The organism is Fictibacillus sp. NRS-1165 (assembly GCF_050468105.1).
GTDB lineage: Bacteria > Bacillota > Bacilli > Bacillales > Fictibacillaceae > Fictibacillus_C > Fictibacillus_C terrinigri.
The window spans coordinates 57,672-173,014 of sequence record NZ_JBDPNU010000012.1 but is presented as its reverse complement, the minus strand read 5'-3'; the positions used below and the strand labels follow the sequence as shown (position 1 = coordinate 173,014).

At 44.4% G+C, this 115,343-nt stretch carries 100 protein-coding genes, 7 pseudogenes and 1 riboswitch (2 of these 108 cut by a window edge); of the genes and pseudogenes, 31 read left to right on the top strand and 76 right to left on the bottom strand.

Annotated features, from left to right (window positions below; genetic code table 11):
• On the bottom strand, positions 1 to 738 hold the 5' portion of the coding sequence (locus ABHN01_RS04455) for a sensor histidine kinase (protein ID WP_429874543.1). The gene continues 423 nt to the left of window position 1, outside the view; the window shows 738 of its 1,161 coding nt (coding positions 1-738); its start codon is at positions 736 to 738; its stop codon lies beyond the left edge, outside the window.
• Positions 739 to 1,061: 323 nt separating this feature from the next.
• On the opposite strand from ABHN01_RS04455, the gene ABHN01_RS04450 reads away from it, so the two are divergent.
• Complete coding sequence (locus ABHN01_RS04450) at positions 1,062 to 1,697, top strand: YigZ family protein (protein ID WP_429874542.1); 636 nt, start codon at positions 1,062 to 1,064, stop codon at positions 1,695 to 1,697.
• Between the two features lie 105 nt (positions 1,698 to 1,802).
• On the top strand, positions 1,803 to 2,867 hold the full coding sequence (locus tag ABHN01_RS04445) for an LCP family protein (RefSeq protein ID WP_429874541.1): 1,065 nt from the start codon (positions 1,803 to 1,805) through the stop codon (positions 2,865 to 2,867).
• 296 nt (positions 2,868 to 3,163) lie between these two features.
• Here the strand turns inward: ABHN01_RS04445 and ABHN01_RS04440 are convergent, their stop codons facing one another.
• The 16 genes and pseudogenes from ABHN01_RS04440 to ABHN01_RS04365 form a co-directional block, all read right to left on the bottom strand.
• On the bottom strand, positions 3,164 to 3,421 hold the full coding sequence (locus ABHN01_RS04440) for an FIMAH domain-containing protein (protein ID WP_429874610.1): 258 nt from the start codon (positions 3,419 to 3,421) through the stop codon (positions 3,164 to 3,166).
• Between the two features lie 540 nt (positions 3,422 to 3,961).
• Positions 3,962 to 6,358: pseudogene (locus tag ABHN01_RS04435) on the bottom strand (GH92 family glycosyl hydrolase); the annotation flags it as partial.
• A gap of 480 nt (positions 6,359 to 6,838) precedes the next feature.
• On the bottom strand, positions 6,839 to 7,219 hold the full coding sequence (locus ABHN01_RS04430; protein ID WP_429874540.1) for a discoidin domain-containing protein: 381 nt from the start codon (positions 7,217 to 7,219) through the stop codon (positions 6,839 to 6,841).
• A gap of 9 nt (positions 7,220 to 7,228) precedes the next feature.
• Complete coding sequence (locus ABHN01_RS04425) at positions 7,229 to 7,396, bottom strand: hypothetical protein (RefSeq protein ID WP_429874539.1); 168 nt, start codon at positions 7,394 to 7,396, stop codon at positions 7,229 to 7,231.
• A gap of 319 nt (positions 7,397 to 7,715) precedes the next feature.
• Positions 7,716 to 8,798: a glycosyltransferase family 4 protein gene (locus ABHN01_RS04420; RefSeq protein ID WP_429874538.1), complete on the bottom strand. Its 1,083-nt coding sequence runs from the start codon at positions 8,796 to 8,798 to the stop codon at positions 7,716 to 7,718.
• A 224-nt stretch (positions 8,799 to 9,022) separates the two neighbouring features.
• Positions 9,023 to 9,694, bottom strand: coding sequence for a hypothetical protein (locus ABHN01_RS04415; protein ID WP_429874537.1), 672 nt, complete (start codon positions 9,692 to 9,694; stop codon positions 9,023 to 9,025).
• A gap of 12 nt (positions 9,695 to 9,706) precedes the next feature.
• Positions 9,707 to 11,191, bottom strand: coding sequence for an O-antigen ligase family protein (locus ABHN01_RS04410; RefSeq protein ID WP_429874536.1), 1,485 nt, complete (start codon positions 11,189 to 11,191; stop codon positions 9,707 to 9,709).
• A 72-nt stretch (positions 11,192 to 11,263) separates the two neighbouring features.
• Positions 11,264 to 11,986, bottom strand: a complete 723-nt coding sequence (locus ABHN01_RS04405) for an acyltransferase (protein ID WP_354005789.1) — start codon at positions 11,984 to 11,986, stop codon at positions 11,264 to 11,266.
• Between the two features lie 26 nt (positions 11,987 to 12,012).
• Complete coding sequence (locus tag ABHN01_RS04400; RefSeq protein WP_429874535.1) at positions 12,013 to 13,161, bottom strand: DegT/DnrJ/EryC1/StrS family aminotransferase; 1,149 nt, start codon at positions 13,159 to 13,161, stop codon at positions 12,013 to 12,015.
• 175 nt (positions 13,162 to 13,336) lie between these two features.
• The gene (locus ABHN01_RS04395; RefSeq protein ID WP_429874534.1) at positions 13,337 to 14,599 is read right to left on the bottom strand and encodes a glycosyltransferase family 4 protein; all 1,263 of its coding nucleotides are present in this window, start codon (positions 14,597 to 14,599) and stop codon (positions 13,337 to 13,339) included.
• Positions 14,541 to 15,758, bottom strand: coding sequence for a glycosyltransferase family 4 protein (locus tag ABHN01_RS04390; RefSeq protein WP_429874533.1), 1,218 nt, complete (start codon positions 15,756 to 15,758; stop codon positions 14,541 to 14,543). Before ABHN01_RS04390 ends, ABHN01_RS04395 begins: the two co-directional genes overlap by 59 nt.
• Positions 15,759 to 15,853: 95 nt before the next feature.
• The gene (locus ABHN01_RS04385) at positions 15,854 to 17,194 is read right to left on the bottom strand and encodes a nucleotide sugar dehydrogenase (protein ID WP_429874532.1); all 1,341 of its coding nucleotides are present in this window, start codon (positions 17,192 to 17,194) and stop codon (positions 15,854 to 15,856) included.
• Positions 17,194 to 18,228, bottom strand: coding sequence for a Gfo/Idh/MocA family protein (locus ABHN01_RS04380; protein ID WP_429874531.1), 1,035 nt, complete (start codon positions 18,226 to 18,228; stop codon positions 17,194 to 17,196). The genes ABHN01_RS04385 and ABHN01_RS04380 overlap by 1 nt, the downstream gene beginning before the upstream one ends.
• A gap of 305 nt (positions 18,229 to 18,533) precedes the next feature.
• Positions 18,534 to 19,451, bottom strand: a complete 918-nt coding sequence (locus ABHN01_RS04375; protein ID WP_429874530.1) for an NAD-dependent epimerase/dehydratase family protein — start codon at positions 19,449 to 19,451, stop codon at positions 18,534 to 18,536.
• 15 nt (positions 19,452 to 19,466) lie between these two features.
• Positions 19,467 to 20,795 (bottom strand): flippase, encoded by a 1,329-nt coding sequence (locus ABHN01_RS04370; RefSeq protein ID WP_429874529.1) that lies wholly within the window; start codon positions 20,793 to 20,795, stop codon positions 19,467 to 19,469.
• A complete protein-coding gene (locus ABHN01_RS04365) occupies positions 20,792 to 22,066 on the bottom strand; it encodes a glycosyltransferase (protein ID WP_429874528.1) in 1,275 nt (424 codons plus the stop codon). The genes ABHN01_RS04370 and ABHN01_RS04365 overlap by 4 nt, the downstream gene beginning before the upstream one ends.
• A gap of 432 nt (positions 22,067 to 22,498) precedes the next feature.
• Between ABHN01_RS04365 and ABHN01_RS04360 the strand changes: the two genes are divergently transcribed.
• Positions 22,499 to 23,539, top strand: coding sequence for an LCP family protein (locus ABHN01_RS04360; protein WP_429874527.1), 1,041 nt, complete (start codon positions 22,499 to 22,501; stop codon positions 23,537 to 23,539).
• A 467-nt stretch (positions 23,540 to 24,006) separates the two neighbouring features.
• Here ABHN01_RS04360 and ABHN01_RS04355 read toward each other — a convergent pair whose 3' ends face one another.
• The 6 genes from ABHN01_RS04355 to tagD form a co-directional block, all read right to left on the bottom strand.
• Positions 24,007 to 27,351: a CDP-glycerol glycerophosphotransferase family protein gene (locus ABHN01_RS04355; RefSeq protein ID WP_429874526.1), complete on the bottom strand. Its 3,345-nt coding sequence runs from the start codon at positions 27,349 to 27,351 to the stop codon at positions 24,007 to 24,009.
• Positions 27,352 to 27,526: 175 nt separating this feature from the next.
• On the bottom strand, positions 27,527 to 28,360 hold the full coding sequence (gene tagH / locus ABHN01_RS04350; RefSeq protein ID WP_429874525.1) for a teichoic acids export ABC transporter ATP-binding subunit TagH: 834 nt from the start codon (positions 28,358 to 28,360) through the stop codon (positions 27,527 to 27,529).
• A 15-nt stretch (positions 28,361 to 28,375) separates the two neighbouring features.
• The gene (locus ABHN01_RS04345) at positions 28,376 to 29,197 is read right to left on the bottom strand and encodes an ABC transporter permease (protein WP_429874524.1); all 822 of its coding nucleotides are present in this window, start codon (positions 29,195 to 29,197) and stop codon (positions 28,376 to 28,378) included.
• Between the two features lie 29 nt (positions 29,198 to 29,226).
• A complete protein-coding gene (locus ABHN01_RS04340; RefSeq protein WP_429874523.1) occupies positions 29,227 to 31,539 on the bottom strand; it encodes a CDP-glycerol glycerophosphotransferase family protein in 2,313 nt (770 codons plus the stop codon).
• Entirely contained in the window at positions 31,523 to 32,722 is a 1,200-nt protein-coding gene (locus ABHN01_RS04335; RefSeq protein ID WP_429874522.1) for a CDP-glycerol glycerophosphotransferase family protein, read from the bottom strand. The genes ABHN01_RS04340 and ABHN01_RS04335 overlap by 17 nt, the downstream gene beginning before the upstream one ends.
• Complete coding sequence (tagD, locus tag ABHN01_RS04330; protein ID WP_091002799.1) at positions 32,715 to 33,113, bottom strand: glycerol-3-phosphate cytidylyltransferase; 399 nt, start codon at positions 33,111 to 33,113, stop codon at positions 32,715 to 32,717. The genes ABHN01_RS04335 and tagD overlap by 8 nt, the downstream gene beginning before the upstream one ends.
• A gap of 549 nt (positions 33,114 to 33,662) precedes the next feature.
• On the opposite strand from tagD, the gene ABHN01_RS04325 reads away from it, so the two are divergent.
• A complete protein-coding gene (locus ABHN01_RS04325; protein WP_429874521.1) occupies positions 33,663 to 34,412 on the top strand; it encodes a WecB/TagA/CpsF family glycosyltransferase in 750 nt (249 codons plus the stop codon).
• A gap of 263 nt (positions 34,413 to 34,675) precedes the next feature.
• Positions 34,676 to 35,719, top strand: coding sequence for a glycosyltransferase family 4 protein (locus ABHN01_RS04320; protein ID WP_429874520.1), 1,044 nt, complete (start codon positions 34,676 to 34,678; stop codon positions 35,717 to 35,719).
• A 148-nt stretch (positions 35,720 to 35,867) separates the two neighbouring features.
• Here the strand turns inward: ABHN01_RS04320 and ABHN01_RS04315 are convergent, their stop codons facing one another.
• The 5 genes from ABHN01_RS04315 to ABHN01_RS04295 all read right to left on the bottom strand — a co-directional run bounded on the left by ABHN01_RS04315 (position 35,868) and on the right by ABHN01_RS04295 (position 42,507).
• Positions 35,868 to 37,061 carry a DHHW family protein gene (locus ABHN01_RS04315; protein ID WP_429874519.1) on the bottom strand — a complete coding sequence of 398 codons (1,194 nt, stop codon included), beginning with the start codon at positions 37,059 to 37,061 and terminating at the stop codon, positions 35,868 to 35,870.
• Positions 37,062 to 37,089: 28 nt separating this feature from the next.
• The gene (locus tag ABHN01_RS04310; RefSeq protein ID WP_429874518.1) at positions 37,090 to 38,514 is read right to left on the bottom strand and encodes an MBOAT family O-acyltransferase; all 1,425 of its coding nucleotides are present in this window, start codon (positions 38,512 to 38,514) and stop codon (positions 37,090 to 37,092) included.
• Between the two features lie 206 nt (positions 38,515 to 38,720).
• Complete coding sequence (locus tag ABHN01_RS04305; RefSeq protein ID WP_429874517.1) at positions 38,721 to 40,253, bottom strand: glycosyltransferase family 2 protein; 1,533 nt, start codon at positions 40,251 to 40,253, stop codon at positions 38,721 to 38,723.
• 122 nt (positions 40,254 to 40,375) lie between these two features.
• Positions 40,376 to 41,521 carry a non-hydrolyzing UDP-N-acetylglucosamine 2-epimerase gene (wecB, locus tag ABHN01_RS04300; RefSeq protein WP_429874516.1) on the bottom strand — a complete coding sequence of 382 codons (1,146 nt, stop codon included), beginning with the start codon at positions 41,519 to 41,521 and terminating at the stop codon, positions 40,376 to 40,378.
• Positions 41,522 to 41,904: 383 nt separating this feature from the next.
• Positions 41,905 to 42,507, bottom strand: coding sequence for a SpoIID/LytB domain-containing protein (locus ABHN01_RS04295; RefSeq protein WP_429874515.1), 603 nt, complete (start codon positions 42,505 to 42,507; stop codon positions 41,905 to 41,907).
• 287 nt (positions 42,508 to 42,794) lie between these two features.
• Between ABHN01_RS04295 and ABHN01_RS04290 the strand changes: the two genes are divergently transcribed.
• Genes ABHN01_RS04290 through ABHN01_RS04280 form a run of 3 tightly spaced genes read left to right on the top strand, consistent with a single transcriptional unit; the run spans position 42,795 to position 46,074 of the window.
• On the top strand, positions 42,795 to 44,165 hold the full coding sequence (locus ABHN01_RS04290) for a DEAD/DEAH box helicase (protein ID WP_429874514.1): 1,371 nt from the start codon (positions 42,795 to 42,797) through the stop codon (positions 44,163 to 44,165).
• Positions 44,087 to 45,169: a hypothetical protein gene (locus ABHN01_RS04285; RefSeq protein ID WP_429874609.1), complete on the top strand. Its 1,083-nt coding sequence runs from the start codon at positions 44,087 to 44,089 to the stop codon at positions 45,167 to 45,169. The genes ABHN01_RS04290 and ABHN01_RS04285 overlap by 79 nt, the downstream gene beginning before the upstream one ends.
• Positions 45,169 to 46,074: an accessory Sec system S-layer assembly protein gene (locus ABHN01_RS04280; protein ID WP_429874513.1), complete on the top strand. Its 906-nt coding sequence runs from the start codon at positions 45,169 to 45,171 to the stop codon at positions 46,072 to 46,074. Before ABHN01_RS04285 ends, ABHN01_RS04280 begins: the two co-directional genes overlap by 1 nt.
• Positions 46,075 to 46,193: 119 nt before the next feature.
• Here ABHN01_RS04280 and ABHN01_RS04275 read toward each other — a convergent pair whose 3' ends face one another.
• Together ABHN01_RS04275 and ABHN01_RS04270 are read right to left on the bottom strand one after the other, a co-directional pair.
• Entirely contained in the window at positions 46,194 to 46,649 is a 456-nt protein-coding gene (locus ABHN01_RS04275) for a hypothetical protein (RefSeq protein ID WP_429874512.1), read from the bottom strand.
• A complete protein-coding gene (locus ABHN01_RS04270; RefSeq protein WP_429874511.1) occupies positions 46,646 to 46,897 on the bottom strand; it encodes a hypothetical protein in 252 nt (83 codons plus the stop codon). Before ABHN01_RS04270 ends, ABHN01_RS04275 begins: the two co-directional genes overlap by 4 nt.
• 382 nt (positions 46,898 to 47,279) lie before the next feature.
• Here ABHN01_RS04270 and ABHN01_RS04265 point away from each other — a divergent pair.
• Positions 47,280 to 47,522: pseudogene (locus tag ABHN01_RS04265) on the top strand (polysaccharide deacetylase family protein); the annotation flags it as partial.
• Between the two features lie 54 nt (positions 47,523 to 47,576).
• On the opposite strand, the gene ABHN01_RS04260 reads toward ABHN01_RS04265, so the two are convergent.
• From ABHN01_RS04260 to ABHN01_RS04225, 8 genes and pseudogenes are all read right to left on the bottom strand, one after another.
• Positions 47,577 to 49,049, bottom strand: a complete 1,473-nt coding sequence (locus tag ABHN01_RS04260) for a peptidoglycan-binding protein (protein ID WP_429874510.1) — start codon at positions 49,047 to 49,049, stop codon at positions 47,577 to 47,579.
• A 427-nt stretch (positions 49,050 to 49,476) separates the two neighbouring features.
• On the bottom strand, positions 49,477 to 51,363 hold the full coding sequence (locus ABHN01_RS04255) for a S8 family serine peptidase (RefSeq protein WP_429874509.1): 1,887 nt from the start codon (positions 51,361 to 51,363) through the stop codon (positions 49,477 to 49,479).
• Positions 51,364 to 51,481: 118 nt separating this feature from the next.
• Positions 51,482 to 51,889, bottom strand: coding sequence for a transposase (locus ABHN01_RS04250; protein ID WP_429874508.1), 408 nt, complete (start codon positions 51,887 to 51,889; stop codon positions 51,482 to 51,484).
• Between the two features lie 360 nt (positions 51,890 to 52,249).
• The gene (locus ABHN01_RS04245) at positions 52,250 to 52,768 is read right to left on the bottom strand and encodes an N-acetylmuramoyl-L-alanine amidase family protein (protein ID WP_429874507.1); all 519 of its coding nucleotides are present in this window, start codon (positions 52,766 to 52,768) and stop codon (positions 52,250 to 52,252) included.
• On the bottom strand, positions 52,765 to 53,373 hold the full coding sequence (locus ABHN01_RS04240) for an SH3 domain-containing protein (RefSeq protein WP_429874506.1): 609 nt from the start codon (positions 53,371 to 53,373) through the stop codon (positions 52,765 to 52,767). Before ABHN01_RS04240 ends, ABHN01_RS04245 begins: the two co-directional genes overlap by 4 nt.
• Before the next feature lie 38 nt (positions 53,374 to 53,411).
• Entirely contained in the window at positions 53,412 to 53,693 is a 282-nt protein-coding gene (locus ABHN01_RS04235) for an SH3 domain-containing protein (RefSeq protein ID WP_429874505.1), read from the bottom strand.
• Between the two features lie 6 nt (positions 53,694 to 53,699).
• Positions 53,700 to 53,810 (bottom strand): annotated as a pseudogene (locus ABHN01_RS04230) (SH3 domain-containing protein); the annotation flags it as partial.
• 12 nt (positions 53,811 to 53,822) lie between these two features.
• Complete coding sequence (locus ABHN01_RS04225) at positions 53,823 to 53,954, bottom strand: hypothetical protein (RefSeq protein ID WP_429874504.1); 132 nt, start codon at positions 53,952 to 53,954, stop codon at positions 53,823 to 53,825.
• Positions 53,955 to 54,048: 94 nt separating this feature from the next.
• Between ABHN01_RS04225 and ABHN01_RS04220 the strand changes: the two genes are divergently transcribed.
• Positions 54,049 to 54,663: a LysE family translocator gene (locus ABHN01_RS04220; RefSeq protein ID WP_429874503.1), complete on the top strand. Its 615-nt coding sequence runs from the start codon at positions 54,049 to 54,051 to the stop codon at positions 54,661 to 54,663.
• Between the two features lie 141 nt (positions 54,664 to 54,804).
• Complete coding sequence (locus ABHN01_RS04215) at positions 54,805 to 55,101, top strand: hypothetical protein (protein WP_429874502.1); 297 nt, start codon at positions 54,805 to 54,807, stop codon at positions 55,099 to 55,101.
• A 54-nt stretch (positions 55,102 to 55,155) separates the two neighbouring features.
• Here the strand turns inward: ABHN01_RS04215 and ABHN01_RS04210 are convergent, their stop codons facing one another.
• Both ABHN01_RS04210 and ABHN01_RS04205 read right to left on the bottom strand, forming a co-directional pair.
• Positions 55,156 to 55,821: a DUF975 family protein gene (locus ABHN01_RS04210; protein ID WP_429874501.1), complete on the bottom strand. Its 666-nt coding sequence runs from the start codon at positions 55,819 to 55,821 to the stop codon at positions 55,156 to 55,158.
• Positions 55,822 to 55,900: 79 nt separating this feature from the next.
• Positions 55,901 to 56,746 (bottom strand): alpha/beta fold hydrolase, encoded by an 846-nt coding sequence (locus ABHN01_RS04205; RefSeq protein ID WP_429874500.1) that lies wholly within the window; start codon positions 56,744 to 56,746, stop codon positions 55,901 to 55,903.
• A 224-nt stretch (positions 56,747 to 56,970) separates the two neighbouring features.
• Here ABHN01_RS04205 and ABHN01_RS04200 point away from each other — a divergent pair, with 224 nt between their 5' ends.
• The 3 genes from ABHN01_RS04200 to ABHN01_RS04190 all read left to right on the top strand — a co-directional run bounded on the left by ABHN01_RS04200 (position 56,971) and on the right by ABHN01_RS04190 (position 60,507).
• Positions 56,971 to 57,867 (top strand): AraC family transcriptional regulator, encoded by an 897-nt coding sequence (locus ABHN01_RS04200; RefSeq protein ID WP_429874608.1) that lies wholly within the window; start codon positions 56,971 to 56,973, stop codon positions 57,865 to 57,867.
• Positions 57,868 to 58,061: 194 nt separating this feature from the next.
• Positions 58,062 to 59,093, top strand: a complete 1,032-nt coding sequence (locus ABHN01_RS04195; protein WP_429874499.1) for an acyltransferase family protein — start codon at positions 58,062 to 58,064, stop codon at positions 59,091 to 59,093.
• A 151-nt stretch (positions 59,094 to 59,244) separates the two neighbouring features.
• Positions 59,245 to 60,507 carry a CDP-glycerol glycerophosphotransferase family protein gene (locus ABHN01_RS04190; protein ID WP_429874498.1) on the top strand — a complete coding sequence of 421 codons (1,263 nt, stop codon included), beginning with the start codon at positions 59,245 to 59,247 and terminating at the stop codon, positions 60,505 to 60,507.
• 77 nt (positions 60,508 to 60,584) lie between these two features.
• Here the strand turns inward: ABHN01_RS04190 and ABHN01_RS04185 are convergent, their stop codons facing one another.
• The 6 genes from ABHN01_RS04185 to ABHN01_RS04160 form a co-directional block, all read right to left on the bottom strand.
• Complete coding sequence (locus tag ABHN01_RS04185) at positions 60,585 to 62,600, bottom strand: LTA synthase family protein (protein ID WP_429874497.1); 2,016 nt, start codon at positions 62,598 to 62,600, stop codon at positions 60,585 to 60,587.
• Between the two features lie 182 nt (positions 62,601 to 62,782).
• Positions 62,783 to 64,144 carry a sensor histidine kinase gene (locus ABHN01_RS04180; RefSeq protein ID WP_429874496.1) on the bottom strand — a complete coding sequence of 454 codons (1,362 nt, stop codon included), beginning with the start codon at positions 64,142 to 64,144 and terminating at the stop codon, positions 62,783 to 62,785.
• Positions 64,134 to 64,805, bottom strand: a complete 672-nt coding sequence (locus tag ABHN01_RS04175; RefSeq protein WP_429874495.1) for a response regulator transcription factor — start codon at positions 64,803 to 64,805, stop codon at positions 64,134 to 64,136. Before ABHN01_RS04175 ends, ABHN01_RS04180 begins: the two co-directional genes overlap by 11 nt.
• A 299-nt stretch (positions 64,806 to 65,104) precedes the next feature.
• Complete coding sequence (locus ABHN01_RS04170) at positions 65,105 to 67,246, bottom strand: bifunctional glycosyltransferase/CDP-glycerol:glycerophosphate glycerophosphotransferase (protein WP_429874494.1); 2,142 nt, start codon at positions 67,244 to 67,246, stop codon at positions 65,105 to 65,107.
• A 142-nt stretch (positions 67,247 to 67,388) separates the two neighbouring features.
• On the bottom strand, positions 67,389 to 68,201 hold the full coding sequence (locus tag ABHN01_RS04165) for a GNAT family N-acetyltransferase (protein ID WP_429874493.1): 813 nt from the start codon (positions 68,199 to 68,201) through the stop codon (positions 67,389 to 67,391).
• A 581-nt stretch (positions 68,202 to 68,782) separates the two neighbouring features.
• Positions 68,783 to 69,760: a bile acid:sodium symporter family protein gene (locus tag ABHN01_RS04160; protein ID WP_429874492.1), complete on the bottom strand. Its 978-nt coding sequence runs from the start codon at positions 69,758 to 69,760 to the stop codon at positions 68,783 to 68,785.
• 216 nt (positions 69,761 to 69,976) lie between these two features.
• A riboswitch (SAM riboswitch) is annotated at positions 69,977 to 70,083 on the top strand.
• A 139-nt stretch (positions 70,084 to 70,222) separates the two neighbouring features.
• Between ABHN01_RS04160 and ABHN01_RS04155 the strand changes: the two genes are divergently transcribed.
• Complete coding sequence (locus ABHN01_RS04155; protein WP_429874491.1) at positions 70,223 to 71,053, top strand: alpha/beta hydrolase; 831 nt, start codon at positions 70,223 to 70,225, stop codon at positions 71,051 to 71,053.
• On the opposite strand, the gene ABHN01_RS04150 is transcribed toward ABHN01_RS04155, so the two are convergent.
• On the bottom strand, positions 71,040 to 71,273 hold the full coding sequence (locus tag ABHN01_RS04150) for a hypothetical protein (protein ID WP_429874490.1): 234 nt from the start codon (positions 71,271 to 71,273) through the stop codon (positions 71,040 to 71,042). The genes ABHN01_RS04155 and ABHN01_RS04150 overlap by 14 nt on opposite strands.
• Positions 71,274 to 71,549: 276 nt before the next feature.
• Here ABHN01_RS04150 and ABHN01_RS04145 point away from each other — a divergent pair, with 276 nt between their 5' ends.
• On the top strand, positions 71,550 to 72,425 hold the full coding sequence (locus tag ABHN01_RS04145; RefSeq protein ID WP_429874489.1) for a thermonuclease family protein: 876 nt from the start codon (positions 71,550 to 71,552) through the stop codon (positions 72,423 to 72,425).
• A 64-nt stretch (positions 72,426 to 72,489) separates the two neighbouring features.
• Here ABHN01_RS04145 and ABHN01_RS04140 read toward each other — a convergent pair whose 3' ends face one another.
• Positions 72,490 to 73,260 (bottom strand): putative protein N(5)-glutamine methyltransferase, encoded by a 771-nt coding sequence (locus ABHN01_RS04140; protein WP_429874607.1) that lies wholly within the window; start codon positions 73,258 to 73,260, stop codon positions 72,490 to 72,492.
• Between the two features lie 180 nt (positions 73,261 to 73,440).
• Positions 73,441 to 74,772, bottom strand: coding sequence for a TIGR00366 family protein (locus ABHN01_RS04135; protein WP_429874488.1), 1,332 nt, complete (start codon positions 74,770 to 74,772; stop codon positions 73,441 to 73,443).
• Positions 74,773 to 74,976: 204 nt separating this feature from the next.
• Here ABHN01_RS04135 and ABHN01_RS04130 point away from each other — a divergent pair, with 204 nt between their 5' ends.
• The gene (locus ABHN01_RS04130) at positions 74,977 to 75,942 is read left to right on the top strand and encodes a D-2-hydroxyacid dehydrogenase (RefSeq protein ID WP_429874487.1); all 966 of its coding nucleotides are present in this window, start codon (positions 74,977 to 74,979) and stop codon (positions 75,940 to 75,942) included.
• 147 nt (positions 75,943 to 76,089) lie between these two features.
• Positions 76,090 to 76,303: pseudogene (locus tag ABHN01_RS04125) on the top strand (succinate--CoA ligase subunit alpha); the annotation flags it as partial.
• 170 nt (positions 76,304 to 76,473) lie between these two features.
• Here the strand turns inward: ABHN01_RS04125 and ABHN01_RS04120 are convergent.
• The gene (locus ABHN01_RS04120) at positions 76,474 to 76,878 is read right to left on the bottom strand and encodes a hypothetical protein (RefSeq protein WP_429874486.1); all 405 of its coding nucleotides are present in this window, start codon (positions 76,876 to 76,878) and stop codon (positions 76,474 to 76,476) included.
• Between the two features lie 350 nt (positions 76,879 to 77,228).
• On the opposite strand from ABHN01_RS04120, the gene ABHN01_RS04115 reads away from it, so the two are divergent.
• Positions 77,229 to 77,660, top strand: a complete 432-nt coding sequence (locus ABHN01_RS04115; RefSeq protein ID WP_429874485.1) for a dual specificity protein phosphatase family protein — start codon at positions 77,229 to 77,231, stop codon at positions 77,658 to 77,660.
• A gap of 77 nt (positions 77,661 to 77,737) precedes the next feature.
• On the opposite strand, the gene ABHN01_RS04110 is transcribed toward ABHN01_RS04115, so the two are convergent.
• The 5 genes and pseudogenes from ABHN01_RS04110 to ABHN01_RS04090 all read right to left on the bottom strand — a co-directional run bounded on the left by ABHN01_RS04110 (position 77,738) and on the right by ABHN01_RS04090 (position 81,984).
• Positions 77,738 to 78,454: an HD-GYP domain-containing protein gene (locus ABHN01_RS04110; protein ID WP_429874484.1), complete on the bottom strand. Its 717-nt coding sequence runs from the start codon at positions 78,452 to 78,454 to the stop codon at positions 77,738 to 77,740.
• A 489-nt stretch (positions 78,455 to 78,943) separates the two neighbouring features.
• Positions 78,944 to 79,090 (bottom strand): hypothetical protein, encoded by a 147-nt coding sequence (locus ABHN01_RS04105; protein ID WP_429874483.1) that lies wholly within the window; start codon positions 79,088 to 79,090, stop codon positions 78,944 to 78,946.
• Positions 79,091 to 79,348: 258 nt separating this feature from the next.
• Positions 79,349 to 80,197 carry a methyl-accepting chemotaxis protein gene (locus ABHN01_RS04100; protein ID WP_429874482.1) on the bottom strand — a complete coding sequence of 283 codons (849 nt, stop codon included), beginning with the start codon at positions 80,195 to 80,197 and terminating at the stop codon, positions 79,349 to 79,351.
• Entirely contained in the window at positions 80,194 to 80,997 is an 804-nt protein-coding gene (locus ABHN01_RS04095; RefSeq protein ID WP_429874481.1) for a HAMP domain-containing protein, read from the bottom strand. The genes ABHN01_RS04100 and ABHN01_RS04095 overlap by 4 nt, the downstream gene beginning before the upstream one ends.
• Before the next feature lie 21 nt (positions 80,998 to 81,018).
• Positions 81,019 to 81,984, bottom strand: a pseudogene (locus tag ABHN01_RS04090) (BMP family lipoprotein).
• Between the two features lie 271 nt (positions 81,985 to 82,255).
• Here ABHN01_RS04090 and ABHN01_RS04085 point away from each other — a divergent pair.
• The gene (locus tag ABHN01_RS04085) at positions 82,256 to 82,489 is read left to right on the top strand and encodes a hypothetical protein (protein ID WP_429874480.1); all 234 of its coding nucleotides are present in this window, start codon (positions 82,256 to 82,258) and stop codon (positions 82,487 to 82,489) included.
• A 49-nt stretch (positions 82,490 to 82,538) separates the two neighbouring features.
• Here ABHN01_RS04085 and ABHN01_RS04080 read toward each other — a convergent pair whose 3' ends face one another.
• Positions 82,539 to 82,958: a hypothetical protein gene (locus tag ABHN01_RS04080; protein WP_429874479.1), complete on the bottom strand. Its 420-nt coding sequence runs from the start codon at positions 82,956 to 82,958 to the stop codon at positions 82,539 to 82,541.
• Positions 82,959 to 83,020: 62 nt separating this feature from the next.
• Here ABHN01_RS04080 and ABHN01_RS04075 point away from each other — a divergent pair, with 62 nt between their 5' ends.
• Positions 83,021 to 84,025: a trypsin-like serine peptidase gene (locus ABHN01_RS04075; RefSeq protein ID WP_429874478.1), complete on the top strand. Its 1,005-nt coding sequence runs from the start codon at positions 83,021 to 83,023 to the stop codon at positions 84,023 to 84,025.
• An 86-nt stretch (positions 84,026 to 84,111) separates the two neighbouring features.
• Here ABHN01_RS04075 and ABHN01_RS04070 read toward each other — a convergent pair whose 3' ends face one another.
• The 6 genes from ABHN01_RS04070 to rfbA form a co-directional block, all read right to left on the bottom strand.
• Complete coding sequence (locus ABHN01_RS04070) at positions 84,112 to 85,959, bottom strand: glycosyltransferase family 2 protein (protein WP_429874477.1); 1,848 nt, start codon at positions 85,957 to 85,959, stop codon at positions 84,112 to 84,114.
• On the bottom strand, positions 85,956 to 87,080 hold the full coding sequence (locus ABHN01_RS04065; protein ID WP_429874476.1) for a DegT/DnrJ/EryC1/StrS family aminotransferase: 1,125 nt from the start codon (positions 87,078 to 87,080) through the stop codon (positions 85,956 to 85,958). Before ABHN01_RS04065 ends, ABHN01_RS04070 begins: the two co-directional genes overlap by 4 nt.
• 1 nt (position 87,081) lies before the next feature.
• Positions 87,082 to 88,368, bottom strand: a complete 1,287-nt coding sequence (locus ABHN01_RS04060) for an ATP-grasp domain-containing protein (RefSeq protein ID WP_429874475.1) — start codon at positions 88,366 to 88,368, stop codon at positions 87,082 to 87,084.
• A 209-nt stretch (positions 88,369 to 88,577) separates the two neighbouring features.
• The gene (locus tag ABHN01_RS04055; RefSeq protein WP_429874474.1) at positions 88,578 to 90,587 is read right to left on the bottom strand and encodes a CDP-glycerol glycerophosphotransferase family protein; all 2,010 of its coding nucleotides are present in this window, start codon (positions 90,585 to 90,587) and stop codon (positions 88,578 to 88,580) included.
• A 93-nt stretch (positions 90,588 to 90,680) separates the two neighbouring features.
• The gene (rfbB, locus tag ABHN01_RS04050) at positions 90,681 to 91,733 is read right to left on the bottom strand and encodes a dTDP-glucose 4,6-dehydratase (RefSeq protein WP_429874473.1); all 1,053 of its coding nucleotides are present in this window, start codon (positions 91,731 to 91,733) and stop codon (positions 90,681 to 90,683) included.
• A 13-nt stretch (positions 91,734 to 91,746) separates the two neighbouring features.
• Positions 91,747 to 92,637, bottom strand: a complete 891-nt coding sequence (gene rfbA / locus ABHN01_RS04045; protein ID WP_429874472.1) for a glucose-1-phosphate thymidylyltransferase RfbA — start codon at positions 92,635 to 92,637, stop codon at positions 91,747 to 91,749.
• A 489-nt stretch (positions 92,638 to 93,126) separates the two neighbouring features.
• On the opposite strand from rfbA, the gene ABHN01_RS04040 reads away from it, so the two are divergent.
• The 3 genes from ABHN01_RS04040 (at position 93,127) to ABHN01_RS04030 (ending at position 94,352) form a co-directional block, all read left to right on the top strand.
• Positions 93,127 to 93,336: a hypothetical protein gene (locus ABHN01_RS04040; RefSeq protein WP_429874471.1), complete on the top strand. Its 210-nt coding sequence runs from the start codon at positions 93,127 to 93,129 to the stop codon at positions 93,334 to 93,336.
• A gap of 75 nt (positions 93,337 to 93,411) precedes the next feature.
• A complete protein-coding gene (locus tag ABHN01_RS04035) occupies positions 93,412 to 94,041 on the top strand; it encodes a hypothetical protein (RefSeq protein ID WP_429874470.1) in 630 nt (209 codons plus the stop codon).
• Positions 94,042 to 94,166: 125 nt separating this feature from the next.
• Positions 94,167 to 94,352 carry a hypothetical protein gene (locus tag ABHN01_RS04030; protein ID WP_429874469.1) on the top strand — a complete coding sequence of 62 codons (186 nt, stop codon included), beginning with the start codon at positions 94,167 to 94,169 and terminating at the stop codon, positions 94,350 to 94,352.
• A 64-nt stretch (positions 94,353 to 94,416) separates the two neighbouring features.
• Here ABHN01_RS04030 and ABHN01_RS04025 read toward each other — a convergent pair whose 3' ends face one another.
• The 8 genes and pseudogenes from ABHN01_RS04025 to ABHN01_RS03990 all read right to left on the bottom strand — a co-directional run bounded on the left by ABHN01_RS04025 (position 94,417) and on the right by ABHN01_RS03990 (position 102,934).
• Entirely contained in the window at positions 94,417 to 94,716 is a 300-nt protein-coding gene (locus ABHN01_RS04025; protein ID WP_429874468.1) for a glycoside hydrolase family 3 N-terminal domain-containing protein, read from the bottom strand.
• A 256-nt stretch (positions 94,717 to 94,972) separates the two neighbouring features.
• Positions 94,973 to 95,707: pseudogene (locus ABHN01_RS04020) on the bottom strand (sensor histidine kinase); the annotation flags it as partial.
• Positions 95,668 to 96,350, bottom strand: a pseudogene (locus ABHN01_RS04015) (response regulator transcription factor). The pseudogenes ABHN01_RS04020 and ABHN01_RS04015, both read right to left, overlap by 40 nt.
• A 62-nt stretch (positions 96,351 to 96,412) precedes the next feature.
• A complete protein-coding gene (locus ABHN01_RS04010; protein ID WP_429874467.1) occupies positions 96,413 to 96,538 on the bottom strand; it encodes a hypothetical protein in 126 nt (41 codons plus the stop codon).
• A 12-nt stretch (positions 96,539 to 96,550) separates the two neighbouring features.
• The gene (locus ABHN01_RS04005) at positions 96,551 to 97,489 is read right to left on the bottom strand and encodes a hypothetical protein (RefSeq protein WP_429874466.1); all 939 of its coding nucleotides are present in this window, start codon (positions 97,487 to 97,489) and stop codon (positions 96,551 to 96,553) included.
• 492 nt (positions 97,490 to 97,981) lie between these two features.
• Positions 97,982 to 99,955: a hypothetical protein gene (locus ABHN01_RS04000; RefSeq protein ID WP_429874465.1), complete on the bottom strand. Its 1,974-nt coding sequence runs from the start codon at positions 99,953 to 99,955 to the stop codon at positions 97,982 to 97,984.
• A complete protein-coding gene (locus tag ABHN01_RS03995) occupies positions 99,930 to 100,856 on the bottom strand; it encodes a hypothetical protein (RefSeq protein WP_429874464.1) in 927 nt (308 codons plus the stop codon). The genes ABHN01_RS04000 and ABHN01_RS03995 overlap by 26 nt, the downstream gene beginning before the upstream one ends.
• Before the next feature lie 470 nt (positions 100,857 to 101,326).
• On the bottom strand, positions 101,327 to 102,934 hold the full coding sequence (locus ABHN01_RS03990) for a M14 family metallopeptidase (protein WP_429874463.1): 1,608 nt from the start codon (positions 102,932 to 102,934) through the stop codon (positions 101,327 to 101,329).
• Between the two features lie 289 nt (positions 102,935 to 103,223).
• Here ABHN01_RS03990 and ABHN01_RS03985 point away from each other — a divergent pair, with 289 nt between their 5' ends.
• Positions 103,224 to 103,937 carry a L,D-transpeptidase family protein gene (locus ABHN01_RS03985; protein ID WP_290398084.1) on the top strand — a complete coding sequence of 238 codons (714 nt, stop codon included), beginning with the start codon at positions 103,224 to 103,226 and terminating at the stop codon, positions 103,935 to 103,937.
• 97 nt (positions 103,938 to 104,034) lie between these two features.
• Entirely contained in the window at positions 104,035 to 104,469 is a 435-nt protein-coding gene (locus ABHN01_RS03980; RefSeq protein ID WP_429874462.1) for a hypothetical protein, read from the top strand.
• Between the two features lie 50 nt (positions 104,470 to 104,519).
• On the opposite strand, the gene ABHN01_RS03975 is transcribed toward ABHN01_RS03980, so the two are convergent.
• Positions 104,520 to 104,642 carry a DUF3789 domain-containing protein gene (locus ABHN01_RS03975; RefSeq protein WP_290398082.1) on the bottom strand — a complete coding sequence of 41 codons (123 nt, stop codon included), beginning with the start codon at positions 104,640 to 104,642 and terminating at the stop codon, positions 104,520 to 104,522.
• 317 nt (positions 104,643 to 104,959) lie between these two features.
• Positions 104,960 to 105,451, bottom strand: a complete 492-nt coding sequence (locus ABHN01_RS03970) for a VanZ family protein (RefSeq protein WP_429874461.1) — start codon at positions 105,449 to 105,451, stop codon at positions 104,960 to 104,962.
• A gap of 159 nt (positions 105,452 to 105,610) precedes the next feature.
• Here ABHN01_RS03970 and cls point away from each other — a divergent pair, with 159 nt between their 5' ends.
• Positions 105,611 to 106,810 carry a cardiolipin synthase gene (cls, locus tag ABHN01_RS03965; RefSeq protein ID WP_429874460.1) on the top strand — a complete coding sequence of 400 codons (1,200 nt, stop codon included), beginning with the start codon at positions 105,611 to 105,613 and terminating at the stop codon, positions 106,808 to 106,810.
• 149 nt (positions 106,811 to 106,959) lie between these two features.
• Positions 106,960 to 107,490, top strand: a complete 531-nt coding sequence (locus ABHN01_RS03960; RefSeq protein WP_290398079.1) for a DUF2179 domain-containing protein — start codon at positions 106,960 to 106,962, stop codon at positions 107,488 to 107,490.
• A gap of 66 nt (positions 107,491 to 107,556) precedes the next feature.
• On the opposite strand, the gene ABHN01_RS03955 is transcribed toward ABHN01_RS03960, so the two are convergent.
• Positions 107,557 to 108,315, bottom strand: coding sequence for a tyrosine-protein phosphatase (locus ABHN01_RS03955; protein WP_429874459.1), 759 nt, complete (start codon positions 108,313 to 108,315; stop codon positions 107,557 to 107,559).
• A 737-nt stretch (positions 108,316 to 109,052) separates the two neighbouring features.
• Positions 109,053 to 110,261 carry an FtsW/RodA/SpoVE family cell cycle protein gene (locus tag ABHN01_RS03950; RefSeq protein WP_429874458.1) on the bottom strand — a complete coding sequence of 403 codons (1,209 nt, stop codon included), beginning with the start codon at positions 110,259 to 110,261 and terminating at the stop codon, positions 109,053 to 109,055.
• 238 nt (positions 110,262 to 110,499) lie between these two features.
• On the opposite strand from ABHN01_RS03950, the gene ABHN01_RS03945 reads away from it, so the two are divergent.
• Positions 110,500 to 110,700: a hypothetical protein gene (locus tag ABHN01_RS03945; protein WP_290398076.1), complete on the top strand. Its 201-nt coding sequence runs from the start codon at positions 110,500 to 110,502 to the stop codon at positions 110,698 to 110,700.
• Positions 110,701 to 110,868: 168 nt separating this feature from the next.
• Positions 110,869 to 111,312 carry a hypothetical protein gene (locus ABHN01_RS03940; protein WP_429874457.1) on the top strand — a complete coding sequence of 148 codons (444 nt, stop codon included), beginning with the start codon at positions 110,869 to 110,871 and terminating at the stop codon, positions 111,310 to 111,312.
• Positions 111,313 to 111,335: 23 nt separating this feature from the next.
• Here ABHN01_RS03940 and ABHN01_RS03935 read toward each other — a convergent pair whose 3' ends face one another.
• Positions 111,336 to 111,710: a n-acetylglutamate synthase gene (locus tag ABHN01_RS03935; RefSeq protein WP_429874456.1), complete on the bottom strand. Its 375-nt coding sequence runs from the start codon at positions 111,708 to 111,710 to the stop codon at positions 111,336 to 111,338.
• A gap of 570 nt (positions 111,711 to 112,280) precedes the next feature.
• Between ABHN01_RS03935 and ABHN01_RS03930 the strand changes: the two genes are divergently transcribed.
• A complete protein-coding gene (locus ABHN01_RS03930) occupies positions 112,281 to 113,822 on the top strand; it encodes an MFS transporter (protein WP_429874455.1) in 1,542 nt (513 codons plus the stop codon).
• Positions 113,823 to 113,978: 156 nt separating this feature from the next.
• Here ABHN01_RS03930 and ABHN01_RS03925 read toward each other — a convergent pair whose 3' ends face one another.
• On the bottom strand, positions 113,979 to 115,343 hold the 3' portion of the coding sequence (locus ABHN01_RS03925; RefSeq protein ID WP_429874454.1) for a dipeptidase. Its footprint extends 12 nt past the window's final position; the window shows 1,365 of its 1,377 coding nt (coding positions 13-1,377); its start codon lies off the right edge, out of view; it ends in the stop codon at positions 113,979 to 113,981.

Genomic DNA, 115,343 nt, shown 5'->3' with positions numbered 1-115,343 from the left:
CGGCCGGAGATCGTAAATAATTCTCCTGACTTCCCTTAAGGAGGCTCTGACCATCTCTCTTAAGTCTCTAATTTCAGTTACTGCAGCCTGTGTACCTTTTTCATTGAACACTTTTTCAACCAGCTCGGAGCGGATTAATACATTCGCCATGAGCTGGGCCGGACCATCATGAATTTCACGTGATACCCGGCGGCGTTCTTCCTCTTGAGCTTCAATGATCTGAAGGCCAAACTCCTGCTTTTGCTTGGCATCCTCCACAAGTTCATTAATCTTTAATAAATCTCCGCTTAAATAATTAAGGACGACCGAAATCTGCCCAACGAGCGATTCAGCTTTAGCCACCGTCTCTTTCAGAGCATTCAAGCGCCTTTCCAAATCGTTCCGTTTTTCGCGCAGCTGTTTCTCCGTCTGGCGGGCAATCGACATCTCGATCTGAATGGCATTTGCGCTTTCATAGGCCTCGCGAATATCGCCCTCACTGTACTTTTGAAAGTGTTTGCTTACCTGAGCCAGCTTTGACCTGGCGATCTTGGACCTTTCTTCAAGCAGGTCCGACCGGTCAATGGCTTCGAGCGCTTTTTCTTTGACATCTTCAAGCTCTTTCGCCAGCCGCAAAAATTCCTGCCGCGATTCCTCGCTGATATCAAACACTTGAGTCTGGCTTACTTTAACGGTATTGATGGTTTCTGTAAGAATGCCATCTAAAAGCTTTGGATCGATTTGTGTTTTAGCTGCCATCTTGTAAATATCCTCCAATTAAAACGATAAAGAAGAACAGACTTTAGTTCTAGAACCATCCTACCTAATTTGGACATGGGACTTTCTTACCATAAATCCAAATAAAAACATTTATTCCATAAATCATTCGTATGAAAAAGGAATTTTATGTCTATTCTGCAAAGAAATTTGTAGGAAAGTTGCTTGCGCCTTATAATGAAGGATAGCACTAAATCCCCTCAATTTGTAGCTTTTTTGGGATAATTTTTAAGTGAACTTTACATTTTTTCATTACCATTTATCTTACGATTTATTTAAATCCATTACTAAGGAGCACGCTGAAAATGTTATCCAACTATTTTACCGTCAAAGAAACCGGCGAGCATGAGATTGTCATCGAGCGGTCAAGGTTCATCGCTCATTTCGCAAGGGCAACGACTGAAGCTGAAGCGATGGAATTTATTCAAAGCATCAAAAAAACCCATCATGGCGCGACCCATAACTGTTCTGCCTATCTGATCGGGGAGCACGACCAGATTCAAAAAGCGAACGATGACGGAGAACCGAGCGGCACTGCTGGCGTTCCGATGCTCGAGGTTCTGAAAAAAAGAAGATTAAAAGATGTCGTCGTCGTAGTTACCCGCTATTTCGGCGGAATCAAACTTGGTGCAGGAGGATTGATACGCGCGTACGGAAAAAGCGTCAGCGAGGGTTTGAACGCCATCGGAGTGGTAGAACGCAAACTGATGCAAATTGTCCATACTAAGATTGACTATACACTTCTCGGCAAAGTCGAGAATGAGTTAAGATCCTCTCCATACATTATCAAAGAAATTAACTATCTTGAGCAGGTTGAAATTCTTACGTATGTTTCTGTGGAAGACGTACAAAACTTTAAAGAATATTTAATAAACCTCACAAATGCGCATGCTACAATAGAAGACGGTTCATTGGAATACTTGGAAGAAAAAATCTTGTAGTTCTATCCCCATTTATTTCAGAAAGTGTCGAAACCTATGGACTGTAGGGTTGAATTTATTGAGAGATCAATTAGGGAACTTTCCCGTTAAAGTGAGGAATAAAACATGAGCTATTATAATGAAGAGAGGCAGCCGACACGGCTTGTCAGAAGGAGAGTAAAAAAAAGAAAACGCCGTCCATTCCGGCGATTGATCCGCATGTTTCTTGTTCTCCTTGTGCTTTGTATGCTCGGTGGAGTCGCTTATGCCGGATACTTGGCCTACAAGGTGAAATCCACAGCGGATGAAAGCTACAAAGGCCTTGCCCATGGCAACAAATCCGATCTTCGCATGGATAAAGTCACAATGGGTAAAGACCCTGTTACGATCTTGCTGATGGGTGTCGAAAACTACAAAGGGTCACCAGGCCACTCTGATGCTCTGATGGTCCTAACCATTAATCCGGATACGAAAGAAGCGGCGATCGTCAGTATTCCACGGGATACAAGAACGTATTTGCCGGTAGAAGGCCGCAAAGACAAGATTGGCCACTCTTATGCATACGGCAAAGAAGGGCATAAAGAACAGGCAACGATTGATGCAGTTGAGCATTTCCTTAATGTACCGATCGATTATTATGTCCGTACCAACTTCCAAGGGTTTAAAGAGGTCGTTGATTCCGTCGGCGGAATTACCGTAGACGTGCCGTTCGACTTCTCTCAGAAAAACCTGAAAGGCAAGAAGATCTACTTCCACAAAGGAAAAATGGATCTGAACGGCGATGAAGCTCTTACGTACGTTCAGATGCGTAAACAGGATAAACGCGGGGATTTCGGCCGCCAGGAGCGCCAGCAGCAAGCGATGAAAGCCGTAGCTGACAAAGCGCTGTCCATCAAGTCGATTTCAAGGGCGGACAACCTGTTGAACTCTGTAGGAAATAACGTTCAAACGAATATTTCACTCAAAGAATTGTTCGGTATGAGGAACTTCTACAAACAAATTCAAAGCAAAGAGCTTGAACGCATGAACATTGGGGGACAAGATGAGTACATCAACGGTGTTTACTACTTCAGCCCTGATGAGCAAGTCGTTCAAAAAGTAACCGATCGAATTAAAGAGATCCTCGATTATAAAGGCAATGGCTCCTCTTCCGCTGACGGCAGCAGCGATAGCCATGGGACAGGAGAATAAGAAAGTAGAAAACCCGCCAGATTTGGCGGGTTTTTTTGTGTTTTTTGCTTGTTTATTAGAGTTTTATCTTATGAAAATGATTGGTTTTGTGAGTAATAAATGAATTTCCGTGAGTAATTCGTGTCGAACCGTGAGTAAATTAAGGATTTCCGTGAATAATGTCCCATTGCTGGTCCCTGATCAAGGAAGGAAAAAAGTACGTTTCCCCTTCATTTAAGACTCTCATCCCCTTATTAAACCGCTTTCAACCCTTTTCCCAGGGAAAAGAGAATAAGATAGTAGAAACTCGCCAGGTGCTAATTTACAACCTGAAGGAGGGAAGACATCAAAGCGTGGGCATCTGCATCCAATTTCCTTATTGCCTCCTTCGATACATACTGTTGGGAGTCTCTCTGATTGAGATGATTGATAAACTTCTGCATATAGCTGCCTGACAATTTGTATAGTCCTTTTTCATAAAACAACTGTGCGCTGCTCAAATCTTGTTCAAGTGCGCTTTTTAACTTACCATTCAAGTCTCCAGATTGAAAGAAATCGTCAACACTCTTGTTCATCTCGTTAAAATCCGAGGTTAGATCTTTCCCCAGCAGCTCAAGTTCAGCAAGTGAGGTGCTGCCGCCGCCGTTGTTTTCCGTAATTTCAAGCTTGTTGTACATGTATTGGCCAGGCTGTTTGACGGAAAATGCCCGTGTTTGAAGACGCCATGTGAAATGCTCGTTTTCCTTCTTATCCAGCTCCACCCAGCGTTTTCCGTCCACGGATCCCTTTAAGACCCAGCTCTTTGGATCCGAACGCTGCGGATCGGAGTCACCGGATGAACCAGCGGCTGACGTCATGGAATACATCTGCACTGTTTTTGCATTTTTGAAATGATACTGTATGGCTGGCCGCTTACTGTTCAGATTTTCGGCGGTAGTCGACGTGTTATCAAATAAAGCCTCTACTTTTCCCCCTTGTGCTTCACTGGCTTCTCCCGCTTGATGGTCTGTGAGGTCGCCCATGGGTTTTGGCTGCAGGGAGGATCCATCTGTCGAGTCCTGTGTAATGGAAGCTGGGGCATCCTTTTTACCTCTTCCCCATTTCGAAGGCTTAGGGCCCATATCAAAGTCCAGTCTTGCGCCCTTTGCCAGGTCTGAGTGAAGAATAAACGTTTTGCTGTAGCTTTTTCCATTAACCTTCAAGCCCTGAACATATTTATTCTTTTTACTGTTTTTAGGAGCATGGATGACAATTTTCTTCCCATTTTCCAATTGAATTGTTGCTTTTTTGAAAAGTGGAGCTCCGATGGCATATTCCGGACTTCCCATCTTTAAAGGATAAAAGCCCAATGCACTGAAGATCTGCCATGCTGACATCTCTCCGTTGTCTTCGTCACCAGCATAGCCCTGCCCGATTTCACTTCCGATGTAGAGGCGGTCAAGAGCCTCTCTCACCTTCTCCTGTGTTTTCCAAGGCTGGCCTGCATAATTATACATGTACATAATGTGATGGGAAGGCTGGTTGCTGTGTCCATACATGCCCATGCGCACATCTCTAGCTTCTCTCATCTCATGTATGACGCCACCATATTTACCTGCATGCAGGGCTGTTTCTGGAGTGCTGAAAAAGTGATCCAGTTTTGCCGCCAGGCCTTTTTTACCTCCATACAGATTAGCAAGGCCCTGTCCGTCCTGCGGTGCATGGAATGCCATGTTCCACGCGTTCGTTTCGGTGTAGTCTCCGCCCCATTCTCTCGCGTCGAATTCCTCTCCGTTCGCCCGCCATTCACCCGAAGGTGCTCTGCCGATAAAGAATTTCTTATCACGATTGAACAGATTGACATAGTTTTGGGATCGATTTAAATAATACTTGGCATCTGTTTTATATTGAAGCTTAGCTGCGTCGTTTTTACCGGCGGTTTCACTCAGCGACTTTGCGAGATTGGCAATGCCATAGTCATTGATGTAACCGTCCATGGACCAGGACAGTCCCTCTCCGGTAGCTGTATTGGTATACCCGTCAAAGATGGACTTTGCAAGGCCTTTGCGCCCTGTTCCAGGATTGGGGCTGACGGTGGAAGCATTTTTTATGGCGGATTGGTAGAAGCTTTTAACGTCGAAGTTGTGAACACCTTTTAGATAGGCATCAGCAAATGCTACATCTGAACTCGTTCCAACCATCAAGTTCGCATAGCCTGGTGATGACCATCTGGAAACTCATCCTCCATCACGGTACTGCTGAACGAAACCATCAATCATCTCGCCCGCCTTTGTAGGTGTGAATAAAGAATACGCTGGCCAAGTGGTGCGGTACGTGTCCCAGAACCCATTGTTGACGTACGTTTTGCCATCCACGATTTTTGCTCCTGTTTGAACAGGCGAGCTTTCTCTGACTGGCGGAGAAAACAGGCTCGCATACTGATAATGAGGTTCTTTTATCGTTCCAGTATTTTCAAAGCCGGAGTTCGGATATAAAAACAGCCGGTACATGTTAGAGTACAAAGTTACGAGCTGATCCTCACTCGCCCCTTCTACCTCAATTTTGTTCAGAAGGCTATCCCATTTTTTCTGTGCTTTTTGTTTTATGGAATCGAAAGTGTCCTCCTGGTTAATTTCCTGTTCAAGATTTTTCCTGGCCTGCTCCACAGAGATGAGGGACGTGGCCACTCTCATCGTAACGGCCTTTTGGTCTTTCGTATTAAAACGTACAAAAGCGGTGACCTTATCCCTTCCTTCGCCAGTCAGCATGCCGCTGTCCGTGATCGGCTGATCAAACTTCGCATAGACGAACATGCGCGAAGCACCTGCAGAAAGACCGCTTTTGACATCTGAATAGCCTTTGACCTCGCCTTTCTCTTTGTCGATCTGTATTCCCCCGTTGTTGTTCACATTGTCAAAAATCAGGCTGGAGCTGTCGCCTTGAAATATGAACCGCTGCAAGGCGGCATGATCGGTAGGTGTAATTTCCGTACGGATTCCATTGTCAAAGGTAACGCTGTAATAATGGGGTTTTGCCGTTTCATTGGAATGCTTAAACGGCAGTGCCCTGGCCTTTCGATCAGCGTCCGGTTTTTCTTTCGCAGAATCGGATGGCATGACCTGAAAGGTTTGGCGGTCGCCCATCCACGGACTTGGCTCATGGCTGATCGAGAATGCCTGAATCTCCGGCTGATTATTTGCATTATTGTTCTGGTTATAGCTATACAGCCAGCTTGTGGAACCTGCATCAGTTACAGGCGTCCAGAAATTAAAGCCATGCGGAACAGCGATTGCCGGAAAGTTGTTTCCTCTTGAGAACGTACTGTTGGACTGTGTGCCCCGCAAAATATTGACATAATCTGAACGATGATCGTAAGCTTTGCGCACCGGCGTTCCATCAATTTTGATATCGTCGACAGAACCTTTAAAAACGGCTGGGCCTTTCGGGTTATCGTAAGCAATGAGTATTCGTTTGATCGTTTTCCCGGCAGCTGCAGCCCCAATATTAGAATGCTTGTAGTTCCACTGATTCATATAAAGGGTTTTAGATTTACCTTGTGCTTGGGGGCTTACCTGGATTCCATACTGATCGTATGCCTGGAGATCATGAAGATAGGTGCCGTCCGAGAAAGCCAGGTCTACGGCCGCATATGAGCTCGAATAGTCATTTTGGTCACTGTCTGTAAACTCGGGATGTATGTAGTAGGAGAGCTCGGTTTTCCGGTTCACTTTAATGTTTACATCTACTATTTTATTGTAGGAATACGCTCTGTCTTTCGGAAGATGCGTTCCTGAATAGGTTATGGCTTTTGTCCCCGTCCAGCCGGCCTTCGTTTTTGCGGTATACGAAGTTGAAGGGCCATTTCCTGGCTCGGACTTCATATCGGCAGGCTGCGGTGCGGGTACGTCAATCCCGTTGGATAGGGCGATCTCAGCAATTTGTGTGAGGTTTTCTCCGGAGTTTTTCAAAATATTGATGCGGTAGTAGAGGTATTTGGTTTGGTTCTCAAACGACTAGAGTTTGCGTTCAAAGCGCTTTGGAAAATCCTCATTCGTTCTCGTATCGAGAGCAGTCCAGCTTTTTCCGTCGTTGGAACCGGCGAGCTGCCAGTCTTTCGGGTCCCTGCCGTCATAATCGTTGGCAGATGTTAAAGCATACTTAACAACGGCTTCCGGTTCTGACAGCTTAAGCTCAATCCATCCTGTTGGCTCAAATGCGAGCCATTTTGTGTTCACGTCTCTGTCAGTCAATTTCTCTACAATCTCATTGGGCGGGTTTTCCGCGCTCACCGTCACCTTTTCCACTTTATGAGTGATGTCGCCCTGGATGCCTTCATACCGAATGTTTCCATCGATTCCAGAAGACATTTTACGGCCTTCTGCATCGGTTTCCACTGTATTTTCCTAGGAAGGCTGAGGCTGGTTCTGCTCAAATGAGGTATAGAAGTCCTCGACACCCTTCTCTTTCGTATGGGTTAGTGCGTTCACAGGCTGACTGACAGGGAGGGTGAGAATCGATGTAAGGAATATTGTGGACGTGAATACAGAAAGCATTCTTTTCTTATTGTTCAAAACGTTACCCCTCCAAGTGATTTTGACCGCTTGCGATATCATAACAGCTAAATAAAGTACACCTCCTTTGTTTAGTGGGATTTAAAGCTTAGTGACTGATAAAGCCTGTCCGCCAAAAAACGTGTGATAGGCGGCGTCATTCCTGTGGAAGCGTTTACATATACTTATAGTATAAAAATGATTTCTTGTTTAAAGAGACAGGATTTTCTGCACTTTTTTATGATTTCCTGTATTTTTTTAAGATAAGAAAAAGGTGCCTGGCACCGGCTTTTGACATGTGTCAAAAACGGGTGCCTGGCACCTAAAATGGTTTCGTTCATTAATCCTTGTCTGGACTGTTGACCTGCATCGTGCCGATGAACTTCTTGTAGAGGAAGAGCACCGGTCGGTATTTATGATGCACGAGGCCGATGATCTCGGCGATCACCTCAAGCATCAGCAGCAGGCCGATGACGATGACCACTGAGCCCCACAATGTGCTGGATTCAAACACTACAGCAGCGACGCTGAATACGATGCTGAGCCCGTAGATCACAAGAACGGTCTTTCGGTGGGACAGGCCCAGGTTGATCAACCGGTGATGCAGATGCCCTTTATCCGGCGCAGAGATCGGCTTTTTGTTGGCCATTCTGCGGATGATGGCAAAGGACGTATCGAATACCGGCACACCAAGGATGATGATCGGTACGACAAAGCTGAACAGCGTAACGCTTTTGTACAGTCCAAGCAGCGACAGGATCGAGATGGAGTACCCCAGGAAGAGTGATCCTGTATCGCCCATAAAGATTTTTGCCGGATTAAAGTTGTACATCAGGAAGCCTGCCGTAGAAGCTGCGATCACAAGGGCAAGGGAAAGGATCATCATGTTTCCGTTTAACCCCGCCATGATCGCGATCGTCACCATGACGATAACCGACACGCCGGCGGCCAGGCCATCAAGGCCGTCAATCAGATTGATGGCGTTCGTGATGGCGATGATCCAGAAAATTGTCGTGATGTATGCCCATGGACCTAAATGAAATGTACCAACAAAAGGTATGGTGAGCAATTCAATGGTTAGGCCTGTAGATGCGACAAGAAGAGCGGCCAGGATCTGGCCGGCAAGCTTAACTCTTGCACTTAATTCGTACTTATCGTCAATCATTCCGATCAATACGATAAGCACTGCACCTACAATAATCCCGGTTAGCTGCATTTCATACAGGCCCGAGACAAAATATCCGACAACAACGCCAAGGAAGATGCCGACTCCACCCCAGCGAGGCATTATTTTTTGATGCACTTTTCGTTGATTCGGTTTGTCGGTCACATTCAGGCGGACCGCCAGCTTAATGATAAAAGGCATGGCGACCACTACAACCGCGAACGACACAACCGCAGCAATGATCAATTGAATATTCATGTTATCCCTCTTTTTCCAACTCTTCAATGGATTTAAGCAAGGGTCCTCCTGCTTATGTTGCCCAACAACGCCCCATGAAAATTCGCATTCAATCTCTTCAGAATTATATCTCGAAACTTTGATAAACAAAAGTAAAACTATGCTTATCCGCTGTGAATCCAAAAATCCATTCCCCATCATTGCAGTTCATCTCTTCTCATTACCACCAAATGAGAGGGTTGAAGCTACTTTTTAAAAATTTCCGGAAGCAGCAGGATGGAGGCACTCAGCATGAGCCCTACCAACAGCCCGAGCACAGCCTTCCTTTTTGGATTATCGCCGGCCATTTCTGCCGTGTCTACCTTTTCAAGCAGCTTTGGTTCTTTTATTTTCATCGCTCTTGTTTTAAGGTCAAATAAATATTCTTCCTTCTTGATCGTTCCTTCACCGGTGACTTCAGTTCCTTCCACTTTCTTGATCTGATCCTCCAGTGTGGTTTTCCATTGCTCAGTCTGGTGATTGCCTTCGGTCATGAACGCCTTCACCACTGACTTCAATTGTGACTTCGCCTTCCCTTTATTCTCATCCGCCAGGGTCAGCGTGATAATCGTATCCGTTTCTGGAGCGACTTGCAGCTTTTCTTTCATCGCCTTTTCTTCATCCTTGTTCAGGCCTTTAATAGAACTTAAAAACTCATCACTCGCCAGGTATTCTTTCGCACTTTCCGGCGTATTCAGCATGGAGTTTTCTGCTTGCCCCAGTTTTATTTTGGCGGACGCCTGTGCAGAGCTCGGCGCTTTTGCTGCCATAAAGTAGGCGATGACTGTTGTTAGAACAGGAATCAGCAGCAATAGGATGAATAACTTTTTAAATCGGTGCAAGATGCTTTCTGTAATTTCTTTCATTTGCTTGTCCATACACTTACTCCCTTACTTCGTTGGTCGATATTTAGCCCCGTTTTGTTTCACTCTCCAGAAATTAATGTAGCTTATGGAGAATGCGAAAAGCAGCCAGAGGTAGTTTAGCGAGATCTGTGAGCTTGGGCTGATGCAGGAAAGCGAGAAAGCAATCATGCCGCCAAGCAGTCCTTCACTGATTATTTTTTCATAGAGGGTACCCGATTGTCTGAAGATGCGGAATAGCTGCAGGATGACCCATACATATAGAAAGACATAACCGGCAAAAATAACAGCTCCATAGTTGACGAGAATCTCGATCCACCAGTTATGGACGTTGATGATTCCCTTCGTCGGAAATTCTGCATAATGCATGAGATAGTACTTAGAGTTCCCAGAACCGATGCCGAACCCAAAGCTTTTTTCGAAAAAGAGCAATCCGTTCTTAATAAGGTTGGAACGGATATCGACTGAGGCGATCTCGGTTTGTGAGCCGCTGGACATCAAGCTGTGCAGCATGCCCTCCACCTTTCCGATGGCAGCTGCAAATTTTTCTTTAAACATAAAAATTCCGGCAGCCAGCCCGATGAATCCGAGGACAACGAGCACTCTTTTTGCTTTTTTGTTCGTTAAGAAGACAAACCAGAAGGCGAGACCTAAGGGGATCGCGATAAAGTTTGCCCTCGACGAGGTAAAAATCATCACATAGAGCGAGAGCAGCATGAGTGCGGCTCCCGCAGCCTTCATCAGCCAGGACCTCGTGCGATGAACAAACGCTAAAACAAGAAAGAAGCTGACCGAAATAAAGCTGGCAAAATCATTCTCGTTGACAAAAACGGATGTGGGAATTCCTTTTTGATATTCCGCCACTTTATTGATTCTGGAGATGGCAAGATGTTGATGTGTGACATGGTTCCAAAGGCCGATCACGGTCAGAACGGCGAACATGACTATCCAAATCCAGTACACATACTTGAACTCCTCTTCCTTTTTCATGAGAAAGACCATAAAAAAGATGAGGGAGATACCGATGATCAAGAAGATCAGATCAACGGCTCCCATGGAAAACGAGCGGCTCCAGCTCAGAGAGAAGAGAGCATAAAGCATCCAGAACAGATGAAAGTACAGCACTGGTTTGACTCTTACCTGCTCCCACTGCAGGACGTCCCTTCTGAATAACGCGAGATAAAGAACAGCAGGCACCATCAGAACGTACACCATGCGATACGGAAACATCGAAATGGGACCTGCAGGAATGTTCATAATCCCTGCGCCCAGAAACGAGGAAAAAATCAACATGTAGAGCAGTAAATTCATAAATGGGATCTGCTGGACCACCGGTTTGATGGCGATAAAAACCGCGATTATGGCCACATAACCGATAAGTCCTGCTGCCAGCAGCACCGGCGACTGGACAGGCACTCTGTCGATGAGCCAGTTGCCGGTAACGGCCGCAAAGCATAAGGCTAAAAAGATTTGTGTGATTTTTGATTGTAAGATGGTTCGCAGATCAGGCATGTACTCCCCTCCCTTCGCCTTTCCTCCAAAGATGCAAGTTCATCGCTGTTTTCAAGGGAAACATGGAGAAGGTTATGCCTCTTGATTTTTCAGCAGCTGATCATCAGGCACGCTTTTAAATTTTCTTGCAGGGTGCCCGGCGACAAGAGTCTCGCTTTCCACATCCTTTGTGACGAGGCTTCCTGCTGCCACTGCTGCTTCTTCATGAATAACTTTGCCGGGAAGAACCGTTGTGTTAGCTCCGATCCTCCCGCCTCTTTTTACCGTAACTCCCTTAAAATGCTTAAACCGCTCCTTGGACCTTGCCATATAGTTATCATTGGTTGTAACAACACCCGGCGCGATGAACACAAGGTCTTCGAGTTCTGAATACGCCGTGATGTAAGCATTCGTTTCGATCTTGCATTTTACGCCGATGACACAGTCGTTCTCAACCGCTGCGCCCCGTCCGATGATCGTTTTATCGCCGATCGTCACGCGCTCCCGGACTGTCGCGAGATCAGCGACAAAGACATCGTCCGCAATCTCTGCACTGGCGTAAATGATCGAATGTGTACCAATCGTAACACCCGAACCAATCTTCGCCGGCGGCAATGTTTTTAGTGCCGGCAGCGCTGAATTTTTGGCTCTCGCCGGCTGCTTGCCGATGATTGCACCATCCTGGATGATGCAGTTGTCACCGATGGAGACACCGTCGTAGATGACAACATTGTGCCCGATCATCACGTTTGAACCGAGCTGAACATCTTTTCCTATAACTACATTACTCCCCTGGCTGACCGTCAATGAGAACACCCTTTCTTCCTAAAGCCTGCTTCCGTTTATGCGAATGATTTTTCTTTAGTTTCGTTTATAGGATTCTTGCTGAAATAAGCAGCGATCTGTTCAACGACATATTCCTGCTGTTCTCTTTTTAGTTCAGGGAACATCGGAAGAGACAGCACGCGCTCTGCCGCTTTTTCGGTTTCAGGCAGATCGCCTTCTTTATAGCCGAGCTCTTTGAATACCGGCTGAAGATGAAGCGGTTTTGGATAGTAGATCATTGAACCAATTCCCTGCTCTTTCAAGAATTCCTGCAACCCGCTGCGGTCGGGCACCTGAATCGTATATTGATGGAACACATGATAGTTGTGCTCTTCCACAAACGGAGTCACGACTAGATCACCAAGTTTTTCATTCAGCAGTTCGGTATATACCGCAGCTTTTTCACGGCGTGCTTCGCTCCATGTGTTCAGATGAGGGAATTTCACGTTCAAGATTCCTGCTTGAAGCTCGTCCAGACGGCTGTTGTATCCGAGGATGTGGTGATAGTACTTCGGCTTGCTACCGTGAACGCGGATGACACGCATCGTTTCAGCAATGTCCTCATCATTGGTGATGATCATGCCGCCGTCACCGTATCCGCCAAGGTTTTTCGTTGGGAAGAAGCTGTAGGTCGCTGTTGTGCCAAGCTCACCGACATTTTTCCCTTTGTATTTGGAACCGATGGCTTGCGCCGCATCTTCAATGATGGCCAAGTTATGCTTTTTCGCGATTTCAGCGATCGGCTCCATATCTGCCATCTGGCCGTATAAGTGAACCGGGATAATCGCTTTTGTTTTTTCGGTTACCGCTGCTTCAATTTTCGCCGGATCGATATTGTACGTTTTAGGATCGATATCGACAAAAACAGGAACAGCCCCCGCACGGGCAACTGCACCTGCAGTGGCAAAAAACGTGAAAGAAGGAACGATGACCTCATCCCCTTGTTTTACACCGCACCCCAGCAAAGAAATATGAAGCGCGTCACTGCCGTTCGCTACGCCAACCCCATACTTTGCAGCACTATAATCCGCTACGTCCTTCTCAAGCTTTTTCACGTTGTCTCCCAAAATGAAGCGAGAGCCTGACATGATCTCCTCCAAGCTTGCAAAAATCTCCTCTTTAAGTGTTTGGTATTGTTCTGATAGATCAAGCATAGGCACTTTCATCTATGATCCCTCTTTCTGTCTGTTTTATAGTGTTCATCCTGATGTAAAAACTTCATACTGCCGATGTTTTCTCGGGTTAGCTACGCGTGATTCGCTTTGCGAATCACGGCTCGCACGCTGAAGGATAGATTTTCAGGGTCTCTTTAGCGGCAGTATGCTCTTTAGCCGCATCCGCCTAGTTCTCCTTCATGCTCAGCTGGTAGGCGCGGGATTTTTCGTCGCGTTCCTGGATGGCGCAGATGTCTAGGAAACGGTCGGCGAGTTTCGTAATGTTGTGCTTCTCGTTGACATAACGATAGCTGTTTCTTGCGATCTGTTCTTTTTCTTCTTCACTTAAACTCAATAACTCTTCCAATCCGTCAGCAAACTCCCCCGGTTTTTCAGGAGAAACGGACTTGCCGGCTTTCGCTTCTGCCACAATGTCGTTGGAAACATTGCCGGCAAAGAGGATCGGTTTCCCGATGAGTAGGTAATCGTTCAGTTTATTTAATGAAATACCATATTTATAAAGCTGGGTGTCCAGCATGGAAACTAACAAAACATCTGCCAAAGCAAGTGTTGGCATCACTTCTTTTTTCGGAATGCCGTCAAAGAAATAAACGTGCTCATAGTCTTCGGCGAGCTTTTTGAGATTGTCTTTTTCAGGGCCATCTCCGACAAGGACATAGGCTGTTTTTTCCGGGCTGACAAACTTGGCGCTGTTTACGACTGTTTCCAATGAATTTGCTACGCCGTGAGACCCGACGTACATCGCAACCTGTCCGTGTCTTTCTTTGATCTCGTTGATCTGATCCTCCAGAGAGCTCTTGCCTTCTTTTTCTTCCATTCGGTCCATGCTGATGCCGTTCGGAATAACGTGGATGATTTTCTCGTCCACACCCATCTCCTTGATGTACTGCGCAGCACCCGGCAAAGTAACGATAATCTGATCGGCTCTTTTATATACGAACTTCTCAATCGCACCAAACATGAGCACGGCCGGATGATACTTCGACATCGATCCGAGCTCGATCAATGTCCGCGGCCATAAATCCCGGATCTCCACAATGTAAGCCGCCTTCTTCCATTTGCTTAAAAAGTAGGCTGCCAGGCAGGCAAACAAGTGGACGGACGAACCGACGATCGCATGGGGGCGCTCTTTTTTCATCATTCCGCGCCACAACGCCATGAAGAAGTAAGAAATCATGTTCAGGATCCGCATCACACCGTTTCCTTTGTACGGAAGGGTCCAGAGCCACTCGAAAATGACGCCGTTCACGTTTTCCTTATAGTTCTTCTTCTGCCTGTTTCTCCAGACAAAACGGTAGGCCAGAAAGCTGCTTGCGAATATTCGGATCTTATGGTCTTTTTTTACGAGTTCATGGGCAATGTCATAGTGTCTAGTGATTCCTGTTTCCGACGGTTTTAACGCCACGTGATTTAAAATCCATACCTTCATCTGTTTGTTCACCCCATTTTAAAGACCTGTTGTCAGCCATGGCCAACCTTTCATATAACGCAACCAGCTCTTGGCTTTCTTTTTCCCAGTTGTACTTCTCGATCACAGCTTTCCGTCCGTTCTCACCCATCTGCTTGGCTTCCTCCGGATGTTCCATGATCCATCTCATCGCATCAGCTACTGCATTTGGATCGAGAGGATCTACACATAGTCCGCAGCGGTTGCCGATAACAAAATCCTCCCAGAGCGGAAAGTTGGAGGCGATCGATGGAAGTCCGGCTGCCATGTATTCAAACAGCTTGATCGGGTAGGACACCATGTATCTCGGCTCCGGGCGGATCAATACGAGTCCGGCGGTGGACTGGTGAAGCACGTCCTTTACTTCGCTGCGGCTGAGCCAGCCTTTATGGTCCACATGTCTCCAGCCGTTCTGCTGCTTCATTTCCTGTTCAAGCTGTTCTGGCGCAAACTTGCCGGCTAGCACAAGCTCTCCGTTCAGTCCCTGGCCGTTCAGCACTTCGATGGCAGATACCATTTCTTTAATACCGCGAAGCGCTGTAATTCCGCCGATATAAAGGAAGCTGTTCTCTTTCCTTTTATCTATTTCTTTTACTGACGGATTTCCCATCAGTTCTTTTAAAATCGGGAAGTTGTGAACCGTCACCGTGTTGGAGTTGTACATTTCAAAACGTTTCGTGATCGTCGGTGTGGCCGTTACGACGGCATCAAATCGGCGAGCTGCGTATTTTTCCATCTTTCTGACCGCGACCGAGATATTCTTTCTTAAGAGCTTCGGAATCCACTGTTTAGACAAAACCTGTTCCGGCACGTCTTCATGTACATCATAGATGACCTTCTTGCCTCTCTTTTTTAAAAGAAGACCGATCGTCATCAGCTCCGGATCATGGAAGTGGTACACATCAGCATCTACTTCGATTGCTGCCTGATACACGCTTCTTGCTGCGGCAAACATCCGGGTATAACGGTTGCTGGCCGTTGAGGATACACCAACGACTTTTACACCATCTATGATTTTATTCTCGGTGTTAGGTGCTATTAAATATACATCGTGCCCCGCAAAAGCAAGTGACCGGCATTCCTTCACAAAAATGCGGATGTCGTCAGCGGGATGGACTGAAGTTAAATGACAGATTTTCACGGCAACGTTCACTACCTTTAGTTTGGGAGTTAACCATTTGCATGGAAAACCAGACCTGGATGGGCCCGGTTTTTTCTTTTTTGGATCGTGCTGATTTATAGAAGGTGATACTTCTTGACTTTAGTAGAAAGTTCTTTCATTGCATTTCTAGTATCGAAGAGGACAGGGCTGTGTTCCGCAATCAATTCATAGTCAAATGCTGTATGATCTGTTGTTAATAGAACAAGGTCGGCACTTTCAAGCACTTCTTTGGATAGTTCGTGTGTTTCTACGATACCGCCCATGTACCGGAACGTATTCACATGCGGATCAACAACCGTGAAGTTGGCGCCTGCAGCGTCCAGCTTTTCAAGAATTGGAATGACCGGTGATTCCCTCATGTCTTCAATGTCTTTTTTATAAGCGACACCGAGGATAACGACCTTCGCACCGTTCATCGCTTTCTTTTCCTGGTTCAAGATCTTCATGCTGCGTTCAAGAACAAAGTCAGCCATGCTGTTGTTGATCTCCCCGGCTGTTTCGATCAGGCGGGTATGATAGTTGTATTCACGGGCTTTCCAAGTAAGGTAGAATGGATCGATCGGAATGCAGTGTCCTCCAAGGCCCGGGCCTGGATAGAAGGCCATGAATCCGTACGGCTTCGTTTTGGCAGCATCGATTACTTCCCAAACATTAATGTTCATCTTGTCGCACAGGATGGCCATCTCGTTCGCCAATCCGATGTTGATGTTTCGGAAGGTGTTCTCAAGAATTTTTTCCATCTCAGCTACTGAAGGACTGGAAACTTCATGCACTTCTCCTTCAAGTACAGCACGGTAGAGAGCAGAAGCGACTTTTGTACATTCCGGAGTTACTCCGCCTACCACTTTCGGCGTGTTCTTCGTGTTGAATACCTTGTTGCCCGGATCGACACGTTCTGGCGAATACGCAAGGTGGAAGTCTTTACCGCATGTAAACCCTGAAGATTCAAGGATCGGACGAAGAAGTTCTTCAGTCGTTCCCGGATAAGTCGTGCTCTCAAGAACGATGAGCATGCCCTCGTGAAGGAACTGTGCGATTTCTTTACCTGAGCTCTCTACATAGGATGTATCCGGCTGGCGGTAAATATCCAACGGAGTCGGTACACAGATCGCAACGGCATCCACTTCTGAGATCAGAGAGTAATCCGTTGTCGCACGGATTTGTCTTGAAGAGGTTAGCATAGCGAGCTCTTCGTCCACTACGTCTCCGATATAATTGATTCCGTCGTTAACCATTTGAACACGGCTTTCCTGAACGTCAAAGCCGATGACCTTGTAGCCTGCTTTCGCTTTTTCAACGGCAAGCGGCAGCCCGACATAACCAAGGCCAACCACTCCGATGACTGCCTCTTTCGTTTCAATCTTGTTCAACAGTTGCTTTGTAACATCTCGCTGTGTAGTCTGTAGAGTTTCCATTAGTTTAAAACCTCCTGAGGTAGCATTTTGACACGCTGATTGGTTTCTGCTGATTCATACATGGCAAGGACCAGTTCTAATGCTTTTTTGCCATCTTCACCTGTGACGATCGGCCCCCGGTCTTCTTTTATCGCTTCGACCATGTCTTCTATGATGCATTGATGGCCAGGTTTTCCAAATGGATCTTCTTCTATCAGTTTCTTAAGTTCGGCTGTTTCTTCTTCACTCGTGCCTTCAACGTTCCAGTGTTCCACGTTCACTGCGGTTGGTCCGCCGACTTTAATCGTTCCTTTTTCACCAAAAATGCTGAGTGATTCTTCAAAGTTTTTCGGGTAGATGGTGGTCGCTGTTTCAACGACTCCAAGTGCTCCGCTCGTAAACTTGACAAGGCCGGTGCAGACATCTTCTGCTTCGATGTCACGGATTCGAGTGGCGCTCATGCTGAACACCTCGTTCACATCACCCATCATCCAGAGCATGAGGTCCAGGTTATGGATGGCCTGGTTCATGAGTACTCCGCCGTCCAATCCTTTCGTTCCTCTCCATGGCGCCTGATCGTAATAGGCCTGGTTTCTGTTCCAGCGGACGGTTGCGTTAATGTGGCTGATCTTTCCTAGCTTGCCGCTTTCGACAACTTCTTTCAGCTTTTTCATCGCCGGGCGGAATCGGTTCGGGTGAACGACCGCCAGCTTTACATCATTGCGATCGCACGCATCTATGATTGCATTTGTATCATCCATCAAAAGAGCAATCGGCTTTTCTACGACTATGTGCTTTTTCGCCTCCGCACCCTGTACGGCAAGCGTTGCATGAAAGCCGCTCGGGGTACAAATGTTAATCACGTCTATGTCCTTATCGGCCAGCAGTTCCGCGTAATCCGTATACGTTTTTGCGTTATACGTCTCCTTGTAGAAGTCCATGTTTTCCGGGATCATGTCACATACAGCAGCGAGTACTGCTCCATCTGCCCGGTCAATGGCTTCCGCATGTTTCTTAGCAATATGGCCGCATCCTACAATCGCAAAATTAAGCATCGACAAAACTCCTTTTGTGTAAAAACAATAACTTGCTGTTCACTAGAATTCTTCGTCCATTTTATATTATTTCCAAGGGATTTCAGGTAAATTCTCGGTTAAGAGATTGTTAAGGACGTTTACAAAAAGGCGCTGCAGGACGGGGCTTTTTGCCCATAGGGCTAGCAGCATCAAAGGGTATGAGATTTACATTTTCTTAATAAAAGAGATTTTGCCGGCCGCCAATTGACCCCCTTAAAATAAGAAAAGCACCCTTCATTTAAGAAGAGTGCTATATATATATTCTTATTGTCCGTGCATTTATGTTAAATTCTCTGTGCTTTCATCTGATCCACCGTCTGTTTGATGCCTTCTGCAAGCGGCACCTCAGGCTTCCAGTTCACAAGCGCCATGAATTTGCGGTTGTCGAGGCAGCTGCGGTAAATATCGCCTTCACGCGGCTCTCCGTAAACCGGATCCAGGCTGCTGCCGATTTCTTTCGCCATCACACGGTACAGCTCGTTCACCGTGATCTCTTCGTTCGCGCTGACATTGAAAATGCCGTCTTCGCAGAACAGAGCTGCGGTATTGGCACGTGCTACGTCCTCCACATAGATAAAGTCACGGGTCTGGTTGCCATCCCCAAAAATGGAGACAGGCTGTCCGCTCAGCAGCTTATCGAGGAAAATCTTAATCACTCCGCCCTCTCCATCCTTCGTCTGTTTCGGTCCATAGATGTTGGAATAGCGAAGAATCGAATAGCCGATACTATGCGTTTCACAAAAATTGGCGATATACATTTCGCAGGATGCTTTTGAAATGCCATAGGCAGCGGTAGGCTGAAAGTGTTCACACTCTTTAAGAGGCACATTTTCATTCTCCCCATAGATGGCAGCTGTGGATGCGAAGACAAACTTTTTCACATCGAGAGCTTTCGCCAGCTCAAGCATTCTGACCGTTCCTTCAATGTTCAATCTCATGTCGTATAGCGGATCCGCTACCGAAGAAGGCACACTTGTCTGGGCCGCCAGGTGGATGATCGCGTCAATTTCATGCGGCTGTAGCCGTTCAGTCAGAGAGGGATCAAGGATATCACTCTGGATGATCACATCCTCCGTGTTTACATTGCTTTCGCTCCCCGTCGTAAAGTTATCCACCAAAATCGGGGTATGCCCTTCCTTCACCAGTGCGTTTTTCGTAAATGTCCCGACGAACCCTGCTCCGCCTGTTACTAATACATTCATGCTGAAATCCTCCCGTCAGTACCTGAGTTTTAGTTTTCGAATCACCGTTCTATAGAGCTTAAGATCGCTTTTCTTAATGAGCAAAAAGCGGTGGTATGGCTCGTTTGTCACTTTTTTGTATAAGACGACCTTTACGAGGAAGCTGACAAAATACGTGATCGTCGCAGAAAATGCTGCTCCGGTCACTCCATACCTCGGAATGAGCACCACGTTCAGCACCAGGTTAAACAGCACGTTGAAGATGGAAAGATACATGTTTAACTCAGGCTTGCCGCGGCCGGCAATGTCATTTGACAGAATCTTCTCGACCGACAGAAGCGCCACACCGGGCAGAGTGATTTGAAGCAGGCTCGCACTTGTCTCATACTCATGGCCGAACAGAGTGACGATCAGATCCTTAGCGACAATCGTACCTGCCAGCGCAATGATTAACGTAATCGCCATAATGTTTCTTGATACGAGAGAGGTGAGATGGTTTCTCTCTTCATCGGTTTTTATGGCTGCGATTTTTGGGTAAAGGACGTTGGATATAGAAGCCGCAAAGATCGTCAGCCTCTCCCCGATGTTCATCGCGGTTACGTAGATCCCTACCGCTGAATCGACCATGAAAAACCCGATGAGGAAAACAACGATCCGGTAGTTCAAAAAGCTCGCAAAGTTACTGATATGCGCTTTAAGCCCGTAGTTCACGGACTTGCGGAAATACTCCCACGAAAATCCTCTGATATCAAAACGCAGCTTATGCTTTTTCTTCAGCTGATAGACCATATAAACCACGTTGATCAGGTTTCCTGCGATAAACGCCATGATGGCGCCTTCCAGCCCAAGCCTGAAAACAAGGACGAATACTGCAACAAAAACAAGGATCCCGAGCTGGTTGACGACCATCGCCGTATTGAACAGTTTAAAATCCTGCAAACCCTGAAAGACCGTCTGAAAATACTCGCGCAAAAACATGAACGGCAATGCCAATAAGCAAAGGTACAGCAGCGTATGAGGGGTGTGATTGAAAAACTTTTCCGAGAAAAAGAAGATGACAACCGCCCCGATCCCCATACTGACAAGGCTTAGAAGCGTACCGATGATGATGTTATTGTTGTAGACCGTATTTAGTTTCACATCTCCCCTGCTGATATAATAGATCGTCGACGTGTTAATGCCAAGAGTAAGAAAAGTCAGAAGAACTGTTGGCAGCAGGGTGATCAGAGAATACTTACCCTGTCCGGCTGGCCCCAGAATACGGGCCAGAACAACAAGCAGCAATATGCCGATGACAATATTGGTCACCTGTCTCGAAAAGGTTAAGAAACTGTTTCTGACAAAGCCTCGATTGCCGTCGCTCATATCAAAATTCCGCTCCCATTCTTTACACTTTGTAAAAAGTTTCTGTAATTTTTCTGGGCATCATAATCTTTTTCCCATTTGCTAAAGGCATTCGAACGGTACATCATTTTCTGTTCCTCCGTAAGTGCAGCGAAACGCTCGATATACTGTGCCAATTCCGCAGCATCAATGTCTGATGGGGTCAAGAAGCCATTGCTCTCATTGACGAGTTCCTTTACACCGCCAACATCGGTGGCGATCACCGGAATTGAGGTACTGAATGCTTCCATAATCGTCACTGGAATTCCTTCACTCTCGCTCACATTGACAAAAAGATCCACCGGCTGGGACTCATAAAACTCAAAGATCTGCTGCTGCGTACAATGCCCTTTAAAATCCACGGTAACCTGTGCCGGGAGCTCATTCTTCGCTTGATTCTCGATTTCTTCCCGCTGTTCCCCATCGCCGATGTGCGTCCAGTGGATGCGTGAAGTCGTTTCTTTCAACGCCTCTACGAGCAGATCCAGCCGTTTTACCGGTTTAACGTACGAACACGTAACGATCCTGAGAATTCCATCTTCTGAAGGTGATGCCGTAAATCGAGGCCGTTCCGTCCCAAGGCGATTGACGAGAAGCCGCGCATCCGCGTTCGGATATTTAGTTTCCAAATATTGTTTTCCGTCATCGGAGATCATCCGCACCGAATCCAAGGCGGAAATCACCCTTTCCTGAAACGGCAGATAAGGGATGGAATGCCTGTAATCGTAGACGTCCCCGCCATGAGCACGGGATACCGTAAAAAGATCATCTCCGTAGGTTTCCTTCAGCATCGCCAAAGCCACAGCTGAAGGTGTCAGCCAATACGAATAAAAGACGGCCTTGCGGCTGTCAAAGTTCTTATCATCCAGCCACTTTCTTTTGATTTCATCCCGGATCCGGATCGCATGGCTCAGCCAGTTGGCCAGCTGCAGCAGTCCTTTACTTCCAAACATACGGGCTTTCGGCAGCTCGCTTGAAAGCCAGCGCCGGCCCTGCCCATCTGCCGTGACACTGTAAAACGTATGAATGTATTTTTTCGTGCCCCCGGGCCGTCCGGGCAGCTGATGGACACTTACTTTTTCAGGCACAGGCCGTTTTTCGCCTGCTCCGTTAACTGCAGCAATTTCAATTTTTTCAAATAACGGTTCCATGTATTTCATTTCGGTTTCTAAAAACTGCTCCCCGGGCAGGTAAGGATAACGGTTGGTTATCAGGATCATGTGCTCTCTTGCTGTTTTCATTTCCTTCTGCAATGTTGTTCACCATCCTTTGAATCCTGAAGCTCTTATCATTCTTGCCAAAAAGAGCGTGTATAAGGCTGTTCCCTTAATCTTTCGGTGAGCCATTTGAATTTTTGAAAACTCGCTTTTTATGCAAATGGCATAAAGGAGGCCTGAACTCTCATGATAGTGGTTGTTTATTAACTAAACTTAAATTTCTCATGAAGGTTTTGTAAATATTCGCCCAAAAACCCTTTACTTCTCCTGAATTCTTCATTAAACTGTAATATTCTTTAAATTTTTTTTATTGTATTTACACAACTTTAAAGGTATCTTTATTGTATGCTTCCATAAATTTACGTTCCTTATGTCGAGAGGTTTCGATAATAATAGGGGAATTTCATTATATGCACGACCCATAAAATCATAGATATAGATGGAGAGAAGAAAAGGAGAATACTATAGATGGACCGTCAACAAATACGGAAAAGAAAGAAGAAAAAGAGACGCATAAAGTTTATCGTCTTCCCATTGATTCTGATTCTTTTAGGAACAGTCGGTTTCGGATCTTATTTAACTTATAAATTGGCCAATGCCTCATCAAAAGCGCAGGAGACCCTTTCACGAGGGGAAAAATCGGAGCTGCGTATGAATGAAGTCGATCCTGGCAAGGACAACTTCTCCGTACTCATCGCAGGGATCGATGACAGTAAACACCGTAAAGGAGAAAAAGGATTTGAAGGCAACCGGACAGACGCCCTCATCCTTGCTACCTTCAACCGTGATCAAAAATCCGTAAAAATGGTCAGCATCCCGCGTGACTCCTACGTTACGATACCGGGGCGCATGAATAAGGACAAGATCACACACGCCCATGCATTCGGCGGCATCGACCTTACCGTGGATACAGTGGAACACCTCTTCAACATCCCGGTCGATTATTATGTTCGCGTTAACTTCGATGCCTTCCTGCAAATTGTAGATACGCTGGGTGGGGTTGATGTGGACGTGAAAAAGAAAATCGTTGAGCAGGACAGCCAAGACCGCCCAGGAGCCATCACAATTGAGCCTGGCCAGCAAAGGCTGAACGCTGAACAAGCACTCGCATTTGCCCGTACTCGGCACGCTGACTCGGACATTGTGCGCGGCGACAGACAAAAACAAATCGTTGAAGCGATCATTAAGGAATCAACACAGATCAAATCGATTCCTAAATACGGTAAGCTCATTGAGAACGTCGGCGACAACATGTCCACCAACTTCACGTTCGGCAACATGCTCGCACTTCTTAAATACGCAAAATCCGTAGGTGATATCGAATCACTTAAATTAGAAGGAACCGATACAAGAATCAATAATATCTATTACTATTCATTAAACGAACAATCGGTACAAAATATCGGTGCCCAGCTGAAAGAGCATCTTGCATACACCGGCTCAGGCACACAGAACAGCGGAACAGGTACAGGAACAGATTCCAGTAACGACTCCACTTCAACAGAATAGTACTGCGGAAGCAAACAACAGAATTGAGTTTAAGCCGGCCCTGATGGCCGGCTTTTTCTTTTGGGGTGCTTGTGGGGGTGGTGATTTGGAGTGCGTGCGGGTCGATTTAGTTCATGCATGGAGATTTCACCTGTTTGCAGTGAATTTTCTTTGGTTTTATTAAAGTAGGGACTAAGTTGTTTATAATATCCTCTCTGTTAACTATTAGATAATGAATAGGGCCAAATTAAAGGTCGAAATCCGCGATCATCTGATGCATTTTTAAGCCACCGATGATTTATGTTCAAAGATACTGCGTGTATGTTCAAAAAATGAATATTATGTTCAAAAAAATGAACGAATGCACTCGACATCATTCTACTCATTTTGACACATCCCTTTTGTCGACCAAGCACCCCCTCCCACAAAAAAAAAACCGGACCTGAAGACTGCCTTCAAGCAGCCTCCCGATCCGGCCTTTAGCTCCACTATTTAAAAAACTTATCGACGACGCGGCTTGCCGCACGCCCGTCTTCCAATGAACAAAACTTCTCATGGAAGGCTTTATATCGACCTTCGTATTTATCCATCACCTGGTCAATGTTCTTGATCGCCGATGTTACTTCATCCGATGTGCGCAGCAGCGGGCCAGGAGCTTCGTTTTCAAAGTCCATGTAGAAGCCGCGGAGCTGGTCACGGTACATCTCAAAATCATATGTGAAGAACAAGATCGGGCGATTCATGTTCGCAAAGTCAAACATGACCGAAGAATAGTCGGTAATCAAAACATCAGTCACCAGATAGAGCTCCTGAATGTCAGGGTAGCTTGAGGCATTATACACAAACTCTCTATATTCTTCAGGAATGTAAAGCTTGTTGCTGACAACAACGTGCATTCTCAGCAGCAGCACATATTCATCACCGAGTTCACGCTGCATCTGCTCAAAATCAAACTGCAGCTCAAACGTAAACTTATTATTTTTCGACGTCTGGTTATCCCGGAAGGTCGGCGCATAAAGGATGACCTTTTTCCCCTCTGGAATGTTCAGGCGCTGACGGATGCTCTCGGCCAGCTGGTCACGGTCCTCGCGGTAAAAGATATCATTCCGCGGATAACCGATCTCCAGCATATTGCCTTCATAGCGGAATGCACTGCGGAATGCTTTCGTTGCGTAGGCACTTGGAGAGATAAGGTAATCCCATGTTTTCGTCGCTTTATGGACTCGTTCAACATAACCTTCATCACGGCCTTCCACCTTTTCGATATCAAACAGCATTTTTTTGAGCGGTGTTCCGTGCCACGTTTGAATGTATGTGGTTTGCCGGCGTTTTCCAAGATAGGTCGGGAAGTTCTGGTTGTTCACCCAGTACCCTGCCTTAGCGAGATAATAATAGTAGCTCGGGCTGAGTCTTTTGATCACCTTTGTATCCTGATCCGGGAACCTTACATTCTTATTGTAGATCCATACCTTTTTATAATTCAGGTCTCGCTTCAGGATTTCTTCATAGATGGCCCTCGGGCTGTCGGCATACTGCTTTCCTACCCCGCTCTCGAACACAATCAGATTCTTGTCCACTGGCAGCAGACGGGCCGTCCGGTAAAACAGCCTCATGGACGGGAAGTAATATTTGCTTCTGCGGAACCTTCGGAATGCAGCTTGATAAAGTTCATCCTCCCGAACCTTGTCAATCCATCTCTTTTCAGCTGCAAATTCCTCGATCGTCTTATAGATCCGAACATTGTGGCTGCGATCCCTGTATTTTAAGAATTTCTTAGAACGGTTTATATATTTTTCTTCCACTTCAAAGCTTCGTTTAGCATAGCGCTCGACCTCGGCCAGGATCTCCTCTGTTCCAAGCACGACCTCACCCGGCAGATCGTTATCCAGATCCAGGTGCGACGGACGCTTTCCAATGAACCGATCGCGGTCAAACTGGTAATATAAGATCGGCTTATGGAGGAAGCTGAAGTCAAAACCGACGGAAGAATAATCCGTGATCATCATGGCGCTTTCTTTTAAGAGAAGCTGCACATCCACTTCCCCCTGGCTGATGATGCGCACGGGTGATCCTGCAAAAAAGGACGTGAACTTCTGCATGTTTGGATGAAGACAAAAAATGAGTTCGAAATCAAAGTTCTCCGCTATCTCATGCAATTTCGGGTGATTGATCAATTCACGGTAACGCTCAAAATACTCACTTTCCAAAAAGACGTCATCATTGATGATCCAGTCACGCCATGTTGGTATGATCAAGAGCTGGCGCTTCTTCTCTACATCTCCGGCAAGCAGGCTGTCAAATCGGGACAAACCGGTGACCTTGACCTCATCCGGGTCATAGCCAAAGTCATTTACGATCATTTCCTTTTCAAAGTCTGAAGAGACCAGGAATAGATCGGTATCAAAGCCCGGGGCGCGTTTCCCGTAGTTCGCTACCATGTTCTTCGTGCCCATGACCCCGTGCTGCAAGAATACCTTGGTCGCTTTGATCGCTTTTTTATAACGTTTCGTCCGCAAAGGATACAGATAATCTGGATGGTGGGAGCTGATCACTTTTCTCGCCATAAACGTGTTGAAAATATGCTCTTTCGATTTGTAATAGAGAATATTGCCAAGCGGTTTTACATTCTTAAGTTCAGGGGATTGCTCTTCAATGACATAATAAGCATTCTTGTCCGGATGCTTTTCTCTAATATATTTAAAGAAATGGTATCCGGTATCCTGGGCTTTATAAGGCCGTTCACCAACGAGCCAAATGTTTTTACCTTTATAAAACGGGCGTAAAAGCCATGCCCAGCGCTTAATCTTTGTCATGTACCGATAGGCTTCGTTCGTAAATTCATCCACTTGAAGCGACAGATTGAACCCTTTGAACGTAAAGTACGGAGCAAGCGCAAAGGTCGATGGACCTGCCTTTACATAGCCATCCTTTAAGAAATAACGGGCCCTGAACCGCGGGCGGCCAATTCTTGCAAGCAGCGGTTCTGAAGAAAAGTCAAACTTCAGCTCAAAAAAGAAATCATAGATATCCTGCCCAAAGTTATACTGCTGAAAGAACGGCTTGAAATCAGCCTCAACCTTATACCGGTACCTGTGCATACCAAATTTCAGCTTCGTTTCCTGAGCCATTTTTTCAATGGAAACAGGGATACGGTGCTCCATATTGGTATCGCGCCCTTTCAGAAGCAGCTTGGCTTCTTGAACGGCTGCATCCCGGGTAAAAAACTTTCCGTTAAAATACAGCTGATCCTTTTGTAAGACAATTTCATCAATTTGAACTTTTGGCCTAAGGGAAACTGCCGAATTGGCAACGAAGGAAACGTTACCTTTTTTCGTCACATAAATAAAAGAGCATAAATCCTCATTCTCAAAAGGGATAAACTCCTGCACGTTCATTTCGGCAAAGCGTCCGAGTCTGATCGGATAGGCAATATCCTGCCCGCCGTCCTCCCGTGGGATGTACACACCACGGTCTTCCATTCTTTCAAGCGTTTCTTCTGCAAACAGCTCAGTTGGCCGCTGTATCGTTAAATACAGATCAAAGTTTGTCCTGCCCTCTTCCTGAACATAAGGAAGAAGCTGTTTGACGGAAAGGGTGAATTCAAATTCCGTAGAAGCTTCCGTTTCCGCAACCTTTATCATTTCACCAGTTGCCCGTGAATAAAACGACAAGCCTCTTGCCAGGAATCCTGGCTTTAATTTGCCCTCCAAGGTTAGTTGTTCTCCTGATTGTCGGATCGATAGTTCCTCTTTGAACGTTTTTCGTCTAACTGCCTTTTTTTCCGGCCTGAGAATTTTTATGATTCGATTTAAGATGCCGGTTCGTCGCTTCATTATTATTTCTCCTTCTGTTTATAAGAATCGTGTAGTAATAGGCCCCTATACTGCTCGATCATTCCCCAAGTCGTTCTGATTGCTCGTACATATAAAAGGGGTGCATCCGTTTAAGTCCAAGCTGCACCCCGTTCTATTCGAAAGACTTCATTCAATTAATGCGGTGCAAACCGATTTACTTCTTTTCTGCTGTAGGCTGCAGTTCTTTTTTAGGCGTTGCCTTCCCGCTTTGTTTGAGTTGCACTTGCTCTTTAAACCGCTTCTTCTCTTCTTTTGTCATAGCCTTATACTCTTTTAGGAACGCCTGATATTTCGGAAGTACTTCTTTCATCGGACCGTAATCCCTGACTTCTCCATATTCCAGCCAAAGGATCTTCTCACAGAACTTCTTAACTTGCCCCATGGAATGGCTGATAAAAAAGATCGTTTTTCCGCGCTCTTTAAACTCATTCATCTTATCCAAACACTTGTCGGCAAACGTTTGGTCACCAACAGAAAGTGCTTCGTCAATGACGAGAATATCTGGATCAACCGTTACGGAAATCGCAAAACCGAGACGGGATTTCATACCGCTCGAATACTTCTTAACAGGCTGGTCGATGAATTTCCCGATGTCCGCAAACTCAATAATCTCAGGCTCAAGCTTTTTTATATCCTGTTTGCTGAACCCAAGCATCAAGCACTTCAGCTCAATATTTTCACGGCCGGTCAGCTCATTGTTCAGACCGGAGGCAATCGCGATGAGCGACACCTCTCCGTTCAGTTCGATTGTCCCTGACGTTGGTGGAATAATCCCGGAAATCAGGTTGGAAAGTGTGGACTTGCCCGAACCGTTCACCCCGACAATACCGATGACGTCACCCTGATCGGCCTCAAAGCTTATATTTTGTATCGCATAAAAGTCCTCACCGTAGCCCTTAGGCAAAATGATGTCCAACAGCTTTTCGGCAGGCTTTTTATACATTTTAAATTTTTTCGTTACGTTGCTGACTACTACAGTTTTACTCATGTCCATCTCTCCGCATCATAAGTAATCCACGAATCGGTTTCTTAATTTCACATGGAGCGTGGAACCAATCAGGAACAGAACCAATACCAATCCCCAGAAATACAGGGTGTACTCGATTTTATCACCAAAAAACCATTCTCGGCTTAAAAGGGAATCTCGGAAACCTTCCACAATATAAGTAAAAGGATTGGCTTGTACAATCAATTTTAGAAAATGCGGTAATTTTGCTGTATCACTAAATGGATCCCAAAGAATTGGAGTCACATAAAACAGCATGCGCATGATCGATTGCACAAACATCTGCACATCGCGGACAATCGTTGATAGTGTCGAAGTGATTAATGACAGTGAAAATACGAGCGCAACCGCAGCGAGCATGTAATAAGGAAGCTGCAAATAATATATTGAGATCTTTCCTTTTTCGGTAAACTGAAAGATAACCGCTATGATTGCCAATAATATAGCATTTGGATAAAGAATAGAAAATATCACGTAGCTCGGGATTACACTTAATGGAAAGTTCATCTTCGAGATGATCTTTATCCGTGTATAGATCGATTTCGATCCTTGCAGAATGGCCGGGCTGATAAAAAACCAAATAACGATCCCTGCTACGAGCCACTGTAAAAATGGCACTCCGTCTACCCCTTTGTTACTTCGCATCCCCATCCCGAAAACAATCCAATACACACTGATCTGGATAGCAGGATTAAGGATCTCCCAAAGCATGCCTAAATAGTTGTTGTTGTTCTTAATTTTAAGCTCGTACATTGATAAACGCATCATCAAGTAAAAGCTGTTCAGTTGTTCTTTTAGTACTTTAAAAGCTGAAATCATTTTCGTAATCCTCTCCCAAAGAGATTGGTTTAGAATACTTTTTGAACGGCTTTGTGAGAAGATTGTCCATTTTCCAAGTAGCAAAATCGTTCATAAAAGTCATCAAAGATCTCTGAATGAATCGTAAATCCGTCTGACTCAAACTTCTCTATAGCTGCAATGACCTCATCTGTTGTTTTCACGAGTGGACCAGGGGCATACTGTTCGAAATCGAAGTAAAAGCCCCTTAGCTTATCACGGTAGGATTCAATGTCATAAACAAAGAAAATCATCGGCCGCTTCAAGTTCGCATAGTCGAAGAACACAGAAGAATAGTCGGTAATCATGACGTCAGATACAAGATAAAGCTCATTGATATCTCCATGATAAGAGAAATCATAAGCAAATCCTTCGTATGGCGACAGGTCAAAGTTCTCCGCCACGAGATAATGCATCCTTAACACAATAACATAATCCTCGCCAAATTTTTCCTTGAGCTGCAGAAGGTCAAGTTCCAGGTCAAATTTATATCTTCCTTTGCCGTAGAACTGATCGTCCCGCCATGTTGGTGCATAAAGAATAACCTTTTTATCTTGAGGAAGCTCAAGTTTCTCTTTTAGTTCCTTGATGTCCTCTGGGTTGTTCTTCGTATAGAGCACATCGTTCCTTGGGTATCCCACTTCCACCACTTCTTTATGGAAATTAAAGGCCCGGCGGAAGATCTCAGTGGAATAGGCATTTGGGGAAAGCAGATAATCCCACTTGCTTGATTCTTTATGGAAGTTGGCTTTGTATTTCTTCGTGTTCGTTCCTGGCATATGGACCTCATCCATATCGGCTGCCAGGCGTTTGAGCGGTGTACCATGCCACGTTTGAAAATACACCGTGTGTTTTGATTTTGGAATCCACAAAGGCATCCGGCTGTTCGTTACCCAATAATGGGCACGCGCCATTTTAAACAGCCATTTGATGGAGAAACGTTTGGCATAAGGAATGCCGGCATTCTCAAACTTGCCGATATTTCTTCCATCCACACTCCAGACAAGCTCAAGGTCAGGACGGTTCACCTTCAAGTATTCGTAGATGCCGCGCGGGTTACAGCTGTACTGTTTACCTAGAAAGCTCTCAAACATCACAAGGTTTTTCTTAACCGGCAGATAGCCCGCCATCCTGAAAGCCGCCATGTAGGCTTTTTTCGTACGTTTGCTCTGTTTCACCTTCGTAATGGTGCGGCGAACTTTCTTTTTCAGTTCTTGTACAAAGCTGTACTGAACCACTTTAATGACGATCGATCTCGTTTTTTTGCGTGCTGTGAGGGAAACCTTTTTCTTCCCGCTGTCTGTGTTGAGAATAACATGCTTGTTGATTCTGCGTTTAAAGGATATCAGCTGGAGAGGAATCGCCAGGTCTCCTTGGTCAGGTCCAAGGGTATCCTCATCCTCCCATTTAAAGTAGAGACGGAATGTTGAATTTTCATCAGTGCTGCATAGGTCCCTTACATGGAGCTTTACCTTAAAACCAGTTGCTCTGTGTGGCTGCTGATCTTGAAAATACGGGCTCAAGTCGTCTCGTTCAATCGTCTGGTAGGGAATGACACGCTCCTCAATCCCTTCTGGGCCGCCGATCACGAGTGTTTTTTCCAGCACATTATTTTCATAAGGGAAAGGAGAGAAGAAGAACCCTTCAATGGTCACGTTTCCTCTTTTATCAAGCTCCGCCTCTTCCACTTTGATTACAGGACCGCGATCGTGAATCTTAAATGAAAGATTCCCTTTATTTGTCGTATAAGGTGTAATCGCCTGCTTCGTTCGAGGATCCATTGCAGAACCCAATTCTAGAAATGGATGCTTCGTCCTCATCCGGTATTTCTTTTCAAGAATGCCACGCTCTTCGATGGTCTCTTCCACTTCAGGATCATCTTCACTGTCATTTTCGGTGCTGTTGTCTGTATCAGCGTCGGTTAGAGTCTCCTCTTCCGCTGCTTCACCCTCGTCAAAATCATCTTCAGGTTTCGTATCCGCCTGCTGGGTTTCCTCAAGTGAAACGGATTGCTCTGCATGGATAATAAGATAGACATCCCAAACAAGCCCTTTTACAACTTCAGACTGCTCCAGTCTTGATTCAAGAACGTAATATTGCTCATTCGCCTCTAAAACGGTAAACGGTAACTCCCATTCACGCCCAGACATGCGCTCCACCAATAAAAGGTGTCCAGCTAAAGGCTCCTGGAAGACAGAGTTGTATTTCAAAAGATATTTTATAATAGCAATATCTTGATTCAATTCGATGTTATGAAGAATACACTTTCTTCTTTTCGTAGGTTTAAAACCCTCTTGAATCTGTAAGTTAGCTTCCGCTTGCATTTACGTCTCTCTCTCTTTCTGTTTCAAGAATATATTCAGCCAATAACCGGCTCGAATGTCCGAAGTGATATTGATTCCATATGGCCGAAAATTGCTGAACCTTATTCATGTCATAACCCTTTTCTTTAATAACTTTTATCATCTCACGGGTGTCAAACACAACCGGTCCGGGGACCAGATTTTCATAGTTGTCCCAAAGACCCCTTGTTTTACTGTACTCTTCCAGGTCATACGGATAAAAGATCATCGGCCGGTTTAACAATGAAAATTCATAGGGAATCGAAGAATAATCCGTTATCAAAAGATCAGTAACCAATAAGATTTCATTAATGTCCCAACCCGATGAATAATCGAATACAAAACCGGGATAATGCTTTTCAACGTCAACCTTATCCTTTAGTACTGGGTGACTGCGCAGCAGGATCACATACTCATCCCCAAGCTCCCGCTGAAGCAGGTCAAAATCAAGCTGCAGATCAAACTCCTCCAGGTGATGATCCCGATAAGTCGGAGCGTACAGAATGACCTTTTTATCTTTTAGGATATAGTTTTCCCCGTATAATTTTTCTTTCACTTCACTCGTCCATTTTTTATTAAAAAAAAGATCGGTTCTGGGTACACCGGTCCGTAAAAAGTTGGCGGATGAAAGTTGAAAAGCTTCCTTAAATATATCAGCCATGGCATCCGATCCAACAACAACTTTGTGAAAGTTTTTGTAAACATTTAAAAACCGCTTATGCGCACGCTGGCTTCTAAAGGAGATGGATTTATCCTTCAGTCCAAACGTTTTAATAGCGCCCGCGGCATGCCAAAGCTGTATGCATTCTGTCACTTTCTTAAATTTGGCGGCTGAAAGCAGCCCAAAATAATTATCCACCACAACTACTCTGGAGGTTGCCAGGTGATAGGCCGTCCTTGCCATGCTCATTATCGAATTTTCAAACGGGATGAGTTTGGCACCGGACTGGTAAGGATGCAATTTGGGAATCGCATTTTTCGTCGCCAAAAAAACAATAGGGCTATCCGGCTGCAGCTTCTTCAGCTCTTCATAAAGAAACATGGAGTTGTCTCCAAATGAAACAACAAAGGTCACTTTATTTTTCCGGACAGGAAACAGTTTAAAAAAAGTAAACTGAAGCTTGAAGTAAAACAGATACAGCCAGATAGCAATTTCTTTAACCATTTTTAACAGTAAATAAATCTTTTTTGATCTGAGAAGTGGAAATTCCAATCGTACGCGGCAGATACACCACTTCACAATACTCTTTTAAGAAGTCAAATTTGCCTTCCCAGTCGTCACCCATCACAAAAATATCAATGTTATTATCCACGACATCGGAGATTTTTTGATCCCAAGTCTTTTCCGCAATCACTTCATCCACGTAACGGATCGATTCTAGAATCATCTTGCGGTTTTCAAAGCTGTGGTATGATTTTTTATTTTTGATCGCATTGAACTCATCTGCAGATAATCCAACTGTCAGATGGTCACCAAGATCTTTAGCTCTTCTCAATAAATTGATATGCCCCCAATGAAGCAGGTCAAATGTACCGTAAGTTAATACCTTTTTCATCTTGCAATCCTCTCCTTAATGTTCTAATTATATTTACCCTTCTTCCAAAAAATAAATAACAGGTAAATATTTTGTAAATTGTATCGTTGCTTTTCTCTCTCGCTATTAATCTTTTCGTATAGATTTGTTGTTTTGTTAACTTATTGTAAATGTTTTATGAATAAAATAATGGGAATACAAAGGAAAAGCTTCCTTATAGAATAGCGTTAATGCACTGAATCGCAGATGGTCAGCCTGCTATTCAGCTTTATGTTAACGAACTCTTAATATATTTTTTACAAACTTACAAGTTTCATGGTATAATAGCCTGTAAAAGATGTTCCCTACAGGAACGTCAATACTTATAATATAATCTTTAAGGTCTTTTTACAAGTTCTTAATAAACAATGGCATTTATTTCTTGATGGCGTTCTTTATAGGAATGAATGTATCTCACATTTTAAACAGCTACATAAATGATTTAGGCATTTAGTTGCACATAGGGTGCTGGAGAAACTTCCTATTTCAGAAGCTGTGTAATGATCCAATTGCAAAAAGTGGGGATTAATGATGAATAATACAGTGAACATACTGGGAATCGACTTTTTAAATACAACCATTAACAATTTTATAAATACACTTCATTCTCACCTTGAGGACCGAAAGAAGGCGTTCGTCGTAACGGCGAATCCGGAAGTCGTCATGAAGGCCCGTAAAGAAGAAGACTTTATGTCCGTCATCAAAAACTCGGATTACGTCACAGCTGACGGCATCGGGATCATTAAATCGGCCGGCCTTCTCGGACTTCCTCTTCCGGAACGTGTGACCGGTTTTGATCTGACGCTTCGCCTTTTAAGCCTTGCGAACGAGAAAAACTACAGTGTTTATTTGCTTGGCGGACGGGACAACGTCATTGAAAAAGCATCTGAAACCATTGAAACGGAATATCCGAACGTTACGATAGCCGGTTACCATCATGGATTCTTTGATCTGAATGATGATAAGATAGCGAGCACGATTGAGCACATCAAACCTGACATCGTCCTTGTTGCATTAGGCGCCGGGCGTCAGGAAACGTGGATTAACCAGCATCTTTCCCGCTTCGAGCACGGAATTTTCATGGGTGTCGGCGGTACATTCGATGTTCTTGCTGGAGAAGTACAGCGTGCACCTGAAATGTGGCAAAGGATGAACCTTGAGTGGTTCTACCGTTTAGTGAAGCAGCCATCCCGCTGGAAACGCCAGATTGCACTTCCGCAATTCGCTTTAAAAGTGCTTCAGGTTAAAATGCAGCAGATCGCAAAAGTTCCAGTCCGATAAAAAATTTCATTCAGTAAATCCCTGGCAAGGAAGAGCATTTTGCTTCTTCTTCCGGGGATTTTTTAATTCGCCGTACAGTATTTCCAAAAATTTGTATTTTTATACTTGAGAATATATTTTCTATGGTATAATCCTAGAGACCAAATCGAAAAATTTGACAAAATTGATGTATTTTCTGTTTCAACCTACAAGAATCGACAAATCGTTTCGACCCTTTTGTAGGTACACAGCAGAAACATATCTTGAAATTAATGAGGTGTCATATGTTTTACGTTACATTGTTCGTATGTTTTCTAGCATCGATCATACTAACACCTTTAGTTAAAAAAGCCGCTTTCTTTATCGGAGCGGTCGATAGTCCAAACAACCGAAAAGTTCATGCGAAAGTGATGCCTCGAGCGGGCGGACTCGCCATTTTTATCAGCTTTTTAATCGGCTTCTGGATCCTGCATCCGGAAAGCCCATATACGGTGCCTATCCTTTTGGGATCAGCTATCATTATTATGACCGGATTACTTGATGATATTTATGAATTATCACCAAAAGTAAAGCTTGCGGGGCAAATTGCAGCCGCTCTCTGTGTTGTCGTTTTCGGAGGCATTCAGGTTCATTTCATTAATCTGCCCTTCGACGGACGTCTGGAGCTGGGCTGGTTCAGCATCCCGCTAACGGTGCTGTGGGTTCTTGCCATTACGAATGCGATCAACTTGATCGATGGATTGGACGGGCTTGCCGCCGGGGTTTCTTCTATTGTATTGTTCACGATCGCCGCGATTGCCTTTATCATGGGCAACGTGCTTGTCATGGCAATCGCCGGTGTCGTTTTGGCCGGAACTCTTGGATTCCTGTTCTACAATTTCCATCCCGCTAAAATCTTCATGGGCGATACCGGAGCACTTTTTTTAGGGTTCATCATATCGGTCTTATCACTTCTTGGGTTTAAAAACGTTACGTTGTTTTCTCTTGTGGTGCCGGTGATTATCCTTGGTGTTCCAATCTCTGATACGATCTTCGCGATCATAAGAAGGATTTTGCATAAGCAGCCGTTGTCAGCACCCGACAAATCGCATCTGCATCACTGCTTCCTGCGTTTGGGCTACTCCCACCGCACAACGGTATTGATCATCTATGCGATGAGCGCGGTGTTCGGGATTGCAGCGATCCTCTTCTCAACCTCGACGCTATGGGGTTCATTGTTCATCATTGCCGTTCTAACTCTCGGCATCGAGCTTGTAGTTGAAGGCGTAGGGCTTGTCGGTCAAAATTACCGGCCTGTACTGAACGCGATCAGAAAACCTAATAAATAGGAAGAAACAAGAATCCCTCTCCTGGTTGAAGAGGGATTTTTTGTGTTGTTGGGTAAACTGCGCATCTTTTTCTCCTCCACAAAAAACCATCCACTCCAGGGAGCTGTCCTCCCGGAATGGATGGTTTACTTTGGTAACACTACACCATTTATTGATTTTCACCGCCGCCTGGGTGTTTGAAGTCCACAAAGGCTGGTGTGATATTAATGGAGTTGATGTTATGCACGAACAGAACAGCATCGATATCGTGCTGGTCAATGTACTGATAGACGCTCTTCTGCTTGTAGTGCCTCATATCAATAATTCGTGTCTCGCTAAAGTTGCGGGACAGGAACTGGATCATCGGATTCACATAGGAATCCTTTAGAATGAGCACCTTCGGACCGTTTGGCTTGTTCGGATTCTTGATGACGGCCTCAGAGACGTCTCCAGAGAAGTATGTCTGATAATGGTTAGCGTAAGTGCCTTCTTCCTTAAGCTTGGACATATCATAAAATGAATGGCCGCACGTTTTCCGATAACAGATCGAAATTGGTTTTTCCTTGAACTCTGGCTGTGCGATCGTAATCGTATCGGGTTTGGAAGCATACGATTTGGTTGTTTTCCTTGCATCTGAACCGTAAAATTTTTCTGGAGCCTCTTTCCACGTAAACTGGCTCTTCGGAATCGGCTTGCCTACGCCGGGATGCTGTTTGCTCATTTCATCAATGATTTTTTCATAGGCATAATGAGCGGCTTTCGGCTTCCAATGATGGTCCGTATGGAAATACATATTCGGCTCTTGAAGATGAGGCTTTATCGTCGGCCGCAGATCCAGCGCATGAACATCCTTAGAGAAACCATCCATCAGCTTATCTGACAGCTCATTGCCGTGGGCCTCGATGTAATCCGGGAGTTTATTCTCCATGATGGTCGATTTGTTTGGCGGCAATGCAAAGTACACATCTATGTTTTTCTTTTCAAGTATATGGGCGAAGGAATTGATCTTATCATTAACTTCCTTCGTCTTGTCTTTCGGATGCACCGGATTGATCAGGTAGCCATTTTTTAAAGCATACACATCCCTGATTTCATCCTTCTGCATGATAAATTTATCAACCGAGGCATTGGCTTCAATAAACGCCTGTCTACCCGGGAATTGATCATTAAAATAAGCTTCAAAGGATTTGAAGTATTCCCCTGATAGCAGCCGTTCCACCGTTGCATCTGGCCGCATCTTCAAATCCCTGTTCTCCAATGCTGAAACAGGGTTATCATCCTTCAGCCACGTCCATAATCCAAAGCCGAAGATGAACAGCAGCAAAAAGCCAATAAGAATCATATCCGCTATTTTTTTCTTCATTTCGCACCCGTCTCCCTTCTTATGATTTTTAGAACCGGAAATAGATGAATGGGTTGAACGAATTAGAAACCATATAGACAACAGTCAGTACAAGGATGACGGCATAATAGCTCGTCGTTGCGATATCCCGTCCAAAAATACGAATTCCTTGAGAGGTCTCCGCTCTGTCCTCCACCTTGTCCATCAATAGCTTTAAGAACGGCGTTGACCCAATAAGTGCGAGCAGGATCACCATTCCATACTGAGTGAAATAGTAGGAAGCATCTGTGTCCCACAGCCCTGTCCCGTTCAGACCGAACATGGTTTGAATATAGGAATACGCATAGCTGAACGTTTCAGAACGGAAAAACACCCATCCGATCACTACGATAAGAACGGCATAAATGTGCTGGATAAACCGCGGCACCTTGATCAGCAGCTTGCCAAGGAACGCTTTCTCAAGCATGATGAATGCTCCGTAATAAAGACCCCATGCGATAAAGGTCCAGCTCGCTCCGTGCCAGATGCCCGTTGCCATCCAGACGATGAACAGGTTCCAGTACGTCCTCATCTCCCCTTTTCGATTTCCGCCAAGAGGGATGTACACGTAATCACGGAACCAGGAGCCGAGGGATATATGCCACCGGCGCCAGAACTCGCTGATGGAACGCGAGATATACGGATAGTTGAAGTTTTCAAGAAAATCAAATCCAAACATCTTCGCCAGCCCGATCGCCATATCGGAATATCCCGAGAAATCAAAGTAAATCTGAAGGGAATAGGCGATGATTCCGATCCAGGCAAGGCTGGTTGACATGCTTCCGGGATTCTGTGCGAAAACATGGTCAGCCACATAAGCACAGCCATTCGCCAGAATCATTTTTTTCCCTAACCCCATAATGAACCGCTTCGTCCCATAGGCAAAGCGCTGGAACGTCTCATAACGCTCTTTAAGCTGGTGGGAAATCGTATGATACCGGACGATCGGGCCTGCGATGAGCTGCGGAAACAGCGCGATATACAGTGCCAGGTCGATCGGGTTTTTCTGTGCTTTTTCTTTATGGTAAACATCGATCACATAGCTTATGGCGTGGAACGTAAAGAAAGAGATTCCCAGCGGCAGCGGAATATTAGGAATATCAATACTCATTCCAAACAACTCATTAATGTTATCCACAATAAAGTTGGAATACTTGAACACTCCGAGCAGCAGCAAGTTAGCGGCCACCATGACGCCGATGATCCATTTCACCTTCGTTTTTTCCTCACGCTTCGCATCTACGATCAGTGCAAACACATAGTTCATCGCGATGGAGAACAGCATGACAAGTACAAACCGCGGTTCTCCCCAGGCATAAAAAATCAAACTCGCGCCGAGCAAGATCGTGTTCTTAAACGGGCGAGGCGATAGGAAATAAAGCAGCAATACGATTGGCAAGAATAAAAACATAAAGACAGTTGAACTAAAAAGCATACAAAAATCCTTTCGTCTCTTCTTTAATTTTGTAAAAAACATGTAAAAAAGTTGTAAATACCCGCATAAAATCCGGCATAAATCGACCCTACCCTATACTATTCATCTGAATTCTTCATTTTTTGACAACCGTTTTCCAATTATTTTATTTCAACATATTGGAAACAAAAAAAGACAAGAGCCGTCTAAGCCCTTGTCAATCCTGGTTACTCGGTAATTTTCAAACCGATATTATTTGCTTTGGTAGAGTAAAAATTAAACGTACGATCTTTATACACCATTTCATTCTTCAGGATCCGTATAATATTGATCAGTTCATAATCATTGTATCGGATGAAAACTGTAAAGAAGGCTGTTTTCAATTGATTCAGCTTCTTGAATGGGACTCTGAATTCCCCTCTGTTTCCGCTAATCTCGAAATCCACTTGTATTTCATTCCAATAGTTCTTCCTGTCTCTGATCAACACCGTATTGACGTGATCGACATGGTCGCCATAGATTTCAAAGGTCTGCACGTACTCCCCATTTTCGGTATAGGAATCGATAGCACGTGCAAGCATGGGTATACGGATGTGCCGAAACTTGTCGTTGAAGAAAGGAAGCTCATAATACGGGAGTCCGTCTTTTATCACGTATTTCTTGTTCTTTTCTCTTTTCAGCCATGTAAACAACTGGATAAAGTCATCGATTCGGTCCTCCATAAACAGATCAGCGGCGGCACGGTACATTGGAACCTGAAAGGACTCCCTGAAGTCATACCGAAGGTCCTTCGTCGTTTCCATCGCTTCGCGGAGTACGCCAATGAAAGCCTCTTTCTCATCTGATCGCACAAAAACCTGGCTGTCAAACGTCTTAAACATATCAATTTCATAGAGCCTGGTTAACGCGGCTCTCTCTTTTTCAACCGGCAGATTCTGCGCTTTAATATGCTGGATGACCTGCAGATCGCAGCGCCGTTTATCCAGAACAGAGGTTACCTTCGTTAGTGAACCGGGGTTCTCATCGGTCCGGTTGACGTAAAAGACAGGCTTTGTCGTTGTGGAAATGGTATTTACATGAAAAAATACATCACAGAAAAACTGTTTATCTTCCCCAAACTTCATATCAGGAAAGCCGATGTCATGCTCTTTAAGCAAGGAGAGCTTTACCGCTCTGGCACGAGGCCCCATATGGTAAAACATGCGGGGAATCTCGTACGGTGTGATGCTCCGTCTTTCTTTGACCGACTCATGCTCGCCGATGATGGTCTCTGAATCCGAGGTGACCTTGATCGTTTTTCCGACTGCATAATCGTCACCCGTTTCCTCAAGGATGTTTACGAGCGTTTCGAGCCCGTCCGGCTCCAACCAATCGTCTCCGTCTAAAAAAGTAATGTATTTTCCGGTTGCAAGCTCAATTCCTATATTACGCGGAGTTCCAGGTGTTCCTGTGTTTTCCTTCAAGGAAACCACACATATGTTTTTATGCTTAGAGGCATAATGATGAAGAATTTCTTTCGTTCTGTCTGTCGAACAGTCGTCGACAATAATATATTCGATGTCATCGAAGTCCATGGTTTGTTGGATGACTGAATCTACCGTTTTGTGGATAAACGTCTCCACATTGTAAGCTGCGGTAACGACGGTTATTTTCTTTTTGCGGCCGAACCATTTGGCCAGCCTCCTTGAAGGATGATTCACGATTTCGATTTTATCACTCTGAAGAAATTCTCTTGCTGTCTGGCGAAAAGGTGAAGACATACAATCACTCCAAATCCATTTTGAATACATACCGTCTTATTTTCCCCAATGGACTCCTGAATAAAACGCAAAAAGCCTTCATCGGAAATCCATGAAGGCAAATTGCTGCATCGTGTACTTGATTATGCGTGAAACGAATCCGGACGCTCCGTCCGCATACAATAATGATAGAGGATCGCCTCGACGATCCGGCGTGAAGCCTGTCCGTCTCCGTACGGATTGGACGCTTTGGCCATTTCTTCATACGCACGGCTGTTGGTTAACAGTTCTTTTGTAATCATATAAATATTTTCTTCTTCCGTTCCAGCCAGCCTTAGCGTTCCTGCTCCGATGCCTTCAGGACGTTCCGTGTTGTTGCGGAGAACAAGTACCGGAACACCAAGAGACGGAGCCTCCTCCTGCACTCCGCCGCTGTCTGTCAGAATCAAATGGGCACGTGAGGCGAAGTTATGAAAATCAATAACACCAAGCGGCTCAATCAGGTGAATTCTTTGATCGTTTCCTAAAATTTCATTCGCCAGCTCCTGGACCGCCGGGTTCAAATGGACGGGGTAAACGACCTGTACGTCAGAAAAATCCTCCACCATTCTTTTGATGGCGCAAAAAATATTCCTCATCGGTTCTCCGAGATTTTCCCTGCGGTGAGCCGTAACCAAAATCAGACGGTCATGGCCGATCTTTTCAAGCACCTCGTGAGTGTAAACGTCCTGAATGGTCGTGGATAACGCGTCGATTGCTGTATTACCCGTGACAAAAATGCTGTCTCCCTGCTTGTTCTCATCCAGCAGGTTGCGGGCAGCAGCAGGCGTCGGTGAAAAATGAAGGTCAGCGATCACACCGGTAAGCTGGCGGTTCAGCTCTTCCGGGAACGGGGAATATTTGTTATGTGTACGCAGCCCTGCTTCTACATGTCCAACCGCGATCTGCTGATAGTATGCTGCCAAGCTGGCCACAAATGTCGTCGTTGTATCCCCATGGACGAGGACAAGATCCGGTTTGACATCCTTCAAAATGTTTTCAAGGCCAATGAGCGCCTTGGTCGTTATCTGGCTTAACGTCTGCCGGTCCTGCATAATGTTCAGGTCATAGTCAGGGGTGATGTCGAACGTATCGAGCACCGCATCGAGCATCTGCCTATGCTGGGCAGTCACTGTAACAACAGGCTCTATTTCTTCATGGTATTTTTTCAGCTCCAGGACGAGCGGCGCCATTTTAACCGCTTCGGGCCGTGTACCGAAGATCGTCATTACTTTAATTTTCTTTTTCATATTCATACCTCGCTCAGTACAACTGTGTAGGCTGTATGTATTCATTAATGATTCATGCTACCTTTATTTTACGCTGTAGTCAATGATGCCACAATCTAAATAAAAAAGTTTGTTTTTTTCAGGTTTAGAACAATGGCAGGCGGGGTACATAGCTTATATAACCACCACCAACCCCTAACCCCTGAAAAGAGAGTTATCCTTTTGGATAACTCTCTTTTTTTGCTGGTTCATTCTTCACAAGGCGAGGCGTAAAAATAGCCGATTTCATGGCGTCCGTGTTCATCATTTTTCGAAAGTCAGCTCCTGACATCTCAATAGTTTCATTAAATCCAGTGATTCTTACCTTCGTCGCCCGTGTATATTTCCTTTCCAAAATTTTAATGTCAATCACTTCGCCAATATTGTAGGTTGCTGATCTCATCAAAGCTGAGTTCATACGTCCACCAGTTTTTCACGAATTTTGACTGGTCATAAGGATCCGGTTTGCCCACTAAGTATGACAGATCCGTGCTCCAGACGAATCCTGAACCGACCGTGTATCCTCCGGCAGAGGCCGAAAAGTAAGCATTGATCAAACTGCCTTTGTATGTGATAACCTCACCTTTTGTAGCCCCGTTGATGATAGCATTGATATTGGCCGCTTCCTGTCCGGCACCTTTATAAACCTGCGAATCGACCGTATCGTAAACATCCCACTTGCCGGCTGGACGAAGATGCTTCAGCGCATACGTTCTTGCTGCCAGCGCTTGTGCCTTAATTGCTTCTGGATACCAGCTTGCACTGATCTCTGACGGTACGACACCCTGGATCTTTTTAGGATCGGCGAACGACACTTCCAGTACGCCGTTGTAGTTCCTCTTTTTGTGAGACAGATACTTTCCTTTTACAGAAACCGCTTTAAACGGCTGATCGATATATAGCGTTTCATCTCCGCTCGTAAGCTTAAATTCTCCCTCTTCCATGTCACGATGTGTTGTTTGAGCCAAAGCCCCATAGCCCAACATCCGCCGGCCTAAATGGAACAGGAAGCTATTCCATTCAGGATATGCAGGGTTTTGCTTCAAAAGCACTGTATCGCGCTCTGCAGCTCTCAAGCCTTCAATCAGGAAGTTTTTAAGTTTTATCCTAAAATAAGAACACAACTTGGACGATTATAAAGAAGAAGAGAAAACGGTGCCTGGCACCGTCAATGAATTGGAATAGACATCCAATAAATAGTTTTATATGATATAAATTCCATATATATGCAAGTGACAAAGGGAGCAGATTTATTATGCTGGGAATAGTAAAAAAGGTTATGGAAGGATACTCTTCCGCTGATGTCAAACGTTTAAATAAACAAGTACAGCAGATCAATGAGCTGGAAGACCCAATCCCAATCTCTCGCTTAACGGATGAAGAGCTGCGGCAGAAGACTCAATATTTTAGGGAATTGCTCAACAGCGGAAAGACACTGGACGACATCAAGCTTGAAGCCTTCGCGGTCGTCCGTGAGGCTGGAAAGCGAATCCTCGGACAGCGCCACTATGACGTTCAACTTCTTGGCGGACTCGTCCTGCACGAGGGTTCAGTCGCAGAAATGCAGACAGGGGAAGGCAAAACACTCGTCGCCTCGCTTCCGAGCTATTTGAACGCTATAGAAGGAAAAGGCGTTCACGTCATTACGGTCAATGAATATCTTGCCGGCCGCGACTTTGAAACGATCGGAAAAATCCACCGTTTTCTTGGACTTGAAGTCGGCTTGAATACATCGCAAATCTCTAAGGAAGAGAAACAAAAAGCATACTCTGCCGACATTACATACGGAACAGGCAACGAGTTCGGTTTTGACTATCTTCGTGACCATATGGTGCTTCACTCTTCTGAAAAAGTGCAGCGGCCGCTTCACTATGCCATCGTGGATGAGATTGATTCGATTTTGATCGACGAAGCGAGAACACCGCTCATTATCGCGAATAAATCACAGCTATCCGCCGATCTGTTTTATATCACAAATCAGATCGTCTCCCTCTTCAATAGGGACGAGCACTTTGAACTCGTGACCGATACGAAACAGCTCTTTCTTACAGAGAAAGGCGTTCAGACCATCGAACGCTCTTTCGGGATCTCCAATCTGTTTGATGAAGAGCATCAGCTGCTTTTCCATTTTGTCCTTCAATCCCTTCGTGCCCACGCGGTCATGAAACGCGATGTTGATTACATCGTTAAGGACGGCGAAGTGATGCTCGTCGACTCGTTCACCGGGCGGGTCATGGAAGGGCGCAGCTACAGCGACGGCCTTCAGCAGGCGATCGAAGCTAAAGAAGGGCTTGAGATCAAGGATGAGAACGAGACCCAGGCGACCATCACGATCCAGAACTATTTTAGAATCTACTCCAAGCTTTCCGGCATGACAGGTACTGCCTCGACGGAAAAACAGGAGTTTTACAACACGTACCGTTTGAATGTTGTTGAGATCCCTACGAACCGTCCGAGACAGCGCATAGACCTCCCGGATGTTGTCTACCGCAGCCTTGCTGATAAATTCAAGCGGATCGTAGCTGATTTCATGCGACGGAACGCCCGATTCTCGTCGGAACGACTTCCATCGAGCAGTCCGAGCATCTGGCTTCCCTTCTCGAAAGGGAGAACCTCCCTTACCTGATTTTGAACGCAAAAAGCGAAGAGCAGGAAGCGCGCATCATCTCGATGGCGGGGCAAAAAGGAACGATCATGATCGCAACGAACATGGCCGGACGCGGAACTGATATCCTGCTCGGTGAGGGCGTATCCGAACTTGGCGGACTCCATATCATCGGAACGGAACGTCATGAGAGCCGCCGCATCGACAACCAGCTGCGCGGACGTGCCGGACGCCAGGGAGATCCGGGTTCTTCCCAGTTTATCCTGTCTCTTGAGGACGAGCTGTTCAGCAAGATGGATAAAGAAGAAATCGACAAATGGATCAAAAAAGCCGAGACCAACTCTACAGGGGAAGTCATCAAACCCGAACCTCTCAAGTTTGTAAACAAAGTACAGCTTTCCATTGAGGGAATCTTCTACTCGGCACGTGAACACCTGCTGAAGGTGGATAACGTTTCCGATCAGCAGCGCAAGGTCGTTTATGCCCTCCGCAACCGCATCTTGGATGAACCATCGGTCTATCCCCTCATCCAGGTGAGCACGAAGGAATATGCCACGCATGTGGCCGATGCCCATTGTGTGGAGGAATTGCCGTCTGAGGACTGGGATGTTAACGGTTTGAGGGCTGATCTTCAAACGATTTTTCCAGAACAAACGCTGACCGAATCCACGTTTAACGACATGGAAAAGGAAGAGATTCAGGAAACCATTGATCGGTTTTTGGCAGAGAGGAATCGTCTGATGGAACGTTTGGCCGAAGAAGAGAACACAGAACGCGATCACGAGGTGAAAGGCTTTATCCTTCGTTCGCTCGATACCCTCTGGCTCCGCCACCTGGAAACGATGAACTTTATAAAGGAAGGCATGCACCTGAAGAGCTACTCTCAGGAAGATCCTTACCGCATGTTTGAAAAAGACGCGTATGATGCGTTCCTCGGCATGCACAGAGAATGGAACCAAGAAATCACCATCCAGTTTGCGACTGTGGTCCAATACAGCCAAACGGAACTAACCGGAGGACAGTAATGCTATCCTTTTTCAAAAAGAATACAAACCATAAAGATACGAACGAGACACCCGTAGCCGTGGTGGAGCCGGTTCAAGATACCGACGCTGTCCAGGAGCCCGCTGCTGAAGAGGCGGAAACGGAACTTCACATTCACCCGGATTGGGACATTACCATACAGGATCGCTATGTGTACCAGTTCCACCATGCACAGCTGCCTAAATTAAAACCAAACCAAATTTCGATCTCAAAAATTGATGTGGCAGCAGATGACGGCAGTTTTATGGTGAATGCCTTCATCCGCAACACATTGTCCAAAAGCATCCGATTCGAGGAAGTGACATTGCTTCTTCTTGATGCGGAGGGAACCGTCTTTGCACGCAAAACGTTTGATCTTGAGCTGATGGGCGATCTTCCGGCGGGCGCTTGCCAGCCATGGATTTTCCTGTTTTCTGAAGAAGATCTGACCGGAAATGTGTTTCCTGCAGATAATGACTGGAAAATTGCTTTTGAATTGAAGAAGAAAGCACCATCTGAACACCAGCTTATGCTCCATGAAAGCTGGGAGAACAGCTTAAACGATGTGCAGAAGACAAGGCTTTATGAGATGGTCAGTAACCTCCCTCCTCTGACAGCCGGTGAGATCAATTTTATGGGCATCGAAGCCCGTATGGCCGATAACAGTGACCTTTCTGTTACCTTGCTCATCCGTAACGGGAGCGATAAAGACATCAAAGTGGAACAGCTTCCGTTATGCTTTGAAGACGGCAGCGGTGAACTGACGGCCAAAGGAGCCTTCCAGCTGACTGATTTTGAAGTAAAGGCCAACACAAGCAAGCCATGGACCTTTATTTTTCCGGAAGCACTGCTTCTTAACAAAACACCTGATCTTTCAGCATGGAAGGTCTATCCCCCGCAATCCTAAAGAAACAGAGAAACCCTCGGCGGGTTTCTCTTTTTTCAGTTTATTGGGTCAGAAGCTCGCTTGGGGAAGAGGCAGCCATCTCCGGCTGTGAGATAAGCCGCAGCGCACTGTGTACACTTTTACCAATCTTTTTGTCCGGGGATGAGCTCTTTTACCGTCAGCTGACCGTTATTCATAAACGTATACAAAAACCGTTTGCGTTCCAAACCCATAGAAGATGGACGGAAGCCGCTGATCAGTCTTTGAGTGTTCTGGTCGAATAGGAATTCCTCAAGCTTATAGGAAAAACGGGATCCAGAGAACATCATGGAATTCATGGGCAGAATCGGAAGCTTCTGATGCCGCAGTACATGTTCCGGCAGATACAGATCAAGCAGCTGATGGGGATAATCGTCCAGTTTATGCAGGTTTGTGATGCTTTGCAAAGCAGGCAGAATGGAAATCCTTCCATAAAAAGTCGTAACAATCATGCTGCTGTTTTCGACTTCAAAAGTAAATACAATCTCATTATCTATGATTCCGGTATTCCGTCCGATGATGATTACCCGCTCCGGCTCAGACCACAGTGTATTCATGTATGACCGCAGGGAAACAAGACCCATGTTCGACCGATGCGGATGTTCCATCGGTATGCCGCATGCTTCGTGATATATAGCGCTCGAATATTTTTTTTATAAAGAGAAAAGTAATACCGATGGCGGTTTTGATATCCTTTAACCCTCAATCCCAGCAAGGTTTTAAAAGAATGATAGTACCATTCGTCTGTTTGATGAGGAACAATATTATTTTTCCAGTCATGGACTTCAATTGCCCCTGCCTTCATGTTGTTTACCCTTCCCTCAAATACGTTTTCCAGTAAGATATTAATATGATTTTTCCATTTATTATCCAAAAATAAAGTATTTTATTCCTATTATGGTAACGAATAGGCAAAAAGTCAATGTCTCTCCAACCGAATTTAAAAAATTGGAAGATTTAATTTGTCCCATGAAACTTTTTGCAGGAAGCACTGTCTACTCCTTTAAAACCACCAACAGTAAGAAATTCACTCCATTGAGAAAAGGGAGATCAAACATGAAAAAGGGGATATTTTTTATCGGTTTGTTTGCTTTTTTGCTGGACATTTCATTCATTCTTCCTGACCAACCCGTTAAAGCCACAAAATCGACTGAGGTGTTCCGGTCAGGTCCAAATACAAGAAAACAGCTGCCCTCACCATGGATGACGGACCCGACGGAAAAACAACGGACCAAATTTTCACCATCCTAAAAAAATACCATGTGAAAGCGACCTTCTTTGTCGTAGGAAAACAGGTAAAAGCCAATCCTTCGGTCATCAAACGTATCCATAAAGACGGCCATTACATCGGCAACCACACATACACTCATCCTTCCCTTACCAAATCAAGCCGGACCCAATACCTTTGTTACGGTACCCGGGATGATTAAACTGAAGAAGTAAAAGAAGACGTCAAAAAGAAGGTGCCTGGCACCCGATTTGTATCAATAAAGCTGTTTGGCACCAAGATAGCGGTCGGTCCAATAGGACAGCCTAAAGTCGCTGACGGTTACTCCGCGTGAACCGCTGTGCACAAAATTACTGTTGCCGATATAGATGCCCGCATGGGAAGGCCCTTTTTTGTACGTTTCAAAGAATACGATATCTCCCACTTTCGGTTTGCTTAATGGTTTTCCAGCACTCCAAATAGATGCAACCGTTCGAGGCAGCTGAACGTTCTGTTTCTTGAACAAGTACACGAGGAAGCCGCTGCAGTCGAAGCCTTCTTCCAAGGTGTCACCGCCCCAAGTATATGGCGTTCCGACAAGCTCAGCCGCATCCCCCACCAGGTTAATGACGCTGAACGGCTTGGCGGCCGTTTCCGGTTTAGCCGGTTCAATCCCCTTCTTTTTCACTTCAGCCGTAATTTTTTCGATGGTCCTGCTGTCGGCGACCCCGGTAACAGGAAGCTTATAAGCCTTCTGGAAAGACTTGACGCTCGACTCAGTCATCTTTCCAAAGATGTTGTCCATCTTATATGTATAAAAACCAAGAGCTTTTAAGTTGGATTGAAGCTGATAAACCTGAGGCCCTACAGAGTTCAAACGAAGTCCTGTGGATGGAGGCGGGGCCTGCTCATCTTTCTTTTTCTTTACTTCGGCACTTAATTTTGCAAGAGTCTTACTGTCTGCTGCTCCTGTGACGGGAAGCTTGTAAGCTTTTTGAAAGGACTTGACGCCTGCCTCGGTCCGTTTTCCGAAAATCCTGTCGAGGCTATAGCTGTAGAAACCAAGATCCTTTAGATTGGACTGAAGCTCATATACTTCCGATCCTACTGAATTCAAACGCAAAGCGCCTGATGCAGGCTTCGGTTTAGCAGATACGGGCATTGGGCCTTTTGCAGGAGCAGTTGATGAGGTCTTAAAGAGTAACAGCTGAGTCCGATCGTCCGCGATTCCTGATACCGTTATCTTCTTTTCCCTCTGATAGGCTTTTACAGCATCTGCAGTAACCCTGCCATAATACCCAGTGATCTTAGGGTATTTAAAGTATTTAAGCTCCTTAAGCTTTCTCTGAAGTCTTTCAACCTCATTCCCCTGCGAACCCTGCTTCAGCGTCTTATAGGCTGCTTTTGCAGTTTTAGGAGTACTCGGAGGTGTTTTGATCCCAGTCGTTTGAGTAATCGCCCGCACCGTCATCTTGCCTGTAATCCCATCGATGACGAGATGGTGCTTTTTCTGGAATTGCTTTACTGCATTTGTCGTGATCGATCCATAATAACCCGTAACAGAAGATTTTAAGTAGCCCTGCTGTAAAAGTGCCCGCTGCAGTTCTTTCACATCCGGGTGCTTCATCCCGTTCCTTAACACTTGATCTCCTAATGCTGCCTCTCCTTTGGACGGAAGCAATAGAATAGCCCCCGCACAAGCAGAGGAAATGACCAGAGTTTTGACCGCGTTCGTGCTCCCCTTTTTCAAATGCGTAACCCTCCTTATTCGACCATAAGTGCCATATACTACTAAATATATCGGAACAAACTGTAAGATTACAAGTGAATTTTTTAACTTTTTTGTATATTTGGACAGAAAGATGTACTTTTTGGTGTGATTTGAGAGGGTGCCGCGAGGGTGCTTGGCACCATCTTCACACAAGTGTGTAACGGCGGTGCCTCGCACCCGGTAGGAACATATCTATAAGACTAGTTCATTCTTCTTATCTCGGTACATTTTACGTATCGGGTAGAAATGCAAGGGCGGCTTAAGCTTCACTTTCAATTGCGCTAATTTTGGTGCCTGGCACTTGCGTTACACAAGTGTACAATCGCAGTTCCAGGCACCAAATAAAAAAAGGCTCTCCGGGTTAAAAAACGGAGAGCCTTTCAGCTGATCATCAAAGAATATTATATTATTTTACTGTGATCTTGGTTGGCTTGCTTTTGTTGCCTGCTGCGTCGGTTGCTGTTACGTATAGAACCGTGCCGCGTTTTTGAACTTTGATTGGGGCTTTATACGCGCCTGTAGAACTTGCCGTCGTTTTTCCAATCACGGTATTCCCTTTTTTGACTTCTACCCTGGATTTCTTTTCTGCCTTTCCGGTAACGTATTTATCGTTGCTATCGACTTTGTTTACTTTAGGAGCAGCTGGCGCTACAGCTTCATACGCTGTAAGTTTCATACTGTACGGCTTTGCGGACCAGTGGTTGTTCGCTTCATAAACAGTCACATAATTGATGCCTGGCTTCAGTTTCGCATACCATGTTTCGGCTTTGCCCACACCGCTTTTATCTGCTATTTTTTCATACGTCAATTTTCCGTCACGTGAAACTCTGTCCACAGCGATGACTGGATCCATGCCTGCTGCAGCAGATACTTCAATCTTCACATTGTACTCTTTCGTTAATTTGAATCGGTGCATATCGCCATCGAAAGGAACGTCAAACTTATCCTTGTATACGGTTCCCTTGCTTATCCATCTCGCTTTCGCCGGATTTTCTGTTGTATCTCCAGAAAGAAGAGGGAAGTTTGTTTCTAAAGCTTTTGCCGCATCAATTCTTCCGTATCCATAAAAATCAGTCAGTCCGGCAGCGGTATTATAACCGGAACGATTAGGCTTGTAAGCTGACTTTTCAATCATATATTCGATCTGCTGAGGTGTCAGTGACGGATTTTTTGTTAATAAAAGCGAAGCCAATCCGGATACCATCGGTGCCGAGAATGACGTCCCTGACACACCTTTTTGGCCATAGGTGCGATCCTTCAATGTCGTCATGATGTCCGTTCCCGGAGCCACCACATCAAGCTCAGGCCCTCTGCTAGAGAAAGGCGCGATCGTGTCGTTATATCTTGTCGCACCGACACTGATGACTTGAGGGTAGGCAGCAGGATAGTTCACACCGTACACCGGGTTCTCATTTCCTGATGCAGCAACAAGGGTGATTCCTTTGCGGACAGCTTCCATAATCGCATCGTATTCAGCCTGGCTCGGTTCTGCCGATCCAAAACTCATGTTGATAACTTTTGCCCCTTGATTGATCGCGTAATGAAGACCAGCGATCACGCTTGAATTAGGGATGGATACCTTGCCTCCGACCCGTACAGGAAGGATTTTAACATAATTGTTAAGACCGCTGATTCCGATCTTATTATCTGTCGTCGCCCCTATAATCCCGGTGACTTCAGTCCCGTGGCCGACCGTATCAGTGGGCGCTTGTAAATTGTTGACAAAGTCTTTGCCCTTAAGCAGCTTTCCTTGTAGATCAGGATGGTTCGCATTAACCCCAGTGTCCAAAACCGCAACAATAACAGGCTTCTGTCCTGCGGAAGGATTCACAAGGTTTTTTGTCCAGTTGATCTTTTTCAAAGCCCACTGCTGATCATACAGTTTGTCGTTCGGCAATACCGGCTCTGCTGATTTCTTGGAAACATAGTTCGGCTCAGCATAATCAACATCCTGATCCTCTTTAATCTGATTCAGTGTCTTTTCATAATTTTTATCGTTTGGTATCTGATATACGCTGATTCCTTCTTCTTTCAGGATCGAAGGTGAGGCGTTATTGACCAAACCGTAAGCAGATGGTGCAAACGTGCTTCCTTCTTTGGTTTTCACGATAATTTCTCTTTTATTTACGTTGGCTAGATCGATGGATTCAGCGGGTTGTACGATCGTTTGTGTGCTGAAAAACATGTTTCTTTTAGCAAGCTCTGTTCCTTGCGCGTGAACAGCTGAACCTAATAGGCTCGTTCCTACCAATCCAGCGGTTATAACGGATAGCGTTCGTTTAAATGTATTCATTCTCTTCCCCATCTTTGTCTAATTTTATGAAAGCTTAATTATATCATTTTTCTTTTCTAGTAAAATGAAATTTCTTAAAAATATTGGTAATTTGTTGGTGTCAGGCACCAATCCGTTATTAAAGCGGCGGCGCCCTCCTCACAATATCGCCATATTCCGCTCCCTCTATGAAACTCTTGTAATTCTCCTGTTTAGGGGCTGGAAACTGTGACAGGATATATTCGGTTTTCACCTTTACACCTGGATCCAGCCCAGCTGCAATATAGTGACTGTAGCTGCTCCACTCATAGTCTTCCGCATTCAGTACCATTAGTGCGGCTACAGGATTTTGATGAATGTAACGGCTGACGTCTATTAAGTACATCATGGAATCAATGAGAGAAGCACCATACCGTCCCTGAAACACATGCCCGACGAGATCATATTTTCTATTGATATACTTGGCATATTGGGTATTTAAATAACCCATCGCTTCGCCTGGAGGACTGACGGTCGTTTCCAGAAGAAGATGAGTATGGTTAGGCATGAGGCAATAAGCATGAAGGTTGAAAGGGTCGTCTGTTTGTCTTTTTCAGCGGGTATTGGTAGTAGAGATAGTCTTCTCGGTCATAGAAGATGGAGGTTTTGCGGTTTCCTCTGCAGGTAATGTGGTAGATTGCACCCGGAAACCAGGGTCGTTGTTTGCGCGGCATTACGGGGCTCCTTTCGATTGGGGTTTTAAAGGATGGGGAAAGAGCGATGCAAAAACAAGAGGTAGAGTATAATGTTCTACAGCCGTCTTCACTTCCCTTCTCAAGTAAGAAAAAAATAAATGGTGCCAGGCACCCGCGATTACAAACTTGTTTAAGGGCGGTGCCTGGCACCAAATCAATTGGCACCAACTCAACTATCTAAAATAATTGTTCAGCCCTTCTGCGATGCCAGCGGCAGCTTTTTGCTGATGGGCTGATGTTCTCACAATCTTTTCTTCGCTTTTATTCGATAGGAAACCGAGTTCAACAAGAACACAAGGTCGCTTGTTGGTTCGCAGCACTTGAAGGTTATTACTTGCATAACCTCTGTTTCTGAAGCCTGTATATTTTACAACCCCTTGCTGAACTAAGGAAGCTAATTCGCTATACTGTGAACCCCGCTGGTAGAACGTCTCGATCCCTGTTCCAGCAGATGCTCCTGAATTGTAGTGAATGCTAACAAATGCATCCACCCAGTAGTTATTGCTTAACTGTGGACGCGAAGTAAGCTGAATGTATGTATCGGTGGAGCGTGTCATGTAGACTGTTGCCCCGGCCGCTCGGAGTTTTTGCTGCAGGATTAGTGCGGTGGACAGCGTGACATTTTTTTCATAGGTGCCATATCCAGCACCTATTGCGCCGACATCTGAACCGCCGTGCCCTGGGTCAATCATAATTTTTTTCCTCTTAGGTTCGGAAAACTTGCCGGTAGAGACAAGCTGTCATCCTGAAGATTGGTGTAAGTGATATAGGCCTTATGCACCCATCCGTTTAATCCCTTGGATGTCTTGATGCTCAGCCAGTCTCCTTTGCTGGAAATCACTTGCACTTCGGCACCGGCATTTAGTCTGCCCAGTACTTTGTAAGTGGTTCCCGCCCCTTGTCTTACATTTAAATCGTTAGCTGTCACATACCCTTTTTTAACGGATGGCTGCGGAGAGATAGGAGCACTCGGTGACAAGTATTTCTTGGACACCCATCCCTTTGTGCCGTTTGAAGCCTGAATATAGCTCCACGTGCTTCCAGGCTCCAAAACTTTCACCTGCTGGCCCTTTTTCAGCGTTATTAACGATTTGCTGGAGGTTGTCGCTTTTTCTCTTACATTTAAAGATGTCGCATTAACATAAGCATAAACCGTTTTAGTTGGAGCAGGTGCGGGTGCTTTGCTGGTGACATAGCTTTTAAGAACCCAGCCTATTGTTCCGTTTGGAGCTTTTGCATTGTGCCAGGACCCTGACGTCTTTATGATTGTAATCTTTGTTCCTCGTGGCAGCTGCATGAGAGATTTGCTTGACGTTGAAGCTTTTTCTCTCAGCGTTAAAAAGAAGAGGCGTTGACATAGCCATATACCGTTTTTGCTGGAGATGAGGAAGGAGCAGGTGCTTTCGTAGAGATGTAATTCTTGGATACATACCCTTTCTTGCTGCCTGATGCCTGGATGTAATACCAGGAACCAGACGTTTTTAGAATGGTCACCTTGTTTCCTTTTTTCAAAAACATCAATGATTTGCTGGAAGTCGAAGCCTTCGCTCTAAGATTAAGAGAAGTCGCCGCGACGTACCCTGTTTTCGCCGTGGATGCCGGGGCATCCTTTTTCAAGTACTTGGATGATACCCAGCCTGTCCCCTTTTTAAGAGTTACTTGGGACCACCCATTCGATTCTGTTTTAATGGTAACGACTGCATTCTTTTTCAGCTTATCGATGATACTGCTGCTCGTACTTGGCTTCTATCTGACATTTAAAATTGTTGCTGTAACTTTTGTTTTTTGATTAGTCTGGCTCGCTGCTGCTTCCGCATGTGTGGTAAAAAGAGATAAAATGAATGCCAGGATGAGAGCCAGTGAAGTCATCTTTCTCAAAAGCGTTAGCCCCCTTTCTCACTTTCTATCTTTCTACTAATTTTTTCTACTATTTCTATCGGCAAATCGACAAAAAATTCCATCAAAATTCGTCATGGCGGTGTGCCTGATTATTCTTCCGGGCCCCGATACAGCCATAGCCACAAGGAACACGTTATCTCTCGGCAAGAACGGCGGCTTTAAAACCATGCTTGGTACATGTTGTGCTTTACTTATACATACCATTGCGGCGGTCGTCGGTTTGTCTGCCATTATCGTAAAGTCGGCACTTCTTTTTTCTATTTTTAAATATGCCGGTGCGATCTATCTGGTTTACATTGGGATCAAATCGCTCTGGTACATGAAGGAACGGAAAATTGAGACCGGGTATGCAGAAGATTCTGCAGAGCAGTCAGCCAATCACCACAGGCCAAGCTCATGTTTCAGACAGGGGTTCCTGACGAACCTGCTGAACCCGAAGGTCGCCCTTTTCTTCCTCACCTTTCTGCCGCAGTTTCTAGAACGAGGAAGCGATGCATTTGTTCAGTTTTCCATCATGGGACTTACCTATACGGTTCTGACCGCAGTCTGGTTCTTCTTTTACGTTTATTTAATCAACCAGATCAGTTTCTTTATGAAACGGCCTGCGACTCAGCGGATCATGCAGGGAGTCACCGGGGTGGTCCTGATCGGCTTTGGCATGAAACTGGCGCTGGAAAAACAAAACTAAAAAACACGACTCCTTCGTCCTCTGGTTATCACTCAGAGGATTTTTTGTTACATAATGTTACAGATTGAAACATTACGGGTATTGATTGGAAAGTTATTTTCATTATTTAAATATTTAACATCTTTAGGGAGGGGAAGAAAAATGTTTAAGGTAGTGGGAGTGTATAAAACCGAGCAGGAAGCGGTGGATGAGAGAAATCATCTGAAACCGAAGCACGAGAACAGCACTTTTTTAGTCGTTGGCCCCTATGAGACCATCGAAGAAAAGGAAGACAACGAGCAGACCATCCAGCATTTTTTGGACCAATCCGACAACTCATCCTTCTCACAGAATCTCTCGGGAAAAGAGCGGCTCGTTTTCCTGGGGGTCGAACATGAAGAAGCAGAACATTACGGTGACCACCTGCAAACAGGGGAATTTTTATTACTAAGAGAATAGGTTTTCCTATCACTAGAAAAGGCATCCGTGCTTAATGCACAGATGCCTTTCTTATTAAGCTTCAACAGAATCGTTGTTTTTAGCCTGGCGAATTTCATTGTAAAATTCAGCAGAGGAAGCCGTGATATAAGGAATCAGCCATAGGAATCCAATCCCGAATGTCGCTAGCGCCAAGAGGATCCAGCCGATAAAGCTCAGCTGAAGAAGGAAATACTTCCACTTGTATCCGTCCATTAACCGACGGCTTTCGGTGATTGCTCCTGTCATGGAAATGCCCGGGTTATCCTTGAGTACATAAAAGGTTTGCGAATAGGCAAGCCCTTTGATAATTCCTGGAACGATCAACAGCAGTGTCCAGAGCATCGTGAAAATTCCTACTAAAATCGATGTACCAATAATTTTCAGGAAAGTGCCGATATCCAGGAAGGGCTGAAACATGCTCTTCACTTGTTGAGGCTCGCGCCGTATGAGACTTAAAAACACCCAGTTAAAACCAATCGAAATGGGATAAACAATACCCGTAATGATCAAAGAAAATATGTCTGCCCATACGCTTCGTGTTGCTCCATTAAACTCATCAACTCCACCCAATACAAAAAAATCAATGACGTTTGGAAGAAAAACCGTAAATATCCCCAAAAGGAAGGCCAGCAAAACCGCAAAGCCCCATTTGTTTTCCAAGGCCACCAGTGCTTCCTTTTTTATTTCTCTTATTCTCATGCCTCTTTCACCTTACCTTTTTGTTTCAATTCTTGTGTAATATAGTTATTCTTTGGAAAAAACCATTATACCACACCGGTCATTTTATGGGCTCTTTTTTCAGGGAGATGGTCTCTTCTGTCCTGTCCAGCCAGTCAGCCACTAACGCATTGAATACTGCTGGCTGTTCAATCTGAAGGTTGTGCCCAGCACGATCCAGCACAGCAAAAGATGCGCGAGGGAATTGGCCCATGACTTTCCAATGATCCTTATAGCCGACGACCGCATCCTGCCTTCCTGCAAAGAACAGTACGGGTTTCTCAAAAGGCTTCGCCAGATCAATGGAAAAGGAAAAAGAATAGTTCTGTTTGATCTTCTCCAAAAATTCAGGATCCGCCAGCATCGCTCCTGGTATGATTTCCTCCCTCGTTCGGTTCAGGACATACTCATCCTGTACCACTGCAAGGGAGGTGAATTCCGCAGCTTCTTCCTCTGTTAAGGAAGCGATCAGCCGTTTATCCGTTTTAATCACCGTATGCTCCGGCAGCTCTCTTTTGGCATGCTCGGCATAAATCGGTGAACAAATCGTGAGCAGCCCTTCTACCCTTCCAGCCATCTTGCTTACAACTCCTCTCGCAAGATAGCCCCCGTACGATTCACCCGCAATTAAAAATGACTGCCCTGGAATGACTTCATCGATAAAACGTGTCACAACCTCCAGCATGTCATCCGTTCCGTTAATCCAGTGCTCTCCCTTGGTCTTCCCCATCCCCGGGAGGTCCAGATAAATTCTCTGATATCCGCTTTTACCTGCAAAAACCGGTTCCATACAGCCTTCCATCAGCCGGTAATCCAGAGAAAACCCATGTATCAAAATGATTGGTGTCCCTTCCCCGCGTACCTCATAATGAACCCGAACATCTCCAAGATCACAAAACATATACATCGCCCCTTCCTATTTACGGTGCCTATTTACGGTGCCTGGCACCCGAATTAGCCTGCCTTTCTTATCCTCATTTTACCATTACTTCCCGAAAAGAAGACTTTATTCGTTCATTTGCCGAAAAAGAATAGGGTTTAATTCGGTGCCTGGCACCAAAAAGGCACCAAAAACCTCAACACCGCAAAGAAGGTTAAGAATTCCTTTCTGAACCATTTTAAGATAGAGTCATAAGGGAGGCGGACGTTACGGATTACTACTACAATATTCAAAAAACGATCGACTATATCGAAGAGAACCTGGAGGAATCATTAACACTTTCGGAACTCGCCAGCATTGCCTGCTTTTCGCCTTTTCACTTTCACCGCGTCTTTTTGATGCTGGTCGGCCACCCGGTAATGGACTATATTCGGAAAAGAAGGCTTGCGCACGCAGCGGATCTGCTTGTCCATTCAGAGCTCAAGATTGTGGACATTGCCCTCAGCTGCGGGTTTTCTTCCCATGAGTCCTTTAACCGGGCGTTCAAAAAACGATTCGCGGTGACACCCACGCAGTTTCGGAAAGAAAAGCTGTACACCTTTACGCTCCCTGAGAAAGCCGCCCTCATCAACAAACCCATTGTAGGAGGACCATTCATGCAGCCGAAAATTTTAATGAAACCAGAATTCAGCGTGATCGGATATGAACTCAAAACCACGAGTGAAGATGGTAAGAATTTAAAGGAAATACCGGTGTTCTGGCAGACTTACCTGCACAACAATAAAATGAGAGAAGCCATTCCAAGTAAGAAGGATCCGTCTGTAGAACTTGGCATCTGCACAGACTTTAACCAGGAGAACAGTTCGTTCAGCTACTTAATCTGTTCTGAAGTGACAGATGCCAGCAACGTACCTGATGGCTTGGTTGCGAGAACGTTTCCTGAAACGAAATACGCGGTGTTCACCACACCAAAAGTATCGAATCACGAGTTTTCCGACAGCATTCAGGCAACATGGCAATATATCTTTAAGGAGTGGTTCCCATCCTCTGGCTATGAACACGCTGGCGGAGCCGAGATCGAGCTATACGATAATCGAAGCGCAGATCCTCAAAACAAGCAGATGGATATCCTCATCCCCATCAAATAATCATAAGAAAGACGGCAACTCTTCGTCTCAGAGAGTGCCGTCTTTTCATGTATTTTACTTTTTAAAAGTTTTATAAAGTTTATATAAATAATTGTTAAGAATGTCGAATCTTGTTGCTCCTTTCCTTGTTCATTGTTATGGTGTTCATGAATTGATTGGAACGTCTGATTTTAATGGAAAGGGGGCAAATACCCTTGATTAAAGAATGGAACTTAATGCGCACCATCGCCTGCTTGTGCATCGTATTCCTGCACAGCACATCACTGACAGCCGTTTCTGTCGGCGGTTACCCTGCGTCCGAAGCTTACAGCCTGCTGCGTATCGTTTTATGCTACGCCACGCCAACGTTTGTCATCCTGTCCGAGATCATTCTGGCAAACCGCTATCCCGATGAGCTTCCAAAAAATTTTTGGAAGAAGAGAGTAAGGTGGATTCTTGCTCCTTTCATCGTCTTTGCGATCATTGATGCATTGGTGAGCTACCAGCTTAACCCCAATATTGATATTGCTATTATGATTAAAAACAACCTGTTAGGAAATTACGAAGGGTATTTTGTTCTGATCATTTTTCAATTTTATCTTCTGCATTACGTTGTAACAAAGTACAGGATCACAATGAACTGGCTCATTCCGCTCAGTATTCTTGTGATGGCTCTTCATTTTAAAGTAATGGAGGGCGCGCACCCTTGGATTAAAGAAAATTTAACGTATTTGAAAATTCCGTTCACCGCATGGTTTGCGTACTTTACCATTGCCTATGCGATTGGCAGAAATTATAAAGTCATTGCCGCCAAACTGCAGGAATACCGTTATCATACCCTCATTGGGGTGATTTTAAGTCTTGTGATCGTACTCATCTTTTATATATCCGGTTACGTCAGTGTAGGTTCAAAACGTCTTGATCTGCTGCCGCTAACCGTATCTCTCGGCCTCTTCGTTCTAGCTTGGGGACAGCGGCTTCCAAACATGAAAATCGTGAACCTGATCAGCAATTATTCATTTGGGATCTACCTGGTTCATTGGCAGGTTCAGCGCTACCTGGCTCCCTATAGCGCTCAATGGTTTGATCAAACCTATCTGCAAGTGTTTTCGCTCTTCTTGATCACACTTTTGATCTCGATGGTTCTAATTAAACTGATATCCATTCTGCCGTTTGGATCCTATATTGTAGGCAACATCAATCGTAAAATCAAGAACACGTCACCTAAGCTAGCCAAAACAGCATAAGTTAAAAAAACAGATGTCATCGCCTTGGCATCTGTTTTTCTGTTCCACCATCCGACAACACTTCATTGGAAGATGTTTGGGCTTAAGGTATAATAGGTAAAAGATGACAATGGATAAAAATGTTTTCTAATAGACGCTGGAGGTGGGAGAAATGAAAACGGATTCTTTGGATTTAAACCCCTTTGTTTTGGATTATTTTTCGACGATTTCTCAGGATGACTTAAAGAAGAATGTATTCCCCAAATATCCTGCAGTTTTTAATTTTATTGCGCAGTCTCGCGGATTTGGAGTACCTTGGCAATACAAAAAGGCAGCAGAGGCTAATAAGGTTGATCAGCACCTGTTCTTTTTCGAGAGTAATTTGGGCAAACAGTATACTGGCAACCCGAGATACATTTATGAACGCATGATTGAACGGTATCCGAATTATACATATGTGTGGTGTTATTCCGGCAAAGAAAAGATTCCGGGAGATCCTATTATTGTAGAAAGAGCATCCTCAGAGTATTATAACTTTCTTGCACGGTCACGATATATTATCAACAACACGACTTTCCCGCTTTGGTACCATCGGCCGGAGACATTCTATTTTCAAACCTGGCACGGTACACCTTTCAAAAGACTGCATTGGGACATTTTATCCCGTCCATTAGAAAGACGCTCGACTCCTGAGTTCTATGTGAAATCAACGAAATGGGATGCCCTATTATCTCCAAATCCTTATTCTACAAAGATCTTCAAATCAGCTTTTAGGTATGAAGGGGAAGTCGTAGAATTCGGTTATCCTTCCAATGATATCTTCTATGATAACGATAGGTACTTGAACGTCAGACAAAAAATAAGAGAAAAACTTGGAGTACACAACGATAACGTGCCTGTCTACCTTTATGCGCCCACTTGGCGCGATGGCAAACATCTTGGGAACTCTATGTTCGAATTCAATTTGATGTTAGATCCATTTAAATTTATTGAGCATGCTCCTGAAGACGCGATATTGCTCATCCGATCTCATCATATGAGCAGCTCTGATGATAAAATAACAGGTCTCGCCGGCCGAGTTATTGATGTCAGCGGCTGGGACGATGCCATTGAGCTGATGTGTGCAGCTGATGTCCTTATCACCGATTACTCTTCCATTGTATTTGACTGGTACTGCAGCTTGAAACCTGTTATTTATTACGTCCCTGACTACGACGATTATGTCGGTCCTTTAAGAGGCTCTTACTTTGAATTAAGCGAACGGCATGCAGGTGAGATCTGCTACACCGAAGAACAGCTGCTTCAGGCCCTGCCTAAAGTCATTAAAGGAGTAGCACCTGATTACAGCGAGTTTTATAAAACGTTTTGCAGCTTGCATGATGGCCATTCTTCTGACCGAGTGATTGACTACTTGCTAACCCGTAAAAACGTGTAAATTTGAGCACCCGCATGAACGGGTGCTTTTTTTATAAACAAAAAAGCACTGCCTGTTTCCAGGCAATGCTTTCTTGTTTAGTTTTGCTCTTGTGACTGGCCTGCAGGTGCTTCTTCCTGCTTTGGTTGCCCTTCGCCTTCGGTTTTTGCTTTACTTTTTTCTTCACCGCGGAAGTTGTAATCGTATTTCGAACGGTCTACCGGTTTAAAATCACGTGGAGTATAGAAGCGAAGCAGGTCTCCGTAAACCACTTTGTCAGAAAGCTGGAGTGAGTTTTCGGCAAATTCCTGTTCCTTCTGAATTTCCGGATCTTTTTTAACCGGTTGCCCAGTTTTGGTATCAAAGTATTTTCCATTGATCGCGGTAACCTTTGGACTCACAAAGCTTCCGTTACGGAATGGAACAACTTGTTGATGATCTTTGGACAGCAAGTCAGTTCCAAACTGGACATACTCTTTTGTATCGATTCCGAGCAAGTGAAGCAATGTCGGAAGCACATCGACTTGTCCGCCATACTGGTGCTGTACTCCGCCTTTAATCCCTGGAACATGGACCATGAACGGTACTCGCTGCAATTGGGCATTGTCGTATGGAGTAATTTGATCTTTGCCCAGAACTTTGGCCATCGCCTCATTATGGTTTTCAGAAATACCATAATGGTCACCGTACATGACAATGACAGAGCGGTCATAAAGCCCTGAAGATTTCAAGTAATCCATAAACTCTTTAATCGATTCATCCAGGTAACGTGCTGTCTGGAAATAACGGTCGACTGATCCATCTCCTGTATCATCCGGACCAATGGTAGCTTCTTCTTCATCGATCGGATAAGGGAAATGGTTGGATAGCGTAATAAATTTCGTATAGAACGGTTCCTTCAATGTTTTCAGCATTGGGATGGATTCTCTAAAGAATGGTTTATCCTTGAGGCCGTAGTTAACTACATCTTCATCCTTCATCTGATAATGGCTTGCATCAAAGAACTTGTCATAACCAAAAGATTTATACGTTTCATCACGGTTCCAGAATGTTTTGTAGTTCCCGTGGAACACTGCAGAAGTATAACCTTTTTGACCTAAAATAGCAGGTGCTGCCTGGAACGTGTTATTCCCATTCGTAGTAAATACTGAACCTTGCGGAAGTCCATAGATGGAATTTTCCAGCATGAATTCTGCATCTGATGTTTTACCTTGACCTGTTTGGTGGAAAAAGTTATCAAAGTATAACGTATTTTTATCTTTTGTGAACGAGTTTAAATACGGTGTCACTTCTTCACCATTCAGTTTGTAGTTGATCAAAAAGTTCTGGAATGATTCCAGATGAATGTAAATGACATTCATGCCTTTCGCCTTGCCAAAGTAAGCAGGATTAGGCTTAGCGTAGTTGGCGTCTTTGTAGTTGAGGACGTCACCCATATCACTTGAATCTGCAGATGCTTTTTGCGCGGAAATACGCATGCTTTGAATAGCATCATAAATCACATAGTTGTATGTTCCAAGGTATTTCACCAAGTAGTTGCGGTCAAATGTACGCGTCAAAAGCTGCGGACGATCTGTTTCCGCCAAACCGATGTTGATAATAAGCAGCGCAATCGCTGAAACCAGCACTAGCTGCACTTTCTTGCGAGCCATTCGAACCGGCTCCGGTTTGATGAATTTTGCAGCCACCAGAACGGTTAGAATGATGGTATCAATAAAATACAGCGGGTCATAAGGCTTCAGCAGTTCCCAGATGCTTCCTCCCAGATCCCCGAAGTTTTTCGTTTGAGTAAGGGTCGGCATCGTGATGAAATCATTAAAAAATCGGTAATACACGATGTTTGCATATAAAACAAAGGAAAGGAAAAAGTTAAGGACAATCGTCCAGATGTAGGCTCTTTTACCTTTTGCAAAGAGAGCCAGCCCAAAAAAGAAAATAGCTGAACTGATCGGGTTAATCAGCAGCAAGAATTTCTGCATTCCATTTTCTATACCAAGATTAAATTCAGCGAGATAGCCTGTATACGTTTTTAGCCAAAAAAGAACAACAGCTAAAATGAAAAAACCAAGATGCTTTTGTACAACATTTTGGCCAGCTTTTAAAAGACCTTTCAATTCTTTCACCTCTTCTAGTACCTCTATAACATAATTGTCTATTTGCTTTTTTTCGCACCTGTAAATTTTAGTCTATTTTATTATAAATAGCAAAAGTGAAAATATGATGAAAAGCAAAGATTTAATTTTATTTTTATTTATTTTTCCTAAAAATTTCTTACTCTAGCAGTTGTTTTCGTTTATTATTGCGGTATTTTAATTGTAAAAACGCTTCCTTTTCCGGACTTGCCCTCAACATGGATCCGGCCGCTGTGAGATTCGACGATCCATTTTGCAATCGCAAGCCCCAAACCGTGGCCTCCAAGCTGTTTGGACCTTGATTTATCCGTACGGTAAAAACGCTCAAATATCCGTTCGCGTTCTTCAGGCTTTATCCCTATACCCTGATCCTCAACCAATATAACGAGCATTTTATTTTTATCTTCATTTTTCAGAGAAATTTCAAGTTTAACCTCTGCTTCTTCCGGTGAATACTTGATTGCATTCTCCAGCAGAATGTAAAGAAGCTGATCCAGCCGCTCACTGTTCCCGTACACAAAAAGCTTAGCAGGTGCGTTCAGCTTTAATGTTATACGTTTTTCATCCGCAAGAGTTTCAACCGAATGAACCACTTTTTTTGAAAGCTCGTGAAGATCGAACACTTCTTTTCGCAACTTCGTATTTTCCGCATCGGAACGGGCCAATGTGAGCAAATCTCCTACCAGCTTAATCATCCTCTTCACTTCATATTTCATATTGGAGAGTACGGAGTTTGAAAATTCATCCTCCTGAAGCTGCTTTTCCATCTCCAATGCATTAATTGACGATAAAATAACGCTTAATGGCGTTCGCAGTTCATGTGACGCATCCGCAGCAAATTCGCGCTGTTTCATATACGATTTAATGATCGGCGACATCGCTCGCTTCGACATAAAATAGCTGATAAAAAAGGCGACAAAGGAAAAGAAAATAAGCAAAATGGCAAAAATATTCAATAGCCAGTCAAAAAGTTCTACTCTATTGGATATGCTTTTCCCTACATATAAAATACCAATGAATTGATTTCCTTTATATATTTTGCGTCCTGCCATCATTAAATCAATGTTCCGCTTGTTCGGATTCTCTTTCCAGGGAACAAAATAGGAGATATCTAGGTTCTCATAGCGAATCTCTTTGGGGTCTGGATTCCATCCTTCCAGCTCTCGATACAGCTTCGGGCGAAGATGATGATAAAGCTCATCGCCCGTCAGAAGATTGCCTTTCGCATCGACCACGTAATAGAAGAACTGCTCATCAGAAAGCATCACAAAGTTTTGTATGGAAGGCGTTTTTCCTTTTATCAGTTTTTGTTTGATGACCGTTACTTCCTGATCCACGAGTTTTTTCAGCTGATCCTCCTGGCTGCTGACAATCACTCCATAAAGCAAAAAATAAACGATGACCATAAAAAGAATTAAAAACAGCATCAGGATGCCGGTATAAATCATCGTCAGCCGCCATTGGGTACGGCTGATGAGGTTCAGGTTTTTTAACAGATTCCAGCGGGAATAAAGGCTAGTTTTCAAGGCGATACCCCACTCCGCGGACACTTTCAATGATCTCTTTTTTAGTGAGCTTTCCCAGTTTTTTGCGGAGAAGCTTTACAGTGGCGTCCACTGTTTTCGCCGATACATCTGCATCTATGCCCCATACTCGGTCAAGAATGGTTTCCCTCGGGAGCACTTGACCCCTATTGCGCACAAGAAGATCAAAGAGCTGAAATTCTCTCGGTGTCAGCTGAATCTCCCGCTTTGCTGAATTCACTTTATAGCTTGTACGATTCAAAACAATATCATAAAGAACGGCCTTCTCCTCCACAATAGGAGCAAAATTCCGGCGCGACAAAGCTCTAAGCCTGGCAAGGAGCTCGTCAATCTCAAACGGTTTGACGAGGTAATCGTCGGCTCCTGCATCGAGCCCATGAATCCGGTCCTGCACGGAGTCCTTTGCCGTGAGCATTAAGATCGCTTGAGAATAGCCCTTTGATCTTAAACGCCTGCACACTTCCAGTCCGTTTTGGCCAGGCATCATCCAATCCAGAATGACAATGTCAAAATCAGTTGCCAGCGCGGTGTCATAGGCATCGTCGCCATTTGATACCCACTCCACATGATATTTGTTTTTTTTCAGCATATGGACAATTAACTTTCCGAGATGCAAGTCGTCTTCCGCTACCAGAACGTTCATGTCAAAGCAGACTCCTTTCAGCTTAGTCACTGAGTTCAACAATTGATGATAGCACAATTACTTCATGGAAGACTGAAATCCCTGCTGATTTCACATAATTTCCTAATATTTAATGTTAGAAGTCAAAAGAAAGATGGGGAAATTTTTAAAATAGGTCTTTACAAGGGATTAATTCTGAGGAATAATATGAATTATAAAACGAACATTTGTTCTTATTTAGAGTATACCTTTTTTCTCACCTCTCGTCCAGACCTTACATAAAAAAAAAGCCGGGTAATTCACCGGCCCCTTGTTATACCTTATTTAAAAACCCTTTCTATCACTCGCTGCGTTGCATTGCCATTTTCCCAGCTGCAATATTTATCGTAAAACCGATCATAGTTTTCTTTATACTGCTTCTTTACTATATCTATGTTTTTAATCGAGCTGATGACCTCACTGCTGTCTCTTAAAAGCGGTCCTGGAACTTCTTTTTCCATATCAATATAAAACCCTCTAAGCGTGTCCCGGTATTTTTCCAAATCATAAGTATAAAAAAGAATAGGACGCTGTAAATTCGCGTAATCGAAAAATACCGACGAATAATCCGTAATTAACAAGTCTGAAATCAAATACAGCTCTGCAATATCATTGTGCTTGGAGAAGTTATAGGCAAAACCTTCTGCTCCTGCCGTATCAATGTTGTCCGCAATAAAATAATGCATGCGCAAAAGGATCACATATTCATCGCCTAGCCTTTGCTTCATCTCCTCCAGATCCAGTCTTAACTGAAATTTATACTTTCCAGATTCATAATAATCATCATCACGCCATGTTGGAGCATAAAGAATTACCTTCTTATCCAAAGGAAGGCCAAGCTGAGGTTTCACTTGCTGTGCTTTTTCTTCGCGATCCGCATCATGCAAAATGTCATTGCGGGGATAGCCGAACTCCAGCATCTCTTTTTCATATTTAAAGGCGCTTCTGAAAATTTCAGATGAATATTGGTTAGCCGCTATCAAATAATCCCATCTTCTTGACTGCTTATAAAAATGCTTTTTATAATCTGGATTCGCAGAATATACATCATTCATATCAAAAACAAGCCGCTTTAAAGGGGTTCCATGCCATGTCTGCAAATAGATGTTTCCGGGCCTTTTATCAAGATGCATCGGGAGTCTCGAATTGCTGACCCAGTATTTAGAAGTAGCCAGATAATAATAGTAAGCCAGGCTGAAACGCTTTACCTGTCTTGCGTTACCCGGTATTTTCCTTTTTTCATTAAAGATCCAGACAAATTTATACCCCTTTTTACTTTTTAGCATTTCTTCATAAATATATTTTGGGCTGTCAGAGTAGTTTTTTCCTAAAAAGCTTTCAAAAACCACCGTTTTTTCTTTTAAGGGCAGCCGAATAAATAGGCTTCGATAAAGAACTAAAAATATTTTGCGCTTGCTTCTGATGGCTCCTGCTGCATTATAAAGAAAATGGTGAAGCTTAATTAATCCGCTAAAGATGGCCTTCCTCTCTTTTTTCAGCTGATCCACCTCAGCTTTTACAAGTATATTTAACTTCTTCATCGATCGGGGGTTTACTTTTTTTGCTGATATTGAAGCTTTGTTAAAGGTTTGCTCAACCTGCTTTCGATCCGCAAGAAGCATGATGACCGATCGGCGGTAATAATTTAGAAACTGCTGATCAAGAAAATTGGACGCCGCTGCATGATTGCCATAACAGTCTTTCATATCATTATAGATCCGCAAAAAATCACCAACCTTTTTATCCCTTTCGAGCTGGGAGAGCGCTGGGTTAGTGATCGGATCGTTCCTGACCCTCTTATAATAAAGACAGTCCGTTAAATAAGGACATCGATCTAAATAAATCATGGCGGGTATCAGGAAAGAAATGTCTGAATAGCACTCCACCTCCTCAGTAAATCTGAGGTTGTGGCTATGTATAAAATGAAGTGAAATTAATCGGTTGAGTACCGAATTATTTCTAAACAAGCGGTCTTTGTTCCGATTTTCTAAAACTTTATGTGTGCGCTCAGGGAGATCGGCTTCTACTTTAAAGGTAATCTTCTTTACTCTTCCGGATAGCATGCTGTACTGCCCAATACTTTCGGTCAGGAGCTGAATAGTGGTCAAAGGCAGATAATCATCACTATCCAAGAAGTAAACATAATCACCTGTTGCAGTATCCAGCCCTGCATTTCTGGCGGCCCCGACGCCTTTTCGTTCTGTAGAATGGATAACGCTTATACGATCGTCCTTTTTTGCGTATTCCATGATCACTTTACGGCATGGTTTATCAGAACCGTCATTTATAAGCAATATCTCTAAATTGGGGTACGTCTGGTTGATTACCGAATTCAGGCACTCTGGTAAAAATTCTTTCGTATTATAGATTGGAATAATAACAGATACCTTTTTGATGATTATTCCCCCTCCTTCTACAGCCATACATCATGGAAATGTTTTTTCAACGTTCATTCTAATAGTTCCAAAAATTGAAATAATATCCATGATTATACCATAAAATTCCTAAACATCGACAAATGTGTCGATATAAACATTAAAAAACCAGCAATGATTGCTGGCTCCATTAAAAATAGTTATAGGGAAGATAGTACACTTGATAATTAGGAAGCCTTTCAAAACCAAGCTTTTGTGCAATAACGATGGAATCATACCTAAAGCTTTCCGTTGTCCAATGAGGGGAAATCCCCATGGTCATGCAATCAGTGATCATGCCATGAGCCATACACGTTGCGAGCCCTTTGCCCCGATGTGATGTGTCATAAACATGGATGCCAATCTCCAGGTCATCTCCACAAGCAAATACACTTATACATGTGCCAATGATTTTGTTGCCATGGAGAGCAGCCCATCCCAGCCCATGTAAAAAGAATGCTTCCTCTGAACTCCAGAATTTACTGATGATCTGTTGAGAATCCAAGAAAAGCAACTGTGGAGTAATTCTCAGCACTCGATAATCTTCAGGCAAGGGATTAAGTCTAAAAGATGAAAATTGCTCTGGGTGAAACTTGAAAGGCACCCGCTCACCGACTTTTAATCCCACAGGAAAAATAGATGGGATCACGTCCTGCCACAGTTCAGAAGGATAGACTTCAAGATTGAAGTCTTGCTCACCAACTTCCAAGGCTTGTGACTTTATAACATCCGCTATAAATGGCTGCAGACAGGAGTTGAATGCATGGTTTGTACAGTCTCCTGCCAGATAAAACATCTCATTAAACGCCCAGACTAATGTGGTGGACGGCGTTTCAACATCATCGACAAAGATCTTTCCGCGGTTTATTCCTGAAATGACTCCCTGTAATACGGGATGATGCTTTTGCTCTTTAAACAGTTTCTTTATATTAGCGTATTGTTCACGAGGCAATTCATAAATCATGACTTGATTGTTCTCCTTTGTTTTAAGAATTTTTCACTTTATTAGTATCAACTCTTAAAACTGAAAGGCGACAAGGCGATTTTGATTCGTTCCGTATCAAATCCCCCCCTTATATTGGTAATTCATGTATACAATCAGTTTAGCATGCTTTCATAAAAAAAGGGCTGAAAAAGGAACCCCCCACTCAAACTCTCGTTTCCTTCAATTTTATTAATTTCATGTTTAATCCTTCAAAAATCAGGAAATATATTCAAGCAAGTATGGTAATAAAATCATAATAAATGGACCCACTACATATAGCGCATAAGACATATTACCCCTTCTTTCGACAACAAGCAGGGATATTGTTCAAAGGGAAGAAAAAGTAGGAAAACAAAGAGGAAAGGAGAATGGTGATGACCAGTGACGTGCTAAAAAAACAGATTCACCAGCATTTCAACACAAAAAAGATAAAGGATGAGCAGCTCGAAACATTGCTGGTACGTTTCATCCTATCCGTTAAGAAAGGGAAATGAGCAAACTGGTGCCAGGCACCGCGTTTACACACATGTGTAATGACGGTGCCTGGCACCAGCTTTTGACTATACAGCGGCCTTCCTGCTCTCTTTAGGATGAACATCGTGCCTGCCGTAGTGTTTTGCTAACACATGGCCATAAACGGAGGCCAGGATCTGCTGAAACAGCATCCCGACAACAACAGGTACTGCAGTTACCGGTGAAAAGTAGGTGAGCGCAATAACAGAACCGGCGCTAATATTACGCATCCCTCCACTGAAAACAAGGGCTATGACCGTTTCTCTTTTCCAACCAAAAAACATACCGGTCAGCCAGCATATTAAGTATCCGCTGGCCGCAATAAACAGAACGAACAAGCCAATCAACAAAAGTTTGCCGTTCACATGGACCAAATAGGGGGTAGCTACCGAAGCATTGATGGCGACCACAACACTCATGCAGATTTTAGAAACAGGCGAAATTCGTTTGCCAAACGTGTTTTTTATCTTTCCTTTTGTCCAATGATTCAGCAGCATGCCGATGACAGACGGAATAACGATCATAATCAGCAAGTCCTTTACCATGGACCATTCATCAATGGAAACGGTCTCTCCAACAAATAGCGCCAGGCTATAAGGAACGACGATCGGTGATAACAGTGTATCAATCAATATAATGGAAAGCGCGAGGGTACTGTTGCCTCTATAGATGGACACCCATATGCTGCTTGTCACGCCGCACGGTATAACCATTGCCAATACAAGTCCGGTGATGGTATGAGTATCAGAGGAAAACGCAATGTGTCCGACTCCCCATGCCCACATCGGCATCACGATATGCAGGATGATAAGTGCTGTCAGTATGGGCAACGGCCGGGAAAGTGTATGGCGGAGATGATTGAAATTAGATGCTAAACTACCTGAAAATGTCATGAATGAAAAGATCCATGGGACTAAAAAAAGCCAGCTCTTCAGTTCGTTCGTAAGCAAAATTCCTAGGATGACACTTGCGGGTGTAATAAATGGCATCCATCTTTCAAGCTGTTGGTTTATTTTTTCTATCACATTTATCCTTCTTCCGGTCTAAGTCTATTACTCTAACAGTTTATTAATTTACAGTATAAAATATTTTAGATTTTGGTGCCAGGCACCAAAATAATAGCACCAAAATAAAAAAATAGCATAGGATGTATACATACCGGTTTGAATGAGTTGTCCCAATTTAGGATTTTCCAATTGACAAACTTTTAAATTTATTTTACATTAAATAAAATTATATACTTCTTATCAAGAGAGGTGGAGGGAATTGACCCTGAGAAACCTCGGCAACAGACTCTTTTAGAGCACTGTGCCAATTTCAACAAGCCGAGTTGCTTGGAAGATAAGAATTGTGTTGATCATTCTTCGGTCTCTTCAACCCCTTCTTATGTTTCAGTGAACATAGGAAGGGGTTCTTTAACATCCTAATTCCAAGTAAATAGATAAGAATAGTTATTTATAAAAACTGAAATTTAAGGAGTTGGTCATATGGAAAAGCATGACTGTATCCACTGGAAAGGAAAAAAGCTGACTGCAACTGTACATTATCCAGATTCCCCCGTAGGCAAAGAGCGATCCAAGCGGCCAGTCGTTGTTATTTGCCATGGGTTTACAAGCAATCGGATCGGAGTAGATCGCTTGTTTGTTAAAACCGCTCAGCACCTTTCAAAAAATCAATTTGTAGTCATTCGGTTTGATTATGCGGGATGCGGAGAAAGCGAAGGAAACTATGGTGAACATTGCTTTAAAGACTTGATTGACCAGACCCATGCTGCTGTCAGCTTTGCCCTGCAGCTGCCTGGCATTGATCCCGATCAAATCACGCTGCTCGGCCATAGCCTTGGAGGCGCGGTCGCCGTACACTCTGCAGACCGCGACGAACGGGTAAAACGGTTGATCCTCTGGTCGGCGGTAGGAAAACCGTTTGAAGATATCGTAAAAATCATTGGACAAGAAGAATACAGCAACTTATTTATTAAAGGGTATGTGGATCACTTGGGTTATTCCCTGACCACAACATTCATGCAGTCGCTTAAAAAGTTTCACCCGTTAGATCAGCTTTCCCGATTTACCGGTGACGTGCTGCTTGTTCATGGTACAGATGACAAAGACATTTCGGCCCATTATTGCAGTGAATTTTTTGAGAAAACACGAAAAAGAGCCTGTGGAAACAGCAACATTCATCTCATTAAAGGAGCTAACCATACGTTTTCTTCCATCCCTCACTTCAATAAGTTGATTGCTGCGACCACCGCCTGGCTCACTAAGAGTTCTTCTCCTTTGAAGGTGCCTGGCACCCTTACTTCTATTTCCTCTTGACAACAGCCATGATCGTTAAGAGGAGGGCAAGCAGTACGGCGATGTAGACCGGTGTGATCCAAATATAATAGACCGATCCTGGATCCTCTTTAATAAAGCCTGTGTTGATACCAATTGTATTCCAATGAAAACGCACGGGATTTTCAGCATTTACCGAAAACCTGTCTAAATACAATGCTTTTTGCGTGACTCGTGCTACTACATAAATCAAGCTGAGCATCAGCAGAATGACCTCAGCTACTAGTTTTGCTCAATCCTTCACATCCTCTATGTATTTGAATTTTGCGCTTTCTGCCTTCCCATCGCAATACTTTCATCCCAGAGTTTTACATTCACCCTGCATACAAAAACCCCTTTTTTTATTTCTTATTCAAAAGAGCCGCTAAACTTAACCATATTGTTCTTCTCCATTCCATATCGTAGTATAATAGCTTTTGTATTTTTAATCGGACCCGCTGCCCATCTTGAACGTTTTAAAACATAAGGGGAGATCAACTTGAAAACAAAATCAAATGGAATTCTAACTGGACTAATCATTCTGCTGCTTACCGCCGTCTTTAGCTCAGGATGTGCCCAATCGCCTAATTCAGCCCAAACAAGCACAAATCCGGGCAACAATGCAGATGATCCTGCGGCCAAACAAGAAAACCCTTCGTCAAATAATGTTAAAACCAATACCGCCACAGGACAAAACGCAGTAAATGGCATCCCGGCTACCGTTACATATGTGATTGACGGCGATACATTGGACGTAAAGCTTAGGAATGGAAAAAAAGAACGTATTCGCATGCTTCTCATCGATTCACCTGAAACAAAACACCCGAGGCTTGGTGTTCAGCCATTCGGACCGGAAAGCTCTAAATTTACGAAATCACAGTTGACCGGCAAAAAAGTCGGTGTGGAGCTGGACGTTTCGGAGCGCGATAAATATGGAAGACTGCTCGCTTACATATGGATCGGCAAGCAAAACTTTAACCAGCTGCTCCTGGAAAAAGGCCTTGCCCGTGTGGCATATGTATACCCGCCGAACACGAAATACGTTGATCAGTTCCGTGCCACACAGAAAAAAGCTCAAAAAGCAGGGATCGGAATATGGTCGATCGAGAACTACGCCCAACAAGACGGATTCCATGCAAAAGCGAAAGACAGCCGAGCAAACGGAACGGTTTCTGGAGGGAGTTCACAAGCAAACAATCAGGGCAATCAAGGAAAAACATCTGAGGAACCAAAAGGCAGCTGCAACATTAAAGGAAACCAATCGGGTATCTACCACATGCCTGGCGGAGAATACTATGACCGGACGAAAGCCGAGGTCATGTTCTGCTCCGAGGCTGAAGCTCAAAAAGCAGGTTATCGAAAATCACAGCGTTAATCAGTGTTAAAAAGGTAAGAGCCGCATCAGCTGTTTACTCCTGATGCGGCTTTTTATTTTCATTTTAGGTTTTTGGTTTCATGCCCATCACAACCGTTGATTCAAGTTCACTGGAGCGGACCACCCTTGACAACAATCCGATTTCAGTAAAAGTTGCTAGAGATAGCGGTGCCTGCCGGTCACTGGTCTCCACCAGAAGATAGCCTCCAGGTGCCAGCCAGTTTGGCGCACCAGCAGCCACCCTCCTCTGGATGTCGAGGCCGTCCTTACCGCCGTCCAGTGCTATTCGGTCCTCGTGGAGACGGGCCTCAGCAGACAGCAACCCGATCGCATCCGTCGGTACGTAGGGAGCATTTGCAACCAGAACATTAACGGAGCCGCGGAGGGTTTCTGGGAGAGGTTCGTATAAGTCACCTTGATATGCATGGCCACCTAAAGCATCAATATTTCGGCGAGCGCACTGAACCGCTTTGGGATCAATGTCTGAAGCGTACAGCTGGATGTCTTCATGGCTGGCTGCAAGTATTGCACCTACAGCACCTGATCCGCAGCAAAGATCAACGGCAATATCTCCCGGCCGTATAATATTTGCTGCTTGGGCAACCAGGAACTCTGTTCGGCGCCGCGGGACAAAAACATCAGGGTCCACTTCGATGCGGAAACCGCATAGCTCTGCCCAGCCAACGATTTGTTCGAGAGGATAACCTGCCATTCGCTCGTTTATCATAGCATCCAGCTGTGCTGGTGTTTCCGCCTCATCCATAAGCAGCCGGGCCTCTTCCTCGGCATAAACACAGCCAGCACTCCTTAGCCTGAAGACAACCGTGGAAAACATGGTATCTTTTGAAAGATCTACATTCACGTGTTTTACCTCTTTAGTTTTATTTTGGTGCCATTATTTTGGTGCCATTATTTTGGTGCTATTATTTTGGTGCTATTATTTTGGTGCCAGGCACCACGATTACACACTTGTGTAATGGCGGTGCCTGGCACGCCAAACGGGCACGCCACTACCTTAAAAGAACGACAGCCCAATCGTGAAGATGACACCCGATACAAGAAGGGTGGTCACGCAGTATCCCATGATGTCCCTGGCACCCAGGCCTGCGATAGCCAGTGCCGGCAGCGCCCAGAACGGCTGCGCCATATTCATCCATGCTTCACCGTAGGCGATCGCCATCGCTGCGATGCCAGGATCGACGCCGAGCTGCTCTGCGGCCGGCATGATGAACGGCCCCTGTACGACCCAGTGCCCTCCGCCGGACGGCACGAAGAAGTTAACAAAACCTGAGCTCAAAAATGCAAAGAACGGGAAGGTGGACGGGTTGGAAACCGAGATAAACGTGTTGGTGATCATACCTCCCAGGCCTGACAGCTCCATCATCCCTTGGATCCCTGCATAGAACGGAAACTGAATTAAAATGCCTGCCGTCCCTTTTGCTGCATTGGCAACCGCGTTCATATAAGACAGCGGTGTGCCGTGCAGAAGAAGGCCTGTCGTAAAGAACAGCAGGTTAACGGTATTAATATCAATCTTAAAACCATTCTCCACTATGTAATAGACGATGTACGAGTAGCCAAGCACAGCGATAGCCAGGCTGAGGATTCTGCTGTTTTCCATCGTCACGGCAAACGTGCGTTTTACTTCAGCCGGGGCGATCGCCGTTGCTGCAGAAGCCTCGTCCTCCGCCAAAATCTTCGGATCAATGCCGATCACATCTCTTCCAGTCGGCATCATTAGCCTTGTCATGATGGGCAGGATGATGAGCAGCGCGAGCGTAATAAACAAGTTATAGCTTGTAAAAATAGTATCCGTGAGCGGGATTAGCCCCGCCGTTTTTTCCATCGGATTTCCCGGAGTTACGGCTACAAGCGGTATAGATCCTGATAGTCCTCCGTGCCAGGTGAGGAATCCGATATACGCACAGGCAATCAGGAAACGATAATCCGAACCCGGAATCCGCTTGGCCACCTCCTTTGCGAACAGAGCACCGACAATGAGTCCGAACCCCCAGTTGATAAAGCAAGCGAGCCCAGAACCGAGCGTAACCAGAATAACGCCTTGAGCTGGCGTTTTCGCAAGGCTGGCTAGCTTAACCATCCATTTTTTAATAAGTGGCGAACTCGCAAGAGCATGCCCTGTCACCAGGACAAGAGCCATCTGCATCGCAAAAGCCAGGAGATTCCAGAAACCCGATCCCCAGAACCCGACCATTTCAATCGGACTGTGATGGGTAAAAATAACGCCTGACAAAAATAGAATGATGGTGAGAATCAAAGCAAAAACAAACGGATCAGGCAAAAACCTTTGTACAAGGGCAGTAAAGAAGTTCGATAGCGCTTTCATTTCTTCCTCCTATTAATATTGAACTTTTTAAAAGTACACTGAATAAGCATTCATCTAAACGATGTAAAAATCCTGTCTGTCTTTTATCCTATTTTGGTGCCAGTCACCGCGATTACACAAGTGTCAAAACGCGGTGCCTGGCACCACAAAAATTCTCCTCCTTCTGTTAAACTAAATGAAAATACATAGATAGGATGGGATAGGATGACGGCTCGAAAACTGCTGATCGCTCAAAATGTGGATTCTTCTTATGTGGAAAAAATACAAGAGGTGATACCGGAATGGACCATCGTCACCGGCAGGGATAAGGAGATCTGGCAAAAGGAAGCACCTGATGCTGAAGTGATCGCCGGATGGAAAAAAGGGATGGAGGAATACACGATTAACAAAGAGGACTCACCTCTAACGTGGATTCAAACATGGAGTGCCGGGGTGAACAGCCTTCCGTTAGAGAAGCTTTCAAGCCACAATGTGCACCTCACCAGCGCCAACGGGGTACATGCCCACCCGATCTCTGAGACCATTTTTGCTCTCATGCTCGGGCTAACACGCAAGATTCACACCTATGTACGCAACCAACAGTCAAAAACTTGGGACCATTCCAATCTTAAACTTGAGATCCATGGAAAGACCATCGGTATCCTCGGTACTGGTGCCATCGGAAAAGAAACCGCCAAGATCGCCAAGGCGTTCGGCATGACGGTACTGGGAATGCGCCACTCCGGAAAGCCGGAAGAATACATCGATACAATGTATTCCTCCAGTCAGCTGCATGACCTGCTACCACAATGCGACTATGTCGTGGTGACACTGCCGCTAACGAAAGAGACTCATCGGCTTCTTGGCCAAAAGGAGTTCCAGCTTATGAAGGAGTCCGCTTTCTTCATTAATATAGGACGCGGTGATATCGTGGTCGAAGAAGATCTCGTCCAGGCTTTGAAAAGTGGTGAGATTGCAGGAGCCGGCCTGGATGTGTTCGAGACCGAACCGCTCGGGGACAACAGCCCGCTATGGGAAATGGAAAATGTCATTATCACTCCTCATACCGCCGGCTCCACTCAATACTACGACCAGCGGGTGATCGAGGACATCCTGATTCCTAATTTAAGGCATTATGTGAAGGGAGAGTCTCCTTCCATCAACAAGGTGGATTACACGAAAGGCTATTAACAGTGTTGATATTTCTTTCACCTTTCCTATCGTAAGAAATGAACACAGCGTATCGCAACTTGTTTCCAATTTTAAGGAAGGAGCGGCAATCCACTTTTGCCTCTCATGTATCTTCTGACTTTTAACATATTCAATACGGGGATGTGTTCCGTGATGCAGATGACGATGTCACAGGCGGGAATCAGCCAGTCCAACGCTGTCAACGGGACGAATTTCATTGACGTCCTTAGAGCGTTATGAAGATCCGGAGACCTATGCGGTCATCATGAGTGGCGAAATTGGCGGCAGTGCTGAAGAGGAAGCTGCGGAGTGGATCAAAGCCAACATGGCAAAACCAGTGGTAGGCTTTATTGGCGGCCAGGCCGGTTTCTCTGATTGGGAAAACCTAAGAGATTATGTAGCAAAAATCAAAACGGTAGATCCTCAAATTGAGGGCCGTATTATCGACGCGGCGAAGAAGTAAACAAACGGATAGGTGCCAGGCACCGCCATTACACACTTGTGTAATGAGTGGTGCCTGGCACCTCCTTTTTAATGATGATGTTCTCGAGCATCAACAACGGTGCACTGCGGCGCGCCCATCCTGATCAGTTCTCTCGCCTCATCTAAGGAAATTCTCACAAATACTGCCCGGTCAAATCCATCTTCTACATCAAACAATGCAAACGCCTTGTTTTTATTGATAAAAATACATTTAAACTCTACAGTTACATCCTCTGTTGCTTCCGGAATTCTATTCACGACTTCACATAATTCCAATCCTGCATTACGAAGTCGTATTGCGGTTTCTTCATCAATACGGATGATCACAAACACTTCCAAATCGACACCTGGAACCTCCGACTCTATTTCTACGACAGCGAAGAAGCGGTGCCCAATCACCAGCAGACAATTGGCGCCGATTTCAAATATCTCTTCATTCATCATGGTGCCCATAACATCGCCCCCATTTTCCGTATTGCCACTGCATGAATTGCACGTATTGCTCATCTCATTCATTTCGCCCGTTTCATACTCGAACATCATATCCCTAACTTTCCTATAAATTTGAGTTTCCGAATGGATGCAAGCTTGTCCAAGCGACCTGTTTGTTCACTGAAAATAGCCGAAGAAAATTACTTGCATCCTTCACTGTCTAGCATATTCGGCTATAGGACAAGTGCTACTAAAATAATACGATCACCTATTTATTTTGGGTGCCAGGCACCCCGCCCGAAAAACTTTGTTCCTCATGGCTGCAGTCTGAAATATACATACAGTAACAGGGCTGAACTAGGAGATGAACTATGGTAGAAATGATTCCAGGCAAACTGTATATCGGGGGTCTTATAAAGAGTGAGGATTGGGGATTTATTCAACAGCATATCACAGCCATCATTAACCTGAGAACAACTCCTGATCATCCTCCGTTCGACTTTTCTGGCCGGGTAATGATTTGGGCCCCGTTGACGCTGTATCATGCTCCGGATATCCCATGGGTGGTAAAAATGATGGACCAAATGAATCAATTGCTTGATTCAGGCCACCATATTCTCGTTCATGATAAAGCAGGTTATCAGCGTTTGGGCTTTTTCATAGCCGCCTTTTTTATGCAGAGATTTAACTTGGGGCTTGCTCAGGCACTTGCAGTGGTGCGGCAGCGAAAACCTGATTTGGATCCCCCTCCGAACTACATGGAGCTGCTAAAAATATACGATGTTTATCTAAAACATCATTAAGGTGCCTGGCACCGCAATTACACACTTATGTAACGACGGTGCCTGGCACCCATGTAGTGGCACCCATAATCAATCATTCAAACACTCGCCACCTGCAAGAGGGTCAATCCGGATTCCTTCAAATTCAGCGGCAGATAGCCTTCTACCTCAAGGATCGGCTGGTTGGGACTGTCCGGGAACACATGCCGGATCTCAGCGGTTTTCCCGTTGCGCAGCGGAATTTTTTTTTCTTTCAGGGCTTTCATCAAATAGTTGGCGAACGGTATGACAACATCAATATCCAATCGGTTTTGCCTGGCGTCCTTAATGAGCTCATCGACGGCAAAAAAGATCGATCGATTGTTTTTATAGACTCTTCTGGAACAGATGGCATCAAACGTATCCGCCACAGACAGGATCCGGACTAAAAAGGGAATGTGCGAAGACACTTTATTCGGATACCCCGTTCCATCCAGCCGTTCATGATGCATCAGTGTACCCAGCAGGATTTCCTGAGGGAGCCCCGCATCTTTTAATAGATTGTAGCCATACTGGGGATGCTTTTTCATGGTTTCATACTCTTCGCCCGTCAATCGCCCCGGTTTGTTCAGGATGGCCGGGTCGATCTTGAATTTGCCCACATTATGAAAGATGCCCATTTGTGCCAGCATGTTTTGTTCATTCTTGCTCACATACAGCACCTGGCCTATTCTTTTTGCGACGAGGCCAACATTCAGACTGTGCTGATACAAATATTCATCCTGGCTGAGCTGCTCCTTCAGCTGAATGAGTGAGATGTTGTCCCTGGTGTCCAACCCAGAGAACGCCTCTTTTATGCAGACCGCACCTCATTCGTTAAAACTTCCTTTTTATAAATGGAAGCATACTGCTCTTTCAGTTTTAAAAAAGTCTCTTGGTATACCTTTTTCACTTTTTCCTCCTCTGACAGTGGCTTCTGCTTGATGCTGTTCCTTTTGATCGTATGCACATCATACTTCGCCAGCAGCCGCATATGAATTTCGTTGATGATCGTTCCTTTTCGAAGGAGCAGGATGCTGCTACGGAATACAGATCTTCTAACAGCTCTTGCCCTATTTCAACCTTTACCTGATCCATGCCTCATTTCCCCCAATTCTTGTGTTTGCTTCAGGTAAATCGAACCTGATTTCGCGCTTTGTTTTGCTGAATATAAGCCTTCATCCCAAGCTCTTTATGTTCCCAGCTCAAAAGAGCTTCCACACCTACGAGCACATCGGAATGAATATTAAACTGCGGCTGGCAGCAAACGGTAAACTCGCTGGTCTTCAGCCCTTTCCGCAGGCGATCTCCAGCTTGATCTTACGGGACAGGGCCTCGTTCATCCCTGGCGTATAAAATTGAAAATGATTGCTTCCTTCCTCTTTTACCCGGTACATAGCCGTATCAGCGTTCTTAATCCACCCCATAGCCATAAGTAACGCAGCTTTCCCTTCGTTCTATGTATTCGTATTCCCAGGCTGAGCGCCGTATAAGACGCTGCTGCGGCAATAAGTATAGAGAGCAGCACGAATGGCAGCTCAATGGCAAGTAATTATATTCAAAGTCATGTTGTGCATGTCTCCCGGTCGTTTACGTAAAACGTATAGTCATATACCTATTATTGGTCCAATGGCCTTTACTTTTTATAAAGCAGAAAAATACCGAGGGCTGCTGCCCCCGGCATTATTAAACTATAATTTAAACTTCGATACGACGTCCTGCAGCTCTTCAGCCAGATTGGTGAGAGCGGTCGCTGCCGCATTCACTTCCTCCATGCTAGCCAGCTGTTCTTCTGAAGCTGCGACTACTTCCATCGCGCTGGCGGATGTCGTTCCTGCTACGTTCGACATCTCCGAAACATGGCCGGAAACGTGGTTCACTTCCTCATTGATCTTTTGAGATGTAGAGGAGATCTTCTTGATCTGCTCTGTCACTTGGACGATCGCGTTAAGAATGGTCGTAAACGATTCATTGGTCTTCTGAGCGATCTCCAATCCTGAGTCCACTTTTTCCTTCACATCATGGATTGAGGCTACCGTATTTTTCGTTTCTTCCTGTATGTGTTTCGTCATTTTTGAGATATCAAGCACCGATTTTCGTGTCTGGTCGGCAAGCTTGCGGACTTCATTCGCTACGACGGCAAACCCTTTACCGGCATCTCCTGCGCGTGCTGCTTCAATGGCGGCATTGAGTGCAAGCAGATTCGTCTGTTCAGCGATGTCATGGATGATGTTAAGAATGGAACCGATCTCTACGGAACGCTGGCTTAAATCATTTAATGCCTGGTCGGTTCCTGCCACCGAATGGTGAATGGAATCCATCTGCTCAAGGGTGTCAAGCACGAGTGCCGAGCCGTGGTGGGTCTGTTCACTGGCGTTCTCGGCCAGTTCAAGCACCAAGGCAGCATTTTCTGAGATCTGCCCCACCGCGTTCTTGCTTTGCTCTACTGAGCGAACGGATTCATTCGACATTCTTGTTTGACTTTCGGCCCCTTCCGAAACCTGTTGAATGGACGCCGTAATCAATTCGTTGCCCTTCATCGTTTCATCGCACTTGCCATCAGCTGTTCTGCTGAAGCAGCAACCTGTCCAGATCCATTTCCGACTTGGGTAATAACAGGTCTTAAGTTATCGATCATCTGAGCGAACGACTGGTTTAACGCAAACACTTCATCTCTCGTCCGAACCGCAACAGCCGGCACAGCCAGATTTCCGTTCGCAACTTCCTCAGCGTTCTCCGTAATTTTTTTCAGCGGTGTTACAATTTTGCGGGTGATACTGATGGAAAAAATAAGGCTGCCGATGACCAAGACGATAAGAGCGATCATGGAGAATAGAATCATTCCTTTGATCCCTTCCTTTAAATCGGACTGCATCCATTCGTACTCGTCATTGATCAGCAGTTTCAGCTGGTACACATCATTGATCAATCCTTTTTTCCTGAGAGACTGCCGTTTGATCACGGCCTGATCACCTTCTTTTACAGCCGTATCGGACTCGCTTTTAAGCTCATCGAATTTACTGCCGATCCGTTCGATCAGCTGCGATTGTTTTTTATCGGTCAGCCCTTTTCTCAGCATCTTGTAATCAGAAGTGAGTATTTGAAAATCATTGGTCACATCGTTCGTATTGCTCGCTGAAATGTTCAGGGAGTACGCACTTAATGATTTTTCAAGGCTCTTGGCGGAGCTGTTCAGCTCTTCTACTTGAACGAGAATGTTTACTAGTTTTTCGGTCGATGAATTCAGTTTCGTCATTCCAAAAATGTTGTAACCGATGATGATGACAGACAGCAGCAGCGGCACGATCGATATCATTAATATTTTAGTTTTCAATTTCATGGTGTAAGCCCCTTCTCGCCTCTACAGCTGGATGTGAATCGTTCCCTGAGAGATTCCTTCCTTTAACTCATTCAATCTGGCTTGCTGCTTGGCGTTCAGTTGAATCACCCGAACCGGTGCAATATCGATGCCGCCCTCTTTTATGCCGAGAACGCTGTCTTTTTCTCTTAATTGTCCTGTTTTAGCCATCTCTTTTGCCGCTTGATAGATCGCGACATCCACCTTCTTCACCATGGAAGTGGCAACCGCTTTTTCTGCGAGGTAATACTGGTCCGTATCGATACCAAAAGCATAGACTCCTGCTTTTTGTGCTTCCAGCAAGGCTCCCACTCCTGTAAATCCTGCCGGAGGGTAAATATAGTCCGCCCTCTTGGTGATCATCCTTTTAGCCATCTTTTCGCCAAGCTTATCATCATCAAACGTTCCCGCAAATTCAGAAATCACTTTTGCCTTGGGATTCTAGCCTTTTTCAAACTTCCGGATCAGCGGAACATCCACTCCTCCGATGAATCCAGCCACATTGCTTTTCGTCTTCATTCCGGCAATCGCCCCGACGAGGTAGGATCCCTCTTCCTCCTTAAAGGTAACGGAATAGACATTGGAAAGCTTGGACTGAGAATCAATGAGCAGGAATTTCTGCTTCGGATACTTTTGAGCGACCTTTTCCAAATCCTTCTGCATGGCGAATCCAAGCCCGATCACAAGGTCATTCCCTTCTTTTATAAGAGATTGAATCCCCGCTTCATAGCTCTCGCTGGACTTAAGCTCACGATAGTTGAAGACGATGTCCTGCTCGTCGCGCGCTTTTTCCAGACCGGCAAACCCTGCATCGGAAAATGACTGGTCCCCAAGCCCTGCATCCGACAGCATGATACCGATCTTGACTCTCTTTTTAGCGGCAAAGGCCGGCTCTTTCGCAGTCGAACAGCCGTTCAAACTCAAAAGCAAAGCGGCCGCTATGAACAAAATCACTGTATATTGTTTCATCCTTTTCACCCTTACTCAGTAAATTTACTACTCTAGTAATAACGGCAAAAATTGTCGAAAGTTAACAGGAACGATAAATGTTTAAATTTTCTTGCAATAACAAAAAAAGCGCCCAGGCATAAGCCACAAATTTATTCCCTATAAAACTAGCATCCCGCAGGATACCAGTTTTGCGTTTATCAGTTCATGGCCTTTTTTTCAATAGTGATCAACTTGTCCGTATCCACTTCTCTGCTATTTGCATTTAATAGAGTGAAGGGAGGTGTTCTAAATGGGAAAAGAAAAAAAATCTGGTAAAAAGATCTATTGTGATACCAAGTATATTATTTCCGACAAATATACTGAAGAAGAAGTAACCTTCGTTCATCCTGTCATCCGTATTGAAAGAGAACATATCAAATATGTCCCTCGCCATGTTTATAAAGAAGAAACGAAAAAAGAGACCTATGATCCGGGGTATCCAACTAAATGTGATTGCAAAAAGAAAAAGAAGAAGGACTATTAATGACAAAGCAGGTTTAGGCCTGCTTTGTTTTCACTCTGAGCGATCTGTTTTAATGATTATCGTTATTTATTTTTATTTTCAATGTGTCTGTATCTTTGGTAGGTGTGAAATCAACATTTGCTAAAAGGGGACCTGCCACTTTTTGTCCTCTTTTTTTCTTGTTTTGGAATTCATCGATGTTTGTTAAAGGGGTCTTCGCTGCTTTAATGGTGTATTTAGAATTCAAATTTAACTTTACCCTTGCTTCTTTATTTTCATTTGTAATGACGAAAAGACTTTTTGGCAGTACAGCGGACTGATCTGTTTCTGTTCCATCCGTTGTAACCGTAAGTAAGTAATGCTGATTTTTTTCCTGTGTATTAACAATTTGCAAGGTGATCTCCTTGGACCTTAAATGGTCCTTTTCTCCTGGGGAAGAACAGCTTGCTAACAAAATGATAAGCAAGATACTTTTAAGGTATTTCAGCATAACTCCTCCTTTTTTCCTATTTTCAGATTGTTACATTAACGTATTAGGAGGTGATGTGAAATATGAAGAAACTTAGCTTTTTATTGTTATGTATGTTCATTGTTGCTCCTCTGTTCACTCCCAAGGCAGTCCCTTTCCGACAAGAAAAATATGGAGGAACTGGTCAGCTCTATGATAACATCGATTTGCTAAAACTGGAAAAAGAGAAAGCTTCGAGATTAAATGAAAAACTTAAAAGTGCTAAACTCAACCCTGTAAAAGAATTTAGTGCAAGTGAACGAATAAGAATAAAAAATATACAAAATAAATTTATGTCTGTTAGTTCTCAAGGGGACATTATACAAGGAAAACATAGCCCAGTTCTTAATAGCAGAATTTCATTGACCAGTTCTGCAGTTCCTCCATTTTCTGAAGATGATAGAGTGAAAGTGACAAAAACGGATGCAAGTCCGTACAACGCGATGGCACAAATTGATTTTAAAGATGCAAGGGGCGATTGGTATGTATGCTCCGGAACCTTTTTAAACAAAACGACCGTACTTACTGCAGCTCACTGTGTATTTGATGCATATACTCATAAATTCCATTCCTATTGGTCTGTCTATCCTGCGGATAATAATAGTACCCTCCTTCACGGCGGATGGTCATCCACCAAAGCTTATGCGCCAATCGGATGGATAAACTCGACTCCTCCCGGCCAAGGGAAAATCTTTTTAAGAGATGTACAATATGATTACGCAGTCATAAAAATTGACTCCAGCCATTTCCATCATCTGCCTATCACTTCGACTGCTTCCGGAATTGGAAACTCTATCATTTCATATGGGTATCCCACTGATAAAGGGGAGGGTTCTGGATACTATTATTTGTATAAAAGTGCTGGATCCATAACTGATGTTCAATACAATGCCATTATTCATTCTTCGTATGTGACAAGTGGAATGAGCGGGGGGCCCATTTTAAGATCCAGCTCCATTATATCGGTGAATAGTACGTACAATTGGAGTGCCAAGTTCGGTTCAACTCATGTTAATACTATAAATGAATGGAAATCCCTGCCGTACTAGAAATAACCCAGGGAAACGTAAAAAAGAGCTGACTCCCTTTTATGAGTCAGCTCCTCTGCTGTTCCAAACCATCAAAATGTGCTTTATTACTTCTTCATTTTTATGAGCTTTTTCAATTTCCCCGCAATCCGGTTGATCATTGTAAACGACATGAGGGATACGTTGTTATTGCCCGTTTTATACAGATCAATGTATCGGTCATCGATTCGGATAAGCTGAGGTTCGAAACGGTCGAACTGGGCGGCACTGATTCTTACATTATCATTGATCAGCCGGTAGAACAGATCATATGAACCATGCCTCTCAAGAAAATACTTCCATGGAAGCTGGAACTGTGAGTCGTCGACCTTCTGAAAAAAAATCTTTTCCTTCGATCGCCTGTCCCTCATAAAGAAACTAATGTTAGGGTTCGTGCCTGGAGCCGAGAGCCAGATTTTTTGGTCATCACAGGTGATATGCGAGATTCGGAGATTTGAAACGAGCAGCGATAAATTTTGCTTGCCCGTAAAGTATATTCTGTTGTTGGACTTCTGCTCTGTCAGCGGAGTCTCCACCATCCTGCTGTTAATACGGAACATACTTTCCGTGCCGTTCATATCCCTGAATTCCACATACACATCGAAAATGTTGGATTCCTGCTGGCGGTTCAATTCTCCTGAAGCGGAGAAACCCCCATCACTGTCCGGCACGAGCGGCAATACGATCCGATCTGTAACATCCGTTCGGGATCTAAGAATGATAGATGCCTGTTCCACATCAAAAACATTTGGAATTCTCAGTCTGCTGACTGATATGCGATGTCCCTCGTACTGTATGCTTCTGATTTTAACAAAGTTAGCAAGCAGCACTTTAATACGGTAAAATTCATCTGGAATCCGTCCAGAGCCATCCCTGAACAACGGCAGCGCCCAATAATAGTGATCACCTTCTTCGACGATTGGCCCGGTCGGTTCTTTAGCCAGGTAGGACAGAAGTTCATCCGTTAGATCGTTTAAGATCATGTAGATGTAAAGATTTCTTAGGACACCCAGATCATTGTCATACACATTTTTTATATCACTCAGGACAGCTTTTACTTCACGCAAATAAACGTCCCTAAATGTTTCATCCTCCACGATCCCCTTGATCGGGAAGAACAATCGGTCAATATTTCGCTTCAGAAAAGCGGTCTTTAGTTCTTCATCCTGCAGGCTGTCAAAGTAATTCAATTGATGCTGCAAAGAGCTCATGCGGTCGAGGAAATTTTTTATATCGTTTTTCATTTGGGTAATCGACTTGTTATTCGTCTCTTCCTCACGTTTTCTCCACAAGTAGACGGTGTCTGTAATAATGTTGATCTTCTTTGCCTTCGTGAACGCTTTATGGACCATCGGCCGGTCCGCATACAGCATTCCCGGCGGCATGAAGCATTCGTTCTCGATCATGAAATCGCGTTTATAGATTTTGTTCCAATAGAAGCCATCGTAGAAGATATCCGGAAACTCCAGAAGATGGTTCACTTCCCTCGGACTCATCCAAACATCACGTTCCCGTTTATAGATGATCTCCTTCTGAATTCCATTAACAAGAATGTTCGGCTTCCCGATCACGATATCAGAATCTGTTTCTTTCGCCTTTCGATACAGCTTCTCGTACGCATCCAAAGGAACGATATCATCTGAATCCATGACGGTCACATATTCTCCGGTTGCACGTTTAAGACCGTTGTTGCCGGCTACCGCACCTCCGCTGTTCTCCTGATGAATGACCGTAATGTTATCGTATTTTTCGCGGTACTCCTCAAGAATCAGGTGGCTGTTATCAGGGCTGCTGTCATTGACCAGAATAATCTCGATCCCTTTTAGCGTCTGGTTAACGAGAGATTCCAGGCAATCTCTTAAAAATTCTTCCGTGTTATAGACTAATGCAACGACACTCAGTTTATAGTTATTCATCTTCCTTCACCCAACTCGTATCTGATTATGCTGCAAATTCGCTGGACAATCTCTGTTTCCAGCTCCGTATACATCGGCAAACATAAGATGCGTTCACTGACGGAAGAAGCGATCGGCATATCCTGCTTATACTCCGCATAACAGCTGAATTCCGTACACAACGGATAAAAATACTTCCTCGTAAACACGTTGTAATTCTTTAACGATTCATGCAGCTGATCTCTTGATTCCTGATCATTCAGCAGGATCGGAAAATACGAGTAGTTATGCTTCACGTTCACCATGGAATTCGGCAGGTGGCGGATCGCTTCCACCGAGCTCAAATGTTCGATGTACGTCTCATGGACGAGCTTCCTTTTATGGATATCCGCATCGATCGTTTGCAGGTTGCTCAAGCCCATCGCCGCCTGAAACTCATTCATCTTGGCATTGGTGCCTACATAATCCACCGAATCAGGAGAAGTGATTCCAAAATTCTTCAGAGCTTTCAGCTTCTGTGCTAATTCGCCATCCTTGAAAGCCAGAAGTCCGCCTTCGATCGAATGAAACACCTTTGTCGAATGAAAGCTGAACATGGAAACATCTCCATAATCGGCGATGCTTCTGCCGTTCACCTCTACCCCGAAAGTATGCGCCGCGTCATAGATGACCGCCAGGTTATGCTTTTGAGCCAATTCTCCAATTCTCTCAAGATTGCACGGCAGACCAAACACGTGAACGGCCACGATTGCACTTGTACGGCTTGTAATGTGCTTTTCGATCTGGTCGGCATCGATCGTGAAGTTGTCCCTCTCAATATCGCAGAAAACTGGCGTCAAACCGCAGTTGACGATGGAATGAACCGTAGATGCGAACGTAAACGGAGTCGTGATGACTTCGCCTTTCAAATCCAATGCCATAATCGCTGTTTCCAGCGCCAGGTGGCCGTTCGTGAACAGCTCCAGGTGATCGGCACCCAAGTATCCTCTTAAGTTCTTTTTAAAGTTTTCATGCAGCGGCCCATCGTTGGTGAGCCACTGGTTCTCCCAGATTCCCCGGATATACTCCTGGTAGATGTCGAAGTCTGGAAGTTTCGGCTTTGTCACCTGTATGGGTTTCTCTAGCTTTAATTCAGTCATCATGTCAGTTTCTCCAGTCAATGAGACATTCAATGGCATCCAAATCGAAAACAGGCATTCCGGTCATCTCTTTCATCTTCTTGCGCTCGCTGTAGGAGTCATCAATAAAAATGGATGGCTTTTCATTTTTAATATATTTGTGCTTGTCGTCCTCTTTTGTAATATGAACGATGTCGCTGAAGATGCTGCGGTCCACCTTTAAATGAGTCAACGTTTCTCTGATATCCCTTGCATGCTTCGTAATAAGGACCAGCTCGATGTCCTTGTTGATGCACTGATAAATGAACATCATAACCAATGGGTTGATTTTCTCATCCTTTGTAATCGCATCATCAAAATCAATAAATACCCGCTCATACTCAAAATCCAGTGTAAAACGATTGATCAGCGCCCGGTCGACTTCGATCGTAAAATGATTTTCGATCACATCGAGCTTGTACTCCTGACGATCAAACAGGCTCAGCAGCGGAAAGTTAATGCCTTTATTGCGGTACAGGCTCATCGTTCCGGCGATTCGCGGTGAGATCTCCAACAGCTTGAACTCGCCGTGTCGATCCTCCTTCACTTGAAAGAACCACATGCCTCGGAAATTCAGCTTCTGATTGATCTCTTCTGCTATCTTCCGAACGACAGCCGTCGGTTCCAGAGAAGCCGAGTTCACACTGATCCCGCTCTTGATCCGTTTTCGTTCACGCATCCCGACAAACTTCAGCTCACGGTTAAAATCAGAAAAACAGTCGATCGTATATTCCTTGCCCGGAAGATACTCGAGTGCAAGCAGATCTTTATTTTTCTCCATATGGTACTCCAGCTCGCTGCGTGTTTTCGCCAGAGCCACCCCTTTAGAGCCCTGACCGACATCCGGCTTTAAGAACACCGGATATCCAGCAATATCATCAGCTGTTCGGTACATGGCCGGGACAAAGTGAGAATCAGCGAAATACTCGTACGTTTTCTTTTTCGAGCGGCAGATCTCGCATGTTTCTTTTGGCGAGGTGATCACTTCAGCATCGAGCACATCCTGATGCTGGGCGAGCTTTAAGACCGCACTGTCATGAGCGGGAAAGATATAGTCGATGTGATGCCTCTTCACGACTTCATTGATGTGATCGATGAAATCCGGAGCGTCGATGTTCGGAATTCCATCAATATAGTGTTGATAAACATACTTTCCGTGATCGGAAACACTTGACCCGCCGAATAACTTGTACCCCTTTACAAATCGAAGGGCGTTGTTAATCTCAAGGCCGATCTCAGAACCGCAGGGAAAAACCAGGACATTCTTCTTCAAAACTGCAGACACCTCTTTTTACGTTGGTTATTATCGAAACCTTATAAAGACTGTTGTTGAATATCTTTCTTATCGGGCATGTTGATGCTTGAAAAGGACCCTCAAGTCTTTTTTTCTATAGCAGGGGGGCGCTGGCGATGTTAAGAGCCGGCTGATTTGAAGCAAATGGGGTTCATAAAGCGGTTCAGCCCCCCTCACCCAAGCTGCTTTTACTTAAACACAAGTTCAGCTATTGTTTTCGCCGCATTTCCTTCTTCAAGAGAACAGTATTCCTTATAGAAGTCTTCATATTTTTGAGCATATTGAGCACTCACTGAATCAATGTTTTCTATCGCGTCGAGCAGGTCATCACTTGTCCGGATGATCGGACCAGGAAGATCCCTCGCCATGTCCAAATAGAAGCCGCGGATGTTGTCCCTGTACGATTCAAAGTCGTACGCAAAGAACAGGATCGGTTTCCTTGAGTTGGCATAATCAAAGAACACGGAGGAATAGTCCGTAATGAGCAGATCAGACAGCGTGTACAGCTCCTGGATGTCATCATACTTGGAAAAATCATAGACAAAGCCTTTGTATTTCGGATCGATCTCCAGCATTTCCGATACGAGATGATGCATGCGCAGAACGAGAACATAATCCTCACCCAGCCTTTGATACATATCCCCAAGGTTAAACGGCAGAGTAAACGTATGATCCCAGGAATTCGCCATCTCATTGTCACGCCATGTCGGGGCATAAAGAATGACCTTTTTGGACGCAGGAATGAGGAGTTTTTCCTTGAGCCTTTGCGCCTTGGAAGATGTATCCCCCTGATAAAAAATATCATTCGCCGGATACCCGGCCTCCAGCACCTTCTTATCGAATTTAAACGCTCGTTTAAAAATATCACTGGAATACTTGTTGGCCGCCACGAGGTAGTCCCAGTTCCGCGATTCGATATAGAAGTTTTCACGGGCCAGTGTTTCAGGCCCTTCGATCTCAATATCAAAACCCAGCTTCTTCAGCGGTGTACCGTGCCACGTTTGCAGGTAGACGTTCCCTTCCCGCTTTCGGTGGATCGGCAGGATGATGTTGCTTACCCAATACTTTGCGCGCGCCAAAAATTTGTAATACTCCTCGGAGCTGCGGTTCACGATGATCGGATTGCCTGGAATACATTCCGGATTCGGACCTGAATAGGACCAGACGAAAATGTAGTCTTTGAACCGGCTGTTCTGAATCATCTCTTCATATATGTACTTTGGGTTTCCGGAATAGTTTTTCCCCAGGAAGCTCTCAAAGAAAACCATCCTGGTGTTCAGCTTTTCCCTTTCACACACTTCATTAAAGATGCTTTTTCCTTTCGCGATCTGAAAGGTTCTCGCATACTGGTTCTTGTCGGTATACCAGAGAGCCAGGCTATTTTTTCCCATCGTCGCGTAAAGGACCGCCACATGCTCATCGTTCAGCTGTGCCGTTTCAAGGTAACGGTACTCTTCCCGCTCATAGCTTCTGAAGCCTTGCGTGTTCATGATTTCACGGTGAATGAGGTTGTTTTTATCGTCCCTGAGCTGGAAAAAAACGTCCCAGCGAGAGTTCATCGCGAGTGCGCTTCTCAGCTTTTCAATGAAAATCATTCCATTGAAGGTGTACATGTTCCCGCTGCCCGGTTTCTTCTTAAGCTCAAACTTGTAGCCGAATCCCTGGCGCGTATCCCTTCTGACAAGCACCATCTCAACGGTTGCCGGCTTCATCTCCTCCAGCGGTTCCACTTCACCCGCAAGATAGAAGTTGTTCCCCATCGGTTTGATCTCCTGGAGCGTGCAGCGGAACGAGGTTTTTTCCGTCATCAGTGAAAGGTTATTCCGAATCGTTTTATAGAAACGAAGCTTCTTCTTTCGTTCTTCATCAATATGCTCAAACAGCGGAACATCATGGTTATGTGCAATCCGTGTCTGCAGTGTCCTGTTGAACAGGTAGCTTTTCAGGTAAAAATCCATCTTTCCTGCATCCGCCATCTCGTGCAATTCGTTCAGGTTGATGTACGCCTTGTTCCCTTGAATCTCACTCTGCAGCCTTCGCCCCGTCGCCTTGTCCTTGAGTACAAGATATGTTTTACCGGACAGGTGGCTTAACTGATCAAACATAACCTTCAGCTTGCGGTTGTCTTCTATCTCGATATGACTGATTCGATGGCCAAGCATCAGCTTCTTCATGGCGTTTTTGATAAAGACTCTCAATCGTTCTTCCTCCCCTATACCGTTTCAGATCGTTAAGACGGCGATACATGAGAAGGAGCTATTCTGCAGACACAGAATACCCCCTTCCTCTTTTTATTTCTGCGCGTTCACATAGGCTTGTGTCTGATAGCTGCCGTCTTGGATGTTCTTGATCCAGTCCTTGTTGTTCAAGTACCATTCGATGGTTTTAACGATGCCGTCGTCAAATTTCGTATCCGGCTCCCAGCCCAGCTCCTGTTTAATCTTCTCCGGGTTGATGCCGTACCGGCGGTCATGGCCTTTGCGGTCGGTCACATACGTGATCATCTGTTCAGAAATATTCGCATCCACCCGGGTCTGAAGGTATCCGATGATCGTCTTCATAATGTCGATGTTGGTGCGCTCGTTATGCCCGCCGATGTTGTATACCTCCCCCGGCTTTCCGCTGTTGATGACCATGTCGATCGCCTTGCAATGATCCTCAACATACAGCCAGTCACGGATGTTCAATCCATCCCCGTATAAAGGAAGCTCCCTTCCGTTCAGGCAGTTAGTGATGATGAGCGGAATCAGCTTCTCCGGAAACTGATACGGCCCATAGTTGTTGGAGCAGCGTGTAATGTTGACAGGCATTTTATATGTGTCAAAATAAGCCTTCACCATAAGATCAGACGAAGCCTTGCTCGAAGAATACGGACTGTGCGGATCGATCGGCGTGCTTTCTTCAAAGAATCCTATCTCTCCCAGCGAACCGTACACCTCATCGGTAGACACGTGAAGAAACTTTTTGCCCTCTTTATAGAGGTCCTCCCCAAAAGACCAGCTTTTCTTCGCCAGATTCAGCAGGTTCAATGTACCGAGGACGTTTGTTTTCACAAAAACTTCCGGATCTTCAATGCTTCGGTCCACGTGGGACTCTGCGGCAAAATTCACTACATAATCAATATCATATTGGTTAAAGACATCTTCCAGGCTCTTGTCACAGATGTCAGCCTGAATGAAATGATAGTTTGCATGACTATCAAACTCTTTAACGTTTTCCGGGTTTCCCGCATAGGTCAATTTATCTACATTGATGATTTTTATGCTGTCATACTTGTTCAGCATGTAATGGATAAAGTTAGCGCCGATAAAACCGGCACCGCCTGTTACTAAGTATGTTTTCATCTCTTCACACCTCTTACTGAATTTCTGACAAATGCCTGCTCTGGTCTGTCAGGCGGATTAAATATTGTCCGTAGTCTGTCTTTTTCAAAGGTTCCGCAAGGGCTAGCAGCTGTTGTTCATTGATGTATCCCTTTCGGTATGCGATTTCTTCGATGCAGGCGATATAAAGCCCCTGGCGGTTTTGCACGGCCTCGACAAAATTGCTCGCCTTCAGCAGACTGCTGTGTGTGCCGGTATCCAGCCATGCCATTCCGCGTCCCAGCACCTGCACCTTTAATCGTCCTCGCCTTAAATATTCCTCATTAATGGAGGTGATCTCAAGCTCCCCCCGATGACTCGGTTCCACATTTTTCGCGATTTCCACAACATCATTATCATAGAAATAAAGGCCTGGAACCGCATAGTTCGACCGGGGATACGCAGGCTTTTCCTCCAGCGCCACTGCTTTACCGGTACTATCAAATTCGACAACGCCATAGTCTTCAGGATTCATTACATAATAGCCGAACACGACGGCACCATCATCCACGGATACAGCGCGCGAGAGCGTCTCCGAGAACCCTTGTCCATAGAAAATATTGTCGCCCAGCACAAGTGCCACCTTATCGAAGCCAATAAACTCTTCTCCGATGATGAAGGCCTCTGCAAGCCCCCTCGGCTCTTCCTGGACGGCATACGACAAGGATAGCCCGAGGCTGCTTCCATCCGAAAGCAGTTCCTTAAACTGTCGGATGTCCTGCGGTGTGGAGATGATCAGAATCTCTTTAATCCCCGCCAGCATCAATACAGACAGCGGATAATAGATCATAGGTTTATCATAGATCGGAACCAATTGTTTTGATATCGATTTTGTAATCGGATACAACCTTGTGCCTGAACCGCCTGCTAATATAATTCCTTTCAATACAGCCACCCCACTCACAAATTTGACCTCTGAAACAAGTTAAGAATTTTATATTTTTTTGTAGAAATCGTTAAAACATTGTAAGACTTTTTTTAATTTTTAGGTTTTTCCATGAAAAAATATACCATATTTTCAGATTTTTATATAGAAATATCTATTTTTTCAATTGATAGATTTTAATACCATTGGCCTATTCAACACACTTGCATAGATATTGTCTGATTAAGGAACAAAAACAGTAAAAGTGCCAGCCCTTGTTATTTAACATAAAAATAGTGAGTTTCCATGTAAAATACTTCATAATTTTTAATATAGTGGGATAATTGATTAGTAATTTTTACATAGGTCAAAAGGGGGTGTTTTAATGCGTGCAAGGTTACAAAATGAAGCGGGGTTGTTAAAGAAGTAAAGATTGGTTTTAGCTGGACTACTTTTTTCTTTGGTTTCTTTCCCGTTCTTTTCAGAGGTGATCTGAAATGGGCAGCCATTATGTTTATTACTGGACTGCTTGCCGGTATTTTTACTGTTGGATTTGGTGCTTGGATTCCTGGAATTATATTTTCTTTTATTTATAACAAAATTAATATTAAAGATTTATTGGAAAAAGGATACCGTCCTGCTGACGAGCAAACACAGTCAGAGCTTCAGGCTCGGGGAATCATTACGACTGCTGTCTCAGGACAGAATGTTGGAGCGTAAATGCTATAGCTAATCACTTTCATGTGATTAGCTTTTCTTGTGAAATTAAAACCAAGGTAAAAGGGAGATCGCAAAGTGGGGATGTTTTTTGGATTTACAAGTTTAATTGCTCTATTCGTTTTTGTTATCCTGGCTCTTATTGGCCGCGTTAAAAAGAATGGAAAAGCTAAGAAGAATTTTTTAATTGCTGGGGTTTGCATGGTCGTTTTTATAGCAGCAGTCTCACTAGATAGTGCAAATGATACAACACAGACTGCCAGTACAAATAATAAGGCAGTAAAAAAAGACACTGAAGAAGAAAAAGCGAAGAAAGCAGAAGCTAAAGCTAAAGACGAGGCTAAACAGAAAGCAGCGGCTGAACAAAAAGCGAAGGAAGAAGCTAAAGCAAAAGCAGAAGCCGAGCAAAAGGCAAAGGCCGAGGCTGAAGCAAAGAAGAAAGCAGAAGCGGCAGCTAAAGCCAAAGCAGCTGCAATAGCAAAACGTAAAGCTGATGCTTTGAAAATATCTGGTAATGGAGACACATCAACTAAAACGATCAAACTTGACCCAGGTTTTGTCGTTTTTGAAGCGAGATATACCGGTTCGCAAAATTTCATTGTCAGTCTTCTTGATGAGAATGGAAGCCAGGTGGATCTCCTGGTCAATACCATTGGATCCTATCACGGTAAACGCTTTGTTGCTATTCCGTATTCCAGATGGCGGTAATTATATGTTTAATGTCAAAGCAAGCGGTTCATGGACCATCCAGGGAAGCCAGGATATTCCGAAAGAGGAAAAGGGAACAATCAGCGGTAATGGAGACGATGTTAGATTTGTACGGATGAACTCTGGTGCCAGAACACTTCACACTTTCACACTCCGGCAGTGAAAACTTCATTGTTAAGATCAACGATTCCGTTCTTTTGGCTAACGAGATCGGTAATTATCACGGCTCCACGGTTGAAAGCATACCGGATGACTCTGTTTATGCGATTGGAATTCAAGCCAATGGGCCTTGGAAGATTAGTATTAAATAAGTGAATAATGAAAATCGGGCCGCTTTCATGCATTGCGGTCCGTTTTTCATTGTTTCATTTTAGTCTACTTCCTCAATTCCTGCATTCCGGTTTGTATCAATGCTTTATTTGTTAGTTTGAACCGCAATATGCGCTCCAATGCTTCATCAATCCGCTGTTCTGAAATTTTATGAGATTGTACGGCCGATAAGATGCCATTGTACACTTCTTTCTGGCTTTGCAGCGTATGGCAGACAAGCAGCAGGTCGGCTCCTGTTTCAATCGCTTTATATCCTAAGTCTTCATTGCTGTAATATCTGTGAACAGCTCCCATCTCCAGGTCATCCGTGACAACAATTCCCTTAAAGCCAAGCTGCTTGCGCAATAGATCGATTTTGATTTTAAACTCGCCGGATTCTCCTGTTTCACTTAACAGAGACAGGCACTCCCTTTATCATATGTACAAATGATCATTAGTATTAAAGGCCATAGATGGTCTGCCTTTTAGGAATTATTTTTCGATAAAGGCAGGGAAAAATAATCGTAATAAAAAGGAAAGAGTGTGCATTTTTTTGCAGCCTCTTTCCTGTTTTACTGTTTTACCATCGTATGAAGCGTTAAAAAAAGAGCCGACTCCTTTTTTATGGGTCAGCTCCTCTGCTGTTCCAAACCATCGAAAACGTGCTTCCGTTCGGACTGCTTTCCTTTAAAATCAAATTACCGCCGAGCGCTTTCGCAAGCATCCTGCTGAAAGGAAGGCCAAGACCAAGGCCGCGTACCTTCAGCTTTTTCTTTTCGCCGCGGAAAAAACGTTCGAAAATGTAAGGCTGTTCGTTTTCAGGAATGCCTGTGCCGGTGTCAGCTACATCAATGCTTCTTTCAGAAACACTTACTGTGATGCGGCCGTTTCCGTTCATCGCCTGTACCGCATTATTGAGCAGGTTGATAAGGATCTGCTGCAGGCGGAGGGGATCCGTTTTTTTATAGATGAGTTCGTCTGGCACATTGACGGAGCAATGTATATCAGATTGCTGGGTAACGCTCCACTCCCGAATAATAATAGGAATAAGTTCGTTCAGATTGCAGGTTTCCGGATGAATCGTAAATGCGCCTGCAGAAAGCGAGTTGAAGTCGAGCAGATCCGCAATCATCGTCTGGAGACGGCCGATTTCTTTTAAAGTAATATCGAGAAATTCCTGCCGTTCCTCACCTGTCACAATTCCGTCCCTCACTGCCTGGATCAGGCCGCTTATTGAAGTGACAGGCGTTTTCAGATCATGCGTCACGCCAGCCAACAGCTCTGCCCTCAGCTTCTCAAGCTGGGTCAGACGCTGGGTCATTTCTTCAAACGAGGTGACCAAGTCATAGATCTCCTGCGGATCTCACCATATTCTTGAGACCAGCCGGAAAGTGCCTGTCTTATGCGCTTCACCGCAAGATCAACGGCCCTGTCGCTGCCCTCATAATCCACGCCCCACACCTGGTCAAGAGTTCGTCTCTTGTGAATGTACGGTTAGGCCGTTCTGCGAGGAAGAGAAGAAGGGACAAATCCTTCGGCGTCAAAAAAACGGATTCCCCGTCAACCTTCACAAGACGGGATACTGCATGAATGCTTAAGTTTCCGAATTGCGTCCGGTCATCAGACTTCAGCACTTTCGAGGACCTGCGCAATACGGCATTGAGTCTCGCGATCACCTCTTCGCCGACGAAAGGCTTGGAAATGTAGTCATCAGCACCCTGATTCAATCCCTTTAATTTATAGTCAATATCACCGAGATCAGTCAGCGTAATGACAGGGCAGGCACTGCTTTTCCGGATCTCCTCAAGGACACCCCAGCCATCCAGCTCAGGGAGCATCACATCAAGAAGAACAAGTTCCGGCGTGTGCTCTTTGAATTTGGCTGCAGCCTCAAGGCCGTTAAATGCATGCTGCACCTCATAGCCCTCATGCTTTAAATAAACCGTCAGAACCCTGGAAATCGTTTCTTCATCTTCCGCAACTAAAATGGTTTTATTCATGGCGTCCTCCTCTACCCTTTCACTATACAAGAAAAATCCCTGGAGAGAAATGCCAGGGATCCTTACTCATTAAATGCCTGTCGCTGCTGAATCTGTTCTGTTTTGGCCTTGATCAGCGCCGTCAGCCGCACCGCCATCTCTATCAAAGCCGCGTCCGCCATGTCCATGTCCTTTGCCGAATCCGCCACCACCAAATCCTTTTATGCCGAAGCCATCGCCGCCCAGCACATTTTATCAGGATTTTTGTCTTTGATTTCTTGTAATAAATCCCTCGTTGTTTTGTTTGTTGTTGAGATGTTCAGGTCCTTCGCGAGTTTTTTCACTTTTAGATCCATCACTTCAGAAGCAATTTGCCGGATGGACTTGCCATCAATTTTAATATTAAATTTTTTGGCTTCAGCTTTTACTTTCGCTGACTGAACTTCCTGTGCTGCCTGACGGATATCTTTACCTGTCAGGGAAATGCCATACTTTTTCGCATCCTTCTTCTCTTGTGCTGTGAACACATCCTGCTGCAGGGTCTGTACATCTTTACCGGATGTGCCAACACCAAGTTCCTTCGCCTTCTTCGTCAGCGCTGCTTTTTGAACATCCTGTCTCAACGTCTGTTCATCCTTGCCTGCTGTCGCAACTCCGAGTGCCTTGGCTTCTTTCTTCAGTTTTGCCAAGTGAATATCATTCATCAGAGTTTCAGCGGTTTTGCCTTTTATAGAAGCACCCAGTTTCTTCGCCTGATTTTGAAGCCTTTTCAACTCAACTTCTTGAGCAAGCTTGTCAATGGTCTTTCCGGAAGTACTGATGCCAAGTTTCTTCGCTTCCTGTTTCAGGGTCAGATCTCTAATTTCTTTCATTAATGTGTCTGCATCTTTACCGGAAGTGGAAATACCAAGTGATTTTGCTTTCGCCAAAAGCCCGTCTGGATTTCCACCAAAGAAACCTCCATGGCCTCCACGTGCGCCGAATCCTCCAAACCCAAGCTTCATGCCACCAAAATCAGGCTTGGCTTGCTGTGAAGCTGTGCTGCTTTGCTCTGTTTTGGCTGTAGTGTTATTCGCAGCAAAAGCGGTTGATGCTGCATAACCTCCAACTAAAACTGAACCCGCGATGGTAAATGTTAAAACTGACTTATTCACTTTCATTTTCATTCCTCCTAAGTATGTGGCAAGGATCTTGCTTGCTGAACCTTATACCCATACTTTACTGGGCGAATGTGTCAGGAAAATGTCAGGTGGAGGGATTTGAGAAAAATTAATTTTAGGGGCTTGATTGAAAAAAGCCTTGGATTGATTGGGTTGGGAATTTGTGGTTTGTGTCGGTTTTGAGTCAATGGTCAATTGCTACTCGCTGAAAAACGTAGTACAGACATAGTCTTGCGAAAGAACGAGGTAGGACTCTATAGCGTATTTCGGCGGCTGTATGTATTGATACATATTAAAAATGGGTAAGGAGTACTTTTGCTGACGCGTTTTCATAGAGTCAATGCGGTACATATTTCATAAACGTGTGTATGAAATATCGCTTCAAGGTTCTATCTATAGAAGAAATCCCAAAGACTTATGTCTTTGGGGTTTCTCCAGGAAAGGGGTGCTGAATTAAGATTTTATCAATCCTTAATCCAGCACATTAAAAACTTATTTATTAACAGTTAAACCTGCTTTTTGAATAATTCCTGCAAGGTCTTTAATGTCAGCAGTTTCTTTTGTCTCCACTGTTGTTAATTTTGTTACAGCAGAAGAATCAGCCACAGTAAGGACAAGTTTTCCTTCTGCCGAAACTGTTGCTCCTTCAATTGCCACGGAAGCACCTTTGCTGTCATAAAGTTTTACTTCATCTGCAACATCAGAACCTAACGCAAGTGCAGAAAGAGCTTCTGAATAAGTTACAGTAATTTCATCAAGATCTGTAGCTAAAATTGATTTTGCTTCTGGAGCAGTGTTGTCTTCAATATCAATAGTTTTAATGAAAGGATTGCTAACTTTGTTGTCTAATGTTTGTACTCCAGTAACACGGAATACAGCTTTAGTATCACTAGTTTTTACAAATCCTGCTGGAAGAGTGATTACCACTTTCGATTGAACTACTCCATTGCTATCCTGAGCAAATTCAATTTTTGTATCTGAAGGTAAAGTGACTCCATTAACTTGGTAAGATGCTGGATTTAATGCAGAACCAGTTCCAGTTGCTTTTACTTTTGCTCCAAAATCTACAGTAACAATATTGTCAGCTTCAGTTACATCTGCAATAGTAAACGTTGTTTCAACTGGCTTTCCAGCTTCTGTTACATCAACCATAAAGGAGTATTTAGTGTTTTTATTAGCTGCAAGAGACTTGTCAGTTACGAATCCTTCTGATAAATCGAAGCTGTACTTATCCGCAGTTAAACCATTTGCAAGAGTAAACACAACTTTTTTGTTATCGTCTACTTTTACTAATGGAGTAGCTACATTAGCTAGGGACATGATTTCACCCTTAGAATTCACCACATAAACTTTAGAAGCGTCTAGGGAAGTTACTTCTTCGTTAAATGTTAATTCAAATGCAGTTACTTTACCATTAACTACTGTAGTTGCTACGTTTGATACAGCTGGAGCAGTTGTATCTTTAGCAAGGGTAACAGACTTTGTAATTTCATTTGCATTAGAATTGCCTAAAGAATCTTGAAGCGCATCTTTAGCTACTGTTAATGTTACTGTGTCAGTGCTTCCATTTTTGAATAGGTAGCTGCTGTTCAATGTAACAGTGTACTCTTTTTTATTTTCAGGATTAACTACTGCGCTTGAGAAGATATCAGTAGTAAACGTTCCAACTTTAGCAGATAAAACTAATGAATCATTTTTTAATTCTTTATCTAATGTTACTTTAACTTTATTTTCACCTGCTGGTACTACACTTGTGATAGATGGTGCAACATTGTCTACAGAAACTGTAACAGGAGCTGATTGAACATCTTTCATGTTGCCAGCTGCATCAGAAGCATTTACAACTGTTAAATCGTACGCTTTAGTTGCATCAAGGTCTACATTAATTGTAGTTGTGTTACCAACAATTACAGGTGTGTAGTTTTGGTTACCAATTTTCACAGTGTCAATAGAAGAAACATCTTCGTTAAAAGTTAAGGTAACAGATTTAATTCCATCTTTTGTGTCCTTAACTGTAGCTTTAGCAGAAGAAAGAACTGGAGCAGCAGTGTCACTAACTGTTACCTTTTGGTTAACTGGGCTAACAAATTGACCGCTTACAGCTTTAACAATTTCAAAAGGAACCTTTACTGTATACTCACCTTTAAAGTAGTTAGCAGCTTTAAGAGTAAGTGTTTTGCCGTCAGCACTAAGTTCTTGAGTGATTGTACCAGCATCATGAGCATTATCACCAGCAACTACAGTAATTACGTCTGTGTTGTTAGCTTTTAAAGTTTTATCATCAAGAGCTTTGCTGAATGTTACAGTGATTGTTTTAGCGTTAACCGCACTTACAGACTCAACTTTAGGAACTGCAAGTTCAGCTTTTTTAGCTTCGATTGCTTTTCCAGCGTCTTCGATGCGTTTTCCAAGATCAGCTTTTGCAGACTCAGTGTCAACTTTAGCGTAAGAAGAATTTAGCAGCATCAAGAAGTTCTTCAGCAGCTTTTACAGAAGCTTCGTCTTTAAGAGCTTTTACAGCTTCTTCAAGTTTTACAACGTCAGCTGTAGCTGTTTTAACTTCGTTCCACTCGGTTTTGAAATCTCCAAGTGTTTTTTCTGCAGCAGCGATGCGCTTAGAAAGGCTGGATTTTGCAGATGCAGTGTCAACTTTTGCGAAAGAAGCTTTAGCAGCTGTAAGAAGTTTTTCTGCGGTTGCTACAGAAGCTTCATCTTTAAGGCCTTTAACTGCGGACTCAAGAGCTACTACGTCAGCAGTTGCGATTTTAACATCGTTAAGTTCAGCTTCAACAGCTTTGATCTTTTTATCTACTGCAGTTGCAGCAGTTTTAGCTGGAGTTAGGTATTTAGCGTTGAATTGAGCGCTCGGGCTTTCACCGTAAACAGTACCTTTTGCTACCTGCTTAGTGAAGTTCGTTGTCGCTGTTTTAAGAGCAGCTTGATCTTTTTTAGCTCCTGCAAGATCGAAAGAAGCTTTTTTGAGCTCTGCGTTCACGTTGCTAGTAGCAGTTGCTAGAGCAGCACCAAGATCGACTGCTTTGTTATAGTTAGCAGCATAAGTGTGGATGCTTTTCACTGATTTCAAACGGTTCTCTAGAGCCGTTTTTGTTTTGCCTTTGCTAAGCTTTTTAATTTCTGCTACCGCTTTGTTGTATGAAGCCGTAGCTGTTTTGTAAGAGATCTTTTTGAAGCTAAGTTTTTTGGCATTGTAAAGATCTTTTACTTTCTTAGCATCTGCCTCTGCTTTTGTTACTGCTTTAGATGCTGTAGTTGTAGAAGCAGCGAATGTTGCCGGTGCTACAGAAACGAATGCGCTTGCTGCAACAGTCGTTGCTGTCGCGATCTTAAGAGCTTTCTTTTTGTCCATTACCTGAAATTCCCCTTCCTAAATCACAATTATTTTATAAAAATTAATCAGAGAGCAAAAATCTTCCCGGACAAGGAAGCTATGTAACTATATACCTATTGCCAGCTCTAATTAATTTTTAAAACCAAAAGCCTTTGTCGAAAGAGACACCTTTTAGGTATTTAGTTATACCAAAATAGTAATAATATTCCAAACTTGTAATACATTTCATATGATATAACAAATTCCGATAAAAATCTAGTATCATTTATAAACTTAATATGAATTTATAACTAATGACTGTAATAAATTACAATATTAGTAGTTCATTAAGTCTGCTCCTATTTTCTCATCTTCACTTGCTACAAAAGTATTATCGACACTTTTTGTCAGATATTAATAGTTTTCTTACAAAATATTATTCTTTTTTGTTCCATTGTCGAAGAAATAAAAAAGGACTGCCATTTGGCAGTCCTCATTTCTTCCTGATACTATTGTATCTGTTTTATCCAGCCTTTTCCTTCTGCACCTTCAACATAGAGCCAGTTGCTCCACTTTTTTGTTACCTTTACGGTTTGCGGCTTAAGGGCTGCTGCTGTTTTTTTGACCTCAAGCGGCAATGAATACAGCGGTGTTGCAGCTTTCAGCGCCAGCTGTTCGTTGGCTGCTGCCGGATTGAAATCTACCGTATTGCTGTCCTTCTTGATCCAAAGGTCGTAATTGAACTTCGTCTTCACGGCATAATAGCTGCCGTATGATTTAATGGCCTGAACCTCACCCGGATAGAGCTTGCTTGTCGTTTTCTTGGATGCGATCGGTGAATAGTAGAGCGGTGTTGCTTCTTTTACAAGGAATGTTTTTGGCTTGGTATGAAAATCAGTGACCGTGCCTGTAACATAGTTATCTTTAAGGATCCACTTTTTCCCGTAATCCTTGGTGTTGATCCTGAAATAGCTTCCTTTCGTTCCGATCGCCGTTAATTTCTGTGCTTTCAGCTTCGTGCTCGTTTTATACGTGGAACTCGGGCGGTCGTACAGGTTAAACGGAGCAAAGGTTGTGATCACTGTGTTTGTTTTCGTGAATTTCTTCTCCCACAGCTTCTTTCCTTCGTTTGCTACGTAAAGAGCGGCTTTTCGGTTACGGTTCCACTCCTCATTGATGACTGAAACCGGAGGGTTGGTCGCTCCGACGTGATAGCTCAGTTCAGGTGTGAAGCCTGGTCGGCCGTATTGGGTAATGAACCAGTCCTTATAGCCTCCGCCCTTCTTATCGTTATTTGGTTTGACGAGTGTGTATTTGGTCATCGATGCGAAAGCTTTGGCCATCGCATAGTCACGGTTGTAGTTTTCTTTTTTGTTCAGGTAATGCCAGTAAAGGACACGTCCTGACGTGTGATAAGAGATGGTCGCTTCCGGATTGACGTAGGAAGTGAAGTTGTAAAGAAGCTTCGCTTCCGGTGCCTCAAGAGGCTTAGTTCCTTTATACATTTGATAGGAAGGGCTTGGCGCTTCACTTCGCGGAATTTCAGCCCAGCCGGATGGATATTGCCGGTTCAGGTCGATCCCCTGCGCGTTTGATTTCCAGCGTTTAAAGTTCGTGCTCCCTTTGTTCATTTTAATGAGGCCGCTGTGTGCAGATTTCGGAAATTCCTTTAGCCCGGATTGCTGTAGCGTCACTCCATCAGGATTGACCATCGGGACGATCCAAATGGATACATCATTCAGTAGATTACGAACGTTATAGCCTTGGTAGGTTGTATTTCTCTTGTAGGCATCTGCATAGGCATCGACCATTTCCATGGCGATGTTCGTCGTGATCCATTCGCGGGCGTGGTGAGAGGCGTTGTAGAATACTGTGGCATCTCCTTTTCCGAGCTTGATCGCATAGATGGTTCGACCGTACTTTGTTTTGCCGAGTATACGGTATTGGACAAGACCAGGATAGGCTTTCGCCAGTTCCTTCATATCCGCTGTCATTTCTGAGTATGTATAGGTCTGAATCGGGTTGACGTAGCTGGCTGCCGAAGCAGAAGGTGTGAAGCTGAAACCTGACAAGCCGACAAGGACAGCCAATACAAGTGTAAATACTATCTTTTTCATCCTTTTCCCCCTATGGTATGAAGTTTTTTGTTTTTATCCCTAACTCTCTAATTATACTAACAAAGGAATATTCCAGAACATAAGGATAAATACGTATTTTTTTGTCAAATAAAGGTGCCAGGCACCGGCGTTACATACTTGTGTAATCGCGGTGCCTGGCACCTCGATAGTAAGAAGTACACAAACCACAATTTGCGACTAGGTTCTTGTTCTCAAATCTCCATAAAACGCTTTTATGCCCTAGCATAAATTGTATAATGAAGGAAAACAGTGTAGAAAGGAAAGATTTATGAAAAAGTTTCTGAGTTTCCTAGTTATCGGGCTGTTCGTGTTGAGTGCTGTTACTCCGACTTATGCGCTTTCCATGCCTTCCCACCAAAATGCTTTGCTCAAAAAGGTATATAAGGAAAGAAAAGCAAAACAGGCTGTTTTTGTAACAGCAGACAAGGAAGACAAGTTTACAGCCAAGATTACCGCATATGAGAATGTAAAAGGAAAATGGGTAAAGAAATATTCCATGCCTGCTGTTCTCGGGAAAAACGGCATTAGTACAAACAAAAAAGAAGGCGATGGCAAATCACCAGCCGGCATCTATGACATCGGCCGAAGCTTCGGAACGGTGAACAAGCCTTCAGGCGTCAAACTATCATATACGAAAACCGATCAGTATGACTATTGGGTCGACGATGTAACCTCTAAGGATTACAACAAATGGATCGTTTATAAGGGCGATCCTAATAAGCGCTGGAAATCGTTTGAGCGCATGAAGCTTGAACCGTTATATCACTACGGTGCTGTCATTGAGTACAACATGAACCCGATCGTTAAAGGAAAAGGAAGTGCGATCTTCTTTCATGTGTGGCGTGCGTCTGATAAGCCAACCGCCGGCTGTACAGCGGTATCTCAAGATAATGTAGTGAAGCTGCTGAAGTGGATGGACCCTGCGAAAAATCCGGTCTTCATTCAAGGAACAGAAAAACAGATGAAAACAATGTATAAATAGAAGGTTTTGGTTTTGGTGTCATTTGTGGGTGCCAGGCACCGCATTTGAAGGTGCATGGCACCCTTTTAAAATCCAAGAAAAACACGGGGGCTTTTCGATGCTGAAATGGGTTTTGGTGTTTGTCCTGCTCTTTGGAACGATTGGTTACTTTGCCTATAACGCGATCGTCCACTACGGAGCCAACAAGCTGGTGGACCAAGTAGCAGCTGAAATCGTCGATAATAAAGATGCGGACAAGTTGATGGATGATCCTGAAATAGAAAATTACATAAAGGATGGCGGAGATCTTGATGAATTAGCCAAACAGAAGGACCTGCCATTTCATACTAAAGAGGAAGCACTGAAGACCGTCATTAAAAAAGTGGGCATGGATAATCTGAAGGACATGAAGAATAAAGCGCTGGACGGTGTATCACCAGAAGAACGACAGGAGATCGAAGCCACTCTAAACGAAAAGCTGTCCCCAAAAGAAATGGAAGCCTTAAAGCTGGTCGCACTGAAGGAGATTAAAAAACGCCAGCAAGAGGGTTAAAACGGAAAAGGTGCCAGGCACTGGGATTAACTGCGATGACTGGCACCTTCCTATTCTTTATCTTTATACTGTTTTTCACTTGTTTCATCTGCTCGTTTGGATACAATCATCAGGCTCATGATAAAGACAGTAAGGATGGACCCGACAAAACAGCCTGCGATAAACATCAGCATGAGTGAACCTCCAGTACCTCATAAGTGCTATCTTCATATATTACCTAAAGTTTTCGTCACTAAAACAAATATTACGGACTGTGAAGTAGTGAGTAATTCTATCAAGACTGTCGAATCCCATCAACGAAATGTAACGACAACCTATTTAAACACTTGTTTAACACAAAAATTCCCCTTAACATCCACAAGGGGAATTTTTCTTATTTCCCTGATATCAATTAATAAATTCAACCTTCCCCCAGCTATCATCTCTGCCATTACACCTATCAGCAGAAAATGGTCCACCTTACATAGGGAATAAAATTTTTGTCGAAAAATTAATGGGTTGTTCGGCGAAAATGCCTCCAGTAAATCAGCACGGCTATAAGCAATCCTGCTAATCCACCCGTTGCATCAATCATTACATCTTCCACGTGCGGTGAGCGTCCGGAAGTAAAATGCTGATGAATCTCATCCGATGCCGCATAGGCTACCGTCAGGATAAACGACAGAATGAACGTTTTTCCTCTATTAAAGGTAAAGCGAAGCGCTCTGAACAAAAGAAAGGCTAACAAAAAATAGACCGAGAAATGAGCCAGTTTCCGAATGAGGAATTCTACAAAACCAGCAGGTCCGAGCGCCTGCACACTGACTTCCTCCCCGGCATACTCAAATCCTGCGGACGAGAAGAAATCGGCAATCATTTTATGGTCCAAATAATGTGACAGTGTCGGCCGCATGTCCTGTTTTTCATAAGGTGTAGCGGAAGAGTAAAATATACCGCCGGCTACTAAAAGGACCGGCAGCCAGTAAAAGATGAAGCGTTTCATGAATCCACCTGGCTTTCCGTGACTTACGTGCATTTATATAAGCCAATATACTATGAAAAGCCTCATAATTCTAGGACCGTCTATTGAATGAATCCGTCGATATTGAGCAAAACTGTGAAGGATATGCATGATTTAATAACTATGGAGGTTTCCCATACAATGATTGCCCTCACGATCACAGTTCTCATTCTTATATGTCTCGTATTTTCACTATGGCTCAGCTATTACCTTGGTTACAAGAAGCACTTGAACCGGCATCGAGTGAAGCGCTACCCGAAGCGTACGGGCAAGCTCAGCCTTTTTACGGACGGAAATGAGCTGTATACCAGCTACTTTAAAGACATTCGAAACGCAAAAGACTCAGTGGAGATTCAGTTTTATACTCTATGTGACGACAAGATCTGCAATGAATTTCTCGCTATCCTTCGCCAGAAGGCCCATGAAGGTCTCACCGTTCGCCTGCTGCTCGACCATTATGGCTCAAAGAATGTGAAGAAAGAACAGATCAAACGTTGCCGGGACGCAGGAGTAAAGGTAGCTTTTTCCCACAAACCTTCTCTTCCCTACCTGCTGTTCACCTCCCTTACCCATAACCACCGGAAAATAAGTGTGATTGATGGTGAGATCGGGTATATTGGCGGGTTTAACCTCGGAGAAGACTATCTAGGAAATAACCCAAAGCTCGGCTATTGGAGGGATCATCACCTGAAGGTTCTCGGGAAAAGCGTGGACGATTTAAGGAACCAATTTTACCGGGATTATAATATGGCAACCGGTGAAAAGCAAACATACGTACCTCAGGAGCATGTCCGGGAGACCGGCGGAATTGAACATCATTTTGAAAGTACGAACGGAGCTCATCTTCAGGAAACCTTCCTCGCGATGGTAAGACGAGCAAAGAGAGAGCTTTACATCTGCACACCCTATTTCATCCCTGGAAAAGAACTGACAGATGAATTGATCCGCGCGTTAAAAAGAGGAGTAAATGTGAAGGTTCTCGTTCCGTTCAATGGTGATTACCCGCTTGTAAAAGAAGCGGCTTTCCGCTATTACGGCCTGCTTTTGCCGCATGGATGCAAGATCTATCGATTCTACCAGGGATTTTACCACTCGAAAGTTGTTGTGGTCGATGATAAACTGTGTGACATCGGATCCGGAAACTTTAACAAGAGAAGCTTTTATATAAATGACGAAATGAATGGGTTCATCTATACCGCTTCGTTCATTAATAGAGTGAAAGAAACGATCGAGGAGGATATCCAGCGTTCAGAGCTTCTGACGTATGATAGCTACCAAAAGAGACCTCTCCTGCAAAAGGGAAAAGAACAAGTGGCGAATCTTTTCTCCCGCTTCTTATAAGACAGACGTTAAATCCCTCCGTCTGTTTTTTTTATTCATTCTCTTTGAAAGCGTTTACTTTTGAATATCGCGTTTCATGGCGTCTGTTTAAGGTAAAACATTATGGAACACTGTCTAATACCAGAACAATGATCAAGGAGGTCCAACATATGTGGCAACCCCTCATTATTTTTCTCATGCAGCTGTCTCTGCTCCCAATTGTGACCGTCCGTACCATCTTGCTTGTGAAAGGCGAAACACGAAAAGCCAGCGTCATCGGGGTGGTGGAAGCGGCCATCAACGTCCTTTCCCTCGGAATCGTGTTTCAGGATATGTCGAACATTTGGAACATCATCGCCTACGCCCTCGGATTTGGAGTAGGACTCCTGCTGGGCGGAGTGCTCGAGAATAAATTGGCGATCGGCTACGTCACCCACCAGATAAACCTGCTCGACCGATCAGAAAAATTGGTGAACCGTCTTCGCGAAGAAGGATTCGGCGTTACTGTCTATCAGGGTGAAGGCCGCCAAGACAATGCACGGTTTCGTCTGGATGTACTGGCGAAAAGAAGCCGGGAAAAAGAACTCCTTCGAATCGTCGATGAAATCGCACCAAAAGCCTTCCTCGTCTCCTTTGAAATCCGCAGCTTTAAAGGCGGCTACCTTACAAAGAGTATGAAAAAAGAAAAACACGCAAAATAGGGTGTGCCAGGCACCCGCATTACACAAGTGTGTAATTGCGGTGCCTGGCACCTTTATACTTAGTAGTTATAAAATACCCACAAGCTTTCTACTCCTAATAGGATCAGGTACCCCTGCAGGGATTGTGCGGCCCTCCACTAAGGAATGTGCATTCTGCTGAAAATAGGTTGTTTTGCTGACACCAAACTGTTTTGTAATCTCCTCATACGCTTCCCTTAAACAAAATCCTCTCGTTGAAACGTTATGCGCATCGGATGAGATGAAATGAGTCAGGCCGTGGCTGATGAGTTCTTGAGAGAATGACTTGCACTTTTTTCCGAAGTATCCTAACACACTTCCCGCTGTAACCTGCGTCAAAGCCCCTTGCTGGACAAACTCGTAGAGCAGTTCTGGATTTTCCTGCAGCTCTGTATTCCGTTCAGGATGAACGATCACCGGTACAAAGCCTTTGACGAGCATTTCATGGAACAGTTCATGCGAATAATTAGGCACCCTTGTAAATGAAAACTCGATAAACATGTATTTCGTATGATTTAAAGACAGCAGCTGTTCCAAGTTCTGTGGAATTTCGTATTGGATCCTTAACTCCTGGCCGGGGAGTACCGTCAAGGGAAGCCCTTCCTCCATTAAACGGTTGTTTAACTGCTCGACCTGCTCCAAAATAAAAGATTTTTCGTTCTCATACATACCGTTTCGATGATGAGGTGTTGCGATCACATATGTTATCCCCTGATCTAGTGCACACCGGGCCATCTCCAGACTCACTTCAATATTAGGTGCTCCGTCATCAATTCCTGGCAGGATGTGTGAATGAATGTCAATCATAGCGTCCTCCTATAGTTGTGTATTTGATATTCCCGTATTATCATACATTTGTTCCTTTTCGGGCCGTTAAGCTCAGGCCCACGCATTCTTTAATAGACTTCATTGAGATTCACGACCGTTTGTTTTAGCGTCTGCCTATTTTTCAATTACGCGGCAATCACCAAAAGACAGCCATCCCGCAAATGGCCGATTCCTTGGTGCGCGCTCTAATGCTATAACTTTCGTAAGGAAAGTGGCAGGTCTGTATAGGTCAGAAATCTGAAAAGTATAATGTGGATCAATAAGCAAACAAACAAGCCAGTGAACAGGTGAAATTTTCAAATTGAGTATATCAGGAAAACATGTTGATAGAACGGGACTTTAGTTGAACTCTGGGGAACATTTACAATCATTTAACAACAGTACAAATCGGGTGTGTTTATCCCAAGAAGTTCCATCATACTTCACTTTATTAACTATGGTTCTTTATGGAAAGGATATTTTATCCCAATAGAGAAAGAGGGGCTTAAAAGGAGTTCATCCGAGGTAAAATATGGGGGAATTTAAAAGATCTTAAGCAGGCTTCCTAAAATCTTCAACGAATCTGCTTAATGTGGGCTTTACGCATTTTACATTCACCGTTTCTAATTGCCTGTACCTTTTTGACTAAGAATCGCAAAAAAGTGGTGCCAGGCACCCGCATTACACACTTGTGTAATCGCGGTGCCTGGCACCGCCTACGGGCACCACTTACGCTCTTAATGAGCTGGCTTCTTTTTATTTTGATAAGGAAACGAAGTCACGTTATTACGAACCGGCCGTAAAGGCTTGTCTTTTTCCAAGGCATCTTCCGGAACCGGATTTCTTTTCAGGTTCACAAACGCAGAAACATTTGTGAGAATGCCCATCGAAAACATGATGACGAGAAGTGAGGATCCTCCATAGCTCAGAAAAGGCAGCGGAACGCCGGTTACGGGCAGGATTCCTGTGGCAGCCCCCAGGTTAATGAACGACTGTATGCCGATCATGCTGGCGACACCAAATGCCAGCAGCCGGCCAAATGTATCTTTGCAGCGAAGGCCGATAATAAATCCTCTGATCACAATATAAAACAAGCCGGTTATCGAAGCCAAAACACCCACAAATCCAAATTCCTCAGATACATTGGCGATGATGAAGTCCGTCTGCCCCTCTGGCAGGTATCCGTATTTTGTTCGCCCGTTGCCAAGCCCTACCCCTTCCATTCCACCGGCTGAAATGGCCACATATGAATTGATGAGCTGATAGCCTTCCTTTTGGTGCTCAAATGGTGAATAAGCTCCCTTAAATCGGGACAGCTGCTCGTCACTCGCCACAAACAGGAAGAAAATAACCATCAGTACCGCAGAAGCTATTCCCAGTATCGCAACATGACGGAAACGGATCCTCGCACAAACGAGAATACAAGCTGCGATTGAAACCAGGATCAGCATCGAACCGAAGTCAGGCTGCATGAGAATAAGTAAGGCAATAAACCCAACGACAATTAACGGAGGAGCAATCGCTTTGTTAAAGTCGGAAATGTAAGACTGTTTTTTTGATAGAATCGATGACAAGTAGATGATGATCGCAATCTTGGCTGCCTCAGCCGGCTGAAGGTTAAATCCTCCCAGACTGATCCACGACTGCGCGTTATTGACGACCTTACCCAATAGAAAAACTAGTATGAGCAGAAAAACGGTTATGGTTAATACGAGTTTAGTAAGCTTCATATACGCTTTGTACGGAAAGATAGAGGAGAGACAAAAAACCAGAGTGCCGCCAAGCACAAAGATAAGCTGGCGATTAAAGAAAAAGTCTGCTTCTCTTCCATAATTAAACGCGACCCAGTAGCTGCTGCTGTAGATCATGACCAGACCAAATATACATAAGCACAATGTGGCTGCTATTAAACTATAATCCATGTTTTTGATTAACTTTTTCAGCATAATTCGATCACCCACTTTTATTCTACTCTATATTGGTACATCCTGGATGATAAATTGTGCGACAAAATCGCAACATTCTCCTCGTAACTGGACAAAAAAAGACATTGTTCATCGGTAACAGCCTCCAACTCTCCATTTACTAGGAGGTAAGTTTACTTTTTTGTAACAGCCCCACCACAGGCAGGACTATCTATACGATTGAAGAAAATAATACTATCAAGCTATGGGGGTGCGATTCTTGAACAAAGATACGTTTGATCTCTATTTAGTAGAAGCTTCAACCGATCAAAGGCGGCAGCGTGCGGTTTATACGGTCTCCTCCGTCCAGGAAGCCTATGATAAGTTCATGGGGGAACTTAAAGCCAATCCTGAGACCACTCAAAAACTAAAATCACTTACGATCAAAAGCGGAACCGTTTCATATGATATCTTTAAGTAATAGAGTTACGTTAAGAAGCCCCTCCTCTAAATAGGAAGGGGCTTCTTCTTGTTTTCTTATGACTTTTTAAAGTGATGTTCTGCCTGCTCCGTCTGGTTTTAGTTATGAGTACAATCCCCAATAACATATTTTTATATTAATATGTGCCAGTAAAGGAGTATTGAGCCTATGCAGAATGGTTTAAAGTATAATGTCAGAACCCAGTTTCGAATGATGGCTGATGATCGAACCCTTGCGAAATTACTCAAGCACCTTGCTCTAAGCGGGATCAATATCAATGGATTCCAACAGTTGAAACCAGACCCTTACAGTCCTCTTAACGTTTTTAGATTTGTAGTGGGCAGCACAGAAGGTGAGAGCCCAAACGAAATCGAAGCCGTCAGAAACATCCTTTCTTCCTCTCATGTGCATTGGACAGAAAAGCACGTTATTCAGATCCTTGAGATTGCTTCAGGGGCACCTGGACAACTGGGAATGATTCAGGGAGCATTGTGGTGTAAGGTTAAGATTGAAGCGATCTATCTAGGGGAGAAAACAAAAATCTATTTGGATGTTTCAAACAATAAGGAAGCCATCAAGGTTTTATCTCAGCCCCTTCAGCTCTGTCGTTAAAAAATTGGTGCCAGGCACCACGATTACACACTTGTGTAATTGAGGTGCCTGGCACCTTGACCCTGAAATGCACAGCACTGCATTTTTTCCTGCTGTGCACCGTCGATCCCCTGCCAGGTTCCAGTCAGCGTTAAGCGGCCATCTGGCTGCCTTTCAGGCACCAGCTTCCCCACGCCGCTCCGCAGCTCATCGTTCTTGTTCACGTGATGGTATTTAAAATGAAGTTCCCCTTCTTTATCAACCATTCCTACTAATGTTCCATATTGAATGCCTTCTCCTGTATAAGTGGCACGCACGATCAAACCTTCCTGAATACAAGTAAAGTAAATCGGTGAACTTTCATCATGAACTTCGTGTTCCGGCACGGACACAAATACCTGATTGTGGTAGGTTGCCATTGGTTTACACGCCTCTCCTTTTTATTCAAAACAGGCTTGTAGTACATATCTTTATGCAACTATACGGAAAAATGGCTATATAAAATAGAAATTCGTGATATTTTCTAACAGACAATTTATGATTAGTTTCTTCTGGGTTTGGATTAGTCTATTTTGGTTAAAAAACGTGTCGCAGATGGTTGCAATATATGTCTACATTTATTTTTCCATCGCCTATACTTATGTGTATCCGCCAAACCCTGAATCTAAACGACAGATCGCATCATATTTCCCGGAAAATAATCGACAGCATCCTAAGCTTTCTTCTTAACGTGAACAACAGCCTTTATGTCCTCCAAACGTAATAACCTTTACCGGTTTACGTTTAGACTTCTTCTGTTTTCGATCCGAACAGCAATTGCATTTGTTTTGCAACTTCATCACCCCCTTCTAGTAAACTATGATTATTTTCAATTTAGTGCTTGTACTTGAAACCTATTTTCCTTTATAAAAAATTTACTGTTCAGCCATCATGGATGATGGTATTCTAAATAATGGTATTTATTGAATATAAGGGGAAGTGGTGAAGGTATGGCTCAAAATAAAAGAATGGGATTTGTTGTTTTGGCAATGGCACTGGGGCTTTTCATGTCTTCGTTGGATAACACCATCGTTTCAGCCAGTATCAGTCAAGTGATCAAAGATATTGGCGGCTTTGATAAAATGAGCTGGATTTTCACAGCGTATATGCTGGCAGCGACCAGTACGATGCTCGTCTTCGGCAAGATGAGCGATTTGTTTGGACGTAAACTGTTTTATTTGATTGGAATCAGCCTGTTTCTTATTGGATCCTCCCTATGCGGAACCGCACAGAACATTGATCAGCTGATCTTTTACCGTGTCATTCAAGGGGTAGGATCCGGAGCAATTTTTCCGATCTCCTTCACGATCATCTACTCTGTCTCGACCGATCCGAAGCAAGCCGCGAAGATGTCGGGAATTTTTGCAGGGATTTTTGGTATTTCCTCTGTTCTCGGCCCGCAGATTGGCACATGGATATCAGAGTCTTCTTTATTAGGATGGAGATGGTGCTTTTACGTAAACATTCCTTTTGGTCTTCTGTCCATCATCACGCTGGCGATCGCCTTAAAGGAGTCCAAATCCGATCTTAAACCAAAGGTGGATTACTTAGGAACGCTGCTGCTCGTCTCATCTACGGTCCTTCTATTGCTCGGATTGGAGTGGGGCGGAAAGGATTATGCATGGGATTCCGTACAGATCATCGGACTTTTCTCCGGTGCTGCCGTGTCACTTGTGCTCTTCCTCTTCGTCGAACGAAAAGCGCAGGAACCGATCCTTCCGCTAACCATCTTTAAAAATAAAATGGTCCTCGGAACGAGCATCGTCGTCTTTTGCCAGGGTGCCATCATGTTCTCGGCCATCACGTACTTGCCAATTCTTTCGGTCGCCGTTATCGGTAATGAAAACTCAAACAGCGTATTGACGCCCATGATGTTTCCTATCATGGTTGGAGCGATCATCGCCGGGTTTCTTTGTACCAAAATACGTTTTCGCACGATCATGGCCTTTGCGATGGGTTTTGGAGTGATCGAAGCTTATTTGCTCGGCACCATTACTCATGAAACCGCCAACTGGATGGTAACAGGAGTCATGATTGTACTGGGCCTTCTCGTCCTGGGGCCGCTCATGAGCGTTTCACAAAACGCTGTCGCACAGTCCGTTGATAGTAAGTACATCGGGATCGCCTCCTCTGTCGTCGGTTTTTGGCGAAGCATCGGCGGTGTCATGGGAGCTGCCATTACCGCTACGATCGTTAACAATGATTTAAAAGACAAAATGAAGGAGTTCGCGGCAACGTCCCAGCTGCCAGCGGATAAAGTTGAGCAGATGGCTAAGCCGGAAATCCTGATGCAAAAGGACAATCAGCTTCCTCCTCAAGTCGTCGGCTTTTTAAGAGATGCGTTGGAAAAAGCCTTGCATCACGGCTTTTACCTCGCGTTAACCGCTTGTGCCATCGGGTTCATCGTCGCCCTGTTCGTCGGTGGCGACCGGTATGTGATGGGCAACCGCGGACAGAAAGCAGAAGTAAAAAAAGAAGTGCCGGCAAGTTAATCGATTGCAAAAACGGACTCCTTTGCGGGAGTCCGTTTTTTTATAGCAGGCGGTTCAGGCCCAAATGGCCACTTAACACCAGACTCTGCCTCAATCCCCCTCACTTTTATCCGTGAAAAAACCCAGGCTCCTCCAGCCTGGGCGTTACTCCCTGATTTATAACTCGATCTTCGCTACATCCTCCCAATAATGGCACAGAACGCGCAGCCCTTTATCAAAGTTCTCCAGATGAAAGTGCTCGTTAGGCGCATGGAAGTTTTCACTCGGCAAGCCGAATCCCATTAACACAATCGGCAGGTTAAACAACTGTTTAAATGTGGCGATGATTGGGATGGAGCCGCCGCTTCGAATATAGGAAGTCTTCACTTCGTACACTTTTTCATAGGCATCACCTGCCGCCTGAACGTAAGGATGGTCGATCGGCGTCAAGTAAGGATGGCCTTGATCAAACCGAGTCATCTCTACTTCGACCCCAGGAGGCAGATGTTTCGTAATATGCTGTTTCAGCTGCTCCACGATCTTGTCAGGTTCCTGGTTCGGCACAAGACGGCAGGAGATCTTCGCATGGGCTTCTGAAGGCAGGACCGTTTTCAGACCTCCGCCTTGGTAGCCGCCATAGATGCCGTTCACTTCAAGGGTCGGACGGGTCCATGTCCGCTCAAGATAAGTGTAGCCTGCTTCACCGTATAACTCGTTGACACCCAGCTCCTTCTTTACTTCCTCCTCATTGAACTGAAGGGTAGCAAACTCTTCCTTCTCCTGCTCGGTCACGGTCAAAACATCATCATAGAAGCCATCGACCAGGATATGCCCGTCTTCACTGTGGAAGGAATCTACAATTTTAACGAGTGCATGAATCGGATTTTGAACGGCCCCGCCATAAAGACCGGAGTGAACGTCTCCGCTCGGTCCCTTCAAGTCGATCTGCAGACCGCACAATCCCCTGAGTCCATAGGTGATGGCCGGCTTCCCCTTTTCGATCATGCCTGTATCTGAAACCACGATTAGGTCTGCTGCCAACAAATCTTTGTGTTCTTCCGCAAAAGCGGGCAGGTTCGGGCTTCCCATCTCTTCTTCGCCTTCAATGCAGAACTTGAAATTCAGCGGCAGTGTACCCGTTGTCTCCAGGATCGCTTCCAACGCTTTAAAGTGCATAAACGTCTGCCCTTTATCATCACTCGCACCACGGGCATAGAGCTTTTCATCACGGATCTCAGCCGAGAACGGCGGGCTGTTCCATAGCTCTACGGGATCTACCGGCTGTACATCGTAATGCCCGTAGATGAGCGCCGTTGGCTTTCCCTCCGCTTTCAGCCACTCGCCATACACGACCGGATGCCCCTTTGTTTCATATACTTTAACATTGTCCATACCAAGCTGGCGGAGGGATTGTGCGGTCCATTCCGCTGCCTTCTCCATATCTCCCTTATGCTCGGTTTGTGTCGAGATGCTCGGAATAGCAAGAAAATCTTTAAGCTGTCTCAAATGGGCATCTCTGTTCTCTGCAAGATAATTTTCTAT

Excerpts from the sequence above, each read along its gene's own strand:
- ABHN01_RS03975 (WP_290398082.1), bottom strand. The coding sequence starts at position 104,642 with ATGCTGATGTTTATCGCAGGCTGTTTTGTCGGGTCCATCCTTACTGTC.
- ABHN01_RS04275 (WP_429874512.1), bottom strand. The coding sequence starts at position 46,649 with ATGAATACACTGTGGTCTGAGCCGGAGCGGGTAATCATCATCGGACGG.
- ABHN01_RS04155 (WP_429874491.1), top strand. The coding sequence starts at position 70,223 with ATGGAAAAGCATGACTGTATCCACTGGAAAGGAAAAAAGCTGACTGCA.
- ABHN01_RS04220 (WP_429874503.1), top strand. The coding sequence starts at position 54,049 with ATGGCGGTGTGCCTGATTATTCTTCCGGGCCCCGATACAGCCATAGCC.
- ABHN01_RS04120 (WP_429874486.1), bottom strand. The coding sequence starts at position 76,878 with ATGGGCACCATGATGAATGAAGAGATATTTGAAATCGGCGCCAATTGT.
- ABHN01_RS04005 (WP_429874466.1), bottom strand. The coding sequence starts at position 97,489 with ATGAAAGTGAATAAGTCAGTTTTAACATTTACCATCGCGGGTTCAGTT.
- ABHN01_RS04440 (WP_429874610.1), bottom strand. The coding sequence starts at position 3,421 with ATGAACAAGAGTGTTGACGATTTCTTTCAATCTGGAGACTTGAATGGT.
- ABHN01_RS04115 (WP_429874485.1), top strand. The coding sequence starts at position 77,229 with ATGGTAGAAATGATTCCAGGCAAACTGTATATCGGGGGTCTTATAAAG.
- ABHN01_RS04450 (WP_429874542.1), top strand. The coding sequence starts at position 1,062 with ATGTTATCCAACTATTTTACCGTCAAAGAAACCGGCGAGCATGAGATT.
- ABHN01_RS03985 (WP_290398084.1), top strand. The coding sequence starts at position 103,224 with ATGAAAAAGTTTCTGAGTTTCCTAGTTATCGGGCTGTTCGTGTTGAGT.
- ABHN01_RS04150 (WP_429874490.1), bottom strand. The coding sequence starts at position 71,273 with ATGCTCAGCTTGATTTATGTAGTAGCACGAGTCACGCAAAAAGCATTG.
- ABHN01_RS04320 (WP_429874520.1), top strand. The coding sequence starts at position 34,676 with ATGTTTTACGTTACATTGTTCGTATGTTTTCTAGCATCGATCATACTA.
- ABHN01_RS04070 (WP_429874477.1), bottom strand. The coding sequence starts at position 85,959 with ATGAATAACTATAAACTGAGTGTCGTTGCATTAGTCTATAACACGGAA.
- ABHN01_RS04340 (WP_429874523.1), bottom strand. The coding sequence starts at position 31,539 with ATGCAAGCGGAAGCTAACTTACAGATTCAAGAGGGTTTTAAACCTACG.
- ABHN01_RS04240 (WP_429874506.1), bottom strand. The coding sequence starts at position 53,373 with ATGCAGCTGCCACGAGGAACAAAGATTACAATCATAAAGACGTCAGGG.
- ABHN01_RS04355 (WP_429874526.1), bottom strand. The coding sequence starts at position 27,351 with ATGAAGCGACGAACCGGCATCTTAAATCGAATCATAAAAATTCTCAGG.
- ABHN01_RS04310 (WP_429874518.1), bottom strand. The coding sequence starts at position 38,514 with ATGCTTTTTAGTTCAACTGTCTTTATGTTTTTATTCTTGCCAATCGTA.
- ABHN01_RS04415 (WP_429874537.1), bottom strand. The coding sequence starts at position 9,694 with ATGGACAAGCAAATGAAAGAAATTACAGAAAGCATCTTGCACCGATTT.
- ABHN01_RS04190 (WP_429874498.1), top strand. The coding sequence starts at position 59,245 with ATGAAAACGGATTCTTTGGATTTAAACCCCTTTGTTTTGGATTATTTT.
- ABHN01_RS04360 (WP_429874527.1), top strand. The coding sequence starts at position 22,499 with ATGGACCGTCAACAAATACGGAAAAGAAAGAAGAAAAAGAGACGCATA.
- ABHN01_RS04080 (WP_429874479.1), bottom strand. The coding sequence starts at position 82,958 with ATGCTGAAATACCTTAAAAGTATCTTGCTTATCATTTTGTTAGCAAGC.
- ABHN01_RS04290 (WP_429874514.1), top strand. The coding sequence starts at position 42,795 with ATGCTGGGAATAGTAAAAAAGGTTATGGAAGGATACTCTTCCGCTGAT.
- ABHN01_RS04280 (WP_429874513.1), top strand. The coding sequence starts at position 45,169 with ATGCTATCCTTTTTCAAAAAGAATACAAACCATAAAGATACGAACGAG.
- ABHN01_RS04245 (WP_429874507.1), bottom strand. The coding sequence starts at position 52,768 with ATGATTGACCCAGGGCACGGCGGTTCAGATGTCGGCGCAATAGGTGCT.
- ABHN01_RS03935 (WP_429874456.1), bottom strand. The coding sequence starts at position 111,710 with ATGGCAACCTACCACAATCAGGTATTTGTGTCCGTGCCGGAACACGAA.
- ABHN01_RS04170 (WP_429874494.1), bottom strand. The coding sequence starts at position 67,246 with ATGGCTGTAGAAGGAGGGGGAATAATCATCAAAAAGGTATCTGTTATT.
- ABHN01_RS04215 (WP_429874502.1), top strand. The coding sequence starts at position 54,805 with ATGTTTAAGGTAGTGGGAGTGTATAAAACCGAGCAGGAAGCGGTGGAT.
- ABHN01_RS04445 (WP_429874541.1), top strand. The coding sequence starts at position 1,803 with ATGAGCTATTATAATGAAGAGAGGCAGCCGACACGGCTTGTCAGAAGG.
- ABHN01_RS04040 (WP_429874471.1), top strand. The coding sequence starts at position 93,127 with ATGTTTATTACTGGACTGCTTGCCGGTATTTTTACTGTTGGATTTGGT.
- ABHN01_RS03955 (WP_429874459.1), bottom strand. The coding sequence starts at position 108,315 with ATGATTGACATTCATTCACACATCCTGCCAGGAATTGATGACGGAGCA.
- ABHN01_RS04085 (WP_429874480.1), top strand. The coding sequence starts at position 82,256 with ATGGGAAAAGAAAAAAAATCTGGTAAAAAGATCTATTGTGATACCAAG.
- ABHN01_RS04075 (WP_429874478.1), top strand. The coding sequence starts at position 83,021 with ATGAAGAAACTTAGCTTTTTATTGTTATGTATGTTCATTGTTGCTCCT.
- cls (WP_429874460.1), top strand. The coding sequence starts at position 105,611 with ATGATTGCCCTCACGATCACAGTTCTCATTCTTATATGTCTCGTATTT.
- ABHN01_RS04175 (WP_429874495.1), bottom strand. The coding sequence starts at position 64,805 with ATGAACGTTCTGGTAGCGGAAGACGACTTGCATCTCGGAAAGTTAATT.
- tagD (WP_091002799.1), bottom strand. The coding sequence starts at position 33,113 with ATGAAAAAGGTATTAACTTACGGTACATTTGACCTGCTTCATTGGGGG.
- ABHN01_RS03970 (WP_429874461.1), bottom strand. The coding sequence starts at position 105,451 with ATGAAACGCTTCATCTTTTACTGGCTGCCGGTCCTTTTAGTAGCCGGC.
- ABHN01_RS04250 (WP_429874508.1), bottom strand. The coding sequence starts at position 51,889 with ATGCCTAACCATACTCATCTTCTTCTGGAAACGACCGTCAGTCCTCCA.
- ABHN01_RS03990 (WP_429874463.1), bottom strand. The coding sequence starts at position 102,934 with ATGAAAAAGATAGTATTTACACTTGTATTGGCTGTCCTTGTCGGCTTG.
- ABHN01_RS04270 (WP_429874511.1), bottom strand. The coding sequence starts at position 46,897 with ATGAAGGCAGGGGCAATTGAAGTCCATGACTGGAAAAATAATATTGTT.
- tagH (WP_429874525.1), bottom strand. The coding sequence starts at position 28,360 with ATGAGTAAAACTGTAGTAGTCAGCAACGTAACGAAAAAATTTAAAATG.
- ABHN01_RS04385 (WP_429874532.1), bottom strand. The coding sequence starts at position 17,194 with ATGGAAACTCTACAGACTACACAGCGAGATGTTACAAAGCAACTGTTG.
- ABHN01_RS03980 (WP_429874462.1), top strand. The coding sequence starts at position 104,035 with ATGCTGAAATGGGTTTTGGTGTTTGTCCTGCTCTTTGGAACGATTGGT.
- ABHN01_RS04375 (WP_429874530.1), bottom strand. The coding sequence starts at position 19,451 with ATGAATGTATTAGTAACAGGCGGAGCAGGGTTCGTCGGGACATTTACG.
- ABHN01_RS04165 (WP_429874493.1), bottom strand. The coding sequence starts at position 68,201 with ATGATTTATGAATTGCCTCGTGAACAATACGCTAATATAAAGAAACTG.
- ABHN01_RS03950 (WP_429874458.1), bottom strand. The coding sequence starts at position 110,261 with ATGCTGAAAAAGTTAATCAAAAACATGGATTATAGTTTAATAGCAGCC.
- ABHN01_RS04335 (WP_429874522.1), bottom strand. The coding sequence starts at position 32,722 with ATGGTTAAAGAAATTGCTATCTGGCTGTATCTGTTTTACTTCAAGCTT.
- ABHN01_RS04380 (WP_429874531.1), bottom strand. The coding sequence starts at position 18,228 with ATGCTTAATTTTGCGATTGTAGGATGCGGCCATATTGCTAAGAAACAT.
- ABHN01_RS04395 (WP_429874534.1), bottom strand. The coding sequence starts at position 14,599 with ATGAAGGTATGGATTTTAAATCACGTGGCGTTAAAACCGTCGGAAACA.
- ABHN01_RS03960 (WP_290398079.1), top strand. The coding sequence starts at position 106,960 with ATGTGGCAACCCCTCATTATTTTTCTCATGCAGCTGTCTCTGCTCCCA.
- ABHN01_RS04315 (WP_429874519.1), bottom strand. The coding sequence starts at position 37,061 with ATGAAGAAAAAAATAGCGGATATGATTCTTATTGGCTTTTTGCTGCTG.
- ABHN01_RS04065 (WP_429874476.1), bottom strand. The coding sequence starts at position 87,080 with ATGATGACTGAATTAAAGCTAGAGAAACCCATACAGGTGACAAAGCCG.
- ABHN01_RS03930 (WP_429874455.1), top strand. The coding sequence starts at position 112,281 with ATGGCTCAAAATAAAAGAATGGGATTTGTTGTTTTGGCAATGGCACTG.
- ABHN01_RS04105 (WP_429874483.1), bottom strand. The coding sequence starts at position 79,090 with ATGGCTATGGGGTGGATTAAGAACGCTGATACGGCTATGTACCGGGTA.
- ABHN01_RS04095 (WP_429874481.1), bottom strand. The coding sequence starts at position 80,997 with ATGAAATTGAAAACTAAAATATTAATGATATCGATCGTGCCGCTGCTG.
- ABHN01_RS04305 (WP_429874517.1), bottom strand. The coding sequence starts at position 40,253 with ATGTCTTCACCTTTTCGCCAGACAGCAAGAGAATTTCTTCAGAGTGAT.
- ABHN01_RS03995 (WP_429874464.1), bottom strand. The coding sequence starts at position 100,856 with ATGGACAAAAAGAAAGCTCTTAAGATCGCGACAGCAACGACTGTTGCA.
- ABHN01_RS04370 (WP_429874529.1), bottom strand. The coding sequence starts at position 20,795 with ATGAGCGACGGCAATCGAGGCTTTGTCAGAAACAGTTTCTTAACCTTT.
- ABHN01_RS04100 (WP_429874482.1), bottom strand. The coding sequence starts at position 80,197 with ATGAAGGGCAACGAATTGATTACGGCGTCCATTCAACAGGTTTCGGAA.
- ABHN01_RS04345 (WP_429874524.1), bottom strand. The coding sequence starts at position 29,197 with ATGATTTCAGCTTTTAAAGTACTAAAAGAACAACTGAACAGCTTTTAC.
- ABHN01_RS04400 (WP_429874535.1), bottom strand. The coding sequence starts at position 13,161 with ATGAAAGTGCCTATGCTTGATCTATCAGAACAATACCAAACACTTAAA.
- ABHN01_RS04210 (WP_429874501.1), bottom strand. The coding sequence starts at position 55,821 with ATGAGAATAAGAGAAATAAAAAAGGAAGCACTGGTGGCCTTGGAAAAC.
- ABHN01_RS04130 (WP_429874487.1), top strand. The coding sequence starts at position 74,977 with ATGACGGCTCGAAAACTGCTGATCGCTCAAAATGTGGATTCTTCTTAT.
- wecB (WP_429874516.1), bottom strand. The coding sequence starts at position 41,521 with ATGAAAAAGAAAATTAAAGTAATGACGATCTTCGGTACACGGCCCGAA.
- ABHN01_RS04135 (WP_429874488.1), bottom strand. The coding sequence starts at position 74,772 with ATGAAAGCGCTATCGAACTTCTTTACTGCCCTTGTACAAAGGTTTTTG.
- ABHN01_RS04140 (WP_429874607.1), bottom strand. The coding sequence starts at position 73,260 with ATGTTTTCCACGGTTGTCTTCAGGCTAAGGAGTGCTGGCTGTGTTTAT.
- ABHN01_RS04325 (WP_429874521.1), top strand. The coding sequence starts at position 33,663 with ATGAATAATACAGTGAACATACTGGGAATCGACTTTTTAAATACAACC.
- ABHN01_RS04205 (WP_429874500.1), bottom strand. The coding sequence starts at position 56,746 with ATGTATATGTTTTGTGATCTTGGAGATGTTCGGGTTCATTATGAGGTA.
- ABHN01_RS04000 (WP_429874465.1), bottom strand. The coding sequence starts at position 99,955 with ATGCTGCTAAATTCTTCTTACGCTAAAGTTGACACTGAGTCTGCAAAA.
- ABHN01_RS04420 (WP_429874538.1), bottom strand. The coding sequence starts at position 8,798 with ATGAATATTCAATTGATCATTGCTGCGGTTGTGTCGTTCGCGGTTGTA.
- ABHN01_RS04410 (WP_429874536.1), bottom strand. The coding sequence starts at position 11,191 with ATGCCTGATCTGCGAACCATCTTACAATCAAAAATCACACAAATCTTT.
- rfbB (WP_429874473.1), bottom strand. The coding sequence starts at position 91,733 with ATGAAAACATACTTAGTAACAGGCGGTGCCGGTTTTATCGGCGCTAAC.
- ABHN01_RS03940 (WP_429874457.1), top strand. The coding sequence starts at position 110,869 with ATGCAGAATGGTTTAAAGTATAATGTCAGAACCCAGTTTCGAATGATG.
- ABHN01_RS04255 (WP_429874509.1), bottom strand. The coding sequence starts at position 51,363 with ATGAATACATTTAAACGAACGCTATCCGTTATAACCGCTGGATTGGTA.